We start from the raw sequence: 114901 nt of genomic DNA, 5'->3' as shown, positions 1-114901 counted from the left end.
CGAGACCTCGACGACGACGTCGCCGCTGCCGCCGTGCCGCTCGGCCACCATGGCCACGTGCTCACCGATGAACCGCCGCGGCATGGGGTTGATCGCCGGCTCGCCGACCGCCAGCGGCAGGCCCGGCTTGGTCACCGTGCCCACGCCCGGCCCCGCCCGGAACGTCACGCCGCTGCCCGGCCCGCCGTGCGTCACGGTCACCGACACCAGGGCGCCGTGGGTGACGTCGGGGTCGTCGCCGGCGTCCTTGACGATCCCGGCGCTCGCCGTGCCCCCGCCCAGCGACTCCGTGGCCAGCGCGAACGACGGGTGCCGGTCGTTCGGCAGGTGGATCTGCACGGGGTCGGGGAACTCCCCGGTGAGCAGCGCGGTGTAGGCGGCGGCGGTGGCGGCGGTCGCGCAGGCGCCCGTCGTCCACCCGTAGCGCAGCCCCGCGCCGCCGTCCCTGCTCACACCGCCATTGTCCGTGCCGACGCCGCGGGCCTCCGCACGCGCCCGGATGCGCACCGAGGCGGTGACGGAGCCACCGCATCCCGCCCGGATGCGCACGGGAGCGGTGTCCGGTCCCGGCGGGGGAGCGACCTGCGATGACCGGACGGGTGCTGCTCCTGGGCGGGACGGCGGAGGCCCGGCGGCTGGCCGAGGCGCTCACCGCCGACGGTGTGGACGTGCTGAGCTCGCTGGCCGGCCGCACCGCCGACCCGCTGCTGCCGCCCGGCGAGGTGCGCATCGGCGGCTTCGGCGGCGCGGAGGGGCTGGCGGAGTGGCTCCGGGCGAACCCGGTGCGCGCGCTGGTCGACGCCACCCACCCGTTCGCCACCGCGATCACCCAGCACGCGGCGCGGGCGGCGGCCGGCACCGGCACGCCGCACCTGAGGCTGCAGCGGCCCGGCTGGCACGAGCAGCCGGGCGACGACTGGCGCCGCGTGGACTCGCTGGAGGAGGCGGCCGAGGCGGTCGCCGGGTTCGCGCGCGTCTTCCTCACCACCGGCCGGACCGGACTGGGCGCCTTCGCCGGGCTGACGCAGGAGGTGCTGGTCCGCTCGGTCGACCCGCCCGAGCCGCCGCTGCCGGGCCGCACCACCGTCGTCCTGGAGCGCGGCCCGTTCAGCGTCGAGGACGAGCTGGCGCTGATGCGCGAGCACGGGGTGGACGTCGTCGTCACCAAGGACTCCGGCGGGCACCTCACCGAGGCGAAGCTGACCGCCGCGCGCGAGCTCGGCATCCCGGTGGTGGTCGTGAACCGCCCGCCGCTGCCGGCCGGGACGGACGTCGTGGAGACCGTCGCGGACGCGCTCGCCTGGTTGCACGCCCGGTGACCCGGCTCGTCCTGTTCGACCTCGACGGCACGCTGGTCGACTCGACGCCGGGCATCTGGGCCTCGGTGCGCGTCGCCGTCGCCGAACTCGGCCTGCCGGAGCCGACGACCGAGCAGCTCACCCAGATGGTCGGGCCGCCGCTGCAGGACGGGTTCGCCACCGTGCTGCGGGTGCCGCTCCCCGACGTGCCACGCGCGGTCGCCGCCTACCGCGCGCACTACTCGGCCGGCGCGCTGCTCGACGTGCACGTGTACGACGGCGTCCCCGAGCTCCTGGCCACGCTGTCGGCGGGCGCCACGCTGGCCGTGGCCACCAGCAAGCCCGAGACCTTCGCCGTGCGCGTGCTGGAGCACACCGGCCTGCTCCCGTTCTTCGCCTCGGTGCACGGCGCGACGCTCGACGGCGCCGTCCGGCACAAGGACCAGGTGGTGGCCGCCGCGCTCGCCGCGCACCCGGACGGCGAGCGGCCCGTGCTGGTCGGCGACCGCGCGCACGACGTCCTCGGCGCGGCCGCGCACGGGCTGCCGTGCATCGGCGCCGGCTGGGGCCCGGCGCCGCCCGGTGAGCTGGAGCGGGCGGGCGCCGCCGTCGTCGTCCGGACGCCGGGGGAGGTGCCGGCCGCGCTGCCCCAGGGGTGACTTCTGTCCGTACCGGGCAGGTATCCCCTCGTGAGCACCCCGGCGCTGCGGCTGCCCGACACCCTGCAGGCACTGCGCGACCGGCTGGCCGCCGCGCCGCTGGACCTCGACGTCCCCGGCGCCGCCGAGGCCCGCCGGTCGGCCCGCGCGGTCGTCGACCAGGTCGACGACTACCTGCTGCCCCGGCTGCGCGACCTCGGCGCCCCGCTGCTCGCGGTGGTCGGCGGCTCCACCGGCGCCGGCAAGTCCACGCTGGTCAACAGCCTGCTCTGCGAGCAGGTGACCACCGCCGGCGTGCTGCGGCCGACCACGCGGGCGCCGGTGCTGGTCTGCGCGCCGGCCGACCGGGCCGCCTTCGCCGGCGACCGCGTGCTGCCCGGCCTGGCCCGCACCACGGGGGACGGCGAGGCGACCAGCGGACTGCGGCTGGTGGTGAGCGACCGGCTGCCCCCGGGGCTGGCGGTGCTCGACGCCCCCGACGTCGACTCGGTGGTGGAGTCCAACCGCGAGCTGGCCGGGCAGCTGCTGGCCGCGGCCGACCTGTGGGTCTTCGTCACGACCGCCGCCCGCTACGCCGACGCGGTTCCGTGGGACGTGCTGCGCACCGCCCAGGAGCGGGGGACGGCGCTGGCGGTGGTGCTCGACCGGGTCCCCCCGGAGGCGGTCGGCGAGGTGGCCGGCGACCTGGCCGGGATGCTGCAGCGCGGCGGGCTCGGCGCCGCGCGGCTGTTCGTCGTGGAGGAGCGGCCGCTCGTCGACGGCCGGCTGCCGGAGGACCAGGTCGGCCCGCTGCGGGCGTGGCTGCACGGCCTGGCCGCCGACCAGGAGGAGCGGGCCGCGGTGGTCCGCCAGACCCTGGCCGGCGCGCTGGACAGCCTGGGCGCGCGGGTGGCCGGGGTGGCCGCCGCGGTGGAGGGGCAGGTGGCCGCGGCCGACGCCCTCCGCGACACCGCCGAGGCCGCCTACCGGCGCGCCTGCACCGACGTCTCCGACGGCGTGGGCAACGGCAGCCTGCTGCGGGGCGAGGTGCTCGCGCGGTGGCAGGAGTTCGTCGGCACCGGCGAGTGGATGCGCACCCTGCAGGGCAAGGTCGGCCGGCTGCGCGACCGGGTCACCGCGGCGCTCAGCGGCCGCCCGGCACCGGCCGCCCAGCTGCACGAGGCGCTCGAGTCGGGCGTGGAGGTGCTGCTGCGCGACGCCGCCGACGAGGCCGCCGAGCGGACGGTGACCGCGTGGCGCGGCACCTCCGGCGGTGCCGGGCTGCTCGACGGCCGCGTCCGCGAGCTCGAGCGGGCCTCGCCGCAGTTCGCCGGCACGGCCGCGCGCGAGGTGCGCGACTGGCAGGGCACGGTGCTCGACCTGGTGCGCAGCGAGGGCGGGGACAAGCGCTCGCGCGCGCGGCTGCTCTCGTGGGGGGTCAACGGGGCCGGCGCCGTGGTGATGGTGGCCGTGTTCGCGCAGACCGGCGGGCTCACCGGCGGCGAGGTCGCCGTCGCGGGCGGGACCACCGCCCTGGGCCAGCGGGTGCTCGAGGCCGTCTTCGGCGACGCGGCGGTGCGCGACCTCGCCGACCGCGCCCGCGAGGACCTCGAGCACCGGGCGAACCGGCTGCTCACCGACGAGCGGGACCGCTTCGACGCGCTCGTCGACGCCGTGGCACCGCCCCCGGGCAGCGCCGAGGGGCTGCGCGCCGCGGCCGCCGCCCTCGCGGCCGCCCGCCAGGAGCGCCCGTGAGGCCGAAGAGGGCGCCGCTGGGCGAGCGGCTGGCCGCGCTGCGCGAGGCGGTCGAGGCCGCCGAGGGCCGGCTGCACGTGCCGGAGGTCGCGCACGCCCGGGCGCTGCTGGCCAAGGCCGGCGCGCGCGAGGCGCTGGGCGACGCCACCGTGGTCGCGCTGGCCGGCGCCACCGGCAGCGGCAAGTCCACCCTGTTCAACGCGCTGTCCGGGGCGGAGGTGAGCACACCCGGCGTCCGCCGGCCCACGACCGGCGTCGCGCACGCCTCGGTCTGGGGTGCCGACGACGACGCCGACCGGCTGCTCGACTGGCTGCAGGTGCCCCGCCGGCACCGGGTGGCGCCGGCCGCGCCCGACCTCGACGGCCTCGTGCTGCTCGACCTCCCCGACCACGACAGCGTCAAGCTGGAGCACCGGCTGGAGGTCGACCGGCTGGTGCAGCTGGTCGACGTCCTGGTGTGGGTGCTCGACCCGCAGAAGTACGCCGACGCCGCCGTGCACGGCCGCTACCTGGCCCCGATGGCCGGCCACGCCGGGGTGCTCCTGGTCGTGCTCAACCAGGTCGACCGGCTCGACGAGCCGGCCGCCCGGGCGTGCCTGGCCGACCTGCGGCGGCTGCTGGACGCCGAGGGCCTCTCGGCCACGCCGGTGGTGCCGGCGTCGGCGCGCACCGGGGCGGGCCTGGACGTGCTGCGCGCCGAGCTGGCCCGGCGGGTCGCCCGCCGGCAGGCGGCGACCGAGCGGCTGGCCGCCGACGTCCGCGGGTGCGCCGACGCGCTGGCGGCGCACTGCCCCTCCGGGGACCGCCGCCCGGCCCGGATCGCCGACGACGGGCTGACCGGTGCGCTCGCCGACGCGGCCGGGGTGCCGGTGGTCGAGGCGGCGGTCGAGCGCTCGGCCCGGCGCGAGGGGGCCGCCCGCACCGGCTGGCCGCTGCTGCGCTGGACGGGCCGGCTGCGCCCCGATCCGCTGCGCCGGCTGCACCTCGGCGACGAGCGGGCCCGGACGTCGCTGCCCGAGGCCGGCGCGGTGCAGCAGGCCGCGCTGGGCGCCGCGCTGCGCCAGGTCCGCACCTGCGCCGCCGACGGCCTGCCCGAGGCGTGGCGCGACGAGCTGCGGCGCACGGCAGAGCACTCCGAGGAGGGGCTCGCCGACCGGCTCGACCGCGCCGTCGCCGGCGCCGACCTCGGCCCCGACCGGGTGCCCGGCTGGCAGCGCGCGGTGGGCGGGCTGCAGTGGCTGCTGGCCGCCGTCGCCCTGGTCGGTGCGCTGTGGCTGCTGGTGCTCGTCGTCCTCGGCTGGCTGCAGCTCGACGACGTCGTCCCGCTGCCCCGCGTGCAGGGCTTCCCGCTGCCCACGCTGCTGCTGCTCGGCGGGCTGCTCGCCGGCCTGCTGCTGGCGCTGCTGGCCCGGCCCCTGGTGGCCGCCGGCGCCCGGCGGCGCCGACGACGGGCCCGCGCCCGGCTCACCGCGCGGGTGGCCGAGGTGGCCCGGGAGACGGTGCTGGCGCCGCTCGAGGACACCCTCGCCGACGCCCGCACCTTCTGCGCCGCCGTCGACCGCGCGCGGCGCTGAGGCTCACGGCGCCAGCAGCGCTTCGGCACGGTCCGCGGCGCTCGGTCGGGTCTTGCCCTCGGCCTCGAGGAGGTCCGCGAAGCGGCGGGCGGCGTCGGCGTAGGTGGGGTCCTCGAGCACCCGCGCCACGGCGGCGGCGATCCGCTCCGGGGGTGCCTCCTCGTCCAGGCGCACGCCGGCGCCCAGCCGCAGCACACGCACGGTGTTGTCCTTCTGGTCCCGGCCCATCGGGATGCAGACCAGCGGCACCCCGGCGGCCAGGGACTTGAGCACGGTGCCGTGGCCGGCGTGCGTCACCACGACCGAGGCCTCGGCGAGGACCGCGCGGTGCGGAGCCGCCCGGACGACGCGCACGTTCGCCGGGGACGGGACGTCGGCGGGGTCGACCGCCCGGCCGGTGGTGAGGACGGCGCGGACCGGCAGCCCGCCCAGCGCGGCCGCGACGCGGCGCAGCAGACCGACCTGGTCCTGGAAGACCGAGCTGGTGGCCACCAGGACCAGCGGCCCCTCGCCCGGCGGGTGCCAGTCGTCGGCCGGGGCGGTCCAGTCCGGGTCGTCGAGCTGCGGCCCCACGTAGTGCACGTTGGCCGGGATGTGCGGGGAGGAGAAGTCGAAGGAGGGGCTGGTCAGCACCAGCACCTCGGCGCAGCGGTCGAACAGCTCGAACAGATCCCTGATCCGCGCCTGCCCGTGCGCGGCGAGCGCCCGGTTCAGCCCCGGGAGGAACCGGGAGAACACCAGCCGCCGCATCGCGGCGCGGATCACCGCGTCCCGTGCCCGTCCCGGGAGACCGCGGGGCGGTGTCCACCCGGTCAGCATCACGGGCATCCCCGGGGTGGGACGCAGGTAGGTGTTCGCCATGAGGGCGGCCGTGGGCCGGTGGGTCGCCAGCGCGCCGATGAGCAGCCCGGGGAGGCCGTCGGCGAGCACGGCGTCCACGGGGTGCTCCCGCACCGCGGTGACCACGTCGTCGGCGTACCGCGAGGCCGGCCCGACGACGAACCGGTCCCGGGCGACGGCGAACTGGTGCCACCCGCTGCCGCTCTCCAGCTCGGCGATCAGTGCGGTCTGGTCGGCGACCGAGTCGATGCGCGGCGCCGTCCGCCAGGGGGTGAACCCGCACCCCGCGGACCGCGCCGACCGCTCCGCGGTCGGGTCACCCACCACCTCCACCGAGTGGCCCCGGCGGACCAGTTCCGCGGCCAGCCCGAGGGCGGGTGGGAGGGTGCCGCCGGCGTCGACGACGGCGAGGAGAAACCGGCCGCGCGGCCGGGAGGGGAACTCGGACATCTCGCACCACCCGGGACCCCCATCCTCCGAGCGGGTCCGCGCCCGGGCCAGGGCCGTCGGGCCCGCGATGTGTGGAAGCCCAGGTGGCGTGGGCAGTGCGCGGCCATGACCGAGACCGCGTCCCTCCGTGCCCTCGCCCTCGTGTGCAGCCTCAAGCCCTCGCCGGAACCGTCCAGCAGCCAGAAGCTCGCCCAGGAGGTGCTCGACGCGCTCGCCGGGCAGGGGGTGGCGGGGGAGGTGGTCCGCGTCCTCGACCACGACGTGAAGCCCGGCGTGCAGGTGGACATGGGTGGGGGCGACGAGTGGCCGGCGATCCGCGAGAAGCTGCTGGCCGCCGACATCCTGGTGTTCGCGACGCCGACCTGGGTCGGGCACATGACCAGCGTCGCGCAGGGCGTGCTCGAGCGGCTCGACGGCGAGCTGTCCGAGACCGACGACTCCGGCCGCCCGCTGATCACCGGCAAGGTCGCCGTGGTCGCCGTCGTCGGCAACGAGGACGGCGCCCACCACATCAGCGCCGACGCCTTCCAGGCGCTGGCCGACGTCGGCTTCACCATCCCCGCGCAGGGCGTCACCTACTGGAACGGCGAGGCGATGCAGGGCGTCGACTACCTCGACCTCGACGAGACGCCCGAGCCGGTGGCGCAGGCGACGAAGACGCTGGCCGAGAACGCCGCGCACCTGGCCCGGCTGCTGAAGGCCAGCCCCTACAGCTGAGCCGGCACCGCCTCGCGGGCGGCGGGCTCGGGCGCGGGCCGGGCACGCCGCCGCAGCAGGGTGGTGACGGCGACCAGGGCGAGCACCACGACGACGGCGCCGTAGACCTCCGTGGTGCGGGCCAGGCCCAGGCCGCCCACGGCGATCCCGGCGGCGATGGCCGGCACGCTGAACGACACGTAGCCGACGACGAAGGTGCTGGCCAGCAGGCCGGCCCGGTGCCCCGGGGCGACGCCGCGGGTGATCATGGCGATCGCGCCGAGGAACGAGCCGCCGAACCCGAAGCCGGTGACCACCGCGGCGGCGAACAGCAGCACGGTGGCACCGGTCAGGACGGCGACGACGGTGCCGACCACGCCGGCGGCGAAGACGACCGCGCCGGTCAGCAGCGCCGTCTCCGGCGCCATCGGCCGCAGCGCCAGCGAGCCGAGGACGCCGGTGCCGTTGAGCGCGAGGATCAGCAGGCTGCCGGCGATGTGGTTGTCGATGCCGAAGACGTCGGCGACCAGCGACGGCCCGAGCGAGGCGTAGAGCCCGCCGAGCGCCCACGCGGCGACGAGCACCGGCAGCGCGACGACGAACGGCCGCCGGTGCGCCGGCGGCACCTCGACCCGCGGGCGCAGCGAGGCCAGGGCGCCCGGCACGCGGGGCGAGGACTCGGGCAGCAGCAGCACGCCGGCGGCGGCGAGCAGGAAGACGCCGGTCAGGACGCCGAAGACCCAGTCGGTGGGCGAGGGCACCAGCTGCACGAGCACGCCGGCGCCGACCGCGCCCAGCGACAGCCCGAGGCCCGGGGAGGCGCTGTTTATCAGCGGCCCGAGCGGGCGGTCGGCGCGCTGCAGGTCGAGCAGCGCGGCGCCGAGCGCGCTGGTCAGCGCGCCGGTGGCCAGGCCCTGCACGACGCGGGCGGCCAGCAGCCAGCCGACGCCGTCCGCGGTCAGGAACAGCACCATCGCCGCGGCCTCGAGCACGAACGCCGCCGCCACGACCGGGCGCCGTCCCACGTGGTCGGAGAGGCCGCCGACGACCAGCAGCGACAGCAGCAGCGCGAAGGAGTAGACGGCGAACACCGTCGTCAGCACGCCGGAGCTGAAGCCGAACTCCTCCTGGTAGACGCGGTAGAGCGGGGAGGGCACCCCCGAGGCCGCGAGCATGAGGACGAGCAGGACGGCGACCGACCAGAAGGCGGCCGGCCGGGAGAGGCGACGGCTCGGCACGACCGTGGACAAGGCCGCCGCCGTCCGCCCCATTCCCGACACGACCGCTTCCGGCGCCGGGAGCGGGCTCAGGGCTCGTACGTGCGCGGGGTCCAGACGCGGCCGGAGGGGCTCAGGCGGGTGCGCGAGGAGCCGATGAGCACCAGGCAGCGCATGTCGACGGTGTCGGGGTCGAGGTCGCCGAGGGTGGTGACGACGACGTCCTCGGTCGGCCCGCCGACGTCGCGGCCGACCACCACGACGGTGTCGGGCGAGCGGTTCTCCAGCAGCACCTTCTGCGCCTCGCCGAGCTGGTGCGGGCGGGCCTTGGAGCGCGGGTTGTAGAGCGCCAGCACGAGGTCGGCGGCGGCCGCGTGCCGCAGCCGGTCCAGCACGACGTCCCACGGCTTGCGGACGTCGGACAGGCTGATCACCGCGAAGTCGTGGCCCAGCGGGGCGCCGACCCGCGACGCCACCGCCTGCGCGGCGGTCAGCCCCGGCAGCACCCGCACGCGGACGCCGGCGAACTCGGGTCGCTCGGCCGCCTCGAGCACCGCCGCGGCCATGGCGAACACGCCCGGGTCGCCGCTGGAGACCACCGCGACCCGGCGGCCGGCCTGCGCGAGCGAGAGGGCGTGCGCGGCGCGCTCGGCCTCCACCCGGTTGTCGCTGGGGTGGCGGATCTGCCGCGGGTTGGCCGGCACGCGGTCGAGGTAGGGGCCGTAGCCGACCAGGTCGTCGGCGGCGGCGAGGGCGTCGGCCGCCTCCGGCGTCGTCCACGACCGCTGCCCCGGGCCGAGCCCGACGACGACGACCTCGCCGGCGTGCGGCTCGGGCACGGCCTCCTCGGGCTGGGGCAGGGGGCCGGTCAGCGGGCTGGGCAGCAGGGCCAGCGAGAAGTAGGGGACGGTGCCGGGGTCGACGTCGGCCAGCGGCAGCGCCCGCTGCCGGTCGGTGGTGGCCCGCTCGACGTAGAGCGCGCGGTCGAGCACGCCGGCGGCGTCGAACGCCTCGCGGACGGCGCCGAAGGTGCGGCCGAGCTTGAGCACGGCGGCGGAGTCGGTCGTGGCCAGCCACTCGGCGAGCTCGTCGGAGGGCAGCGTGCCGGGCAGCACGGTGAGCACCTCGTCGCGCTCGACCAGCGGCCGGCCGACCACCGCCGCGGCGCCGCTGACGCTGGTCACGCCGGGGACGACCTCGGTGGGGTAGCGGTGCGCCAGCCGTTTGTGCATGTGCATGTAGGAGCCGTAGAAGAACGGGTCGCCCTCGGCCAGCACGACGACGTCCCGACCGGCGTCGAGGTGCGCCGCCAGCCGCGCGGCGGCCTCCTCGTAGAACTCGTCGATCGCGCCCTGGTAGCCGCCGGGGTGGTCGGTGCCCTCGGTGGTCACCGGGTAGACGAGCAGCTCCTCGACCTGGCCCTCGCGCAGGTAGGGCTCGGCCAGCGCCCGTGCCACCGACCGGCCGTGCCGGGCGGCGTGGAAGGCGACGACGTCGGCGGCGCCGATCAGCCGGGCGGCCTTGACCGTGACCAGCTCGGGGTCGCCGGGGCCCAGCCCGACGCCGTACAGACGGCCCGGGCTCATTCGACGTCGCTCGCGATCGCGTTGACCGCGGCGGCCGTCATGGCCGAGCCGCCGCGCCGCCCGCGGACCACCAGGAACTCCAGGTCCGAGGCGGCGAGGGCGTCCTTGGACTCCACGGCGCCGACGAACCCGACCGGGACGCCCAGCACCGCGGCCGGCCGCGGCGCCCCGGCCTCGACCATCTCCAGCAGGTGGAACAGCGCCGTGGGGGCGTTGCCGATGGCCACCACCGCGCCGTCGAGCCGGTCGCGCCACAGCTCCAGCGCGGCGGCGGTCCGGGTGGTGCCCAGCTCGGCGGCCAGCGCCGGGGTGCGCGGGTCGTTGAGCGTGCAGACGACGTCGTTGTCCTTCGGCAGCCGGCGGCGGGTCACGCCGGAGGCGACCATCTCGGCGTCGCAGAGCACCGGGGCGCCGGCGTCCAGGGCCTCGCGCGCGCGGCGGACGATGCCGGGCGAGAAGGCGAGGTCGTCGACCAGGTCGACCTGGCCGCAGGCGTGGATCATGCGGACCGCCACCCGGGCGACGTCGTCCGGCAGCCCGGTGAGGTCCGCCTCGGCGCGGATGGTCGCGAACGAGCGCCGGTAGATCGCCGCGCCGTCCTTCTCGTACTCGTACATCGCAGGGGAGGCTACGTCGCCGCACTTCGGGGTAGCGGCGCCGCATGGCGCTGCCCCGTCTCCTCGTCCTCGTCCTCGCCGGCGGTGCCGGCAGCCGGCTCCAGCTGCTCACCGAGCACCGGGCCAAGCCGGCGGTGCCCTTCGCCGGGGTGTACCGGCTGATCGACTTCCCGCTGAGCAACTGCCAGCACGCGGGCATCGCCGACGTGTGGGTGTCGATCCAGCACCACCCGACGTCGCTGGCCGACCACCTGGCCAACGGCCGGCCGTGGGACCTCGACCGCACCACCGGCGGGCTGCTGACCCTGCCGCCCCGGCAGGGCGACGAGCGCGGCGGGTGGAACGAGGGGACGGCGGACTCGCTGTGGCGCCAGGCCGGGTTGATCCGCTCCTTCGACCCCGACGCCCTGCTCGTGGTCAGCGCCGACGCCGTCTACAAGCTGGACTACCGCGAGGTGGCCGACGCCCACCTGCAGTCCGGCGCCGAGGTCACGATGGTGACCACCGACGTCGCCGCCGACGACGCGTCGCGCTACGGCATCGTGCGGGTCGACGGCGAGAAGGTCGTCGACTACGCCTACAAGCCCGACGAGCCGGCGACGACGACCGCCACCAACGAGGTCTTCGTGTTCTCGCCGCGGGAGACCCTCGACCGGCTGGAGGCGATCGCCGCCGACGTCGGCGAGGACGAGCTGCAGGACCTCGGCAACCAGCTGCTGCCGGCGCAGACCGCCGACGGGCTGGCGCGTGCCCACGCGCTCGAGGGCTACTGGCGCGACGTGGGGACGGTGCCCGCCTACTGGGAGGCGCACCAGGACTTCCTGTCCGCCGACCCGCCGCTGGACCTCGACGACCCGCGGTGGCCGGTGCGCACCCGCGGGGGCGGGCACAGCGCGGCGCGGGTGCTCGACGACGGGCAGATCGAGAACAGCCTGCTCTCCGGCGGCACGCGGGTCTCCGGGAACGTGCGCGGGTCGGTGCTCTCACCGGGCGTGGTCGTGGAGGCGGGCGCGACGGTGGTCGACTCGGTGCTGCTGCCCGGCGTGCGGGTGCGGTCGGGCGCGACGGTCACGCGCGCGGTGCTCGACGACGCCGTCGAGGTGGGGCGGGGTGCCTCGGTCGGCGGGGACGGCGACATCACGCTGGTGGGCCGCGCCGCCCGCATCGAGGAGGACGCGTCGATCGAGCCCGGCGCCCGCCACCCGGACCCCGAGGAGAGCTAGCCGACGCGGTAGCCGTCGCCGGTCGCGACGACGTCCACGACGTCGCCGCGCGGGCGGCCGCAGCGCCGCGCGCAGCCGGCCCAGTGCTGCCGGGCGCCGCCGGCGGGCAGGTCACCGGTCAGCACGGCGGTGACGGCGTCGGCGCGGACGTCGGCCAGCGACTTCGCGCACCCCGGCCGGCCGGCGCAGGCGGTGACCCGCGTCCAGGGGCTGTCGGCGTCGAGCACGATGCCGGTGCGGTGCAGGTCGACCGCGGCGTCGTCGACGGCGTCCTCGGCCAGGTCGGGGACGACGACGCTGCGCCACGGGGTCACCTGGACCTCCGGCGCGAGCCGGGCGAGCAGGTCGACCTGGTTAGCGGTCAGCACCCCGAGCGGGACGACGCCGAGGAGCGCGACCCGGCCGTCGGCCTGCTCCGCGGCCCCCACCGGGCCGACCGCCGGGGCGGCCGGCACCTCGCCCGGCGCCGCACGGGGCCCGGCGAGGCGGGCGGCCACGGCGCGGACGCCGTCGGCCAGCTCGGTCAGCCGCCAGGCGGTCCCGCCCTGGGCGGCGCGCTCGTCCAGGAACGCGCGGTTGGCGGCCAGCAGCAGGGCGACCGCGCCGTCGGGGTCGGCGCGCAGCCCGCTGTCGGCGCCGCCCAGCAGCAGCGCCACGGTGCCGTCGGCGAGGGCCAGCAGGCCGACGTCCCCACCGAGCCCGGAGACGTCACCCCGGCCGTCGTCGAGCGTGGCGAGGAAGCGCCCCGGCAGGTCGGCCAGCGCCGGGTCGGCCCGCAGCCCGGCGTCGAACGCGGCGACCCACGGGCGGACGTCGGCCAGCCCGCCGCTGCGCCCGGACAGCACGCTGGCCAGCACGTTGCGCACCCGCTCGTGGGTCTCGCTGGGCAGCAGCCCGGCGTCGGCCAGCCGGTCGCCCAGCGCCGGGACGTCGGCGGCGTCCAGGCCGCGCAGCTGCACGTTGCCCCGGCTGGTGAGCTCCAGCCGGCCGTCACCGAGCTCGCGGGCCGCCGCGGCGAGCACCCGCAGCTGGGCGGCGGTGAGCAGGCCGCCGGGGACGCGGACCCGGGCCAGCGCGCCGTCGGCGGCGGCGTGGGTCTGCAGCGCACCCGGGCAGGCGTCGGCACGGAGGCGGGGAGCGGTCATGGCGACCGCGAGGCTACGACGTCGGGCACGTCAGGTGGCGTCGAAGGACATCCAGACCCGGCGCCGCTCGGCCCGGCCGCGCACCTGCGCCATCGCCGCGACCCGGCGGCGCTGGTCGGCGGTGGCGACGTGCTGCACGACGGCGACCTCGGCCTCGCGCATGGCCCGCTCGGCGGCGAACTCCGCCGGGGTCGAGGGCTGGTCGCTGGCCGGCGCCTCCCCGGCGGACCGGGGCCGCGCGTAGGGGCTGTCCTCGGGCAGGTTGCCGCTGACCCGGCCGTAGGCGCCGAGCAGGAGCAGCACCAGCCCGGCGCCGACGGAGAAGAAGACGTTGCTCAGCCGGAAGGCCAGCAGGTTCCAGCCGGTCTCCAGGACGGCGAGGTTCGCCAGCGCCGACAGCAGGAACAGCCCGCCGACGACCATCATCACCGTCGAGGCGATCCGCGGGGCGCGGAGCGCGGCGGCGGCGAGCACGGCGGCGGTGACCACCGAGATCGTCGACAGCAGCCCGTTGGAGGAGAGCCCGAGGACCCGCCCGCCCTCCGTGGAGAAGTAGGCCAGGCCGTCGGCGAAGCCGAGCACCCCGAAGACGAGCAGGACGGCGGCGACGACGAGCGCGCCCACCCGGTGCACGGCGAGCACGCGGGCACCCGGGGCGGCGGGTCGGGTCGGGGGGCGGCGGAGGGTGAGGGTCACGGCGAACTCCTCGGAGGGGAAGGGATGTGCACCCGGTCCTTCCGGCGCCACCCGCCGGCCGGATGCACGGGAAGCCCCGGGGACCGGCCGGTGTTGGTCCGGCCGTGAGCACGCCCTTCGAGCTGGACCTGCACTCCGAGTACCTGCGCGCCGACCTCTTCCTGGCCATGGGGCAGCCGACCGAGGCCGCCCGCATCCTCACCGCCGTGGTCGAGGCCGAGCCCGAGAACGAGGCCGCCCTCGAGCTGCTGGCCCGCGCCTACTTCGCCTCGGCGCAGCTGAACCGCGCCGAGGAGGCCCTCGGCCGGCTGGTGGCGCTGGCCCCGGCCAACGGCTGGGCCCGCCGCGCGCTGGCCCGCACCCTCGAGCGGCAGAGCCGTCCGGACGACGCCGCCGTCCACCACCGCGTCGCCGACGCCCTCGGCGCCGCCTGACCCCTTCCCGAGCGAGAGGGCGGTCCGTGCACGCGCACGGGCCGCCCTCTCGCGCGTCAGGCGGCCAGTTCCTCCGCCACGGGGGACAGCCGGACGAGCGAGATCCGCCGCGACACCCAGGACTGGTAGTCGTCGTACGTCGGGCACTTCGCCATGAGGGCGTCCCAGAGCCGCTGCCGGTCGCGTTCGGCGACCTGGCCGGCCACGATCTCGGTGCGCCGACCGGCGATCTCCACCGTGCCGCGCGGGTCGGCCTGCAGGTTGAGCCACCACTGCGGCTCGTGGTCCAGCCCGCCGTTCGAGGCGGCCACGACGAGGTCGTCCCCGTCCCGGACGTAGAGCAGGGGCGTGGTGAAAGTCCGCCCGGACCGGCGACCGGTGTGGGTCAGGAGCACGACGTCGCCGCCGCGGAAGGTCCGGACCAGCCGTCCGCCGGAGCGGCGGTGCAGCGCGACGTGCAGCTGCGGGCCGTACCTGGCGAAGACCCTGACCTTGTTGACGGCCGTGAGGATGCGGGTGGCCTTCACCGCCCCACCCCGAGGATGCGCGCGTCGCGGCGGGCGGCGCGGCGACCCATGAACCTGGCGATCGCGAACAGCGCGGGGCTGACGTCGGGCATGCGCCGCAGGGCGTCGTCGGGCAGGCCGTTGGCCACCCAGCCGGCCACCGCCGGGACCTCGCGCGACGTGTAGTCCTTCTTGAAGACCTCGCGGTCCAGCCGGTCCCAGTCCTCCTGGGTGAAGTGCTCCTGCACGAGCGCCATGCCGTCGCGCTCCTCGTGCGCGAGGTGCGCCTTGAGGCCGTCCCGCAACCGCGCGGTGGTGTCGGCCAGCCGGTCCCGGGTCGTCGCGTCGCCGGTGCCGGCGGCCAGCGCCCGCAGGTCCTCGGCGACCGACGTCAGCAGCGGGTCGATGCCGGCGTGCTCGGCCTCGAGCGCGTCGAGCACAGTCGGGTCGGCGCCCTTCTCGGCCAGCAACGGCCACATCGCGCGGTCCTCGCCGGAGTGGTGCTTGTGGAGCACGGTGGCGAAGAAGTCGAAGCGGCGGGCGATCTGCGCCCAGCGCGCGCGGTCGGCCACGGCCACGGTGGGGACGGCGGCGGCGAAGGCGTCGAGGTCGCGGCGGAAGGCGTGGTGCATCAGGTATATGGGCGCGATGTCGACGGGGCCTTCGGGCGCGGCGGCCTGGCCGGGGAGCAGGAGCTGCGGGACGGTCGGGGCGGTGGTGGTCACCGGTCTCACCTCATTGGATAGAGTGATGCTCTAACGAATGGCGGGAGAGTAGAGTGAATGCATGACCGAGGGCAAGAGGGTCTACAACTCGCCGCTGCGGGCGGAGCAGGCGCAGCGCACACGGGTGGCCGTGCTCGACGCCGCGGGGCGGTGCTTCTTGGACAAGGGCTACGCGGCCACGACCATGAAGGACGTCGCCGCGCGGGCCGGCGTCTCGGTGCAGACCGTCTTCGGGCAGGGCAGCAAGGCCTCGCTGCTGCTGGCCTGCGTCGACCGCGCGGTGGTCGGCGACGACGAGGAGCGCCCGCTGCTGCAGCGCGAGGTCTTCCTCCGGCCGATGGAGGCCCCGGACCGGGAGGGCAAGCTGGCCGCCCTGCGCGAGCTCGTCGGGGTCTACGTCCCGCAGGCCGTGCCGATGATCCAGGTGTTCGCCGCGGCGGCGACCGTCGACGCGGAGATCGCCGAGGCGTGGGGCGAGTACGAGCGCCGCCGGCTGGCCGACCAGCGGGCCCTGATCAGCACGTTCGAGCCGTGGCTGCGCGAGGGGCTGTGCGTCGACCGGGCGGCCGAGATCGCGTGGGGCCTGTTCACCCACGAACCCGTGGCGAACCTGGTGGGCGTGCGCGGCTGGTCCGTCGACGAGTACGCCGACTTCCTGGTCGACGCGGTGCAGCGGCTCCTGCTGGACTGAGCGCATGGCGAAGTACCTCGTCAACGACGCCGGCGTCGCGCACGCCCGCGAGCTCATCGCCGCCCGCCGCTACGTGCTGCGCAGCGAGTGGGGCCGGGTCCAACCCGGCGCCGAGGAGGAGAACGCCTACCTCGCGAAGCACTCCTGGGCCGAGTACGGGGCCTGGCACCTCGCGCTGACCGAGGGGGCCGGGGAGGAGACGAAGGCCCGCTACGGCTTCGTGTACGGCGACTTCCGGCGCGTGCACCGGATGGGCATCATCGCCTGCCACTACCGGGCGGCGGAGTGGGGCCACAAGGAGATCGAGCTGGTCGCTCACGACCTGCTGCAGCTGCTGGACGCCACGCGCGCCTGAGCCGCTCACTCGGGGCCGTACCGCTCGAGCCGCGGGTCGTCCGGCGTGGCCTGGCGCAGCGACGTCAGCATCCGCCCGACCACCGCGCGGTCCGCGCCGGTCCAGAAGCTCATCGCGACCGTCCCGGGCGCCACCTCGACGAGCACCGGCGTCGTGTCCCCGCGGGGCCGGCCGACCACCGCCGGGAGGCCGCCGAGCGTGATCACCTGCTCGCCGATCCCGGTGGAGGCCAGCAGGGGGACCACGGGGCCCTCGGGGTCCCAGACCTGGAGCACCCGCTGCTGCGAGCCGTCGGTCAGGTCGGCGGACCAGCCGAGCCGGCCGGCGAGGCCGTAGGGCGCCTCCTGCCGCTGCTGCACGAGCGTCCAGCCGGCGCGGCCGCGGCGTCCCAGCCGACGTCGTCCCCGTCGACCGAGGCGGCAGCGAGCCACACCCAGTGCTGGACCGGGTGCTCCACCTCGACGTCGAAGCGGCGGGCGGCCTGCCCCAGGACCGTGTCCGGCACCGAGCTGCCGAGGAGCCGGCCCTGGTCGACGTGCGCGTCGACCAGGGTTACAGGTGCCCGTCGGCCGAGGTGAGGGACGTCCGACCGGTCCGACTACCGTCGGCCGCGATGAACGGCGAGCGGACCCTCACCCTGCTGTCCACCAGCGACACCGACCTGCTCTCGGCCCGCGCCAGCGGTGCGGACTGGCGGCTGGGCAACCCCGCCCGCCTCGACGACGCGGGCATCGCCGCGCTGGTCGAGGGGTCGGCGCTGGTCGTCGTCCGGCTGCTCGGTGTCCGGCGGCAGTTCGAGGAGCTGCTCGCACCGCTGCTGGCCGGGCCCGCTCCCGTCGTCGTCCTCGGCGGCGAGCAGCTGCCCGACGCCGAGCTCATGGAGCTGTCCACCGTGCCGATGGGCGTGGCCACCGAGGCGCACGCGTACCTCGCGCAGGGCGGTCCGGAGAACCTGGTCCAGCTGCACCGCTTCCTCTCCGACACGGTGCTGCTCACCGGCGAGGGCTTCGCGCCGCCGGCCGTCGCGCCGGACTGGGGGGTGCTCGACCGGGAGTCCACCGGCAGCGGTCCGCGGATCGCCGTCCTCTACTACCGGGCGCACCACCTCGCCGGGAACACGGCGTTCGTCGAGGCGCTGTGCTCGGCGGTCGAGGACGCCGGCGGCTCGGCGCTGCCGGTGTTCGTGAGCTCGCTGCGCAGCGTCCCCGACGAGCTGCTCGACGTCCTGCGGACCGCCGACGCGCTGGTCGTCACCGTGCTCGCCGCCGGCGGCTCGCGGCCGGCCACGGCGCAGGCCGGTGGGGACGACGGCGCCTGGGACGTCGGCCAGCTCGCCGCGCTCGACGTCCCGGTGGTCCAGGGGCTGTGCCTCACCCGCTCGCGCGCGGAGTGGCTGGCCGACGACGACGGCCTCTCGCCGCTCGACGTCGGCAACCAGGTCGCCATCCCGGAGTTCGACGGCCGGCTGATCAGCGTGCCGTTCTCGTTCAAGGAGACCGACGCCGACGGGCTGACGCACTACGTCGCCGACCCCGAGCGGGCCGCCCGGGTGGCCGGGACGGCGGTGGCGCACGCCCGGCTGCGGCACACCCCGCCGGCCGAGCGGCGGATCGTGCTGATGCTCTCGGCCTACCCGACCAAGCACGCGCGGATCGGCAACGCGGTCGGCCTGGACACCCCGGCGTCGGTGGTCCGGCTGCTGGCCGCGATGCAGGGGGAGGGGTACGACGTCGGCCCGTTCGACGGGCCCGGTGCGCTGCCCGGCGTCGCGGACCTGGACGGCGACGCGCTGGTGCACGCGCTGATCGCCGCCGGCGGCCAGGACGCCGACTGGCTGACGTCGGAGCAGCTGAGCGGCAACCCGGTGCGGATCCCGGCGGCGGCCTACCGCGCCTTCTTCGCGTCGCTGCCGGCCGACCTGCGCGACGCGATGACCGAGCACTGGGGCGAGCCGCCGGGCTCGCTGTTCGTGGACGGGGACGAGATCGTCTTCGCGGCGCTGCGGGCCGGCAACGTCGTGGTGATGGTCCAGCCGCCGCGCGGGTTCGGCGAGAACCCGATCGCGATCTACCACGACCCCGACCTGCCGCCCTCGCACCACTACCTGGCCGCCTACTGGTGGCTGCGGTCGGAGTTCGGCGCGCACGCGGTCGTGCACGTGGGCAAGCACGGCAACATGGAGTGGCTGCCCGGCAAGACGGTCGGCCTCTCCGCCTCCTGCGCGCCGGACGCCGCGATCGGCGACCTGCCGCTGGTCTACCCGTTCCTGGTCAACGACCCGGGTGAGGGCTCGCAGGCCAAGCGGCGGGCGCACGCCACCCTGGTCGACCACATGGTGCCGCCGATGGCCCGCGCCGACTCCTACGGCGACATCGCGCGGCTCGAGCAGCTGCTCGACGAGCACGCCAACGTCGCGGCGATGGACCCGGCGAAGCTGCCCGCCGTCCGGGCGCAGATCTGGACGCTGATCCAGGCGGCGAAGCTCGACCACGACCTGGGGCTCGCCGAGCGGCCGGAGGACGACCACTTCGACGAGATGATCCTGCACGTCGACGGGTGGCTGTGCGAGATCAAGGACTCGCAGATCCGCGACGGCCTGCACGTGCTGGGTGTGCCGCCGACCGGATCCGACCGGGTGGACCTCGTGCTGGCGATGCTGCGGGCGCGGCAGATCTGGGGCGGCTCGGTGGCGCTGCCGGGTCTGCGCGAGGCGCTGGGGCTGGCGGAGGACGCCGGCCGGGTCGACACCGATGCCGTCGAGGCGACGGCGTCGGCGCTGGTGACGGGGATGGAGGCCGCGGGCTGGACGGCGGACGCCGTGCCGGCCGTCGTCGCCGAGGTCCTCGGCGGTCCTTCCTCCCAGGTGGAGGCGGTGCTGCGGTTCGCCGTCGACGAGGTGGTGCCGCGGCTGGAGCGGACGACCGACGAGCTGTCCGCCGTCCTGCACGCGCTCTCCGGTGGCTACGTGCCGGCCGGGCCGTCGGGCTCGCCGCTGCGCGGGCTGGTCAACGTGCTGCCGACCGGGCGGAACTTCTACTCGGTCGACCCGCGGGCGGTGCCGTCGCGGCTGGCGTGGGAGACCGGCCAGGCGATGGCCGACTCGCTGGTGGCGCGCTACCTGGCGGACACGGGGGAGTACCCGGCGTCGGTCGGGCTGTCGGTGTGGGGCACGTCGGCGATGCGCACGTCGGGGGACGACGTCGCCGAGGTGCTGGCGCTGCTCGGGGTCCGGCCGCGGTGGGACGACGCCTCGCGGCGGGTGACCGGGCTTGAGCCGGTGCCGCTGGAGGAGCTGGGCCGGCCGCGGATCGACGTCACGGTGCGGATCAGCGGCTTCTTCCGCGACGCCTTCCCGCACGTGGTGACGATGCTCGACGACGCGGTGACGCTGGTGGCCGCGCTGGACGAGCCGGCCTCGTCGAACTTCGTGCGGGCGCACGTGGACGCCGACCTGGCGGCGCACGGCGACCGGCGGCGGGCGACCACCCGGGTGTTCGGCTCGAAGCCCGGCGCGTACGGGGCCGGCATCCTGCCGCTGATCGACTCGCGGAACTGGCGCGGCGACGCCGACCTGGCCGAGGTGTACGCGGTGTGGGGCGGCTACGCCTACGGGCGCGACCTCGACGGCGTCGAGGCGCGGCCGGACATGGAGGCCGCCTACGAGCGGATCGCGGTGGCCGCGAAGAACGTCGACACCCGCGAGCACGACATCGCCGACTCCGACGACTACTTCCAGTACCACGGCGGGATGGTGGCGACGGTCCGCGCGCTGACCGGCCGGGCGCCGGCGGCCTACATCGGCGACTCGACCCGGCCGGAGGCGGTGCGCACGCGGTCGCTGACCGAGGAGACCGCGCGGGTGTTCCGGGCCCGCGTGGTGAACCCGAAGTGGCTGGCCGCGATGCGCCGGCACGGCTACAAGGGCGCCTTCGAGCTGGCCGCGACGGTGGACTACCTGTTCGGCTACGACGCCACGACCGGCGTGGTGGACGACTGGATGTACGAGAAGCTGACGCAGACCTACGTGCTCGACCCGGAGAACCGGGAGTTCCTCGAGCGGGTCAACCCGTGGGCGCTGCACGGCATCGCGGAGCGGTTGCTGGAGGCGGTCGACCGGCAGATGTGGGCGTCGCCCGACCCGGCGCTGCTCGCCGAGCTGCAGCAGGCCTACCTGGACACCGAGGGCGACCTCGAGGGCGGGGAGACGCCGGCCCAGCAGGGCGCTCCGGCCTGATCGCGCTGCGTACCGGCACGCCGGGCGACGAGTGCGGATCGGTCCGCATGGGGTAGTGCCGCCCCATGAGCATCCTCGGACGACTGATGGGCAAGGCTGAGACCGCGGCCGCACGTGGCGGCCGCACCGCAGGCCGTGCCGCCCCGCGCGGCCGGGTCGGCATGGGACGCACCAGCACCCCCCGCACGGGCATGCGTTCCCGGGCCACGACGGGCCGCACCACGGGCCGTGGCATGAGGGGTGGCATGAAGGGCGGCCGCACCGCGGCGCCGACCGGAGGGCTCGGCCGGATGGTGGAGAACTTCCTGCGGCGGCGGTGACCTGCACCCCGATTTCTCGTGAGTCATAGCTTTCTGTCACCCGTTCGGGGCACGCTGTGACCGTGAGAAGCAAGTACATGACCGGCGCGAAGCGCATCGTGGCCCTCGGCGGCTCGTCCGCCGTGGGGGTGCGGGGTGACGACCGGCCGGCCGGGGTGGCGCACGCCGTCACCCGCCTCTTCCGCCAGGACGGCGACGTCGCCCTGTGCGGCGCCGACGTCATCCCGCTGCCGCACCACGACTGGTCGCAGCCCGTCGTCGGCGTCCTGCGCTGCCGCTCCTGCGCGGAGCTCGCCTCCTAGGAGGACAGCGCGGCGGCGGCCACCAGCAGGGTGGCCGTCGCCGCGAGCTCGCCCATCGCGCCCATCACGTCGCCGGTGACCCCGCCGAGGCGGGCGGTGGCCCGGGCGCGCAGCAGCTCGGCCGCGAGGACGCCGGTGGCGACGGCGGCCAGCAGCCCCACCGCGTCGCCCGGCCCGCCCACCAGCCACGCCACCCCGCCGACCAGGCCTGCCACCACCACTGCGCACGCGGTGAACCACGCCGGTGAGACGGTTCCCGCCACCGCGCGCCCCAGCGACGACCCCGCGGCCATCGGGGTGCCCGGCACCCCCGTGCGGGCCATGACCAGCCGGGCCACGACCACGGCCGTGACCGGTGCGACCCACCCGTGCGGCAGCAGCGCGGCCAGGCAGGCGACCTGCAGCAGGACCGTCAGCAGCACGGTGACCACGCCGAACGGGCCGATGTCGCTCCGGTGCATGACCTCCAGCGCCCGCTCCCGGCCGCGCAGCGGGCCGAGCCCGTCGGCGGTGTCGGCCAGCCCGTCGAGGTGCAGCCCCCGGGTCAGCACGGCCAGGACGGCCACGGTGAGCACCGCCCCGGTGAACGGCGAGACCAGCCGCGCGCCGAGGACGCCGGCGCCGGTGGCCAGCGCGCCGAGAACGAGGCCCACCAGCGGGGCCCACGGCAGCACGCCGCGGGTGCCGGCCGCGGCCCTGGCCGGCACCCGCAGGACGGTGAGCAGGGCGGCCGACTCCAGCGGGCCGGTCCACCTCATCGCAGCCGCTGCGGCAGCCCGGCGACGACGAACCACACCTCGTCGGCGGTGCCGGCCAGCCGCTGGTTGACCGCCCCGAGCACGTCCCGGAACAGCCGCCCGGCCCGCGTCTCGGGCACCACCCCGAGCCCGACCTCGTCGCTGACCGCGACCACGTGCGCCGGCGTCATCGCCCAGGCGTTGACCAGGGCGTCGCACCGCCCGGCCAGCCGCTCGAGCGCGCCCGGCTCGTCGGCCCACACGCCGGTCTCGTCCATCAGCGCGGCCACCCACGTGGTGACGCTGTCCACCAGCACCGTGCCGGCGCGCAGCAGCTCGCTGGGCGCCGTCGTCTCGACCGTCGTCCAGCCGGCCGGGCGGCGGGACCGGTGGGCGGCGACGCGGGCCGCCCACTCGGCGTCGTCGTCCGACCGGACCGACGTGGCCAGGTAGGTGACATCGGGGACGTCGGCGAGCAGCGCCTCGGCGTGCGCCGACTTCCCCGACCTGCTGCCACCCAGGACCAGGACCCGGCTCACAGCCGCAGCTCCGTGACCGTGCCGTTGTGCGGGGTGACCGCCGGCATCGCCTCGGGGCCGAGACCCGCGGCCACGGCCTGCGCGGCGCGGATGGTGTCGCCGTGGGTGACCAGCGCCACCACGTCGGCCGGTGGATCGGCAAGCAGCTCCGCCAGGTACGCCGCCACCCGGCCGTGCAGCTGCGCCAGGCTCTCGCCGCCCTTGGCCGACCAGTGCGGGTCGGTCCAGTCGACGAGGTCCCACAGCTCGCGCGAGGGGCGGCCCTCGAGCACGCCGTAGCCCTGCTCGCGCAGCGCCGGGGTCGTGCGGACGGGCAGCCCGGTGGCCCGGGCGCAGTGCTCCGCGGTCTGCACGGCGCGGTGCAGGTCGCTGGACACGAGCGCGCCCGGCCGGCGGGCGGCCAGCTCCCGCGCCGCCGCGGCGGCCTGCTGGTGGCCCAGCGCGGTGAGCGGGATGTGGCCCGTCTGCCCCTGCATGCGGCCCTCGGCGTTCCACTCGCTCTGCCCGTGGCGCACGAGCAGCAGGGTGAGGGAGGGCGCCCCGGGGTCGGCAGGCATGGTGCCCGGAGCGTAAGCGAGGGCGCGATCGGGCCCGGCGCCCGCGCCTCGTACCGTCGTCGGCGTGACCATCCCCGTGCGCCCCGGCGCCGCCCGTCCCGCCGCCCGGCCGGACCGTCCCGACCCGCTGGCCCACCTCCTGGACCTGCCCGGGGTGCGGGAGGCGGCGGACTCCGCGCGGACCGGCATCGACCGGCTGCTCGCGCACCGCCTGATGCGCAACCGGTCGGCCGAGGTGAGCACCGAGTCCGCGCTGCGGGGTGCCCGGGCGTCGGCGGCCCTGGACGGCGCCGACGTGCCGCTGGCCGACCTGCGCGCCGGCGTGGTGGACGACCCGGTCGTGCAGGGCTCGCTGCGGGTGTCGGCGGGGCTCGGCTCGATGACCGAGACGTGGCCCAGAGCGCCGGGGCAGGTGCTCGCCCGCCTGCACGTGCTCGCCGCCGCCGACCTGGTCGACCGGGCCGCGCTCGGCCGGCCCGCAGCCCACGCCGGTCCCCGTCTGGCCGGGCTGTTCGGCCTCGTCACCGTCGAGACGGCCGTCCCCGCGGTGCTGGTGGCGGCCCTCGTGCACGGCGAGCTGGCCGCCATGGCCCCCTTCGGCTCCGCCGACGGCGTGGTGGCCCGGGCGGCCGCCCGGCTGACCGGGATCACCCGGGGCCTGGACCCCAAGGCGGTCTCGGTGCCGGAGGTCGGCTTCGTCGAGCTGGGCCGGGACGGGTACGCCCGCGCCCTCGCGGGTTACTCCTCCGGGGAGTCCGAGGGGGTCGCCGGCTGGCTCGTGCACTGCTGCCGGGCCACCGAGCACGGCGCCGCCGAGGGGCTGGCCATCGCCGAGGCGATCCTGCGCGGCTGAGGAGGGATCACGGTGCAGTACCTCGAGGTCGACGGGCTGGGCCCGGTCAGCCGCATCGGGCTGGGCACCTGGCAGTTCGGGTCCCGCGAGTGGGGCTACGGCGACAGCTACGCCGAGCGCGGGGCTCGCGAGATCGTCCGCCGGGCGCGCGAGCTCGGGGTGACGCTGTTCGACACCGCGGAGATCTACGGCTTCGGGCGCAGCGAGCGGATCCTCGCCGAGGCGCTGGATGACGAGCGGGAGGACGTGGTCGTCGCCAGCAAGATCTTCCCGGTCGCGCCCTTCCCGCCGGTCGTGCGGCAGCGGTGGGCGGGCAGCGCCCGCCGGCTCCGGCTGGACCGGATCCCGCTGTACCAGGTGCACCAGCCGAACCCGGTCGTCCGCGACTCGGTGACCATGCCGGCGATGCGGGAACTGCTGGACGCCGGCCGGATCGGCGCCGTCGGCGTCTCCAACTACTCCCTGGAGCGCTGGCGGGCCGCCGACGCCGCGCTGGGCCGGCCGGTGGTGTCCAACCAGGTCCAGTTCTCGCTCGCCACCGCCGGACCGCTCGACGACCTGGTGCCGTTCGCCGAGCGCGAGGACCGGGTGGTGATCGCGTACAGCCCGCTCGCGCAGGGGCTGCTCGGCGGCCGGTACACCGTCGACCACCGGCCCGGGGGCGTCCGCGCGGCCAACCCCCTGTTCGGCACCGAGAACCTGCGCCGGGTGCAGCCGCTGCTCGACCTGCTGCGCGAGGTCGCCGCCGCGCACGACGCCGAGCCGGCGCAGATCGCGCTCGCCTGGCTGCTCGGTCTGCCGCGCGTCGTCGTGATCCCCGGGGCGTCGAGCGTCGAGCAGATGGAGTTCAACGCCGCGGCCGCCGACCTCCGCCTCGCCGGGGACGAGCAGGCCGCGCTCACCGCGGCCGCGCGGGCGTTCACGCCCCTCTCGGGCGCGCGCACGGCCGTGGACGCCGTCCGCGAGCGGGTGGACGCGGTGCGGCAGCGGCTGGGGGTCTGACGCGGACCGGTGGCGGGGCGCCCTCAGGCGCCCCGGCGCCGCCAGCGGCCGGGCACGGGGCCCGGCTCGGTCAGCGCCGCGGCGGCCCGCAGCGCGCGGTGCCGGGCGTACCAGGCGAGCCCGACGACGGCCGCGCCGACGCCGACCGCGGCACCGGTCACCACCGGGGCCGGCGGGACGGAGAAGCGGGCACGCATCGACACCGGACGGCTGAACTCCAGCACCGGCCAGCCCAGGTCGAGCGCCGCCTTGCGCAGCCCGCGGTCGGGGTTGACCGCCGTCGGGTGCCCGACGGCCGAGAGCAGCGGCAGGTCGGTGATCGAGTCGCTGTAGGCGTAGCAGTCGGCCAGGTCGTAGCCACCCTCGGCGGCCAGCTCGCGGATGGCGAGCGCCTTGTTCTCGCCGTAGGCGTAGAAGTCGATCTCCCCGGTGTAGCGGCCGTCGACGGTCACCATGCGGGTCGCCACCACGCGGTCCGCGCCGAGCATCGCGCCGATCGGCTCGACCACCTCCGCGCCGCTGCTCGAGACGATGACGATCTCGCGCCCCGCGGCCCTGTGCTCCTCGATGAGGTCGGCGGCCTCGGCGTAGACCAGCGGGTCGACGATGTCGTGCAGGGTCTCGCGGACGATCTCGTGCACCGTCGCGACGTCCCAGCCCGTGCACATCGCGGTGATCTGCGCCCGCAGCCGCTCCATCTGCTGCGCGTCGGCGCCCTGCAGCGAGAACACGAACTGCGCGTAGGCGGACTTGAGCACGGTGCGCCGGTTGATCAGCCCACCCTGGAAGAACGGTCGTCCGAAGGCCAGGGTGCTGGACTTCGCGATGACCGTCTTGTCGAGGTCGAAGAACGCCGCCGCGCGGGTCACAAGTCACGAGGGTAAGTGGATCGACCGGCTGTGATGCAGGTCGCGCGCCGTCCACACCCGAACGGGTCATCCACAGATGCCGGGAGGGCCTGGCAGGTGTTGCCGGTCCGGACGTGGGCTGGACCCCGTGCGCGCCGTTCCCGCCCCGTCGTCCCCGCCCGCCCGACCGCTCGTCGTCAGCAGTGACGCCGACCTGGTCGACGACCTCCTCCGGTTGCTCGCCGCCGCGGGGGCGGAGGCCGAGCTCGCCACCGGCGGGCCGGCGCTGCGCCGCGCCCACCGGGCCGCGCCGCTGGTCCTGGTCGGCGCCGACGCCCTGGCCGTCCCGGCGGTGCGGGCGCTGCCGCGGCGGCCGGGGCTGGTCGTCGTGGCCGGCGCCGAGCTGCCCGCCGCCGACTGGGCGAGCGCCGTGGAGCTGGGCGCCGAGCGGGTGGCCCGCCTGCCGGCCGACGAGGGGTGGCTGCTCGCGCGGTCCGCCGCCGCGGTCCGGTCGCCGGTCGCCGCCGGATGGCTCGTCGCCGTGGGCGGCGCCTGCGGTGGAGCGGGCGCGAGCACCATCGCCACCGCGCTGGCGCTGGCGGCCGCTCCCGGCTCCCTGCTGGTCGACGCCGATGCCGCCGGCGGTGGCCTGGACCTCCTGCTCGGGGCCGAGCGCACCGACGGCCTGCGCTGGCCGGAGCTCACCGGTCTGCGCGGCCGGGTCGCCGGCGACGCGCTGCTCGCCTCGCTGCCGGAGGTCGACGGCGTCTGCGTGCTCGCCGCCTCCCGCGCGGGGTCCGTCGCCCTCCCACCCGAGGCGCTGACCGCGGTGGCCCGGGCCGGGCGGTCGGCGGGCGCGGCCGTCGTCGTCGACCTGCCCCGCGGCGACCCGGCGCTGACCGAGCCGGTGCTCGCGGAGGCCGACCTGGCCGTCCTGGTGGTCCCGGCCCGCCTGCGCGCGGCGTCGGCGGCCCGGCTGCTGCTCGACCCCGGCGGCCCGTGGTCGTCCGCCGTCGTCGTGGTGCGCGCCGTCCCGGGCGGGCTGTCCCGCGAGGACGTCGCCGCCGTCGTCGGCCGCCCGGTGCTCGCCGAGCTCGGGCACGACCGGGCCGTCGTGCCCCGCGGGGAGCGGGGGGAGCCGCCGCTTGTCTCGGCGCGGACGCCGCTGGGCGTGCTCGCGCGGCGGCTGCTGGCCGCGGTGCCCGAGCGCAGCGAGCCGGCGGCATGACGGGCCCGCTGCTCGAGCGCGTCCGGGCGCGCCTGGCCACCGAGGCGGGAGAGCCCACCCGCGCCGCCGTCGCCGCCCTGGTCCGGGCCGAGACCGGCGGGCTGCTGGGTGACGACGACGTCCTGCGCGCCGTTCGCGAGGCGGTCGACGAGCTGGCCGGCGCCGGACCGCTCGAACCCCTGCTGCGCCTGCCGGGCGTCACCGACGTGCTGGTCAACGGGCCCGACCGGGTGTGGGTCGACCGCGGCGACGGGCTGGAACGCACCGACGTGGTGTTCCCCGACGACGACGCCGTCCGCCGGCTCGCCGTCCGGCTGGCGGCAGCGGCCGGGCGGCGCCTCGACGACGCCGCCCCCTGGGTCGACGTCGGCCTGCCCGACGGCACCCGGCTGCACGCCGTGCTGCCACCGGTCGCCGGCAGCGGGACGTGCCTGTCGCTGCGGGTGCTCCGGCGCGCCGTCCCCGACCTCGCCGCCCTCGCGCGCGCCGGTGCCTTCCCCGGTGGGAGCGAGCGGCTGCTGCGGTCGGTGGTGGCCCGCCGGCGGGCCTTCCTCGTCACCGGCGGCACCGGCGCCGGCAAGACGACGCTGCTGTCGGCGCTGCTTGGTCTGGTGGAGCCGGGGGAGCGGATCGTGCTCTGCGAGGACGCCGCCGAGCTCAGCCCCGCCCATCCGCACGTGGTCCGGCTGCTCAGCCGGCCGCCGAACGTGGAGGGCGCCGGGCTGGTCACGCTGCGGGACCTGGTCCGGCAGGCCCTGCGCATGCGCCCCGACCGGCTGGCCGTGGGCGAGGTGCGCGGGGCGGAGGTGACCGACCTGCTCGCCGCGCTCAACACCGGCCACGACGGCGGCTGCGGCACCCTCCACGCCAACCGCCCGGCCGAGGTGCCCGCCCGCCTGGAGGCGCTCGGGGTCGCCGCGGGGCTCGACCGGGCCGCGGTGCACAGCCAGGCCGCCGCCGCGCTCTCCGTCGTCGTGCACGTGCGGCGGACGGGCGGCCGGCGGCGGGTGGACGAGCTCGGCGTCCTCCGGCGCGCCGGCGACGGGACGGTGGTGGTGGAGCCCGGCTGGCGGGCCGACGGCGGACCGTGCCCCGGCCGCGACCGGCTGTCCGCGCTGCTCGACGGGGACGGCGAGCCGTGACCGGGGCGCTGCTCGCACTGTCCGCCGCCATGCTGGCCTGGCCGGACGCCGGATCGGTGCGCCGGTCACGGCTGTCGGGGGGCCGCCGCCGCGGCTTCCGCCACCCGGGTCCGCGGTCGGCGCCGGTGCTGGCGGCTGCGGTCGCCGCGGTCGTCGCCGCTCTCGCCAGCACGCCGCTGGTCGCCGTCCTCGCCGGGTGCTGCGCCGCGCTGGCCGCTCGGGCGGCGGAGTCCCGGCGGCGGACGGTCCGCCGGGAGACGGAGCTGGCCGCCGTGACGCAGGCGCTGGGCGCGCTCGTGGCCGAGCTGCGGAGCGGCCGGCCGCCCGACGTCGCCGCCGCGGCGGCCGCGCGGTCGTGCGGCGACGGCGTGCTGGCCGACGCCTTCGTCCGGGCCGTGCGCGACCCGCCCGCGCGCCGGGCTCCTCCCCCCGGTCCGGCGGAGGCGGCGCTGGACCGGCTCGCCGCGGCGGTCCGGCTGAGCCGCTCCACCGGTGCCGCGCTGTCCGACGTCGTCGTGGCGGTGGAGGACGACCTGCGGGCCCGGGCGCGCCGGCAGCTGGAGCTGCGTTCGGCCGTGGCCGGCCCGCGGGCCAGCGCGGCCCTGCTCGCCGGCCTGCCGCTGCTCGGGCTGGCCATGGGCAGCGGCATCGGCGCCGATCCCTGGGGCGTGCTGACGACGACGGGCCCGGGGCAGGTGCTGCTGGTGGCCGGCGTGGCCCTGGAGGTGGCGGGCGTCGCCTGGTCGCGGCGGCTGGTCGCCCGCGCCGCCGGCCGGGCGGCGCCGGGGGCCCGGTGACCGGGGGAGCCGGCGTCCTGCTGGCCCTGGCGGCCGCCCTGCTCGCGTGGCCCCCACCGCGCCCGCGCGGCCTGCGCCGGCTGGCCACGGCGGCGCGTCCGGGCCCGGCACCCCGCAGCGCCGCCGCCCCGTGGCAGCGCCGACTGATGGCCGCGGCGGCCGGCTGTGCCGCGGGGCTGCTCGTCGGCGGCCCGTCCGGGGCCGTCCTCGCGATCGCCGTCGGGGTGGCCGCGGACCGGGTCCTGCGCCGGGTGTCGGCGGTCGACCGGGACCGGCGCGCGGCGCTCCGGCAGGAGCTGCCGGGAGCCTGCGACCTGCTCGCCGTCTGCCTCGCCGCGGGGCTGCCGCTCGGGGCGGCCCTCGCCGCGGTCGCCACGGCCGTGCCCGAGCCCCTTGCCGCCGAGCTCCGGCGGGTGGCCGGCCTCACCCGGCTGGGCGCGCAGCCGCGGTCGGCGTGGGGTGGTGCCCCGGACGAGCTGGCCGGGCTCGGCCGGGTGCTGGTGCGCGCGGGCGAGTCCGGGTCGGCGGTGGGCCCCGCGCTGCGGGCGCTCGCGGCCGACGCCCGCGCCCTCGCCCGCACGGAGCTCGAGGCCGACGTCCGCCGGGCCGGGGTGTGGGTGCTGGCCCCGCTGGGGCTGTGCTTCCTCCCGGCCTTCCTCTGCCTCGGCGTCGTGCCGCTGGTGCTGGGCATCGCCGGGCAGGTGTTCGGGTGAGCCGCCGTCCACAGCCCCCGGCGTCCTCCACAGATGCGGCCGCCCCCGCCGACGGCGGCAAGCACCGGGCGAGTGTCGACGGCGAGCGGCCCGGACGGCGGGCCCGACGCGAGGAGCCACCCGTGGAGCAGAAGACCCTTTCCCTGGAGACCGGCCGGCGTGCTGTGCGGGCGGTGGGCCGCCGCTGGGCCCGCGTCCGCGCCACCGGCGAGGCCGGCATGAGCACCGCCGAGTACGCCGTCGGCACCGTGGCGGCCTGCGCGTTCGCCGCCGTGCTCTACCAGGTGGTCACCGGCGACTCGATCGTGGACGCCCTGGGCGACCTGGTCGACTCGGCGCTGGGCACGCTGTCGTGACCGGCGGCCGCCGCCGGCTGCGCGGCGAGGCCGGCATGGTGACGGCGGAGACGGCCGTCGTGCTCCCCGTGCTGCTGCTGGTGCTGGCCGGCGCCGTCGCCGCCGTCACCGTGGTGGGCGCCCAGCTGCGCTGCGTCGACGCGGCGCGGGAGGCGGCCCGGGCGGCGGCGCGCGGCGAGGCCCCGGCCGTCGTCCGGGCGATCGCCGCCCGGGCGGCGCCGGAGGGGGCGGTGGTCGGTGCTGCGTCGTCGGCCGACGAGGTGCGGGTCGTGGTGTCGGCCGAGGTGCGGCCGCTGGGTCCGCTGCCCCTCCGCGTCCACGTCTCGGGCACCGCCGTCGCCGTCCCCGAGCCCGGGACGGTGCCGTGAGGCCCGACCGGGAGCGCGGCTCGGCGACGGTGTGGGTCCTGGCGCTCGCGGGGGTCCTGGCGGCGGTGGGGGCGGCCGCCGTCCTGGTGGGAGCGGCGGTGACCGCGCGGCACCGGGCCGGCAGCGCCGCCGACCTCGCGGCGCTCGCCGCCGCCGGCGCCGCGGTGCGCGGTGACCCGGGTGCCTGCGCCGAGGCCGGGGCGCTCGCCGGGCGCAACGGGGCGGAGCTGACCGGGTGCACCGTCGGCACCGACGCCGTCGTCACGGTCACCGTCGCGGTGCCGGTCCGCCTGGGACCCCTCGGCCTGTTCGCCGCCGAGGGCCGGGCCCGCGCCGGACCGGCCGCCGTCGGTGCGGGCGAACACGAGTCGCCCGCTCGTGGAGCTCCTCCTCGCCGCCCGCGGTGGACACCGTGGTCCGCACCGAGTGCGTCAGAACGGCGACGTCCCTCTGCACCTGCACGGGCGTGTCGGTGGTGATGCACCCGAGCACGGGGAAGCCGTCCTCGGCCTCCCACCGCGGCCACAGCCGCCGGTGCTCGTCGGTCGGGGTCAGCGGCCCGGGCGGACGGCGCACCGGTGCGCGCCGTCGCCCTCGAGCTCGACGCCTGAGCCCGCCGGGTCAGAAGACCAGGTCGTCCTCACCAGGCGCAGCCGGACCCGGCTCGTCCGCCGGCTCGTCGTCCTCCCGGCCGTCCTCCTCGGCGGCGGCCAGCTCGTCCAGGACGACGTCGAGCACCCGGACGGCGCCGGCCTTGTCCAGCGGGTCGTTGCCGTTGCCGCACTTGGGCGACTGCACGCACGACGGGCAGCCGCTCTCGCACTCGCAGGTCGCCACGGTCGCGCGGGTGGCCTGCAGCCACCGGCGCAGCACCGCGAAGCCCCGCTCGGCGAAGCCGGCCCCGCCCGGGTGGCCGTCGTAGACGAAGATCGTCGCCGCCCCGGTGTCGGGGTGCAGGGCCGTGGAGAGCCCGCCGAGGTCCCACCGGTCGCAGGTGGCCAGCAGCGGCAGGATGCCGATCGCCGCGTGCTCGGCGGCGTGCAGCGAACCCGGCAGCGAGATCTCGTCGACTCTGGCTCGGTCGACCGCGCGGGTGTCGAGGGTGAACCACACCGCCCGCGTGCGCAGCTGCCGCGGCGGCAGGTCCAGCGGGAACTCGGCGAGCACCTCGCCGGTCACCAGGCGCCGGCGCTGGTAGGCCACCACCTGGTTGGTCACGTCGACCACCCCGGTGTGCGCGGTGACGGTTCCGAGCCGCCGGGTCCGGTCGGTGCTCGCCACGGCCAGGTCGGTCACGTCGCGCGCCACCGTCGTCCACTCGGGGCTCTCGGCGTGCACCACCGCCACCGCGTCGTCCACGTCGAGCTCGTCGACGACGTACGTCTCACCGCGGTGCACGTACAGGGCGCCGGTGTGCACCGTCGAGTGGGCGGCGTCGCCGTCCACGGTGCCGAGCAGGCGGCCCGTGTCCCGCTCGATGATCGACACCGGCTCCAGGCCGCTGCCGCGGATGTCCACGTCCGGCCGGCCACGCCCGGCCCAGTACCAGCCCGCCGGCCGGCGGCGCAGCCGCCCCTCGGCGACCAGGGCTTCGAGCTGCGCCTCCGCCGCCGGGCCGCCGAAGTCGGGCAGGTCCTCCGGCCGCAGCGGGAGCTCCGCCGCTGCGCAGCACAGCTGGGGCCCGAGCACGTAAGGGTTCGTGGGGTCGGTGACCGTCGCCTCGATCGGCCGGCCGAACACCGCCCGCGGGTGGTGCGCCAGGTAGTGGTCCAGCGGGTCGTCCCGGGCCACGAAGACGACCAGCGACTCGCGCTGGGCGCGGCCGGCCCGCCCGGCCTGCTGCCACATCGAGGCCAGCGTCCCGGGATAGCCCGCCAGCACCACGGCGTCCAGGCCCGCGATGTCGATGCCCAGCTCCAGGGCGTTGGTGGTGGCCACCCCGAGCAGCTCGCCGGACGACAGCAGGCGCTCGAGCTCGCGGCGTTCCTCGGGCAGGTAGCCGCCGCGGTAGGAGTCGACGCGCGGCACGAGGTCGGCGCGGCCGCGCTCGGCCAGCAGGCGGCGGGCCTGCTCGGCCACCGACTCCGCGCTGCGCCGCGACCGGACGAACGCCAGCGTGCGCGCCCCCTGCTCGACCAGGTCGGCCAGCAGCGACGCGGAGTCGGCGGCGGCCGACCGGCGCAGCGGGGCGCCGTGCTCGCCGGTCCGCTCGGTCAGCGGCGGCTCCCACAGGGCGAAGGTGGCGCCCGGCCGCGGTGAGCCGTCCTCGGTCACCGCCCGCACCGGGGCGCCGACCAGCCGGCCGGCCGCCTGCGCCGGGTCGGCGACCGTCGCCGAGGCCAGCACGAACACCGGCTCGCTGCCGTAGCGGCGGCAGATCCGCCGCAGCCGGCGCAGCACGTGGCCGACGTGCGAGCCGAAGACCCCGCGGTAGGCGTGGCACTCGTCGACCACGACGAACGCCAGCCGCCGCAGGGTGCTCGACCACCGCTGGTGGGCCGGCAGGATCCCGCGGTGGAGCATGTCCGGGTTGGTCACGATCCACCGGGAGTGCCGGCGGACCCAGTCCCGCTCCTCGCCCGGGGTGTCGCCGTCGTAGGCGGCGGGGCGCACCGAGGGGTCGGCGAGCGCGGCGACGGCGCCCAGCTGGTCGCGGGCGAGCGCCTTGGTCGGCGCCAGGTACAGCACGCAGGCCCGGTCGTCAGCGGCCAGCCGGGACAGCGCCGGCAGCTGGTAGGCCAGCGACTTGCCCGACGCCGTGCCGGTGGCGACGACGACGTGCTCGCCGGCCCAGGCCAGCTGGGCGGCCTCGACCTGGTGCCGCCACGGCGAGGGGACGCCGCGCTCGGTCAGGCGGGCCCGCAGCTCGTCGGGCACCCACTCGGGCCACTGCCGCGACTGGCTGCGCCGCATGGGCAGCCGGTGGACGTAGGTGACGGGCTGCTCGTCCTCGGACGTGCCGGCCAGGAGGGTCGCCAGCAGGTCCGCCCCGGGAAGAACCTGGTCCGCGCCGGGAGGGGGAGCCGGCCGGACCGGGTGGAGCGTGGTCACCCCACCACTCTCACACCCCCGGGCAAGCGCCGGACCGCCGCGCCGGAACCTAATGTGACCAAATCAACACACAGTCGCGGGTTCCTGCACAGCCTGTGATCTCCCTTACACTCACGCGGCGTCCACAGGTCGACGGAGCCCTCCGACGCCCGGGCGTGACCTCCGCCGGCCGGCGCACCGCGCCGGCCCGGCAGCCGACCGCTTGGAGGAATACATGCCCGACAGCTCACTGTCCGGCGGGGACGTCACCCTGGTGGTGGTCGTCCTCGTCGTCGCCCTGGCCGCACTCGGCTTCGCCGCCTACCTGGTACGGGCGGTGCTCGCGGCCGACCAGGGCACGACGACGATGCGCGACATCGCCCGGGCGGTGCAGGAGGGCGCCGCTGCCTACCTGCGACGGCAGTTCCGGACGCTGGGCGTGTTCGCCGTGATCGTCTTCCTGCTGCTCCTCGCCCTGCCCGTGGCCGAGGGCGGGTGGGGCACCCGGATCGGCCGGGCGCTGTTCTTCCTCGTCGGCGCGCTGTTCTCCGCCGCCGTCGGCTTCATCGGGATGACGCTGGCCACCCGCGGCAACGTCCGGGTCGCCGCCGCGGCCCGCACCGGCGGCTACCGGCCGGCCTTCCGCATCGCGTACCGCACCGGCGGCGTCTGCGGGATGATCACCGTCGGCCTGGGCCTGTTCGGCTCCGCGCTGGCGCTGCTGCTGTTCGACGAGACCGCACCCGTGGTCCTCGAGGGCTTCGGGTTCGGCGGCGCGCTGCTCGCCATGTTCATGCGCGTCGGCGGCGGCATCTTCACCAAGGCCGCCGACGTCGGCGCCGACCTGGTGGGCAAGGTGGAGGCGGGCATCCCCGAGGACGACCCCCGCAACGCCGCGACCATCGCCGACAACGTGGGCGACAACGTCGGCGACTGCGCCGGCATGGCCGCCGACCTCTTCGAGTCCTACGCCGTCACGCTGGTCGCCGCGCTGATCCTCGGCCAGGTCTTCTTCGGCGCCGTCGGCATGGTGTTCCCGCTGGTCGTCGCCGCGATCGGCGTGATCGCCTCGATCGTCGGCATCCTGGCCAGCAACCCGGGCAAGAGCGACAGCAGCGGCCTGGCCCCGATCAACCGCGGCTTCTTCACTTCCGCCGTCGTCTCGCTGATCCTCGTCGCGGTCGCCTCCTTCACCGTGCTGCCGAGCGTCGCCGACGTCGACCTGGACGTGAGCCCGCAGGTGCTCGGCTTCCTGGCCGTGCTCGCCGGCATCGTGCTGGCGGTGGCGATCCAGCTGCTCACCGGCTACTTCACGGAGACCAGCCGCAAGCCGGTGCGCGACGTCGCGCAGAGCTCCCTCACCGGCCCGGCCACGGTCATCCTCTCGGGCATCTCGCTCGGCCTGGAGTCGGCGGTGTACGCCGCGCTGCTCATCGGCGGCTCGGTCTACGTGGCCTTCCTCATCGGCGGCGGCGCCGCCCTCTACGCGGTGGCCCTGGCCGGCTGCGGCCTGCTCACCACCGCCGGCGTCATCGTCTCGATGGACACCTTCGGGCCGGTGAGCGACAACGCGCAGGGCATCGCCGAGATGTCCGGCGACCTCGACGAGGACGGCGCCCGCACGCTCACCGACCTCGACGCCGTCGGCAACACCACCAAGGCGATCACCAAGGGCATCGCGATCGCCACCGCGGTGCTCGCCGCGACCGCGCTGTTCGGCTCGTACAACGCGCAGATCCTCGACGCGCTCGAGGAGGCCGGGGGCACCCTGGGCAACGCGTTCACGCTGGTGAACCCGCAGAACGTGGTCGGTGCGCTGATCGGCGCCGCGGTGGTCTTCCTCTTCTCGGGCCTGGCGATCAACGCCGTCTCCCGGGCGGCCGGCCGGGTGGTCTTCGAGGTCCGGGAGCAGTTCCGCACCCGGCCCGGGATCATGGACTACAGCGAGCGCCCCGACTACGGCGCCGTCGTCGACATCTGCACCAAGGACTCCCTCCGCGAGCTGGCCACCCCGGGCCTGCTCGCGGTCATGGCACCGGTGGCGGTCGGCTTCGGCCTCGGCTTCGGGCCGCTGGCGGCCTACCTGGTCGGCGCGATCGCCGCGGGCACGCTCATGGCGGTCTTCCTCGCCAACTCCGGCGGGGCCTGGGACAACGCCAAGAAGATGGTCGAGGACGGCGCCCACGGCGGCAAGGGCAGCGAGGCCCACGCGGCCACGGTCATCGGCGACACGGTCGGCGACCCGTTCAAGGACACCGCCGGCCCGGCGATCAACCCGCTGATCAAGGTGATGAACCTGGTCGCGCTGCTCATCGCCCCCGCGGTGGTCGGCCTGTCGGTCGGGGACGACGCGAACACCGCCGTCCGCGCGGTCATCGCGATCGTGGCGGTCGTGGTCATCGTCGTCGCGGTCGTGGTCTCCAAGCGCCGGTCGGTGGTCGTGGGCGGCGCGCCCAGCCAGAACACGGAGAACTCGCTCACCGCCAGCGCTCCCTGATCGGCACCCCCTCCGCACACCGGGATCCTCCGGCCGGCCTCCCGCCGGCCGGGGGGTCCCGGTGCCGGTTGTGGACGCCGTCGTCCGTTGTGGACGACGGCGCACGCGTCCCGCCGCCCGCTCCTAGCGTCCGCCGCCTCCGGTCCACCCAGGACCGCCGACCGACGCCGGAGGCAGGCATGTCCGCGCTCATCTCCGTCCAGCTCGACCGGGTGGAGGCCTTCGCGGCCGAGCTCGCCACCCTCGCCCGGGCACTGGCCGACGAGACCCCGCTGTGCAGGTCGACGGCGCGCTCGCTGTCGGCCGCGCTGGGCGACCGGGCCGGCTGGTGGGCCGCCGGCGCCGCGCACGGCTTCGCCGGCCTGGCCGACGTCCTGGCCGAGCGGTGCGACGCGATCGCCGCGACGCTCGCCGGCGCCGCCGAGGAGTACCGCCGCCACGACACGCTGCTCTCGCAGCGCGTGACGGGGCCGGTCGGCTACGCCCCGATCGCCCGGTGAGCGCCCCGTCGCTGGCGGCGGTCGCCGGCTACGACCTCCCGCTGCTGCGCGGGGCCGTCGGCACCCTGGACGTCGTGGCCGGGCGGCTGCCCGCCTGGCGGGCGCGGGTCGAGGCGGTCGGCCGCGCCCTGGGGACGGCGGAGTGCTGGTCGGGCCCGGCCGCTCGCGAGGCGGCGCAGGCGGTCGTCGGCCTGTCCCGGGCCGCCACCGCCGTGTCCGCGGCCCTCGCCGACTCGCTCGACTCCTTCGCCGTCCTGCTCGCCGCCGCCGAGACGGCCGGCCCGGACGCGGCGGCGGCGCTCGCGGTCGCCGCGGCGGAGGGCGTCGTCCTCACCGACGACGGGCACGCCTCGGGGCCGGCGGAGGCGGCCGACCGGGTGGGCGCGCTCGCCTCCCGGGCGCTGGCCGCGGCGACCGCGGTCGGGACCGCCGCCGAGGCCGCCGACCGGGCGCTGCTGCCGGTCGGGGTGGTCGACGCGTTCCCGCCGGTCGACTTCGACGGGCTGGTCTCCGGGCTGCCGGCCGGACCGGTGCTGCCACCGGTCCCCCCGGACGCCGGCGCGGCGCGGGCCGCGCGCTGGTGGGCCGCGCTCTCGGCGGCCGAGCAGGAGGCCGCGATCGCCGCGTCGCCCGGGCTCGTGGGGGCGCTCGACGGCGTGCCGGCCTGGGCCCGCGACCGCGCCAACCGGCGGGTGCTCGCCGCCGCGCTCGAGTCGCCCGTCCCGGACGGGACGGCGACCGCGGTGGCGGCCGAGGTCCGGCGGCAGGAAGCGGCCGGCCGCCCGGTCCAGCTGTGGTCGCTGGACCTGGCGCAGGGGATGGCCGGCCTGGCCGTCGGCGACCTGGACACCGCCGACGCGGTGGCGGTGCTGGTGCCGGGCATCCTCACCACGCCGGAGGACGACCTTTCCCGCGTCGTCGGGGACGCCGTGGACGTGGTGGCCGCGGCGCGGGCCGCCGCGCCCGGGCTGGCCGTGGCCGGGCTGGTCTGGATCGGCTACCGGACCCCGCACGACCCGCTGTCGATCCTCACCCGCGGCGACGCGCGGCGCGGTGGAGCCGCCCTGGACGACGCGCTGGACGGGCTCGCGGCCGCCCGCGGGGCGCTGGCCGCACCGGCCGCGCGCACGACGGTGCTGGCGCACAGCTACGGCACGGTGGTCGTCGACGAGGCGGCGGGGGAGGAGGGGCGGCTGGCCGCCGACGCGCTCGTCCTGCTCGGCAGCCCCGGCCTGGGACGTGCCGCCGGCGAGCTGGAGGCCGCCGAGGTCTACGCCGCCGCGTCCCGCCTCGACCCCGTCTCCTGGTCGGGCTGGTTCGGCGACAGCCCGACCGGGGCCGGGTTCGGCGCCACCACGCTGCCGGCCGACCCCGGCACGCTGCACTGGGAGTACTACGACCGCGACCGCCCCACCCTCGCCGCCGTCGCCGAGGTCGTGGCCGCCACGCCCGGCGAGGCGTGAGCCGGCCCTCAAGATGGGAAGGAGGTCGTCCGATGGGAACAGCGCCGGGGATCGAGCGTTTCCGGGGGTGACGGCACGCCCACGGCGGGTCGCCACCCGGGCTTGCGTCCGAGGCGTGGCCTACCGTGGCCCGCCGAGGGGCGCACCGCGACGCGTCCACCACCGTCGGCGCTCTCGGCGCCCGCACCCCGCACCACCGACAGGAGCACCGTGCCCAGCAGGACTGCGAAGAACGGCACCAGCACCGCCACCGGGACGAGCACGCCCGCGCGGCGGCGATCCGGCGCGTCCGGGGGCAAGCCGCTGGTGATCGTCGAGTCCCCGACGAAGGCCGGGAAGATCGCCGGTTACCTGGGCAGCGGGTACGTCGTCGAGGCCAGCGTCGGGCACATCCGCGACCTGCCGCGCAACGCCGCCGACGTGCCGGCCGAGCACAAGGGCGCCTCGTGGGCACGGCTCGGCGTCGACGTGGACAACGGCTTCGAGCCGCTGTACGTCGTCAGCCCCGACCGCAGGCAGCAGGTCAGCCGGCTCAAGCAGCTGGTCAAGGACGCCAGCGAGGTCTACCTCGCCACCGATGAGGACCGCGAGGGCGAGGCCATCGCCTGGCACCTGGTCGACACCCTCAAGCCGCGGGTCCCGGTGCGCCGGATGGTCTTCCACGAGATCACCCCGGAGGCCATCACCCGCGCCGTCGCCAACCCGCGGGAGCTCGACACCGCCCTCGTCGACGCCCAGGAGACCCGGCGCATCCTCGACCGGCTCTACGGCTACGAGGTCTCGCCGGTGCTGTGGAAGAAGGTGCTGCCCAAGCTGTCGGCCGGCCGGGTGCAGTCGGTGGCCACCCGCATCGTCGTGGAGCGCGAGCGGGAGCGGATGAACTTCCACGCCGCCGACTACTGGTCGCTGGAGGGCGTCTTCGCCGTCGCCGACCAGCGGGCCGGCGCCGACAACGGCGAGCCGACGACCGTCCGGGCCCGCCTGGTCAGCGTCGACGACAGCCGCGTGGCCACCGGCCGCGACTTCGACCCCGCCACCGGCCGGGTGACCGGTGACGTGGTGCACCTCGACGAGGCCGGCGCCCGCGGCCTGGCGGCCCGCCTGGAGGGCCGGCAGGTCACCGTCAGCCGGGTCGACGAGAAGCCGTACCGGCGCCGCCCCTACGCGCCCTTCACCACCTCCACGCTGCAGATGGAGGCCGGCCGCAAGCTCGGCTGGTCCTCGGCGCAGGTGATGCGGGTCGCGCAGCGGCTGTACGAGAACGGCCACATCACCTACATGCGGACCGACTCGACCAACCTCTCGAACGAGGCGATCAACGCCGCCCGCACCCAGGCGCGCGAGCTCTACGGCGACGCCTACGTCCCGGCGGAGGCCCGCCGCTACGCCAAGAAGGCCAAGGGCGCCCAGGAGGCGCACGAGGCTATCCGGCCCGCCGGCGACCACTTCCGCACGCCCGGCCAGCTCGCCTCGCAGCTGGCCCGCGACGAGTTCCGCCTCTACGAGCTGATCTGGCAGCGCACCATCGCCTCCCAGATGGCCGACGCCGTCGGGCAGACCGTGAGCATCCGGCTGGCCGGGCGCAGCAGCACCGACGAGGCCGTGGAGTTCACCGCCAGCGGCCGCACCATCACCTTCCCCGGGTTCCTGCGGGCCTACGTCGAGTCCCGCGACGAGGGCGCCGGCGGCAACGGCGACGACGAGCAGGGCAGCGACGACGCCGAGCGGCGGCTGCCCCGGGTCGAGCGCGGCCAGCGGCTGGACACCCGCGAGCTGGAGCCGAAGGGGCACACGACCACCCCGCCCGCCCGCTACACCGAGCCCAGCCTGGTCGCCCGCCTCGAGGAGCTCGGCATCGGCCGCCCCTCGACGTACGCGTCGATCATGCAGACCATCCAGGACCGCGGGTACGTGTGGAAGAAGGGGTCCGCGCTCGTCCCCTCCTTCGTCGCGTTCGCCGTCGTCAACCTGCTGGAGCAGCACTTCGCCCAGCTGGTCGACTACGACTTCACCGCCTCGCTGGAGGACGAGCTCGACGAGATCGCCAGCGGCAGCCTGGGCCGGGTCGACTGGCTGACCGAGTTCTACTTCGGCGGCGAGGGCCGGCACGCCGGTGGCATCGCCGAGGCCGGCGGCCTCAAGCAGGTCATCGGCCAGCGGCTGGAGGAGATCGATGCCCGCGGGGTGAACTCCATCCCGCTGCGCGCCACCGGGCCGCAGGGCGAGCCGGTCGTCGTCCGCGTCGGCCGCTACGGCCCGTACCTGCAGGCCGGCAGCGAGGACGGGCCGCGGGTCAGCATCCCCGAGGACCTCCCGCCCGACGAGCTCACCACCGACAGGGTCGCCGAGCTGCTGGCCGCCCCGAGCGGCGACCGGGAGCTGGGCCCCGATCCCGACAGCGGCCACCCGGTCGTGGTCAAGGCCGGCCGCTACGGGCCCTACGTCACCACCGTCGTGCCCGAGGGCAGCAAGGAGTCCCCGCGCACGGCCAGCCTGTTCGCGTCGATGTCGCCGGAGACGGTGACCCTCGACGAGGCGCTGAAGCTGCTCACGCTGCCGCGCACCGTCGGCACCGCGCCCGACGGCGAGGAGATCCAGGCGCTCAACGGCCGGTACGGCCCCTACCTGAAGAAGGGCAGCGACTCCCGGTCGCTGGAGGGCGAGGACAAGCTCTTCACGACCACGCTCGAGGAGGCGCTGGCGATCTTCGCCCAGCCCAAGCAGCGCGGCCGGCGGGCGGCGGCCACGCCGCTCAAGGAGCTCGGCCCCGACCCGGTCACCCAGGGGCAGGTCACCGTGCGCGAGGGCCGATTCGGCCCCTACGTGACCGACGGCGAGACCAACGCCAGCCTGCGCAAGGGCGACGACGTCGAGGCGATCACCCTCGAGCGGGCGGCCGAGCTGCTCGCCGACCGGCGCGCCCGCGGCCCGGCCACCAAGAAGAAGGCGGCCAAGAAGACCGCGAAGAAGACCACCGCCAAGAAGACGACGGCGAAGAAGGCGACGGCCGGCAAGGCGACGGCCCCCGTCTCGGCCGGCTGATGACCGGCACCGGGTCGCTCGACCCGGCGAGCTGGCACGGCCGCCGGACGTCGTTCAGCTCGGTGGCCGCCGAGTACGCGGCGCTGCGTCCGGGCTACCCGGCCGACGCGGTCGACTTCCTGCTCGGCGCCCCGCGGCGGGTCCTCGACCTCGGCGCGGGCACCGGCCTGCTCACCGAGCGCCTGGTCGCGGCCGGGCACGAGGTCGTCGCCGTCGACCCGTCGGCGGAGATGCTGGCGCAGCTGACCGCCCGGCTGCCCGACGTCGTCGCGCTGGTCGGCTCGGCGGAGGCGGTCCCCCTGCCCGACCGCGACGTCGACGCGGTCGTCGCCGGGCAGGCCGCGCACTGGTTCGACCCGGTCCCGGCCGCCGCGGAGCTCCGCCGGGTCCTGCGCCCCGGCGGGGTCGTGGGGCTGATCTGGAACACCCGCGACGAACGCGTGCCGTGGGCCGCCGCCCTGGGGGAGCTGCTCGCCGGCGAGGCCCGCGGCCACGAGGCCGACCAGACCGTGGTGGCGGAGTTCGCCGCGGCGCTGCCGGCCACCGTCACCTCCGCCGGGTCGAGCTGGGTGCAGCGGTCGACGCCCGAGGACGTCGTCCGGGGGATCGGCACCCGCAGCTACGTGGCCACCCGCGAGCCCGCGGCCCGCGAGGCCTTCCTCGACCGCGTGCGGCACCTGCTCGCCACCCATCCCGACATCCGCGGGCGCGACGTGCTAGAGCTGCCGTACCGCACGGCGGCGCACCGGCTCATCCCCGGCTGACCGGCGGGACGGCCCCCTCGGCGATCGCCCGCAGGGCCGCCACGTGGGCCTCGAACGCCGCCCGGCCGGCGGCGCTCAGGCGCAGCCAGGTCCGCGGGCGCTTGCCCAGGTAGCCCTTGCGGACCTCGACGTAGCCGGCCTTCTCCAGGCTGCTCACCGTCTTCGACAGCAGCGAGTCGCTGATCTGCACGCCGTCCCGGACGAACCCGAACTCCGCCTCCTCCGTGGCCGCCAGCGTGGCCACCACCGAGAACCGCACCGGGGCGTGGATGTGCTCGTCGAGGGCGTGCCGGGGATGGCCGGGCGGAACGCTCACCGCGGCAGCTCCCGCCAGGCGCCCATGAGGCAGGGAACGGCGACCAGCACCGCGCCGGCCAGCCAGAACGGCCAGGCCTCCGGCAGCGTCGTCCGGCCGACGGCCAGGCCGACGGCGAAGACCGCCGCCCAGGCGCCCATCGTCAGGCCGAAGCGGTGGGAGAACCCCCGCGGGGCCGAGCGGCGGGCCGCCACGAGCGTCCAGACCGCGCCGGCCACGGCCGCCACGAAGACCACCGTCGCGGCGGCGATGCCCCGGTCGGCCCCGGCGAGCGGCTGCGCGACGAAGTAGCCGGCGCTGGCCAGGCCGAGCGTGGCCAGGAAGCCGGCCGTGGCCGGGCCGGTCTCCCGGCGAACCCGGTCGGCGGCGCGGTCGGCCTCGGCGAGCTGGGCCGCGGCGGCCTCGGGGGTGGGGACGGACACGGTCGCCTCCTGACGTCGGTGGCGAGACCATGGCAAGTACTTTCCCGGTCGTCAAGTATTTTCCGACCGGCGGCCGACCATGAACACCCGCCGGAAGGGCAGCACCGTCGTCCCGTCCGGCCGCCTCGGGTAGGCCGACCGCAGCGCGGCGGCGTACTCCGCGGTGAGCGCGGCCGCCGACCCGTCGTCCAGCCGGCCCAGCACCGGTCGCAGCACGGTGCTGCGCACCCAGCCCAGCACGGGATCGGCGCCCTCGAGCACGTGCAGGTACGTCGTCTCCCACACGTCGGCCGCCAGCCCCGCGGCGGTGAGCACCTCCAGGTAGGCGGTCGGGTCGAGGACGGCGTCCGGCCGGGGCGCGACGTCGGCCACCCGGGCGGCCCACCGCGGGTCGGCGCACAGCTCGGCGAGCAGGGTGTGCGTCGGTGCGCGGAAGTTGCCGGGCACCTGCACCGCCAGCTCCCCGCCCGGTGCCAGCAGCCCCGCCCAGGCGGCCAGCAGCCCCTCGTGCCCGGGCACCCAGTGCAGGACGGCGTTGCTCAGCAGGACGTCGACCGGTGCGTCCGGCGTCCACTCCCGCACGTCGCCGAGCGCGAAGCGGACCCGCCCGTCGACGGCGTGGGCCGACGCGGCGGCGAGCATCTCGGGGGAGGAGTCGATCCCGGTGATCCGGGCGGCCGGCCAGCGGCGGGCCAGGGACGCGGTGAGCGTCCCCTCGCCGCACCCCAGGTCGACGACCTCGCGCGGCCGCTCCGACCGCACCCGGGCCAGCAGCTCGGCGAACGGACGGGCCCGCTCGCCGGCGAACCGCAGGTAGGCGGCGGGATCCCAGGTGCCGGGGCCGGCCGGCGGAGAGGCGTCCACCGTGCCGAACCTAACGCCGTCCGACGCCCCGTCGGAGGCGCGGAGTACCCGGAACGGTCGCCGGCGCCCGGTACCGTGAGGCGGCCCAGGGCCAGCTCCGCCCACCTCGACACCCACCGGGAGCCCCCCGATCAGGTCCGATCCGCCCCTCCCGGCGCCGCCGCCCGGCGACGAGCCGCCCGCGCAGCCGGACGAGCGGACCGTCGTCCCCCCGGACGGTCTGCCGCCCGGCGGCACACCCGTGCCCGCGGACGCGCCGATGCCGCTGGCGGACCTGGACACCACGGCGGGCCAGGCCGCTCCCGGTGCCGCGCAGACCCCCCGCGACGCCGCCCCCGACGACCTGGGCGGCGACGCCCTCGGGCTGTTCGCCAAGATCCGCGCCGTCCTGCGGGTGCGGGACTTCCGCCGGCTCTGGGAGTCGATGGCGCTCTCCAGCTTCGGCGACTGGCTGGGCCTGCTGGCCATCACGGCCACCGCGACCTCGCTGGTCGACAGCTTCGCCGGGCAGAACTTCGCGCTCGGCGCGGTGCTGCTGTTCCGGCTGCTGCCGACGATCGTGCTCGGCCCGCTGGCCGGGGCGTTCGCCGACCGGTTCGACCGGCGCAAGACGATGGTCGTCACCGACGTCCTGCGGTTCGGCCTGTTCGCCTCGATCCCGATCGTCGACAACCTGATCTGGCTGTTCGTCGCCCAGTTCGTCATCGAGGCGCTGAGCATGTTCTGGATCCCGGCGAAGGACGCCGCGGTCCCGAACATGCTCCGCAAGGACCAGATCGAGCCGGCCAACCAGCTCTCGCTGGTCACCACCTACGGGCTCACCCCCGTGGCGGCGGCGATCGTGTTCGCGCTGCTCACCACGCTCGGCGGGTCGATGAACTCGCCGCTGTCGTGGCTCGACGAGACCGACCTCGCGCTGTACCTCAACGCGCTGACGTTCCTGGTCGCGGCGGTGGTGATCTGGAACCTGCCCTCGATCAGCGGCCGCCGGGAGGAGGGCGCCGTCGTCCAGCGGGAGAGCTTCCTCGGCTCGCTGAAGCACGGCTTCTCCTTCGCCGGGCACACCCCGCTGGTCCGCGGCCTGGTCATCGGCATCACCGGGGCCTTCGTCGCCGCGGGCGTGGTCATCGCCACCGCGCAGGCGTTCGCCGCCTCCCTGGGGGGCGGTGAGGCCGCCTACGGCCTGCTGTTCGGCGCCGTCTTCATCGGGCTGGGCCTGGGCATCGGCATCGGCCCGAGCATCGCCCGCGACCTGTCCCGCGAGCGGCTCTTCGGCGTCGCGATCGTCGGCGCCGGGCTGGTCGTGCTGCTGCTCGCGTGGACCTTCACGCTGTGGATCGCGCTGCTGCTCGTCGTCCTCATGGGCTTCTTCGCCGGCATCGCCTACCTGGCCGGGTTCACCCTGCTCGGCACGGAGGTCGACGACGCCGTCCGCGGTCGCACGTTCGCCCTCGTCCAGTCGCTCGTGCGCGCCGCGCTCATCCTCAGCCTCGCCGTGGTGCCCTTCGGGGTCGGTCTGTTCGGCCGCCACGGCGTCGAGCTCGGGCCGGTCGAGTTCGAGATCACCGGCGACCGGATCATGCTGTTCGTCGCCGGGCTGCTGGCCGCCCTGGTCGGGGTGGTCGCCTACCGGCAGATGGACGACGGCCGGCCGGTGCCGCTGGTCGCCGACGTCGTCACCGCGCTGCGCCGCGACACCACCGCCCGCCGCCGGCTCGCCAAGGGCGGTGTGCTCATCGCGTTCGAGGGTGGCGAGGGCGCCGGCAAGTCGACGCAGGTCCGCCGCCTCCAGGAGTGGCTCACGCACGAGGGGCTGGTGGCCCGGGCCACCTTCGAGCCCGGCGCGACGCCCTCGGGGGCCGGCATCCGCTCGATCGTGCTCGACCGCGCCCACACCGGCATCTCGCCGCGGTCGGAGGCGCTGCTCTACGCCGCCGACCGCGCCCAGCACGTGCACGACGTGCTGCGGCCCGCGCTCGACGCCGGCGAGGTGGTGATCACCGACCGGTTCGTCGACAGCTCGCTGGCGTACCAGGGGGCCGGCCGCACCATCCCGCTGGAGGACGTCCGCGGCCTGTCCCGCTGGGCGACCCAGGGGCTCGTGCCCGACCTCACCGTGCTGCTCGACCTGCCGCCCGAGGTGGGCCTGGCGCGGGCCCGTGGACGGGCCGCCGCGGACCGCCTCGAGTCCGAGTCGCTGGACTTCCACCAGCGGGTGCGGCAGACCTTCCGGGCGCTGGCCGAGGCCGAGCCCGACCGCTACCTGGTGCTCGACGCCACGCGCGCGCCCGACGAGCTGGCCGCCGCCATCCGCGTGAAGGTGGCCGAGCTGCTCTCCGGGGTGGAGCTGCAGAAGCTGCCCGAGGACGCGCGGCTGCGGCCGCGGGCCGACGCCGACGAGCACGCCGCCGGCGCGCACCACCCGCACGCCCAGACGGGCTCGACCCCCCAGCTGCACCCGTGAGCGGGGCCGTCGTCACCGAGGACGTCTGGGCGAGGGTCATCGGCCAGACCGCCGTCGTCGCGGAGCTGCAGGCCGCCGTCGCCGACCCGGCCGCGATGACCCACGCCTGGCTGTTCACCGGCCCGCCCGGCTCCGGGCGCAGCGTGGCCGCGCGCGCCTTCGCCGCCGCCCTGCAGTGCCCCGACGGCGGCTGCGGGCACTGCCACGCCTGCCGCACCGTGCTGGCCGGCACGCACGCCGACGTGCAGACCGTGGTGCCCGAGGGGCTGTCCATCGGCGTCGCCGAGGTCCGCGAGATCGTGCGGATCGCCGGCCGGGCGCCGTCGCAGGGGCGCTGGCAGGTCGTGCTGGTCGAGGACGCCGACCGGATGACCGAGCAGGCGTCGAACACCGTGCTCAAGATGCTCGAGGAGCCGCCCGCGCGCACGGTCTTCCTGCTCTGCGCACCGAGCCTGCACCCCGACGACGTGAGCGTCACCATCCGCTCCCGGTGCCGCGTGGTCGGCCTGCGCACGCCGCCGGTGGACGCCGTCGCCGACGTGCTGGTGCGGCGGGACGGCGTCGACCCGGCGCTGGCCGCGTGGTCGGCCGCGGCGGCCGGCGGGCACGTCGGCCGCGCCCGGCGGCTGGCCCGCGACGAGGCCGCCCGGCTGGCCCGCAAGGCCGTGCTCGACGTCCCGCTGCGGCTGGTCTCGCTGGCCGCCTGCCTGGACGCCGCCGACGACCTGGTCAGCTCCGCCAAGGAGGAGGCCGACGAGGCGGCCGCCGCGCTCGACGGCGTCGAGACCGAGGCGGTCAAGGCCAGCCTCGGCGTGGGGGCCCGGGGGCCGGGCGTCGCCGCCGCCAGCCGCGGCGCCGGCGTGCTCAAGGAGCTGGAGAAGAAGCAGAAGTCGCGGGCCACCCGCCTGGGCCGCGACTCGCTGGACCGGGCGCTGGTCGACCTCGCCGGCCTCTACCGCGACGCGCTGGTGCTCGCCGCCGGCGCCGGCCAGGCGCCGTCGCTCAACCACCCCGACCGCCGCGCCGACGCCGAGGACCTCGCCGCCCGCATCGGGGCGGAGGGGGCGCTGCGCCGCATCGACGCGATCCTCGCCTGCCGCCGGGCGCTGGAGCAGAACGTGAAACCGCAGGTGGCGCTGGAGGCGCTCACGGTCGCGCTGCGGCTCCCCGCGTCCTGAGCGGCGCCCCTGCGCGGGACGGCCGCGCCGGTGCCGTAAGCTCGGGCCCGCACGTCCGCCGCCTTAGCTCAGTCGGTAGAGCATCTCACTCGTAATGAGAAGGTCGTCGGTTCGATTCCGACAGGCGGCTCGCATGTGACCAGCGGCCTCCTCCGTGGAGGAGGCCGCTTCGTTGCTTCTGGGGCCACGTGGGAGCAAGGTGGTCGAAAGTGGCCTCGATGCGACGGTGCGGGCGAGCACCGACGCCTCCGCCGTGGCGGCCGCCTCGCTATCGACGCCTTGCGGCACCTGGCTGCCTGCGTTGCGGTCGGGACGGGCGAGTGGCGCCTCCTCAGTGTGCCCATCAGCAAGCCGTGCCCGTCTACAGGTCGCCGAAGCCTGCCCGTGCAGCCTGAGGGGCGACGAGAACGCCGCTACTGACTCAAGAAGTGTGAGTGAATGCACGGACGAGTGAGCCAGGGGGGCCGCAACAATGCTCGTTCGAACGCTTGCCTCCGAATGGGCCCGTCTGGCTTCAGTTGCTCCGGTCGAACCGGATCCGGCCACACGAACTTGGCTCGGCCGGCTGGCGTCCGCCGGGCCTGAAGACGTCCTCAAGGCAGTGATCGCCGGTCCGGCCGAGCGCGTGGTGGCGGCCGTGCAGACCTTGCTTGCGCAGGCGCAAGCGGCGACGACATCAGGTGCCGACCCCGAGCTGCCCTTCAGGGACGGGGCGCTCGTGTCCCGCATCGTCGCCCGGGGGCATGGCACCGATTTCGACGGCGGCGAGCTCGTTGACGCACACGGCCATTTCCTGCTCGGCATCGAGCGACACCTTCGGGCGGCGGCGGACGCCCACAGGGAGTACGAACTTGCCCGCCTGGCCTACATGAGCGCGAAGGCTCGCACTCTGGCGCGTTTGGCCGCTTTCGCGTCCGCAACCGTCAAGCGGACCCTGCTCATCGACGGCGACGACACCGAGGTCTGCCAGGCACTATCCGAATTGCAGTCGGAGGATGCGGCGTGCACCGCACGATTGCGGGCGGCGCTCGAGCCATATGTCGAGGTTGCCAGATGGATCTCTCGCGTCCGCTCTGGCGTTGCGGGCACCGAACCCGACATCGCTGTTGACGTGGAGGGGGCGCGACTGCTGCGATCTGCCGCCCTTGCTCACTCTGTGCAACTCGTAGAAGCAGTACGGCTTGCCCGCCTGGCCGACACCTACCCGGCGCCGCCTGGGGAGGCATCCACGCGAAGGACGCTCGCCGACAGCTTGGCCCTCCAGCGGCGTTGGCAGGAAGCCATCGAGGTGTTGGCCGACCTGCGTGTGGAGGATCCGGCGGACGGCGAGGTCATCGCACGCCTTGCGCATGCGTACTTGGAGCTCGACCGGTGGCCCGAGGGCCGGCAGTTGTTTGTGGACGCCCTTCACGACCCTCTGGAACCTGGCGACGTGCAGCTTCTACGCGAGTTGGTGCCGCTCGCGTATTCCGCCCATGACCCCGAGGCCGACACTTGGCGACAGCATCTTGTCGCCCTCGACCCAGGTGCCGATCCTTTCGCGGGAATGCCCGCGCCGACGGACATGGGTGGGCCGCAGACTCCGCTGTTGGCCGCGTTCCATGACGGCGAATTGCAGGTGGATCCGGATTGGACAGAACTGCCGCCGGACGAGCAGCGGGCGCACATGACAGCCGCGATAATCGCCGGCAGCCCTGAGGGGCAGCAGTTGCTTCTCCAGCTACTCGAGGACGACGCGCCCTTGGCGCAGCGGGTGCTCGCACTGCTCGGCTTGAGGGTGTTGACGCCGCAGCAGGCACAAGCCAGAGCGCACTTCACCGCAGGAGAAGAGCACTTCGCCGCCCGTCGCTTCGCCGAGGCGCAGCGCGAATACGAGGCAGCACTCGAACTGGATCCGGAGCATGTCGAGGCGGCCACCTACCTAGCCGACACGTGGTATCGGCGGGGTGCGTATCACCGCGCCCAGGCGTTCTTCGAGGAGTCTCTGGCGATCCGGCCCACCGCCATGGCGTACCGGTTTCTAGGTGACAGCTTGCATCACGGGGGCCACGGTGCTCGACGAGCCCGCGAGTCCTACAGGCGTGCGCTCCAACTCGACCCAGGATATGCCGGCGCTCGCATGGCACTGGCAGCCCTCGAGGAAAGTCCGGATGAGCCGATCTCGGCGGAGGAACCGGCCCCGGTGTCAGTTCGCGAACCCGCCGCCCCGAGCGCTGCGCCGTCGGGAGAAACGCCTCCAGGGACGGCGCAGTCGTCGCCCCTGGCCGATGCGCTCGATGCGACCGGCCGCGTGGGGGACCGGGTGCTTGCTGGCTTTGTGCGGATGGCGGGTCCGGATCACATCGGCATCGCGCACGTTGTCGACGACGATGAGCAGTTCGCTGCATGGCTGGCCGGGGCGAGCCCCCGAGAGATCGCCCAAGCTCTGATGCTGGCCGTCACCGTGAGCTTCCAGTACCAGGCCAAGGACCGCGACGTGTCGCGATGGAAACTGTGGGTCCGGCGTGAGCTCGCCATGGCGGAGGCGCTCCCGCACAGCTACGGGCCGGCCGATGACCCGATGGAGCTAGGACGGGACCGCCATCTCGCCGACGCACTCCGAGCTCTCGCCGAAGTTCGGGAGAACGAGGGAAGCCTCGGCGAAGCGCGATCCCTCTACGAGCGCGCTGTCGCGCACCTCGATGCTGAGGAGCGTGCCCGCGAGAGTGCTGGCCTCACTCACGAAGCGGAGTTTGACCGTCTCTTTTCGGCGACAAGCGTCCGCGGCAACTTCCTCGAGCACCTCGCGACCGTTTGCCAACGGCTCGGGGACACCGAGGCGGCTACCGAATACCGGCAGGAGGCGGGCCGGCTCAACCAGGCACGGCCGACGACGGAGGCGGAGGTTGATGCGTTACTTGCCGGCGGACGCGTTGCCATGCGGGAGGGCGAGGTCGACCGAGCGCTTGGCACGTTTCAACATGCGCTGTACCTGGCCGAGGACGAGGACCCGGACCCCTTGGTCCCGCGGATGCTCACCACGGCGTTGAACGGCCTCGGTGAGGCCTACCGCACGATCGGCGCCGTGCGGGCGGCGCTGGGCCATTTCGACCGCGCGCGCAGGCTCAACGAGGGAACCGGCAACTCGGACCGCCTTGCATTTGACCATCGATCCATCGCGCGAATCCTCGAGGACCGACCGGCACTCGGCGCCGACAGCTTCGGGGACGCGCTCCACCATCTCGAACAGGCTCTCGTCTACGCCAGCTTGGCGGATCCGGCGGGTGATGCCTTCGTGTGGACGGCTTCCGACGGCGTGCGCTACCGAGTTATCGCGCCGGACCGTGCGTGGCCGACGCTTCTGCAGATCGCCGGGTTGCTCCAGCGGCGTGGTGACGACCAGGCCGCGGTGCAGTACCTCGAGATCGCGGCTCGCATCGCAGACGTCGTCCGGGACGGCGTCGTCGAAGAGCAACAACGGATCGCGGTGCGCAACGAGCAGGTCCAAGCCTTTGCGGACCTGACGAGCGCGCGCATCCGACTGGCCCGGCGCGGTGAGCCGGATGCCGCGGAGCACGCACGAGCGGCGTGGTTGGCCAACGAGTCCGTGCGAGCCCGCACGTTCCTGGATGTGCTGGGAGACACGTCCTTGACGCCCCCGCCGAGCGTTCCGGCGGAACTGGTGAACCGCGAGCACCAACTCCTGCTCAGACGGCGGGAACTACGCGAGAGCCACGGACGTGGCGCCGACTTCTAGGCGGACTACCGAGAGGTCTCGGACGAGCTGGAAGCTTTGTGGGCGCACCTGCGCAATGCGTATTCCGAGGCCGAGGCCTACGTCGAGGTGCGCCAGGCGGCGCCGGCCGAGCCGGAGGACCTGGCCGCGATCCTGGGCAGCGATGACCGTCCCGTCGTGCTGGCTGATCTCGTTCGTGTCGATGACACGACACTCGGCGTGTTGGCGCTGCGGGCCGACTACGACGGGCCGCTGGTGGAGACCTCGCACGTCGACCTGCGCCGACTAGACCGCTTCATTCGACTGAACTTCGGTTCTGCTGGCAGCGTTCGCGAGCTCGCGTCGGACATGGAAGACCTCTTCCAGCACGAGCTATCGGGGGTAGGCCAGCTGCTGACGCACATCTGCGATCCAGGCGACCTCCTGGTGATCTCTCCCTTCGGCGGCTTGCACAATGTCCCCCTCGGCGCTTTGCGGCCGCAGGGACGGCTGTTGCTTGAGCGCAACCCACTGGCGTTGCTGCCGAACGCCTCGCTGGTCCGCGCTCTGCGCTCAGCCGTGCACGAGGCGCCCGCCACGCCGGCCGCTGTCTTCGGCGACCCCACGGGCGACCTGGCAGGGGCCCGTGACGAGGCGGTCGCGGTGGCCAGACGGTTCGGCGTCACCGCGGCGATGGGAACGGACGCCTCGGTTCGGGGGGTGAGTGACGCGCTCACAATGGCCGGCGTACTGCACGTGGCGGCCCATGCGGCGTTCGACCCGGTCGATGCAATGGAGTCCGGTCTGGTTCTCTCCGACGGTCGCCTGACCGCAGGCGAGATCATCACGCTGCGCGCGCCGGCGTTGTCGCTCGTCACCCTGTCGGCCTGCGAGACCGGAGTCAGCGAGACGGACGCCGCCGAGGAGCTGGTCGGCCTGACGCGGGCGCTCCTGTTCGCCGGCGCGGACTCCATCGTGGTGAGCCTGTGGAAGGTGCCGGACGTACCCACGCTGGACGTCATGGAAGAGCTGTACGCCGCTCGGGCGGCTGGAGAACCAATGGTCGACGCTCTGCGGCGGTCGGTGCTCGCGGCGCGCGACCGCCACGGACCGGAGCGATTCGACCGGTGGGCCGGCTTCCAGCTGGTGGGTGACTGGCGGTGACGGATCTGGAGGGGGACGGGTGACCGAGGACGGGTTCATCCCATTGGCGGAATTGGCCTTCGACATCGATGAGACCGAAGCCGATCGCGCGACGACGGAGGTCATCGATGACGAGACCCTCCGCTTGCTGCGTCGCGACAACCGAGTCGCGTTGGCGCGTGCGGTGGTGCGGCCTGTAACGGGCCCCGCTGTTGGGCCCGGTCGCAGCGCCTTCGAGGTACCGCTTCTCTTCGTGGTGCACGCGCACCCCGAGTGCAAGTTCGTCTGGTCGCGACTGATGATCGACCTGAGCCCTACACCCGACTGCGTCATAGCGGACATGGCCCCGCGCGAGGTGCAAGACCTGGCAGTCGACGTCGAAACGTCGGTGGGTCTTGATCTTTCCTTCTCGATCGTTGCGAACGCGGTGGATCTCGGGGCGAAGCCTGAGCTTGCCCGGAAGCGAACTGTCTACTTTCCGGAGCTCTTGGCCTCCGGCGTCGGGTTCCACAAGGCGGCCTGGGACTTCCTCGCCAAAGCGGGCGATTATCTGCACACGGACAAGGAGTTGCGCCTGCTCGTGGATGCTCCAGCAGACACCAGCGTGACGGCGGACGTTGTAGTCCGGGCGAAGGTGAAGTTCCGGGGCCTGCCTCGGCTGATCCCCCTCCTCGCCCGGACGGCGCACAGTGAAACGCGCATTCGGCTGGCCTGATACATCAGGGGCGCCCCTGCGTCGTCTCCGGCCGCGGTCATGGCATCCCTCGCGTCCGATGAGTCCGCGTCGCCGTCCCAGTCTCCCCAACCGGGACGGTTTCGACGGACGTCCCCGATCCGGTAGACAGCGATCATGACGCCGGTCACCGGCTGACTGTCACTCTGGCCTGGTTGTCTCCGGTCAACACCCGTAGCCAGCGTCATCGTATGGCTCGTCTCCGCCTGCATCCCCCGACCGATGCACTCGCGCTGAGCCGCACAGAGGCTCACCACGATCGAGTGCGGCAGGGCACTGTCCAGCACGAAATCCTAGAGGGCCAGGCTGCTGTCGCGTTCGCCACGGGGGACGCTCTGACCATTGATGTCGACTGTCGAATTGACGTCGGCCGCGTGGAGGCTCCGGTGCGGTACGGCCTTGCGGTCTCCTTGGAAGTAGGGGCGACCGTGCAGGCAGATGTTCAGGCTCAGGGGAGAGAGCAACTTCGGCTGCGGCTCCGCCAGAGGGCCGCCACGCGAGTGAGTGCATCCCGGGCTTAACCGGGTTCACGCAGTCTTGCGGCCGCTCGGCCTTCGGTCGTACGCCCGCTTCGGTTTGCGTGGTTCGGCCCCACAGCCAGCCCCACAAATCAGACCGGACGAGCCCGGACGAGGCGCAAGGAGGCGCCCCACGGCGCGGGCCATCCCGCACAGCCCGGACGGGACCGGACCACCGCAACTGTCGAGCCGCACTCGTAATGAGAAGGTCGTCGGTTCGATTCCGACAGGCGGCTCTCCCCGCTCCGGCGTCCCGCCGCGCCGCTGGCAGGATGCGCCGGTGGACAGAGCCCTGGCCAGCGCCATCGCGCACCGCTGGCACCCGATCGCCGCCCCCGTCTCCGACGAGAACGTCGCGCTGCTGCTCGACCGGCTCGGCGTCCCCGAGGGTGGGCGGGTGCTCGACCTCGGCTGCGGACTCGGCCACTGGCTGTGCGCCGCCCTGGAGCGCGCGGCCACGGCCACCGGGACCGGCGTCGACACCTCCGCGGTCGCCCTCGACCAGGCCCGCGCCACGGCGGCCGGGCGGGGAGTGGCAGACCGGGTCACCTGGCAGCACGGCGACGCGGCGGCGTGGGACGGCGACCCCGCCGACGCCGTCCTCTGCATCGGCGCCACGCACGCCTTCGGCGGCCTCGGGCCGACGCTGGACGCCGTCCGCCGGCACCTGGTGCCCGGCGGGCGCCTGCTGCTCGGCGACGGCTTCTGGGAGACGCCCCCGACGCCGCAGGCGCTGGCCGCCCTCGGCGCCGAGCCCGGCGAGCTGCCCGCCATCGGCGACCTGCTGCGCACCGCGCGCGAGCACGGCTTCGAGCCGGGGTTCGGCCACCTCAGCACCGCGGCCGAGTGGGACCGCTACGAGTGGTCGTGGACCGGCGCCCTCACGGCGTGGGCGGTCGACGAGGCCGACGCCGCCGACCGGGAGGACGCCCTCCGGCTGGCCGACGCCCACCGCCGCGAGTGGCTGGAGGGCTACCGCGGGCAGCTCGGCTTCGCCACCGTCGTCCTGCACGACGTGCGCGGCTGAGCTCCCCCCGCGCCCGGGGGAGTCGGCTCAGGTGTGGTAGCCCTCCTTCTCGGCGCGCTCGAGGGAGTTGCGGATCTCCTCCTCGGCGGCCGTCCGGTCCACCCACTCCGCACCCTCCACCGACTTGCCCGGCTCGAGGTCCTTGTAGGTCTCGAAGAAGTGCTGGATCTCCAGCCGGTCGAACTCGGGGACCTCGCTGATGTCGGTGAGGTGGGCCATGCGCGGGTCGGTGGCCGGCACGCAGAGGACCTTGTCGTCCCCGCCCTTCTCGTCGGTCATCCGGAACATCCCGATCGCGCGGCAGGTGATCAGGCAGCCCGGGAACGTGGGCTCGTCGAGGATCACCAGGGCGTCGAGCGGGTCGCCGTCCATGCCCAGGGTGTTCTCGATGTATCCGTAGTCCGCCGGGTAGCGGGTCGAGGTGAACAGCATCCGGTCGAGCCGGATGCGTCCGGTGGCATGGTCCAGCTCGTACTTGTTCCGCTGGCCCTTCGGTATTTCGATCGTCACGTCGAACTGCACGGCAGTTAGTGTGTCCCACGGCGACCCGGTGGATTCGACGCAGGGTCCCTGTGGGGGGTGGGCACCATCGCGTCGAGCGGTTCGACGGTCGTCACGGCGAACTACTCGAGGTTCCGTCGCCGACTGATCCTGGCCGGTGCGGGCGTCGTCGTCCTGATCGTCGCGGTGGTCGCGACGCTCCTCGTCGTCCGCGACGACGCACCCTCCTCGGCCGTCGCCGAGGCCGCCGCGTCGGCCGTGCTGCCCGAGGTCGGGCAGGGCGCGCCGGTCCTCCCCGAGCTCTCCGCCGACGCCCCGGCGCCCGACCCGGCCGCGCTGGCGGCGACCCTCGCGCCGCTGCTGGCCGACCCGGCGCTGGGCACCGGCGTCTCGGTCGAGGTCGTCGACGCGGCCACCGGCACGAGCCTGTTCGCCCAGGACCCCGGCTCGCCCTCGATCCCCGCCAGCACCGCCAAGCTGCTCACCGCCGTCGCCGCGCTCACCACCCTCGACCCGTCCGACACCCTCGAGACGCGGGTCGTCGCCGGCGCCACCCCCGGTGAGGTCGTCCTCGTCGGCGGCGGCGACCCGACGCTGTCGCGCACCGCCCCGTCGCAGAGCTACCCCGGCGCGCCCACGATGGCCGACCTGGCCGCGCAGGTCCTGGGGGCGCTGCCCGCCGGCACCGCGGTCACCAGCGTCGTGGTGGACAACTCCCTCTACAGCGGCCCGCTCACCGCCGGCGGCTGGGCGGCCGGCGACGCCCCGTCCAGCTACGCCGCCCCGGTCACCGCCACCGCCGTCGACGGCGCGCGGGTGGCGCCGGGCTCCGACGCCCGCAGCGGCCAGCCCGGCCTCGACGCCGGGGCGGCCCTCGCCGACGCGCTCGGCGCCCCGGGCGCGGGCATCGTGCTCGGCCAGGCCCCCGAGGGCGCCCAGGTCCTGGGCACGGTGCGGTCGGCGCCGATCGCGCGCCTGGTCGAGCAGGCGCTGTCGGCGTCGGACAACATGCTCGCCGAGGCGCTGGCCCGGCAGGTGGCGCTCGCCCGCGACCTGCCCGCCAGCTTCGAGGGCTCGGCCGAGGCCGTGATCGGTGCGCTGCGGGACGCCGGTGTCGACGTCACCGGCGTCGAGCTCTCCGACGGCAGCGGGCTCTCCCAGCTGGACCGCCTCCCGGTCGGCCTGCTGACCGCGCTGCTCACCGACGTCGTCGACGGCACGCTGGCCGAGGCGGGCCCGATCCTGTCCGGGCTCGCCGTCGCCGGCTGGGACGGCACCCTCGCCGACCGCGGGGACGACGACCCCGCGACGGCGCCCGGCGCGGTGCGGGCCAAGACCGGCACCCTGCAGGGCGTCAACGGCCTGGCCGGGACGGTCGTCACCGAGGACGGCCGGCTGCTGACCTTCGCCGTCCTCGCCGACGCCGCCACCGGCAGCGTCCCCAGCGCCGAGGCCGCGCTGGACCGGATCGCCACCGCCCTCGCCGCCTGCGGCTGCAGCTGACGGGAGCTCGTCGGCTCCAGCGCGTACGTTGAGGCGATGACGAGCCCTTCCTCGATGGTCGACTGGGACCTCGCCGGTCGAACCGCCCGCAAGCTGGTCGGCCCCGGTCCCGAGACCACCCGGGAGGAGGCCGCCGCCGTCGTCCGCGAGCTGCACGAGGCGGCCCGCACCGCCGTCGCGCACGTCGAGGGCCTGACCGGGCTCAAGCCCGCGGCGGACGGCCCGCCGCCGGAGGTCGCCGTCGTCGACCGGCCGGGCTGGATCGACGCGAACACCGCCGGCATGAAGGCGCTGCTCGACCCGCTGGTCGACGCCCTCGCCGAGAAGCAGGGCACCCGCCCCGGCCCGATCGCCACCGCGATCGGCTCGCGGGCCACCGGCGTGCAGGCCGGCGGCATCCTCGCGTTCCTCTCCTCGCGCGTGCTCGGCCAGTACGAGGTCTTCGGCACCGGCGGCCGGCTGCTGCTCGTCGCGCCGAACATCGTCGACGCCGAGCGCAAGCTGGGCGTCGACCCGAGCGACTTCCGGCTGTGGGTGTGCCTGCACGAGGTGACCCACCAGCTGCAGTTCACCGGCGTGCCCTGGCTCCAGGGGCACCTGGAGGAGCAGATCGCCGAGTTCGTCGAGGCCACCGACCTCACCCCCGAGGTGCTGCGCGAGCGGCTCACCGACGTGCTCAAGAGCCTCGGCGACGCCGTCCGGGGTGGGGACGGCGAGAGCGAGGGGCTGCTCGCCCTGGTCCGCGACCCGCGCCAGCGCGCCGTCCTCGACCGGGTGACCGCCGTGATGAGCCTGGTGGAGGGGCACGCCGAGTACGTCATGGACGGCGTCGGCCCCGACGTCGTCCCCTCGGTGACGACCCTGCGCAAGCGGTTCGCGCAGCGGCGCAAGGGCCGCGGCCCGTTCGACCGCGTGCTGCGCCGGCTGCTCGGCCTGGAGCAGAAGATGAAGCAGTACGCCGACGGCCGCACGTTCGTCGGCGGCGTGGTCGACCTCGTCGGCATGGACGGGTTCAACCGCGTGTGGGAGGGCCCGGCCAACCTCCCGCTGATCGACGAGCTCACCGCGCCGCAGAAGTGGGTCGACCGGGTGTTCGGTCGCCCCGCGATCACCGCCTGAGGCGCCCGTGAGCGGCCCGAGCCCGGCGGTCGCGCAGCTGCGCACGGCCGTCCGGGTCGGGCTCACCCGCTCGACGGAGCCGGTGCTCGTGGCGTGCAGCGGGGGAGCGGACTCCGTCGCGCTCGCCGCCGCGATCGCCTTCGAGGCGCCCCGCGCCGGCGTCCCGGCCGGCGCGGTGACCGTCGACCACGGGCTGCAGGCCGGCTCGGCCGAGCGCGCGGCCGCCACCGCGGACCTGCTGCGCAAGCTCGGCCTCGAGCCGGTCGCCGTCCTGCCCGTGGCCGTCGGGACGGACGGCGGACCGGAGGCGGCCGCCCGGACCGCCCGGCACGCGGCCCTCGCCTCCGCCGCGGCCGAGCACGGCGCCCGTGTCGCGCTCGGGCACACGCTCGACGACCAGGCCGAGTCGGTGCTGCTCGGTCTCGGCCGCGGCTCGGGCCCGCGCTCGGTCGCCGGGATGGTGGAGCAGAAGGGGATCTGGTGGCGGCCGCTGCTCGGCGTCCGCCGCGCCACGACCCGGCAGGCCTGCGCCGACCAGGGCCTGCCGGTGTGGGACGACCCGTGGAACACCGATCCCGCCTACACGCGCGCCCGCCTGCGCGGCGAGGCGCTGCCGCTGCTGGAGGAGGTCCTCGGCGGTGGCGTCGCACCGGCGCTGGCCCGCACCGCCGCGCTGCTGCGCGAGGACCTCGACGCCCTCGACGCGCTCGCCGCAGCCGAGGGTGCCCGGCTCACCGGCCCGGACGGCCTGGACGCGCGCGGCGCGGCCGCGCTGCCGGCGGCGCTGCGCCGCCGGGTGCTGCGCGGCTGGCTGCTGGCCGGCGGGGTGCCCGACCTGCAGGCGGTCCACCTGCACGCGGTGGACGCGCTGCTGGTGGCCTGGCGCGGGCAGGGACGGGTCGACCTACCCGGCGGTGCGGGCGTCGTCCGGGCGTCTGGCAGGCTGGTGCTGCGCGCCCCGGGCACCGGCGGAGGCGCTCGCCCGCACCCTCCCGAGGAGCACCGTCCGTGACGAAGCCCGCCTCCGCTCCTGCACCGCTGGGGAACGACCACGGCTACGGCCCCGACATCGACCACGTCCTGCTCACCGAGGAGCAGATCCAGGAGAAGATCGTCGAGCTGGCCGAGCAGGTGGCCGCGGACTACGCCGGCCGGGAGGTCCTGCTGGTCGGCGTGCTCAAGGGCGCCGTGCTGTTCATGAGCGACTTCGCGCGGGCGCTGCGGCTGCCGACGCAGATGGAGTTCATGGCCGTCTCCTCCTACGGCTCGTCCACCAGCTCCTCCGGCGTCGTCCGCATCCTCAAGGACCTCGACCGCGACATCGCCGGCAAGCACGTGCTCGTGCTCGAGGACATCATCGACTCCGGCCTGACGCTGTCCTGGCTGCTCAAGAACCTCGGCGGCCGCCAGCCGGCCTCGCTGGAGGTCTGCGCGCTGCTGCGCAAGCCCGACGCGGTGAAGGTGGAGGTGCCGGTGAAGTACATCGGCTTCGACATCCCCAACGAGTTCGTCATCGGCTACGGCCTGGACTACGCGGAGCGCTACCGCGACCTGTCCTACATCGCCACGCTGCGCCCCGAGGTCTACTCCGACTAGCGCGTTCCTCCTCCCGGGTCAAGTTCAGGCGATGCACGGCCCGCGACCAGGTTTTGCGCAGCCTCCCCGGTGTACCGTCGGACCCGACGACGCCGAGCCGTGCGCCGGGGTGCCCGCCCGGGTCGCCGGCGGCGTCCCCGGACGATCAGGAGGGTCGACGGGTAGCCGGGCACCCGGCCGCCCGGTCTCGGTATGGAACGTAAGAAGATCTTCCGCTCCGTGTGGTTCTGGGTCGTGCTCGTCGTCCTGCTGGCGGTCGCGTTCTCGTCCCTGTTCCGCGGCGACGGCGGCTACACCGAGGTGCGCACCTCCACCGCGCTGGAGCAGTTCTCCAGCGGCAACGTCGAGTCGGCGACGATCAACGACAAGGAGCAGACGCTCGACCTCGACCTGCGGAACGCGGTCGACGGCTCCACGAAGATCAGCGCGTCCTACCCGATCGGTGCCTCCGAGGACATCTACGACCTGGTGTCGGGCACCGGTGACGGCAACGGCGACGGGGTCAGCTTCACCACGAACGTGACCCAGGAGAGCGTCTTCGTCTCCATCCTGGTCAGCTTCCTGCCCTTCGTGATCCTCCTCCTGCTGCTGTTCTGGCTGTTCAACTCCATGCAGGGCGGCGGCCGCGGCGTGATGGCCTTCGGCAAGTCCAAGGCCAAGGTGGTCAGCAAGGACACCCCGAAGACGACGTTCGCCGACGTCGCCGGCGCCGACGAGGCCGTCGAGGAGCTCCACGAGATCAAGGACTTCCTGCAGAACCCGGTCAAGTTCCAGGCCGTCGGCGCGAAGATCCCCAAGGGCGTGCTGCTGTTCGGCCCGCCCGGCACCGGCAAGACCCTGCTCGCCCGCGCGGTGGCGGGCGAGGCCGGGGTGCCGTTCTTCTCGATCTCCGGCTCGGACTTCGTCGAGATGTTCGTCGGCGTCGGCGCCAGCCGGGTCCGCGACCTGTTCGAGCAGGCCAAGCAGAACGCCCCGGCGATCATCTTCGTCGACGAGATCGACGCCGTCGGCCGGCACCGCGGCGCCGGCATGGGCGGCGGGCACGACGAGCGCGAGCAGACCCTCAACCAGATGCTCGTCGAGATGGACGGCTTCGACGTCAAGGGCGGCGTGATCATGATCGCCGCGACGAACCGGCCCGACATCCTCGACCCCGCGCTGCTGCGCCCGGGCCGCTTCGACCGGCAGATCGCCGTCGACCGGCCCGACCTGGAGGGCCGCAAGCAGATCCTCGCCGTGCACGCCAAGGGCAAGCCGCTCGCCCCCGACGTCGACCTCGAGACCGTCGCCCGGCGCACCCCCGGCTTCACCGGTGCCGACCTGGCCAACGTGCTCAACGAGGCCGCGCTGCTCACCGCCCGCACCAACGGCTCGGTCATCACCGACCCGACGCTCGAGGAGGCGATCGACCGCGTCATCGCCGGCCCGGAGCGCAAGACCCGGGCGATGAGCGAGAAGGAGAAGAAGGTCACCGCCTACCACGAGGGCGGGCACGCCCTCGTGGCGCACGCGCTGCCCAACCTGGACCCGGTGCACAAGGTGACGATCCTGCCGCGCGGCCGCTCCCTGGGGCACACGCTGGTGCTGCCGACCGAGGACAAGTACACCCAGACCCGCTCGGAGATGATCGACACCCTCGCCTACGCGCTGGGCGGCCGGGCGGCCGAGGAGTTGGTGTTCCACGAGCCGACCACCGGCGCGGGCAACGACATCGAGAAGGCCACCGCGATGGCCCGGGCGATGGTCACCCAGTACGGCATGAGCGCCAAGCTCGGCGCGGTGAAGTACGGCCGGGACGACTCCGAGCCGTTCCTCGGCCGCGACATGGGTGGGCACCCGGACTACTCCGAGGCCGTCGCCGCCGACATCGACTCCGAGGTGCGTGCGCTGATCGAGGCCGCGCACGACGAGGCGTGGGAGATCCTCGTCGAGTACCGGCAGGTGCTCGACAACCTCGTGCTCGAGCTGATGGAGAAGGAGACGCTGTCCAAGGAGGACATGGCCCGCATCTGCGCGCCGGTCACCAAGCGTCCCTCGCTCGCCCCGTACAACGGTTTCGGGAAGCGCACGCCGTCCGACCAGCCGCCGGTGCTCACCCCGGCGGAGCGGGCGGAGCAGAACGGGAACGGCCACGTCAGCGGCGACACACCGGTCGGTGACGTGGGCGCCCCCGTCCAGCGATGACGGAGGACCGGCACGGCGGCATCGGCAGCGCGGTCCGGGGCGTCGACCGGCCGCGCGCCGAGGCCGCCGTCCGGGAGCTGCTCATCGCCGTGGGGGAGGACCCCGACCGTCCCGGGCTCAAGGACACCCCCGCCCGGGTGGCCCGGGCCTACACCGAGATCTTCGCCGGCCTCTGGCAGGACCCCGGCGAGGTCCTCGCGACCACCTTCGACGAGGACCACGACGAGCTGGTGCTGGTCAAGGACATCCCCATGTACTCGACCTGCGAGCACCACCTGGTGCCGTTCCACGGGATCGCGCACATCGGCTACATCCCCGGGGACGACGGGCGGGTCACCGGGCTGTCCAAGCTGGCCCGGCTGGTCGAGGTCTACGCCCGGCGCCCGCAGGTGCAGGAGCGGATGACCTCGCAGATCGCCGACGCGCTGTCCGACGTCCTCAAGCCGCGGGGCGTGCTGGTGGTCATCGAGGCCGAGCACCTGTGCATGGCCATGCGCGGCATCCGCAAGCCCGGGTCGCGCACGGTCACCTCGGCGGTGCGGGGCATCTTCCGGGAGAACCCGGCGACGCGCAGCGAGGCGATGAGCCTCGTGCTGGGCCGGTGAGCCGCACCGAGCTCCCGCACCCCGGCCGCTGCGTGGTGATGGGGGTCCTCAACGTCACCCCGGACAGCTTCTCCGACGGCGGCTGCTTCGCCGACCACGACTCCGCCGTCGCCCACGGCCTGGCCATGCACGCCGCCGGCGCCGACTACGTCGACGTGGGCGGGGAGTCCACCCGCCCCGGCGCCGACCGCGTGGACGCCGCCGAGGAGTGCCGGCGCATCCTGCCCGTGATCGCCGACCTCGCCGCCGAGGGCGCGCGGGTCAGCGTCGACACCACCCGCGCCGAGGTCGCCGAGGCCGCCCTCGACGCCGGCGCCGTGCTGGTCAACGACGTGAGCGGCGGCCTGGCCGACTCGGGCATGGCCAAGCTGGTCGCCGACGCCGGCGTCCCGTGGGTGCTCATGCACTGGCGCGGCCACAGCCGGCAGATGTACGCGGCCGCGCAGTACGGCGACGTCGTCACCGAGGTCTGCGCCGAGCTCACCGCCCGGGTGGAGGACGTCGTCGCCGCCGGGGTGGCGCCCGGCCAGCTGGTCCTCGACCCCGGGCTCGGCTTCGCCAAGAACGCCCCGCACAACTGGGCGCTGCTCGCCGGGCTGGACCGCGTCATCGGGCTGGGCCTGCCGGTGCTGGTCGGCGCCTCCCGCAAGACCTTCCTCGGCCGCCTCCTGGCCGGCCCCGACGGCGAGCCGCGCCCGGCCGAGCAGCGGGACGCGGCCACCCTGGCCACCACGGTGCTCGCCGCCGAGGCCGGCGCCTGGGGCGTGCGCGTGCACGACGCCGCCGCCTCGGTGGACGCGGTGCGCACCGTCGCCGCCGTGCGGGAGGCCCGCCGCCGTGGCTAGCGCCCACCCGCCCCGCCGCCCCGACCGCATCACCGTCACCGGCATCTCCGCGCACGCCCACCACGGCGTCTACGACTGGGAGCGCGAGCGCGGCCAGACCTTCCGCGTCGACGCCGTCCTGGAGCTGGACACCGGGCCGGCCGCCGCCGGCGACGACCTGGGCAAGACGGTCAACTACGCCGAGCTGGCCCAGGAGCTGCACGCCGTCCTCACCGGCGAGCCGGTGGACCTGCTCGAGACGCTGGCCCAGCGGCTGGCCGACGTCTGCCTCGCCGACGCGCTGGTCGATGCCGTCGAGATCACCGTGCACAAGCCCGACGCCGACCTCGGCGTGCCGTTCGACGACGTCACGGTGGCGATCCGCCGCGAGCGCCGGTGAGCCGCGCGGTCCTGTCGCTGGGCGCCAACCTCGGCGACCGGGCCGGCACGCTGCGCGCCGCGTTCACCGCGCTCGAGGACGAGGGCCTGGTGGCCCGCTCGGTGCTCTACGAGACCCCGCCGTGGGGGCCGGTCGAGCAGCCGCCGTACCTCAACGCGGTCGCCGTGGTCCGCGGCCCGCGCGACGCCGCCGGCTGGCTCGCGCTGGCGCACGAGCTGGAGCAGGCCGCCGGGCGGACCCGCGAGGTCCGGTGGGGCGCCCGCACGCTCGACGTCGACGTCGTCACGGTCACCGGGGACGACGGCGTGCCGGTGGTCTCCGACGACCCCGCGCTGACCCTGCCCCACCCGCGGGCGCACGAGCGGGCGTTCGTGCTGGTGCCCTGGCTGACCCTCGACCCCACCGCGCAGCTGCCCGGCCACGGCAGCGTGGCCGACCTCGTCGCCGCCCTCCCGCGGGAGGACGTCGAGGCCGTCGTGAAGTGGGAGCACCTGCGTTGAAGCCGGTGAACCGGCGGGACCTGGCCGTCGCCGCGGTCGGGCTGGCCGTCGCCTCCTGGCTGCTGGTGCGCACCTTCTACGGCGACCTGCCGCCGCTGGACTGGTGGCTCGGCGGCCCGCTGGCCGTGCTCGCGCTGGCCGAGGTGCTCGGCGCGCGCACGCTCAAGGCGCGCCTCGCCGCCGAGCGGGAGGCGCGCTCGGCGCAGCGGCGCGGGCAGGCGGTGGCCGAGCGCCCCGGCGGGCCGGTGCGGCCGGTCGAGCCGATGCTGGTCGCCCGCCTCGCCGTCCTCGCCCAGGCCAGCGCCTGGGTCGGCGCCGTCTTCGTGGGGGTGTGGGCCGGCGTGCTCGCCCACGTGGCCTCGCAGGTGGGCACGCTGCAGGCGGCCGGCGGGGACACCCTCGCCGCCGTCGTGGGCGTCGTCTCGGCCGCGGCGCTGGTCGGCGCCGGGCTGTGGCTGGAGTCGGTCTGCCGGATCCCGCCCGGCGGCGACGACGGTCCGGGCAACGGCGTCCGGGCCTGAGACAGGACCCCTCGCCCCCCACGCGCAGGCGGAGGGCCCCTGCAGAGGGGCCGTCCGATCACACCGCGCCGGCGGTCTCCGGCTGGACGCCCTCCACCGAGCGGCGTAGCGCGGCGTGCAGCGACGCCGGGGTGAGCACGCCGCAGAACCGGTCGCCGTCGAGCACGGCCACCCAGCCCGCCTCCAGCTGCAGCATCGTCGAGAACGCCGTCTTCAGCGACGCGTCGACCGGCACCCAGGCCTCCATCCGCTTGGCCGCCGTCGCCACGGTGCCGGCACCGGCCGCGCGCTCGGCGGACAGCCAGCCGTGCAGGTCGCCGGCGTCGTCGAGGACGACGGCCCACCGCGCCCCGGTCCGCTGCATCGCGGCGCGGGCGTCGGCGAGCCCGTCGGCCACGTGCACCACCGGCGGCTGCTCGAGGTCCTCCAGCGCGATGCCGGTGACGGCCAGCCGCTTGAGGCCGCGGTCGGCGCCGACGAAGTCGGCCACGAAGTCGCTGGCCGGCTTGCCGAGCAGCTCGGCGGGGGAGGCGAACTGCTCGACGTGCCCGCCCTGGCTCATCACCGCGATCCGGTCGCCGAGGCGCACGGCCTCCTCGATGTCGTGGGTGACGAAGACGATCGTCTTGCGGACGTCGGCCTGCAGCCGCAGGAACTCCGACTGCAGCCGCTCGCGCACCACGGGGTCCACGGCCGAGAACGGCTCGTCCATGAGGAGCACCGGCGGGTCGGCGGCAAGGGCCCGGGCGACGCCGGCCCGCTGCCGCTGGCCGCCGGAGAGCTGGGCGGGGTAGCGGTCGCCGTAGATGCCGGGGTCGAGGCCCACCGAGTCGAGCAGCGCGTCCACCCGCTCCCGCGTCCGCCGGCGGTCCCAGCCGAGCAGCCGCGGCACGGTGGCGACGTTGGTGCGGATGGTCTGGTGCGGGAAGAGCCCCACGTTCTGGATCACGTAGCCGATGCGGCGGCGCAGCCGGTCGGGGTCGACGCGGGTGACGTCCTCGCCGCCGAGCAGGATGCGGCCGGTCGTCGGCTCGATGATCCGGTTGATCATCTTCATCGTCGTCGTCTTGCCGCACCCCGACGGACCGACCAGGACGGTGAGCTCGCCGGCGGCGAAGGTGAGGTCCAGCTCCGCCACGCCCACGGTCCCGTCGGGGTAGACCTTGCTGACGCCCTCGAGCCTGATCTCCTCGGCCGATCCGCCGCCCGCGGGCGGCGCGGCCGGCGACGTCGCGCCGGGGGGTGGGGGCGCAGTAGCGTCCACGAGGTGCCTTTCCAGGTGAGCGCCCGGTGCTGAGCGCGGTGGTGGCGGCCGATACCGCCCCGAACCCGTGGTTCAGCCCTTCCTACGTGGTGGACAACTGGTCGTCCATTCTGCGGTACCTGGGCGAGCACGTGCGGCTCACCGTCCTGGCGGTGCTGATCGGGGCGCTGATCGCGCTGCCGCTCGCCCTGCTGGCCCGCCGCAGCCGCTGGCTCGCCGGCCCGGTGCTCGGGCTGTCCACGATCATCTACACGATCCCGTCGCTGGCGCTGTTCGCCGTCCTGGCGCCGATCACCGGGCTGTCGTTCAGCACCGTGCTGATCGGGCTGGTGCTCTACTCGCTGGTCATCCTCGTGCGGAACTGCCTGGCCGGGCTGCTCGCCGTCCCCGCCGACGTGCGGGAGGCGGCGCGGGGGATGGGCTACGGGCCGGCGCGGATGTTCGTCCAGGTCGAGCTCCCGCTGGCGCTGCCGTCGTTCATGGCGGGGCTGCGCATCGCCACGGTCTCCACCGTCGCTCTCGCCACGGTCGGCGTGATCGTGGGTCACGGCGGGCTGGGGCAGCTCATCGTCGGCGGCTTCAACGCCAACTTCTACCGGGCGGAGATCGTCACCGGCGCGGTCGGCTGCGTGCTGCTGGCGCTGGTCGCCGACCTGCTGCTCGCCGGGGTCGAGCGGGTGGTCACGCCCTGGTCGAGGGTGCGCGCGTGAACGCCTTCGAGCGGGCCCTCGTCTACCTCAACGACCCGTACAACTGGACGCGGACCAACGGGATCCTCGAGCTGCTCGTCGAGCACCTCGTCATCTCCGTCGTCGCGGTGCTGCTGGCCATGCTGGTCGGGCTGCCGATCGGGATCGCGCTCGGCCACAGCGGCCGCGGTGGCGGCTTCGTCGTCGCGCTGTCGAACGTCAGCCGCGCCGTGCCCACCCTGGCCCTGCTCACGATCTTCGCCGTGACGCCGATCGGCTTCGGCAACCGGGCGACGACGATCGCGCTGGCGGTCTTCGCCGTCCCGCCGATCCTGACCAACGCCTACGTCGGGTTCCGCGGGGTCGACCGCGACGTGCGCGAGGCGGCCCGCGCCATGGGGATGAACACCCGCCAGGTGATCACCCGCGCCGAGCTGCCGCTGGCGGTGCCCCTGCTGCTGGTCGGCATCCGCACCGCGACGGTGCAGGTCGTCGCGACCGCGGGCCTGGCCGCGCTCGTCGGCGGCGGCGGGCTCGGGCGGATCATCAGCCTGGGCTTCGGCCAGGGCGACTACGGCCAGGTCGTCGCCGGCGCCATCCTGGTGGCCGGGCTGGCCCTGCTCACCGAGCTGCTCCTGGTGGCGGTCTCGTGGGCGGTCACCCCGGGCCAGAAGCGGCTGCCCTTCGCGCCGCGCCGCCGCGTCGCCACGGCCACTCCCGAGCCGACGGCGTCCGGCGTCCCCCTGTGACGCCAGTAACAGATCCGCAAAGCCTGCAAAACCGCATTGCCTCGGTGCGGATATCCGGGGTTCGATGACCGGCGCGGGACACCTCCCGCCAGACACGCGTGGCGGTCGACACCCCGGCCGCCCGGGACACAGAAGGCGGCGAGCCATGAAGCGGCGTGCCCGGTACCTCGTTCCACTCGCGCTGGCCTCGGTGCTGGCCACGGCGGCCTGCGGGGAGTCCGGCTCCTCCGGCACCGGGGGCGGCTCGGAGGGGGGTGGCGAGGCCTCCGGCGACGCCTGCGCCCCGGTCGCCGGCGACCAGCTGGTCGTGCTCGAGGACGACCAGCAGCTGCAGAACGCCGACAACGTCATCCCGGCGGTCAACGCCCAGTTCGCCGAGGCCAACCCGGCGGTGCTGCCGGCGCTCAACGCGGTCTCGGCGGCGCTGACCACCGAGGACCTCATCGAGATGAACGCGGCGGTCGACGTCGAGCGGCAGAGCGCCGAGGACGTCGCCGCGGCCTGGGTCGAGGAGAGCGGCGTCACCGACGGCCTCGAGCAGGGCAGCGGGACCGTGGTGGTCGGCGGGGCGAACTTCACCGAGTCGACGATCCTGGCCAACATCTACGCCGGCGTGCTCACCTCGGCCGGGTTCACCGCGTCGGTGCAGGAGGTCGGCGCCCGCGACGTGTACCTGCCGGCGTTGCAGGAGGGCACCCAGATCCAGGCCTTCCCCGAGTACCTGTCCACGGTGACCGAGGCCCTCAACGTGCAGGTCAACGGCCCCGACCCCGAGCCGGTCGCCAGCGGCGACGTCGACGCCACGGTCGAGGCGCTCGGCCCGCTGGCCACCCAGCAGGGCCTGGCCTTCGGCGAGCCCTCCGAGGCGGCCGACCAGAACGCGTTCGCCGTCTCCCAGGCGTTCGCCGACGAGCTCGGCGTCACCACGCTCTCGGAGCTGGCCGAGGCCTGCAGCGACGGCTCGCTCGTGCTGGGCGGCCCGCCGGAGTGCCCGACCCGGCCGTTCTGCCAGCCTGGTCTCGAGGACACCTACGGGCTTGAGTTCGCCGAGTTCACCCCGCTCGACGCCGGTGGCCCGCTGACCAAGGCGGCCATCCAGCAGGGCGAGGTCTCGATCGGCCTGGTGTTCAGCTCCGACGGCGCCCTGGCCCAGCAGTAGGAGGACCCCCGTGCCCCCCACCGCTCGCACGCTCGCGGTGGGGCCCTGCACGGGGGCCGTTCCAGCACGTCACTGGTACCAGCCGCCGGGGGGTAGCTGCTCGCCGGCCTCTACCGGGACGGCGGTGCGGTTGCCCTCCGGCGCCAGCGGGCAGGTCCACCGCGGGTCGTAGGTGCACGACGGGTGGTAGGCGAAGTTCAGGTCGACCACCAGCCGGCCGCCGCCGCCGCCGAGGTCGGCGCCCTTGATCGTGTCCAGCAGGTAGCGGCCGCCCCCGTAGGTCGTCCGGCCCGCGCTGCCGTCGCGCAGCGGCACGAACACCCCGCCGCCGTAGCCGCCGAGCCACCAGACGTCGACCGGCCCGAGCGCGCCGAGCTCGACGGTGCCGAGCCGGTCCATCGGCAGCTCGCCCTCCCCGGTGGGCAGCCGCAGGCGGGCCGGCTCGGCCGGTCGCAGCTCCGCCTCGACCCGCAGCGCCGGGTCGTACGGCGCGAAGGGCAGCCCGCCGAACCGCGCCCGCGCCTCGGGGCCGAACGGCGAGTCCGGGTGGCCGGCGAGCAGCTCGTCGCGGCCGTCCCGCCAGGTCCGCCAGCCCCGCTCGGGGTCCGGAGCCGCGCGGGCGGCGGCGTAGAGGCCGGTCACCCGGCGGCGCCAGTCCAGCAGCGACAGCGACATGGCGGCCACTGTGCCCGACGCCGGTGCGCGCCGTCGTCGTCCTCCCGTCCCCGACTACCGTCCGCCGCTACGCTGTCACCATGCGGGGGGACCGGGACGACGACGTCGCCTCGGGGTCCCCTCGATGGGTCGGCGGCGGTGGGCGCGTCCCCGCGCCGGCGCTGCGCACCGCCGGGCTGGTGGCCGGTTTCCTGCTCGCCGCGGCGGCCACCGCCGTCGTGTTCCTGACCGACAACCCGCAGTACCTCCGCCTCGCCGTCCTCGCCGCCGCCTGGGCGTTCGTGCTCGCCGCCTTCCTGGCCGGTCGCCGCCGCGCCGAGGCCGCGGCCGCCGCCGCGCGGGAGGACGAGATCCGCCGGGGGGGGTACGAGCAGGAGCTCGACCGCGCGGCCCTCGCGTCCCGCGAGTACGAGCACGAGCTGCGCCGCGAGGCCGAGGAGTCGATGGCCGCGGAGCTGACCGCGCTGCGCGCCGAGCTGGCCGAGCTCAGCCTGCTCAAGCACGAGGTGGCCCGCGTCGCGCGGCTGGGCACCGACCTGCCGGCGCTCTCGGGCCTGCGGGCCGAGCTGGCCGGCCTGGCGGGCCTGCGCGAGGACGTGGCCCAGCTGACCGCGCTGCGCGCCGACGTCGCCAAGCTCGACGCGCTGCGGGCCGACGTCGCCGCCCTCTCGGCGCTGCGCGACGACCTGGCCCAGCTCGGCGAGCTGCGCGCCGACGTCGGTCGGCTGCGCGCCGAGCTCACCGAGCAGCTCAACGGCGAGATGCTCATCGAGCGGATCATGCTGCGCACCCAGTCCTCCCGGGCGCCCGGCGAGGCCGACGGCCCGCGCACCGTCGAGGCGCCCGCGCCCTGGGAGGGCGACCGCCCGCCGCGCGAGCTCACCGGCGGCTGGCCCGCCGTCCGGCTCGACGGGCTGACCGAGACCCGGCAGGCCGAGCACGTCCGCGTCGACCGCCCGGCCCCGAACGGCCACCCGCGGGAGCAGGCGGCGCCGCGCACGACGGCGTTCCCGCTGAGCACCCCGGCCAGCCCCCGGCCGGCGCCGTCCCCGGCGTCCGTTCGGCCCGCGCCGGCGTACTCGCCGCCGCCCACCCCGCCCACGCCGCTGGAGTGGCTGGCCGACCGGTCCCTGGTGGAGCCCGCCGACCTGCAGCCGCCGCACCGGTCGCGGCACGCCGCCGCGGAGCCGGACGACGTCCCCGTGCCGCACGAGCGGTCCGCCGCCGTGAGCGACCTGCTGCCACCGGTGCCGCCGCGGCGCCGGCGCACCGACGAGCCGTTCGACGACCGCACCGCCGAGCGCCCGGCCGCGCCGGCCACCAGCTCCGAGCCGGTCGTGCGGCCCTCGCCGTCCCCGCGGCCGCGGCCGACCCCCGCGCCGGCCTCACCGGTGCCCGTGGCCGACGCCGGCGACCCGGTCGGGCACCAGCGGCTGGCGGAGATCCTCGCCGACAACGGCGTGCAGCCGGCGACGGGCGGACGGCGCCGCCGCCGCTACCGGGACGACGACGAGCCGGACGACGTCCTGGCCCGCGTCCTCGGCCGCAACGAGAGCTGAACCGGCTCAGCGCGGGCCGCGCGAGAGCCCCCCGCCGTCGATGACCAGGGTCTGCCCGGTGATCCAGCCGGCGCCGTCGCCGAGCAGGTACGCCGCGGCCTCGCCGACGTCCTCGGGGACGCCGAGCCGCTTCAGCGGGTAGTTGGCCGCGACCTCGTCCTCGCGGCCCTCGAACAGCGCCCCGGCGAAGCGGGTCTTCACCACCGCCGGGGCGACCGCGTTCACCCGCACCGTCGGGCCGAGCTCCACGGCCAGCTGCGTGGTCAGGTTGATCAGCGCGGCCTTGCTGACGCCGTAGGCGGCGATGTTCTCCGACGCCCGCAGCCCGGCTACCGAGGCGACGATCAGCACCGACCCGCCGTGCTCGGCCATCCACTGCCGCCACGCCTCCTGCACCAGGCCGAGCGACGAGACGACGTTGGTGTCGAGCACCTTGCGGAACGCGTCGAGGTCGAGGTCGACCACCGGCCCGTAGACGGGGTTGACGCCGACGTTGCCGACCAGCATGTCCAGGCTGCCGAAGGTCTCGACGGCGGTGCGGACGGCGGTGGCGCGGTGCTCGGCGTCACCCGCGTGACCCGGGACGGCGACCGCCACCTCGGGACCCCCCAGCGCCGCCACCGCCTCGGCCAGCGCCTCGGGCCTGCGCGCGGTGAGCACCACCCGCGCGCCGCGGTCGACCAGGCTCTGCGCGATCGCGAGGCCGATGCCCCTGCTCGCGCCGGTGACCAGGGCGGTGCGCCCGTCCATGGGGCGGTCGGCTGCTGCCACGTGTCCTCCTCGGTGAGGCCGTCACCGTAGGCGGGGCCCCGGCGTGAGCGAGCCCACACCCCTCCTGCGTTGCACCGGGCCGGACGCGGTCACACACTCGCCATCGGCACCACACCTGCGTGACACATCCGGTTGCAGCAGGGCCGGCGCCACCGCACGACCAGCGACACCCCGAGGGGCCACGACGGCGTGGTCCCCAGCCCGACAGTCCGGTACCCGGCAGGGACTGGAACGGAAGGTGCACCATGCCTGCTGCCCGCAGGAACCCCCGCGCCGCCGGCCTCGCGCCCGCGGCCAGCGCCCCCGCCCGCCTCCGCGTGGGCGTCGTCGGCGCCGGCCGGGTCGGCGCCGTCCTCGGTGCCGCGCTCGACGCCGCAGGTCACGACGTCGTCGCGGCCGCCGGTCTCTCCTCCGCCTCCGCCGAGCGGGCCGCCCGCCTGCTGCCCGGCGCTCCCCTCCTGCCCACCGACGAGGTGGTCGCCGCCAGCGACCTCGTCGTCCTCGCGGTGCCCGACGACACCCTGCCCGGCCTGGTCGCCGGCCTGGCCGAGACCGGCGTCTGGCGGCGCGGGCAGCTCACCTTCCACACGTCCGGCGCGCACGGCCTCGCCGTCCTCGCGCCGGCGCAGCTCGCGGGCGTGCTGCCGCTCGCGCTGCACCCGGCCATGACCTTCACCGGCGCGCCGGAGGACGTCGACCGGCTGACCGGCACCCCCTTCGGGGTGACCAGCCGGCCCGAGCACCGGGCGGTCGCCGAGACCCTCGTCCTGGAGATGGGCGGCGAGCCGTTCTACGTCGCCGAGGAGGACCGGCGGCTCTACCACGCGGCCCTCGTCACCGGCGCCAACCACCTGGTCACCCTGGTCGCCGAGGCCGCGGACCTGCTGCGTGCCGCCGGCGTCGGGGAGCCCGGCCGCGTGCTCACCCCGCTGCTCACCGCCGCGCTCGACAACGGCCTGCGCCGCGGCGACCGCGGGCTCACCGGCCCGGTCAGCCGCGGCGACGTCGGCACCGTGGCCGACCACCTGGACACCCTCAACGAGCGCGCCCCGGCGTCGGTCGCCGCCTACGTCGCCATGGCGCAGCGCACCACCGAGCGGGCGCTGGCCGCCGGCCGGCTCAAGCGCCACGAGGGCGCGCCGCTGCTCGACCTGCTCTACGACGCGGCCGACACCTCGAGCTCGAGGTGAGCACCCTCGTGACCCCCGCCGTCGCCGAGTCGGTCGCCGACCTGCGCCGGCTCCGGGACCAGCTGCCCGCACCCGTCGTCCTGGTGCCCACCATGGGCGCCCTGCACGAGGGCCACCGCACGCTCGTCCGCGCCGCGAAGCGGTACGGCGGCGGCGTCGTCGTCTCGGTGTTCGTCAACCCGACCCAGTTCGGCCCCGGCGAGGACTTCGACCGCTACCCGCGCACCTGGGACGCCGACCTGGCCGCGCTCGCCGAGGAGGGCGCCGACGCCGTCTTCCACCCCGGGGTGGACGAGATCTACCCGCCCGGCTCGGTCGGGGTGACCGTGCAGCCCGGGCCGCTGGGGTCGGTGCTGGAGGGCGCCGTCCGCCCCGGGCACTTCGCCGGGGTGCTGACCGTCGTCGCCAAGCTGTTCGGGCTGGTCCGCCCCGACGTCGCCGTCTTCGGCGAGAAGGACTACCAGCAGCTCGTGCTCATCCGGGCGATGGCCCGGGAGCTCGCGCTCGGCGTCGAGGTCGTCGGCGTGCCGACCGTCCGCGAGGACGACGGGATGGCGCTGTCCAGCCGCAATCGCTACCTGTCGCCGCAGGAGCGCACCCGCGCCGCCGCCCTCTCGCGGGCCCTCCGCGCCGGGGCCGACGCCGGGCCGCGCGGTGCTGCGGCGGTCCTGGCCGCCGCCCGCGAGGCGCTCGCCACCGCGCCCGAGCTCGTCCTCGACTACCTCGAGCTGACCGACCCCGACCTCGGCCCGGCCCCCGCGGCCGGCGCGGCCCGCCTGCTGGTCGCCGCCCGGGCCGGCAGCACCCGACTGATCGACAACCTCGCAGTGACGCTGGGAGACGCCCGATGATGCGCACGATGCTCAAGTCCAAGATCCACCGCGCGACGGTGACCCAGGCCGACCTGCACTACGTCGGCTCGGTGACCATCGACGAGGACCTGCTGGACGCCGCCGACCTGCTCCCCGGCGAGCAGGTGGCCATCGTCGACGTCACCAACGGCGCCCGCCTGGAGACCTACGTCATCCCGGGCGAGCGGGGCAGCGGCGTGATCGGGATCAACGGCGCCGCCGCGCACCTCGTGCACCCCGGCGACCTGGTGATCATGATCAGCTACGGGGTCATGGACGAGACCGAGGCCAAGAGTTACCTCCCCAGGGTCGTGCACGTCGACGGCGCCAACCGCATCGTCGAGCTCGGGGGCGACCCCGCCGCGCCCGCCCCGGGTGTGCTCGGGCAGGTGCGGGGCGACACGATCAAGGGGTGACCACCCTCACGGCCACCGGGCTGCCGCTGCGCCTCACCGCCCCCGCCCCGGGGTGGGAGCTCACCGCCGACGTCTGCGTCGTCGGCTCCGGGGTGGCCGGGCTCTGCGTCGCGCTGCACGCGCGGGCGGCCGGGCTGTCGGTCGCCGTCGTCACCAAGGTCCTGGTGGACGACGGGTCGACCCGGTGGGCGCAGGGCGGCATCGCCGCCGTCCTCGACCCCGCCGACAGCCCCGAGGCGCACGCCCGCGACACCCACGTCGCCGGCGTCGGGCTCTGCGAGCCGGCGGCGGTCGACGCGCTGGTGCACGAGGGCCCGGAGCGGCTGCGCCAGCTCATCGGCTGGGGGGCGGCGTTCGACCGCGACCCCGCCGGCCACCTGCTGCTCACCCGCGAGGGCGGGCACTCGGCCCACCGGATCGTGCACGCCGGCGGCGACGCCACCGGCGCCGAGGTGATGCGCGCGCTGGTCAGCGCGGTGCACGCCGACCCGGGCATCACGCTGGTCGAGCACGCGATGGTGCTCGACCTCCTGCGCGACGCCGACGGCCGGGCCGCCGGCGTCACCCTGCACGTGCTGGGGGAGGGCACCGAGGACGGCGTCGGCGCCGTCCGTGCCCGCGCCGTCGTGCTGGCCACCGGCGGGATGGGGCAGGTGTACGCGGCGACCACCAACCCGTCGGTCTCCACCGGGGACGGCGTCGCGCTCGGCCTGCGCGCCGGCGCGGTCGCCACCGACCTGGAGTTCGTGCAGTTCCACCCGACCGCGCTCTACCGCGGGCCGGGTGCGCGCGGCCAGCAGCCGCTGGTCAGCGAGGCGCTGCGCGGCGAGGGGGCGGTGCTGCTCGACGGGGCGGGACGGCGGTTCATGAACGACGTCCACCCGATGGCCGAGCTCGCGCCGCGCGACGTCGTCGCCAAGGCGATCACCCGGGTGCAGCTGCGCGACGGGGTGCCGCACGTCTGGCTCGACGCCCGGCACGTGCCCGACCTGGTCGACCGCTTCCCGACGATCGTCGCCAGCTGCCGCGCGGCCGGGATCGACCCGGTCACCGAGCTGGTCCCGGTCACCCCCGCGGCGCACTACGCCTCGGGCGGCCTCGCCACCGACCTGTCCGGGCGGACGACGGTGCCGGGCCTCTACGCCTGCGGCGAGGTGGCCTGCACCGGCGTGCACGGCGCGAACCGGCTGGCGTCGAACTCGCTGCTCGAGGGCCTGGTGTTCGCCGCGCGCATCGGGGAGTCGCTGGCCCGCGAGCTGCCGACGCCCGAACCGGCCCGCGAGGAGGCGCCGGCCTCGGCCGGGCTGCTCGACCCGGCCGGCCGCGACCGCGTGACCGGCACGATGTCGCAGCACGTCGGCGCGCTGCGCACCGGGGACGGGCTGGCGTCGGCCGTGGACACCCTGGCGGAGCTCGCCGCCGGGCTCGGCCCGCTGCCGCCGGGCGTGGAGAGCTGGGAGGCCACCGACCTGCTCACCGTCGCCGGCGCGCTGGCCGCCGCGGCCGCCGCCCGGGAGGAGACCCGCGGCTGCCACTGGCGGGAGGACCACCCCGACACCGAGGAGGACTGGCGGGTGCACCTCGACGTCCGGCTCGACGACGCCGGCCGGCTGCAGCTGACCCGGCGTCCGGTCGGCACCCCGGTGGGGGGTGCCTGGTGAACGACCCCGCCGACCTCCAGGGCACGGGGCTGTCCGAGGCGTGGGTGACCGAGCTGGTCGAGCGCACCCTCGCCGAGGACCTCACCGGCGGCGCGCCGCTGCCCGGCCCGCCCGATCTCGCCGTCTCCTACGACGTCACCAGCGCCGCCACCGTGCCGCCGGCGCAGCTGGGCACCGCCGACCTGGTCGCCCGCTCCGCCGGCGTGGTCGCCGGCCTGCCCGTGGCGGCCCGGGTGTTCCTCCGGCTGGCCCCCGGCGCCACGCTCACCGCGTCGGCGTCCGACGGCGACCGGGTGGAGCGGGGCGACGTCCTGCTCACCGTGCGCGGCCCCGTGCGTGCCCTGCTGGCCGCCGAGCGCAGCGCCCTCAACATCGCCAGCCGGGCCAGCGGCATCGCCACGCACACCCGCGCCTGGGCCGACGCGATCGCCGGCACCGGGGCGCAGGTGCTCGACACCCGCAAGACCACCCCGGGTCTGCGGCCGCTGGAGAAGTACGCGGTGCGCTGCGGCGGCGGCACCAACAAGCGGATGGGCCTCTACGACGTCGCGATGATCAAGGACAACCACGTGGCGGCCGCCGGCTCGGTGGCCGCGGCGGTGGCCGCCGTCCGGGAGCGGGCGCCGCGGGTGACCGTGCAGGTCGAGGTGGACACCCCGGCGCAGGCGGTGGAGGCGGTCGAGGCCGGCGCCGGCTTCCTGCTCTGCGACAACATGCCCCCGGCCGCGCTGCGCGAGGTCGTCGCCCTGGTCGGCGGCCGGGCGGAGCTGGAGGCCACCGGCGGCCTGACCCTGGCCGTCGCGCGCGAGGTGGCCGAGACCGGCGTCGACTACCTGTCGGTGGGCGCCCTGACGCACAGCTCACCGATCCTCGACCTGGCCCTCGACCTCCGGGCGGGCTGAGCGGTGCTGCTCTGCGTCGACGTCGGCAACAGCCAGACCGTGCTCGCCACCTTCGACGGCGAGCACCGGGTCGGCTGCTGGCGGGTCACCACGCACCCCCGCGCCACCGCCGACGAGCTGCGCATGACCTGGCGCGGGCTGCTGCGCGACGCCGAGATCACCGGCGTCGCCGCCTGCTCCACCGTGCCGGCCCTGCTGCCGTCGCTGCGTCAGCTGCTGGACTCCCTCGAGGTCCCGGTCGTGCTCATCGGCCCGGGCGTGCGCACGGGCGTGCCGCTGCACGTGGACAACCCGCGCGAGGTCGGCGCCGACCGGGTGGTCACCGCGCTGGCCGCCCACGAGCTGTTCGGCCGCTGGCCCGACGGGCGCGGCCGGCCGGTCGTCGTCGTCGACTTCGGCACCTCCACCAACGTCGACGCCGTCGGGCCGGACGGGCAGTTCCTCGGCGGCGCGCTGGCGCCCGGCGTCGAGGTGAGCCTCGACGCGCTGGCCTCCCGGGCGGCGCAGCTGCGCTCGGTCGAGCTGACCGTGCCGCCGCAGGCGATCGGCAAGAACACCGTCGCCGCGCTGCAGTCCGGGCTGGTGCTCGGGTTCGCGGGCCTGGTCGACGGGCTGGTGGCGCGGATCGCCGCCGAGATCGTGGCCCAGTTCGGCGCCGCGCCGGTCGTCGTCGCCACCGGCGGCCTCTCACCGCTGGTCGTGGACAGCTGCCGCTCGATCGGCGAGCGCGAGCCCGACCTGACGGTGCACGGGCTGCGGCTGGCGTTCGAGCGGCATCAGGGGGCGGGACGGCGTCCGGCCTCCCCGTAGGCTGTCGGGCGTCATGACCGAGGAACTGCCTGGCCCGCCCGACGACGAGCTCCCCGAACAGCTGCGCGTGCGCCGCGCCAAGCTGGACCGGCTCCGCGAGTCCGGGACCGACCCCTACCCGGTGGCCGTGCCCCGCACGGCCACGCTGGCCGAGGTGCGGGAGAAGCACCCCGACCTCGAGCCGGACACGATGACCGGCGAGCGGGCCGGCGTCACCGGGCGGGTGATCTTCGTCCGCAACACCGGCAAGCTGTGCTTCGCGACGCTGCGCGAGGGCGACGCCGAGCTGCAGGTCATGCTTTCCCTCGACCGGGTCGGCGAGGAGCAGCTCGCCGCGTGGAAGGCCGACGTCGACCTCGGCGACCACGTCTTCGTCGAGGGCGAGATCGGGACGTCGCGGCGCGGCGAGCTGTCGGTCTTCGCCGACCGCTGGCAGCTGACCGCCAAGGCGCTGCGCCCGCTGCCGGTGGCGCACAAGCCGATGAGCGAGGAGCTGCGGGTCCGGCGGCGCTACGTCGACCTCATCGTCCGCGACGAGGCGCGGCGCACGGTGCGCCAGCGGGCGACGGTGATGGCCGCGCTGCGGGCGGGGCTGACCGCCCGCGGCTACCTCGAGGTCGAGACACCGATGCTGCAGACGGTGCACGGCGGCGCCGCGGCCCGGCCGTTCCGCACCCACATGAACGCCTTCGACCTCGACCTGTACCTGCGCATCGCCCCGGAGCTCTTCCTCAAGCGGTGCATCGTCGGCGGGCTGGACCGGGTCTTCGAGATCAACCGGAACTTCCGCAACGAGGGCGCCGACAGCTCGCACTCGCCCGAGTTCGCGATGCTCGAGTGCTACCAGGCCTACGCCGACTACCAGGTGATGGCCACGCTCACCCGCGAGCTGGTCCAGGAGTCCGCCGAGGCCCTCTTCGGCGACCACGTGGCCCGCCACCACGACGGCACCGAGATCGACCTGTCGGGGGAGTGGCCGCAGGTGCCGCTCTACACCGCGGTGTCGCAGGCGCTCGGCGAGGAGGTCACGCCCGGGACACCGGTCGAGCGGCTGCGCGAGCTCGCCGAGCGGCACGACGTCGGCGTCGACCCGAAGTGGGTGCCGGGCAAGGTCGTCGAGGAGATCTTCGAGGCGCTGGTCCAGCACACGCTGCAGGAGCCGACCTTCGTCATCGACTACCCGGTCGACACCTCGCCGCTGACCCGGGCCCACCGGAGCACGCCGGGCCTGGCGGAGAAGTGGGACCTCTACATCGCGGGGGTGGAGCGGGCGACGGCCTACTCCGAGCTGGTCGACCCGGTGGTGCAGCGCGAGCGGTTCACCGCCCAGGCGGCGCTGGCCGCGGCCGGCGATCCCGAGGCGATGGTGCTCGACGAGGACTTCCTCGAGGCGCTGGAGTACGGCATGCCGCCCACCGGCGGGATGGGCATGGGGATGGACCGGCTGATGATGACCCTCACCGGTCTGGGGATCCGCGAGACCATCCTTTTCCCACTCGTCCGTCCGATTTCCTCCTGAGGGTTTCCGGAACTGGTTGTGAACGCAACCGCTCATTTGCGTCCCTAAAGTGTGAGGGCGCGTTGCGCTATTGGTTTCCCGGTGGCCGTTGTGGTGAAATGGGTCCGCACGGGGGACCGGGCGGAATTGGCGCCCGGACCACACGGATGAATCGAGGAAACTGAATGGCTCGCAAGGTTCAGGTGATCCTGAGCGACGACCTCGACGAGAATCTCTCCGCGGACGAGACCGTCAGCTTTGCCCTGGACGGCACGAACTACGAGATCGACCTCTCCGAGAAGAACGCCAAGGAACTGCGCGACGTGTTCTCGCGCTACGTCCAGGCGGCGCGCAAGGTCGGCCGTGCGGGCCGCGCGTCGGGCGGGGGCCGGTCGCGTGCCACCGGCGGTGGCCGGATGGACCGCGAGCAGGCCGGGGCGATCCGCGACTGGGCGCGCAAGAACGGGCACCAGGTCAGCGACCGCGGCCGCATCCCGGCCAGCGTCGTGGAGGCCTACGAAGCCGCGCACTGAGGCATCTGCAGTTCCTGCGCCGGCCCGGTTCCCCGAAAGGGAGCCGGGCCGTCGTCGTTCCCGGACCTACCGAGGGGTAGGGGGTGCGGACGGGAACGGGTGGGACGGCGGGCGGCGTGTCCGCTGACGGCGTAACCAGGTCGGAACACCCCTGCGCCAGCATCGGTTGGACCGGGCAGCCACCCACCGCCCCCACGCCTCCGGGCCGACGGGACGGCGTGGTCCGTGACTACAGTGGAATGACCGGTGCGCCAGCGCGCCGACTCCAGTCGGATGTTCCGTCCGGACACCCGGAGGAACCAGCCGGACCAGCCGGTCAGAGGAGAAGCAGCAGATGTTCGAACGGTTCACCGACCGAGCCCGCCGAGTCGTCGTCCTGGCCCAGGAAGAGGCCCGGATGCTCAACCACAACTACATCGGCACCGAGCACATCCTCCTGGGCCTGATCCACGAGGGCGAAGGTGTCGCGGCCAAGGCGCTCGAGTCCCTCGGCATCTCGCTGGAGGGCGTCCGCCAGCAGGTGGAGGAGATCATCGGTCAGGGCCAGCAGGCCCCGTCCGGGCACATCCCCTTCACCCCGCGGGCCAAGAAGGTGCTGGAGCTGTCGCTGCGCGAGGCGCTGCAGCTCGGCCACAACTACATCGGCACCGAGCACATCCTGCTCGGCCTGATCCGCGAGGGCGAGGGCGTGGCCGCCCAGGTCCTCGTGAAGCTGGGCGCCGACCTCAACCGCGTCCGCCAGCAGGTCATCCAGCTGCTGAGCGGCTACCAGGGCAAGGAGCCGGCCGCCGCCGGCGGGCCCGCCGAGGGCACGCCGTCGACCTCGCTGGTCCTCGACCAGTTCGGCCGCAACCTGACCCAGGCCGCGCGCGACTCCAAGCTCGACCCGGTGATCGGGCGGGCCAAGGAGATCGAGCGGGTCATGCAGGTCCTGTCGCGGCGGACCAAGAACAACCCCGTCCTCATCGGCGAGCCCGGCGTCGGCAAGACCGCCGTCGTCGAGGGCCTGGCCCAGGCGATCGTCAAGGGTGAGGTCCCCGAGACGCTGAAGGACAAGCAGCTCTACACCCTCGACCTCGGCGCCCTCGTCGCCGGTTCCCGCTACCGCGGTGACTTCGAGGAGCGGCTGAAGAAGGTCCTCAAGGAGATCCGCACCCGCGGCGACATCATCCTGTTCATCGACGAGATCCACACCCTCGTCGGGGCGGGCGCCGCGGAGGGCGCGATCGACGCCGCCAGCATCCTCAAGCCGATGCTGGCCCGCGGTGAGCTGCAGACCATCGGCGCCACCACGCTCGACGAGTACCGCAAGCACCTCGAGAAGGACGCCGCCCTCGAGCGGCGCTTCCAGCCGATCCAGGTGGGCGAGCCGACGCTGACCCACACGATCGAGATCCTCAAGGGCCTGCGCGACCGCTACGAGGCGCACCACCGGATCAGCATCACCGACGGCGCCCTCGTCGCCGCCGCGACGCTGGCCGACCGGTACATCTCCGACCGCTTCCTGCCGGACAAGGCGATCGACCTGATCGACGAGGCCGGTGCCCGGATGCGGATCAAGCGGATGACCGCCCCGCCGGACCTGCGCGAGTTCGACGACCGGATCGCCGGCATCCGCCGCGAGAAGGAGTCGGCGATCGACGCCCAGGACTTCGAGAAGGCCGCGTCGCTGCGCGACAAGGAGAAGCAGCTCCTGGCCGAGAAGGCCGAGCGCGAGAAGGCGTGGAAGGCCGGCGACATGGACGTCGTCGCCGAGGTCGACGACGAGCAGATCGCCGAGGTGCTGGCCAACTGGACCGGGATCCCCGTCTTCAAGCTCACCGAGGAGGAGACCACCCGTCTGCTCCGCATGGAGGATGAGCTGCACAAGCGGATCATCGGCCAGGAAGAGGCGATCAAGAGCGTCAGCCAGGCCATCCGGCGCACGCGTGCGGGCCTCAAGGACCCGCGCCGTCCGGGCGGTTCGTTCATCTTCGCCGGCCCCTCGGGTGTCGGTAAGACCGAGCTGGCGAAGGCGCTCGCGAACTTCCTCTTCGGCGAGGACGACGCGCTCATCCAGATCGACATGGGTGAGTTCCACGACCGCTTCACCGTTTCCCGGCTGGTCGGTGCGCCTCCCGGTTACGTCGGTTACGACGAGGGTGGCCAGCTGACCGAGAAGGTGCGGCGCAAGCCGTTCTCGGTGGTTCTCTTCGACGAGATCGAGAAGGCGCACGCGGACGTGTTCAACACGCTCCTGCAGGTGCTGGAGGACGGTCGCCTCACCGATGGTCAGGGTCGCATCGTGGACTTCAAGAACACGATCCTGATCCTCACGACCAACCTCGGTACGCGTGACATCTCGAAGGCGGTCGGCCTCGGTTTCCAGGCCGGGAACGACACGCAGTCGAACTACGAGCGCATGAAGGTGCGGGTCCACGACGAGCTCAAGCAGCACTTCCGGCCCGAGTTCCTCAACCGCATCGACGACATCGTCGTGTTCCACCAGCTGACCGAGGACGAGATCATCCAGATCGTCGACCTCATGCTCGCCCGCGTGGAGAGCCAGCTGTCGAACAAGGACATGGCGCTCGAGGTCACCGAGAACGCCAAGAAGCTGCTCGCGCACCGCGGCTTCGACCCGGTGCTGGGCGCCCGGCCGCTGCGCCGGACGATCCAGCGCGAGATCGAGGACGCGCTGAGCGAGAAGATCCTCTACGGCGAGCTGGCCGCCGGCCAGATCGTGGTGGTCGACGTCGACGAGGCGGAGGGCGCGCAGCAGAAGTTCACCTTCCGCGGCGAGGCCAAGCCGATCGACCTGCCCGACACCCCGCCGGTCGCCCTCTCGGGCGGCGACGAGGAGGGTCCGGCCGCCGCCCAGGCGGAGTGACCCGCTAGGGACGCACAGAGGCCGCTCCACCCGCACGGGTGGGGCGGCCTCTGCCGTTTCCCGGGCCGAGATGGCGCCCCGCGCCGTCACCCGCGCGGTGTGGTCGCCGCCCGCAAGGCACACCGCGCGGGTGCCGGCCACCCGGCGAGGGTCGCCGTGCCGGGCGGTCAGGCCTGCGGCAGGGCGAACCGGCCGTCGGGGGTCTGCTCGACCAGGCCGTCGACGAGCAGCGAGTCCAGGCAGCGCGAGCGCTGGACGGCGTCGTCCCAGGCGGCGTCCAGCTCGGCCGCCTCGACCGGGTGCGCGGCCGCGCGGAGCACGTCCAGCAGCCGCCCGCGCACCTGCCGGTCGGTGCCGGCGAACTTCTGCACCCGCCGCGCCGGCCCGTCGTGCGCCGGGTACCCGGCCAGCCGCCAGGCGCAGCGGTCCCGCACCGGGCACGCGGGGCAGCGGGGCGTGCCGGCCACGCAGACCAGCGCCCCCAGCTCCATGGCCGCGACCGAGAACCGCACCGCCCGAGCCGGGTCGGTCGGGGCCAGCTCGGCGACGTCGGTCAGGTCGGCGGCGCGCGCGTTGCCCGCCTCCGCCCTGCCGTGCACCAGGCGGGCGACCACTCGGCGCACGTTGGTGTCGACCACCGGCTGCGGCCGGCCGTGGCCGAAGCAGGCCACCGCCCGCGCGGTGTAGGTGCCGACCCCCGGCAGCGCCTCGAGCGCGGCGACGTCGTCGGGCACGGTCCCGCCGTGCCGCTCGGTCAGCGCCACCGCCGTCTCCCGCAGGCGGAGCGCCCGGCGCGGGTAACCCAGCTTGCCCCAGGCGCGGATGACCTCGGCCGGCGTGGCCGCCGCCAGGGCTGCCGGCGTGGGCCAGCGCGCCATCCACTCCCGCCACACCGGCTCCACGCGGGCGACCGGCGTCTGCTGCAGCATCACCTCGCTGACCAGCACCGCCCACGCGTCCACGTCAGGCCGGCGCCAGGGCAGATCGCGGGCCGCGGTGGCGTACCAGTCGACGATGACCTCGCCGGTGTCCCTGAGGCTGCCCACGACTCCCCAGTCTGCCGTCCGCGCCGAGCGGCGTGCCGAGCCGGTCGGCGGAGGCGCCGCCGTTTACCGTCGGCGCGTGTTGCACCCGGTGGGCCCGCTCCCCGCTGCCGTCTACTGGCGGCGCCGGGCGCTGGTGCTCACCCTGCTGGTCTCGGTCCTCGGCGGCGGTGGCTGGGTCGGCTACGCCCTGGCCACCGGCCGGTTCGACGAGGGGACGACGACGGCGTCCTCGACCCGCCCGGCGTCCGAGGAGCCGCCCGAGCCCGCGCTGGAGCAGGTCGTCCCCTCGTCGGTGAGCGTGCTCCTCCCCGGCACGACCCCGAGCGCACCGCAGGGGACCGGCGCACCGGCGGCCCCGGAGGCGTGCGCCGACGCCGTCCTCGCCGTCGAGGTCCGGACACCAGGAACCGCCCCGGCCGGCGCGCAGGCCACCTTCGAGCTCGTCGTCACCAACACGCAGGCGACGCCGTGCGTCCGCCCGCTCGACAAGCAGCTGCAGGAGATCGTGCTGCTCGACGCCGCCGGCGCGCGGCTGTGGGGCAGCAACGACTGCATCCCCGAGACCAGCAGCGATCTGCGCACGCTGGCACCGGGCGAGGCGGTGTCGTTCCCCGTCGTGTGGAGCGGCCTGACCAGCGAGCCGACCTGCACGGCGCCGCGGGTGCCCCCGTCGCCGGGCAGCTACGTGGTGCGGGCTCGCATGGACACCGCGATCAGCCCCGATGCCGGGCTCGTGCTCGCCTAGCTGTAACGGTCGAGGATCGACGTCTCGGCGAGCCGGGAGAGGCCCTCGCGGATGCCGCGCGCCCGGGCCTCGCCGACGCCCTCGACGGCCAGCAGGTCCTCGATGGTGGCGGCCAGCAGCTTCTGCAGCCCGCCGAAGTGGTCGACCAGCCGGTCGATGATCCCGGCCGGCAGCCGCGGGACGCGCGCCAGCAGCCGGTAGCCGCGCGGGCTCACGGGGGAGTCCAGCGCGTCGGGGGAGGTGGGCAGCCCGTAGCAGCGGGCCACGGCGGAGAGGTCGAGCAGCTCGGTGGCCGACAGCGCGCGCAGGTCGGTGAGGACCTGGTCGATCGTCCGGGGCCGGCGGCCGCCGCCGGGCAGGTAGTCGCGGACCAGCAGGCCGCGGTCCTCCTCGACGCCGGCGAGCATCTCGTCGAGCTGCAGGGCCAGCAGGCGGCCGTCGGTGCCCAGCTCGACGACGAAGCCCTCGATCTCGTCGGCGATCCGGCGGACCATCTCCAGCCGCTGGCTGACGCTCATCGCGTCCCGGACGGTGACGAGGTCCTCGATCTCGAGCGCCGACAGCGTGCTGGCGACCTCGTCGAGGCGCAGCTTGTAGCGCTCCAGCGCGGCGAGCGCCTGGTTGGCCCGCGCCAGGATCGTGGTCGGGTGCTCCAGGGTGTAGCGGCGGCCGGCGACGTACACCGAGATGATGTGCATCGACTGGCTCACCGAGATCACCGGGAAGCCGGTCTGGACCGCCACCCGCTCCGCCGTGCGGTGCCGGGTGCCCGACTCCTCGGTGGGGATGGTCGGGTCGGGCATGAGGTGCACCCCGGCGCGGACGATGCGCGTGCCGTCGTAGGAGACGATCACCGCGCCGTCCATCTTGGCCAGCTCGCGCAGCCGCGTGGCCGACAGCGCCACGTCGAGGGCGAACCCGCCGGTGCACAGGGACTCGACCACGCGGTCGTACCCGAGCACGATGAGGGCGCCGGTGCGGCCGGCCAGGATGCGCTCGAGGCCGTCGCGCAGCGCGGTGCCGGGGGCGATGCGGCCGAGGAGCTCGCGCAGTGCGACCTCGGGGTCCACAGCGGCTGGCACGAGCGCTCCTGACGGGTCGAGACGTTGCGGCGGCTGAGTCTACGTGGCCCGCGACGGGGAAGTCGGGCTCGGGATCGCGGACGGCGCGTGCTCACCCACCGAACAGCCGCGCGAACGCGGCGCCGAGGTCGGGCACCTCGACCAGGCGCATCCCCGGTGGGGCCGTGCCGGCGTCCTCGGGGACGAGCGCGACGGTGTACCCCTGGCGCGCCGCCTCGGCCAGCCGCCGGCCCGTGCCGCCCACCCGGCGGATCTCGCCGGAGAGACCGACCTCGCCCAGCGCGACGAGACCCGGCGGGAGCGGCTGGTCCTTCGCCGCCGACGCGATGGCGAGGGCCAGCGCGAGGTCGGCGGCCGGCTCGGCGATGCGCACCCCGCCCACCGACGCGGCGAAGACGTCGGCCTCGGCCAGGCGCACCCCGCCGCGGCGCTCGACGACGGCGTTGACCATCGCCACACGCTGCGAGTCCAGGCCGCTGACCGCACGCCGGGGCGACCCACCCCCGGCCGAGGTGGCCACCAGCGACTGCACCTCCGCCAGCAGCGGCCGGCTGCCCTCGAGCGTCACCGTGACGCACCTGCCCGGCACCGGCACCGCGCGGCGGGAGACGAACAGCGCCGACGGGTCGGGGACCCCGACCACCCCGGCGTCGCCGATCTCGAAGCAGCCGATCTCGTCGGCCGGCCCGAACCGGTTCTTGGTCGCCCGGATCAGCCGCAGGGTGGAGTGCCGCTCGCCGTCGAAGGAGATGACGACGTCGACCAGGTGCTCGAGGGCCCGCGGCCCGGCGACGTTGCCGTCCTTGGTGACGTGGCCGACCAGGATCGTCGTCATGCCGCGGGCCTTGGCGACGCCGGTCAGCGCGCCGGCCACCGCGCGCACCTGGGTGGCGCCGCCGTCGGTCCCGTCGACCGCGGGGGAGCGGACGGTCTGCACGCTGTCGAGGACGAGCAGGGTGGGGTTGACGTCCTCGACGTGCGCGAGGACGGCGGACAGCTCGGTCTCGGCGGCCAGGTAGAGCTGCTCGTGCAGGGCGCCGATGCGCTCGGCCCGCAGCCGCACCTGCGCGGCCGACTCCTCACCGGAGACCACGAGCGCGGGGCCGTTGGCGGCGGCGACCCGCTGGGCCACCTCGAGCAGCAGCGTGGACTTGCCGACCCCCGGCTCGCCGGCGACCAGCAGGACCGCGCCGGGCACCAGCCCGCCGCCCAGCACGCGGTCGAACTCGGGGATGCCGGTCGGCTGGGCCCTCGCGCCCTCCAGCTGCACCTCGGCGATCGGGCGGGCGGGCGCGGTGACCGGCCCGGCGCTGACCGAGCGCAGCGGGGAGGACGAGGCGCTGCCGACCTCCTGCAGGGTGCCCCACGCCTGGCACTCAGGACAGCGCCCGACCCACTTGGCCGAGGCGTACCCGCACTCGGTGCAGCGGTGGGCGGGGCGGGACTTCACTCCGGCGGGGGGCACCGGCCGACGGTAACCGCGGCCGCCGACACTTCCGGGGACGTCGGGGCGGGGGCGTCAGCCCTCGCCCTCGCCACCCTCCTCGCGCTGCGTGGCGATGCCTCCGCTGACCTCCGTGTTCTCCTCTTCGCCCTCGTTCTCCTCGTGGTGGAAGTCGAAGGCCTCGCCGCGCTCGTCGGCCTCGTCGGGGGCGGCCACGGGGACGTCGAGGGTGACCTCGCCGGCCTCCTGGAAGGTGAACGTCAGCTCGACGGTCTGCGACGGCAGGAGCTCCTCGCCGAGATCGACCAGGGTGACGGTCTCCGAGTTCTCGCCCAGGTAGACCACCGAGTCGGCGGGGATCGTGATCCCGTCGCCCGCGCCGGTGGTCGTCCCTCCGTCCGGGGCGGGCGCCCCGGTGCCCGACGCGGAGCCGGTGAGGCGGATCCGGGAGAACGACGTGCCGCTGATCTCGGTGAGCGTGTCCTCCTGGTCACCGTCGTTGACGATGGCCATCCGCAGCTCGGCGTCGTCGCCGGGGGAGTAGCTGCCCGCGTTCGGGTGGGCCAGCTCGACGGCGCGCAGCTCGATCTCACCGATCTGCGCCGACGGGCCCACCTTGTCCCGCAGCTGCGAAGAGGTCTGGTTCACCTGGCCGGCGCTGCACGCGGAGAGCGCCAACGGCGAGACGAGCAGGACACCCACCGTGGCGGCGCGCAGTGCGCGGTTCACAGCCGTCGACCTCCCAGGTCTACGCCCTCGTCCCGGGCCGGGGCCGGAGGGGGCGGATCGCAGTTCTCGAGTCGCGCTGAGAGTAACGGTCCACCCACGATGTCCGCCTGGAGGTGAGGCGGGTGGGTGGCAGCGCGCGTCCCGGCGCGACGGACCCGGCCCTGGGGCCCTACCCCGCCCGTGCGCCGGCCACCCGTCGGTGGTGCTTCGCCGACCAGCTGGGCCCGCACTTCCTCGACCGGCCCGACCAACCGGTCCTGCTCGTCGAGTCGCGCGCGGTGTTCTCCCGTCGCCGGTTCCACCGGCAGAAGGCGCACCTCGTGCTCTCGGCCCTCCGCCACCGCGCCGCGGAGCTGGGCGACCAGGCGTGGCTGGTCGGGGCGCGGACGTACGGGGAGGCGCTCGACCGCTGCGTCGGACCGCTGTCGGTCTGCGCGCCGACCACCTGGGGCAGCCGCGACCTGGTGCTCCGCCGCCCCGGGCTGACCGTGGTGGCACCCCGCGGGTTCGTCACCACGCACGAGGAGTTCGCCGCGTGGGCCGACGGCCGGGGCCGGCGCCGGCTGCTGATGGAGGACTTCTACCGGGGCAGCCGCCGCCGGACCGAGGTGCTCATGGAGGGCGCCGAGCCGGTCGGGGGCAGCTGGAACCTCGACCACGACAACCGCGAGCCACCACCCGCCGACGGCGACGTCGGGGTCCCCGAGCCCTGGTGGCCCGAGGAGGACGAGATCGACGAGCAGGTGCGCGCCGACCTCGACCGGTGGGCGGCCGAGGGCGACGTCGCGTTCGTGGGGGACGACGGACCGCGGCTGTTCCCCGTGACGCGGCAGGAGGCGCTGCGGCGCCTGGAGCAGTTCCTCGACGAGCGGCTGGGCACGTTCGGCCCGTACGAGGACGCCATGCTCTCCGGCGACCGCTGGATGGCGCACTCGCTGATCAGCCCGGCGCTGAACCTGGGACTCCTCGACCCGCTCGAGGTCGTGCACGCCGCCGAGGACCGCTACCGCCGGTCGCTCGCCGAGGACGACCCGCTGCCGCTGAGCAGCGTCGAGGGCTTCGTGCGCCAGGTGATGGGCTGGCGGGACTACGTCTGGCACATGTACTGGCACCTGGGGCGCGGGTACCGCGACGCCAACGCGCTCGCGGCGCACCAGCGGGTGCCGGACTGGATGGCGGAGCTCGACGACGGCGCGGTCGACGCCGCCTGCCTGTCCGACGTCCTCGGCAACCTCCGCCGCGACGGGTGGGTGCACCACATCCCGCGGCTGATGGTGCTCGGCAACTACGCGCTGCAGCGTGGGATCGACCCGCGCGAGCTGGCGGACTGGTTCCACCGCACCTTCGTCGACGGCTACGACTGGGTGATGGTCGCCAACGTCGTCGGCATGAGCCAGCACGCCGACGGCGGAGCGCTCGCGACCAAGCCCTACGCCGCCGGCGGGGCCTACATCGACCGCATGAGCGACTACTGCGGCGGCTGCGTCTACTCCCCGCGCCGCCGGCTCGGCGAGGACGCGTGCCCCTTCACCGCCGGCTACTGGGCCTTCCTCGAGCGCAACCGCGCCCTGCTGTCCGCCAACCAGCGCATGCGCCGACCGCTGCAGGGCCTGGACCGGCTCGGCGACCTCCTGCCGGTGGTGGAGCAGGAGCGCCTGCGCGGCACCGCCGCCCCGTAACCGGTCACCCGGGCGGGCGACCGGCCCTCCGGTTCGGCGCTCCGCCTGCCGATGAGGGAGGGACGGGCCGGACGAGCGAGGAGAGCGGGTGCCGACAGGTCTGCCGTTCGACGACGTGCTCGCCGCTGCCCAGGCCGGTGCCGCGTGGGCCTTCGAGGTCCTCTACCGCGACCTCGCGCCCGCGGTCACCGGCTACCTCCGGCTGCACGGCGCCGCGGAGCCCGACGACCTGGCCAGCGAGACGTTCATCGGCGTCTTCACCGGTCTGGCCGGGTTCTCCGGCGACGAGTCGGGGCTGCGGTCGTGGGTCTTCACGATCGCCCACCGGCGGCTGCTCGACGACTGGCGGCGGCGCAGCCGCCGACCGCAGGTGGTCGACGAGCCGGGGGACCTCTCCGCCTCCGTGGGCGGGGACGTCGAGGACGACGCGCTCGTCCGCATCGGCGCCGACACCGTCCAGCGGCTGTGCGGCGAGCTCCCCGCCGACCAGCGCTCGGTCCTGCTCCTGCGGATCCTCGCCGACCTCACCGTCGAGCAGGTCGGCGAGGTGCTCGGCAAGTCCGTCCCCTCGGTCAAGGCGCTGCAGCGGCGCGGCCTGCGCACGCTGCGCGAACGGCTCGAGGCGGAGAACTCCTCCGAACGGGTGCCCACCGCCGCGCACCCCTCCGGGCCCGTCCGGCGATGACGAGGGTGAGATGACCACAGCAGCCGACGACCGCGCCGTCGAGGAGGCCTTCGAGGCCTACCTCGCCGGCCGACCCGTTCCCGAGCAGGGGGCCGGACTGGCCGCCTTCGCGGACGCGGTGCGCTCGAGCACGTCCCGGCCGGGACGTCCGAACGCGGCCCTCGCCGACCTGCTGGCCACTGGTCTCCTCACCGACCAGCCCAGCCCGTCGCGCGCGACGGCGCCTCGCACCCGGAGACGCATCACCATGTTCTTCCCCGCCTTCCTCGCCAAGATCGCCTCGGCCGGCGCCGTCGCCCAGGTGGCCACCGGCGCGGGCATCGCCCTCGTCGCCTTCACCGGCGCCGGCACCGCCGGCGTCCTCCCGGACCCCCTCCAGCACGGCTTCGCCACGGTCGCCGAGACCGTCGGCGTCACCGGGGTGGACGACCCGCAGGAGGAGAGCACCACCGAGGACCGGACCTCCGTCCAGGACCCCGCGTTCACCGAGGACACCGGCACGACGACCGGGACCGAGGGCACGACCGCGCTCGACGGCGGCACCGAGGACGTCGCCGAGACCCCGGTCGCTCCGCCGACGACCCCGGAGCAGTGGGCCGAGGAGGGCCCGCGCCCCGACCAGTCGTTCGGCGACTGGGTGAGCTACGGCGCGACCCGGGGCTGGGCCACCGGTGAGGCCGTCCGCGAGCACGCGCGCAACAAGGGCGAGCGCGTGCCGGAGGAGTACGCGGAGACGCCGGTCGAGACCCCCGACGAGACGGTGACCGAGCCGCAGCCGGAGACCGCCGAGTCGTCGACGCCCGACACCGGTCGCGGCAACGGCAACGGCGGCGGGAACGGCAACGGCGGCGGCAACGGCGGCGGGAACGGCAACGGCCGCGGCAACCGCTGACCGCTAGGCGACCGACGCGCCGCCGACCAGCAGCAGGACGACGTCCAGCACGGTCAGCAGCATCACCGCCGGGAACGCCACCCGCCGCCACCGCGGCGACCCGGCGAGCGCCGCCACGACGACGGCGGGCAGGGCCAGCACCACGCCGGCCCAGCCCGCCGTCGTCGGCGTTCCGGGCGGTCCCAGCACGAGGAGCAGCGTCGCGGCGCCGAGCAGCACCGCGCCGGTGACCGCGGACGCGGTCGCGCCGATCCGGTGCGGCAGGCCGCGGACGCCGGTGGCGAGGTCGTCCTCGAGGTCGGGGGCGACGTTGGCCAGGTGCGCCGCGCCGCCCAGCGCCGCCCCGGCGGCGACCAGCCACCACGGCGCGGCCGGAGTGCCGGGGGCCGCGGCGACCACGCCCGCGGGCAGCGCGCCGAACCCGACGAGGTACGGCACGGCCGAGGCGGCGGTGCGCTTGAGCCCGGCGTTGTAGGCCCAGCCGCTGGCCACGAGCAGCAGCAGGAGCAGCCCGGGCACCACGCCGAGCAGCAGCGACAGGACGACGGCCAGCGCGGCCGCCGCGAGCGCCGCGACGCGCAGCGTCGACGGGGCGACGGCGCCCTGCACGACCGGCTTGTCGGGCCGCGCGACGGCCTGGTCGCGGTCGGCGTCGAGCCAGTCGTTGCTCCACCCGATCGACGCCTGACCTGCGAGAACGGCAGCGCACAGCAGCACCGCGCGGCCGCCCCCGACCCCCGCGGCGACCCCCAGCAGGGTGGCCACGAGGGTCACCGCGACCGTGGGTCCGGCGTGCGTGGCGAGCACCAGGCCACGGGCCCGGGTGAACCCGACAGGCACACCGGTCACGCGCTTGTCAACCCCCTCCGGTTACTTCATCTGCCTTCTGACCTGCAGATTTACGGTCTTCGCCCGATCCGCCCGTCAGTCTTCCGTGGTATCCTGGCAACAGCGAAAGGGGTCACACACACATGGGCTTCACTGTCGGCGAGACCGTCGTCTACCCGCACCACGGTGCCGCGCTCATCGAGGCCATCGAGAAGCGCGTCATCAAGGGTGAAGAGAAGGCCTACCTCGTGCTGAAGGTCGCCCAGGGCGACCTGACCGTGCGCGTGCCGGCCGACAACGCAGAGATCGTCGGCGTCCGCGACGTCGTCGGCCAGGAGGGTCTCAACCGGGTCTTCGAGGTGTTGCGCGCCCCGCACACCGAGGAGCCGACGAACTGGTCGCGCCGGTACAAGGCCAACCTCGAGAAGCTGGCCTCGGGCGACGTCAACAAGGTGGCCGAGGTCGTCCGCGACCTGTGGCGCCGCGACAAGGACCGTGGCCTCTCCGCCGGCGAGAAGCGCATGCTCTCGAAGGCGCGCCAGATCCTGGTCAGCGAGCTCGCGCTCGCCGAGGGCACCAACGAGGACAAGGCCGAGGTGCTCCTCGACGAGGTCCTCGCCAGCTGAGCTCGACCCCGAGCTCCGCAGCACATCTCCAGACCGCTCCCGTGCACGCTGTCGGCATCGTCGCAGCGGCCGGGAGCGGTCTGCGTCTGGGGGCGGACCGGCCGAAGGCGCTGGTCCTCCTCAGCGGCCGGCCGCTGGTCTGCTGGGCGGTCGACACCCTGCGCACCGGCGGCGTCGCCGAGGTGGTGGTCGCCGTCCCGCCGGGGGAGCGGGAGGCCTTCGCCGCCGTCCTCCCGCCCGAGGTCCGGCTGGTCGCCGGCGGTGCCAGCCGCACCGCCTCGGTGCGGGCCGCCCTGGCCGCCGGCGGTGAGCGGGCCGACGCCGTCCTGGTGCACGACGCCGCCCGGCCGCTGACCCCGCCGGCCGTCGTCGCCCGCGTCCTCGCCGCGCTCGCGGCCGGGTCGCGCGCCGTCGTCCCGGTCCTGCCCGTCGTGGACACCACCGTCGTGGTCGACGACGACGGCGTCGTCACCGACGCGGTGCCCCGCGGCCCGCTGCGCCGGGTGCAGACCCCGCAGGGCTTCGACCGGGGCACGCTGCTGGCGGCCTACGCCGACCTCCCGGACGACGCCGACCTCACCGACGACGCCGCGGTCGTCCGCGCGCGCGGCGTCCCCGTGCACACCGTCGACGGCGACGAGCGCGCCGCCAAGGTGACCGTGGCGCACGACCTCGCGGTGGCCGAACTCCAGGTGCGGGCGTGACCGGGCTGCCGCGCGTCGGCATCGGCACCGACGTCCACCCGATCGAGGCCGGCCGCCCGTGCTTCCTCGCCGGCCTGGAGTGGCCCGGGGCCGATGGCTGCGCCGGCCACTCCGACGGCGACGTCGCCGCGCACGCGCTCACCGACGCCGTGCTCTCCGCCGCCGGCCTGGGCGACATCGGCGGCCTGCTCGGCACCGACGACCCGCGCTGGGCGGGGGCGTCGGGCACCACGGTCCTCGAGCACGTCCGCGCGACGCTGGCCGCCGCGGGCTGGCGGGTGGGCAACGCCGCCGTGCAGCTCATCGCGCCGACCCCCAAGGTGGGCCCGCGGCGGGCCGAGGCAGAGGCGGCGCTGTCGGCCGCGCTGGGGGCACCGGTGAGCATGAGCGCCACGACCACCGACGGCCTCGGGCTCACCGGACGCGGCGAGGGCCGAGCCGCGGTGGCGACCGCGCTGGTGGTCAGGGCTGACGCCGCGGAGCGGTCCGTAGACTCCGAGCGGTGAGCCTCCGCCTGTACGACACGGCCACCCGAGCCGTGCGCGACTTCACGCCCCTGCGTGCGGGACGGGCCTCCATGTACGTCTGCGGGCTGACCGTCCAGGGGCCGCCGCACCTCGGGCACGTGCGCGCCGCGCTGGTCTTCGACGTCCTGCGCCGCTGGCTGGAGCGCGGTCACGGGTTCGACGTCACGCTGGTCCGCAACGTCACCGACATCGACGACAAGATCCTCGCCAAGGCCGCCGAGCACGGCGTGCCGTGGTGGGCCTGGGCCTACGAGAACGAGCGGGCCTGCACCCGCGCCTACGACGTCCTCGGCGTGCGGCCGCCCACCTACGAGCCGCGGGCCACCGGCCACGTGCCGGACATGGTGCAGCTCATGCACCGGCTGATCGACAGCGGTCACGCCTACGCCGCCGGCGGCGACGTCTACTTCGACGTCCGGTCCTTCCCCGAGTACGGCGCGCTCACCGGGCAGAAGCTCGACGACCTGCAGGCCGCCGACGACGTCGTCGACGCCGACCGCAAGCGCGACCCGCGCGACTTCGCGCTGTGGAAGGCGCACAAGGAGGGCGAGCCGGAGACCGCCTCCTGGCCCACCCCGTGGGGCCGCGGCCGGCCGGGCTGGCACCTGGAGTGCTCGGCGATGGCCGGGCGCTACCTCGGGGCGGACTTCGACATCCACGGCGGCGGGCTGGACCTGCGCTTCCCGCACCACGAGAACGAGCAGGCGCAGTCGCGGGCGGCCGGGGACGGCTTCGCCCGCTACTGGGTGCACAACGGGTGGGTGACCCTCGGCGGCGAGAAGATGAGCAAGTCGCTGGGCAACACGGCGCTGGTCGACGAGGTGGTCAAGCGGGTGCGCCCGGTCGAGCTGCGCTACTACCTCGCGACCCCGCACTACCGGTCGACGATCGAGTTCACCGAGCCCGCGCTGCACGAGGCCGCCGGTGGCTACCAGCGCATCGAGTCCTTCGTCCGGCGCGCGACCGAGCGGGTCGGGACGCCGGCCGAGCCGGTGTTCTCCCCTGAGTTCGCCGCCGCCATGGACGACGACCTGAACACCGCGGCGGCCATGGCCACGGTGCACACCGAGGTGCGGGCCGGGAACGCCGCGCTCGACCGCGGTGACGAGGAGCAGGCGGCGACGGCGCTCGCCGCGGTGCGGGGCGCGCTCGACGTGATGGGGCTCGACCCGTTCGACCCGCAGTGGGCGGCCGGCGGCGGCGACCGGCTCGCCGACGTCACCGACGGGCTGGTGCAGATGGCGCTGGAGCAGCGGCAGGCCGCGCGGGCGCGCAAGGACTACGCCGCCGCCGACGCGATCCGCGACCAGATGGCGAAGCTGGGGGTCACCGTGGAGGACACCCCGCAGGGGCCGCGCTGGGAGCTGAGCCGCTGATGGCCGGCAACAGCCAGCGCCGCGGCGCCCGCGCCTCGGGTGGCAAGAAGGGCGCGACCGGCGGCACCGGGGGGAAGGGACGCCGGGCGCTCGCCGGGCGCGGGGCGACCCCGCCGGCCGAGATGCGACCCGGGCACCCGGCGCAGCGGCGGGCGGCCGCCGACGCGCGGCAGCGCGCCGACCGCGCCCGCCAGCGCCAGCGGGCCGAGGAGGCCCCGGAGCTGCTGCTGGGCCGCAACCCCGTCGTGGAGGCCCTGCGGGCCGAGATCCCGGCGACGGCGCTGTACGTGGTGACCGATGTCGGTCGGGGCGGCGGGGCGGGTGGCAAGCAGAGCACCGACGAGCGGATCGCCGAGGCGCTGCAGCTGGCCGCCGACCGCGGGCTGCCGCTGCTCGAGGTCGGCAAGGCCGAGTTCGACCGGATGTCCGGCGGCGCGCTGCACCAGGGCATCGGCCTGCAGGTGCCGCCGTACGCCTACGCGCACCCCGACGACCTGCTCTCCGCCGCGCACGACTCCGGCCGCCCGCCGCTGATCGTGGCGATGGACGGCGTCACCGACCCGCGCAACCTCGGCGCGGTGGTCCGGTCGGCGGCCGCCTTCGACGCGCACGGCGTCGTCGTGCCGCAGCGCCGGGCCGTGGGCATGACCGCCTCGGCGTGGCGGACCAGCGCCGGTGCCGCCGCCCGGCTGCCGGTCGCCCGGGCGGTCAACCTGCCCCGCGCGCTGGCGTCCTACCAGGACGCCGGGCTGATGACCGTGGGCCTGGCCGGCGACGGGGACGTCGACCTGCACGAGTACGACGGCTTCGCCGATCCGGTCGCGCTCGTCATGGGCGCCGAGGGCGCCGGCCTGTCGCGGCTGGTCCGCGAGCGCTGCGACGTCGTCGTCCGCATCCCGATCGGGCGCGACACCGAGTCGCTCAACGTCAGCGTCGCCGCCGGCATCGCCCTGTACGTGGCGGCCCAGGCGCGGCTGTGACGCCGCCCCGGGCGGCCGCGCTCGGGCTGGAGCCGCACCCCGAGGGCGGGTGGTACCGCCGCACCTGGACCTCGCCGGCCGAGCTGACCGGCCGGCCCGCCGCCACCGCGATCCTCTTCCTGCTCGCGCCGGGGGAACGCTCGGCGCCGCACGTGGTCGACGCCGACGAGCTGTGGCTCTGGCACGGCCCGGGCCCGCTGGTGCTGCGGCGCGGCGGCGAGCCCGTCGTCCTCGACGCCGGCAACCCGCAGGTGCTGGTGCCGGCCGGCACCGAGCAGGCCACCGAACCGGTGACCGACGAGGTGCTGGTCAGCTGCGTGGTCTCGCCCGGCTTCGAGTGGAGCGGCTTCCGCCTCACCTGAGCGGAGTCCGAGGGCGGCACATTCCGCGCCCTGGGACTCCGACTCAGCCGATGAGCTGGGCGGTCGTGTAGATCAGCAGGCCGGCGAGGCCGCCGACCACGGTGCCGTTGACCCGGATCCACTGCAGGTCGCGGCCCACCTGCAGCTCGATCCGGCGGCTGGTCTCCTCGGTGTCCCACCGCTGGACCGTCGTCCCCACCAGGTCGGCGACGTCGCCGGCGAACCGCTCCACCAGATAGCCGGCCACCGTGTGCGCGTGCCTCTGCACCAGCTCGCGCACGGTCGGGTCGGTCTGCAGCAGCCGGGCGAGGTCGCGGATCATCCCGGTCACCCGCGAGCGCAGCTCCGAGTCGGGGTCGGCGGCGGCGGCCAGCACGGAGTTCTTCGCGTTGGTCCACAGCGACCCCGACCAGTGGCGGACGGCTGGGTGCTCGAGCAGCTCCTTCTTGAGCTCCTCGACCCGGGCGGCGGTCGACGGGTCGGTGCGCAGCGCGTGGATGTAGGCGCGCAACCGGCGGTCGTAGGAGCGGCGCAGCTCGTGGTGCGGGTCGGCGCCGACCTCCTCGAGGAACTGCTGGACGCCGTTGAAGGCGCGGGTGAACACGCGCTCGTCGACCCAGTCGGGCACCCAGGCGGGGGAGGACTCGCCGAGCTGGGCGCGGAACACCACCCGGTTCTCGTCGAGGAAGCGCGCCAGCCCGCGCAGCGCCACCGACAGCACCTCCTGGTGCCGGTCACCGTCGACCACCAGCTCCAGGGCACGCGCCACGACCGGCGCGGCGGGCGTGCCGTGCAGCTTGCGGTCGACCAGGGTCGCGACGGCCGGCTGCAGGTCCTCGTCCTTGAGCAGGTCGGTGAACGCGCCCAGCGCCGTCGATGCGTCGCCGGCCAGCCGCTCGGCCCGCCCGGGCGCGGCCAGGAAGGCGCCGAGCCGGCCGGGGACGTCGACGGTGGTCAGCTTGTCCTCGATCACGGCGCGGGTCAGGAAGTTCTCCTGCACGAAGGTGCCGAGGCTGGCGCCGATCTGGTCCTTCTTGCGCGGGATGATCGCCGTGTGCGGGATCGGCAGCCGCAGCGGGTGCCGGAACAGCGCCGTGACGGCGAACCAGTCGGCCAGCGCGCCCACCATCGACGCCTCGGCGGTGGCCCGCACGTAGCCGACCCAGGCGCCGGCGTCCTCGCCGATCAGGACGCAGGCCAGGAACACCGCGGCGGCGAACAGGAACAACCCGGTCGCCAGCCGCTTCATGCGAGCGAGGTCCCGGGCCCGCTGCGGGTCGTCGAGGGAGCCCGCCAGCGGGGCGGACGGTCGGGGGGCCGGCACCTGAACCAGCCTAGGCACCGGGGCCGGTCCGTGCCGGGGTCCGCGCAGCGGACGGCCCCGGCACCGCAGGGGGCCGGGGCCGTCGGTCGGGAGACGACGCAGCGGTCAGCTGGTCGACGTGCCGAGGGTGACCCTGACCTGCTCGGTCTGGTCGCCGCGGTGGACGGTGAGCGTCACCTCGTCACCGGGGGTCGAGCTGCGGACGGCGGCGGTCAGGTCGGTCGAGGTGGTGACCGCGCGGTCGTCGATCGCGGTGATGACGTCGCCGGCCTGCAACCCGGCCTCCGCGGCCGCGCTGCCCTCCTGCACCGAGACGACCTCGGCGCCGGCGCCGACCTCGCTGTTCTGCCCGTCGGTCGCGGTCTGCGCGCTCACGCCGAGGACGGCGTGGCTGGCCGAGCCGTCGGCCATGATCTCCTTCGCGATCCGCTCGGCGGCGTTGCTGGGGATCGCGAAGCCGACGCCGATGTTGCCGCTCTGCGTCGACTGCTGGCCCGGCAGGTCCGACGTCGCGACCGAGGCGATCGCGGTGTTGATGCCGATCACCTCGCCCGCCGCGTTCACCAGCGCGCCGCCGGAGTTGCCGGGGTTGATCGCCGCGTCGGTCTGGATGGCGTCGATGACCGTGGCGTCGCTGGAGCTCGAGCCGGTCTGCACCGCCCGGTTCGTCGCGCTGACGATGCCGTCGGTGACGGTGTTCTCCAGGCCCAGGGGGGCGCCGATCGCCACCGCGAGGTCGCCCACCTGGACGTCGTCGGAGTCGGCGAAGGTGGCCGGGGTCAGGTTGCCCGCGCCGTCGAGCTTCACGACGGCCAGGTCGCTGGAGGGGTCGGTGCCGACGACCGTGGCGTCGTAGAGCGTGCCGTCGGAGGTGCGCACCTGGATGTCGGCGTTCGTCGTCCGGCTGTCGAGCGTGACCACGTGGTTGTTGGTGAGCACGTAGCCGTCGTCGGTGAGGACGACGCCCGAGCCGCTGCCCGCGCCCGAGGACGTGGTCACGTAGATGGTGACGACGCTGGGCGCCGCCTTGGCGGCGGCGGCGGTGGCGGTGGTCGCGGTGTCGGGGTCCTTGATGACCACGCTCTGGGCGGCGGTGGCCGAGGAGCCGCCGGCGGGCGACGGGTCGACGAGCGCGACCACCCCCGCGCCGGCGCCGCCGCCGATCAGCGCACCGGCGACCAGGCCGGCGATGCCGATGCGCAGCCGCCCGGTGCGGCGGGCCGGCGGCACGGCGCCGGGCAGCGGACCGCCCGGGTAGGAGGGCACGCCGTAGTGGTGGGTCGCGGGCGGCACCTGCGCGCCGTGCTGAGGCGGCACCTGCGCGCCGCCGTGCTGCGGCGGCACCTGCGTGCCGTGCTGCGGCGGCGGCCAGGCCCCCGCGGGCGTCGGGGCGGGGTGCGGCGGGGGTGCCCCGGCGGGCGTCGTCCGCGGGTCCTGACCGGCCGGCTGTCCGAGCTCGTTCACTTCTGCTGTCCTCCCTCGCGCGGCCGTCCGGCCGGCGTCCTGCAACCGAGGGTCGGCCGACGGCCTGGCGCGGTGCTGGAGGGCAGCTGTGAGTGTGCTGGACGGGGCTCAGGTGCCGGTGCGGACCTCGCCGGCGGCGCTCTCCGGGGCGCGGGTGGCGGGCGGCACCAGGACCAGCGGCGAGGTGCAGTGCCGCAGCAGCCAGCGGTGCGCGCCGTCCAGGCCGCGGTGGAAGCGGCCGCCGTGGCCGACCCCGGCCACCAGCAGCGGCGTCGGGCAGGCCCGGTCGAGCACGTCGACGCCCTGGGCGCCGGGCATGGCGACGCGCTCCACCTCGACGTCGGGGAACCGCTGCGCCCACTCGTCGCCCAGCGACACCCGCGGGTGGGTCTCGAGCAGCACCAGCCGGCGGCCCGTGCGCCCCGCGGTCGCCGCCGCGAAGGCGGCCACGGCGTCGTCGTCGGCCGGCTCGTCGCTGCCGAGGACGGCGACGACCGGACGGTCGGGGTCGGGCTTGCGGCGCGACCGCGGCACGACCGCGACCGGCTGCGGGGAGCGGGCGGCGACGTGGGCGGCCACCGAGGCGCGCACGATCTCGTCGGCCGCGCCGGTCGTGGAGATGCCCAGCACGAGCAGCTGCGCCGCGGCGCCGGCCCGCAGCAGCGCCGTCGTGGCGTCGCCGGGCACGACCTCCGTGGCCGCGGTCAGGCCCGGGGCGGCGTGCCGGGCCGCGGTGTAGGCGGTGGCGGTGATCCGCCGGGCGTGCGGCAGCTCCGGCGGGGGCGCGCCCGGGCCCGGTGGGTCGCCGAGGTAGTCCGCCGCGTGGACGATGCGCAGCGGCGCCCCCCGCGCGGCCGCCTCCGCGGCGGCCCACCGGACGGCGGCCAGCGACATCTCGCTCCCGTCGACCCCCACCACCACCTCGCGGACCGGCGGGTCCGCGGCCTGCCGGTCGCCGGCGGCAGGGTTCCGTTCCGTGTGGGTGGTCGAGGTCGAGGTCGTCACTGCGCACCCCCTCCGGGCGAGGCGGTCCGGCGCCGGGAGCGGCGCCGGCTTCCGGGAGAAGCGTGCTCGCGGTCGCGCGCGGAGGGAAGACCCCGGGACCCGCGTGCATGCGGCGCCCGGACTGGGTAGTGCCGCTGCGACGAGCGGGAGCGGGGGGTCGGGGTCCGGCCTGAGCGACCGTGGATCGCCCTTGTCCGGTCTTGCTCACGCAGGAGGCCTCCCCGTGCTCACCCGCGGTCCCTTCGCCCGGCTCCTCCTCGGGGTCGGCATCCTCAGCGGTCTCGGCCTCGCGCTCGCCGGCGGCGTCGTGCTGCGCGGGTCGGGAGTCGTCGCCGTCGTCCTCGCCGGCGGGGTCGCCGCCTGCCTGGCGGCCGGGGTCGCCCGGGAGACGTCCGGCCCGTCGCGGATCTCCCCGTGGGAGGCGGCCGGGCTGGCGGGGGGCTGGACGATCGCCGGCCTGCTCGTCCTCGCCGGGACGGCGGCCGTCGCCGGCGGACTGGCCGCGGTGCTGCTCGGGGCCGCCGGGGGGCTGGTCGGGCTGGCGGTCTGGCTGCTGCGCGCGCACCGCAGCGAGCGGGAGAGCTCGTCCGGCCCGGCCGCGGCGCGGCCCGCGAACCCCGCGCCGGTGCTGCCCACGCGCCCGGTGGCCGCGACGCCCGGCCACACGGCCACCGCGGGTGTCGCCCGGCTGACCCTGCCGGTGTCGCTGCTGTCGACCGACGCGCTCGGCCGGGAGTGGCTGCGCACCACCTCCGCCCTGGCCGGCTGGCTCGACCCGGCGGCGCGCGAGTCGATCGTCCGCCGCCGCCAGGAGGCCCTCGACGAGCTCGAGCGGCGGGACCCCGAGGGCTTCGCCCGCTGGCTGGCCGCGGGACCGGCACCCGGCAGCGACCCGGCCGACTACGTGCAGGGCGGCCCGCCGAGCGGCCGCGACTGACCGCTCACACGTCGACGGTGAGGCGGACGGTCACCACGTCGCCGACGTCGACGCCCTCGCTGCGGCGGACCGCGTCCTTGACCGGCACGACGTAGCCGCCGTCCTTGGGCCACAGCGACGTCGTGCAGCTGGTGGCGCCGATCCGCGCCGCGACCGGGATCATCCCCCAGCCGTAGGAGACCAGCGGGGACACCGCCTCGAGCTCGCCGCACCGCTCGTCCGGGACGGACACGAAGTGGAACGGCGCCGGCCCGCGCCAGTGCCAGATCTCGCCGCTGAACTGCAGGTCCACGGCCGCAGGACAGGCAGCCACGGCCACGACCGCGGCCCGCGGAGCCGCCGGACGTCATCCGGCCGGGACGACGTGCTGCCGCCGCCGGTTGCCCACCCTGGTCTCCCGCACCGAGGGGAGGTCGCCGGTGAGGCCGGACCCGGGGGAGAGCGCTCCGACGCAGGTCGTCGCGGTCGAACCCGGTGCCGAGCCGGAGGCCGAGCCGCCCGCCCCGGCCGGGCGCGGCGACCCCTCCCCGCTCCGGGGCTCCTCCGCGGCGCTGGAGTTCCTCTCCGTCCTGGTGCTCTCGGTGACGACCATCCTCACCGCGTGGTCGGCCTTCGAGGCCAGCAAGTGGGGCGGGGAGATGTCCATCGCCTTCAGCCAGGCCTCCTCGGCCCGGATCGAGGCCGCCCGCGCCGACGCCACCGCGCACTCCCGTCTCACCAACCAGGTCGGGCTGTGGACCGAGTGGGTGGTCGCGGAGGGCACCGGGAACCCGGCGCTGGCCGCTTTCGTCGCCGATCGGTTCCCCGAGCCGCTGGCGACCGCGCACCAGGACTGGCTCGCGGCCGGCGGCGCCACCGCCGGGGCGCCCGAGTCGCCGTTCGAGCTGCCGTCGTACGTCCTCCCGGAGGCGCTCGCGGCCGCGGCGGCCGACGAGCGGGCGGACGGGCTGTTCGCCACGGCGCTGGAGAACAACCAGCGCAGCGACAACTACACGATCCTCACGGTGCTGTTCGCCGCCGTGCTGTTCTTCAGCGCGATGTCCGGCCGCGCGCGGGCGTACCGCTCGCAGCGGCTGCTGCTGGGGACCGGTCTGCTGCTCGGCGTCGTCGGGCTCTTCTTCCTCGTCACCTTCCCCAAGCTGGTCTGACCGGGGAGGCGGCGGTGGACGACGGACTGCGCCGGCTGCGGACCCCGCACGCGGCCGCGGTGGCCGGCATCCTCTTCGCGCTGCTCTTCACCGCGAGCGTGGTCCTGCTGCGCACCGCCGTCCCGGCCGATCCGTTCGCCGGGACGGGCTGGGTCGACGCGGGCCGCACCAGGGTCCGGGTGGCCGTCGGGCTCGTGCCGTTCGCGGGCATCGCGTTCCTCTGGTTCATCGCGGTGATCCGCGACCGCCTGGGCGCCCACGAGGACCGGTTCTTCGCCACCGTGTTCCTCGGCAGCGGGCTGGTGTTCCTCGCGATGGTCTTCGTCGCGACGGCCGTCGCCGGGGCCGTCGTCGCCGGGGCGACGGTCCAGGACGCGCAGGGCTACCGCCCGGACGTCGTGCACTTCGGACGCGGGATCATGCTGCAGATCAGCAACGTCTACGCGCTGCGGATGGCCGCCGTCTTCATGGTCTCCCTGGCCACGATCTGGCTGCGCACGGGGATCCTGCCGCGCTGGCTCGCGGTGCTCAGCTACGCCGCCGCCCTCACCCTGCTGACCGTGGTCAGCCTCAGCCTCTGGGCCGTCCTGGTCTTCCCGGCCTGGGCGCTGACGGTCAGCGTGCTGCTCCTCGCCCGGCGCGACGGCGACGTCCGCCCCGCCCCTACTCTTGACCCGGGACGTGGTCCCGTGGTCCGCCGGCGTGGCGCAACTGGTAGCGCACCCGACTTGTAATCGGGCGGTTAGGGGTTCGAGTCCCCTCGTCGGCTCCGTTGCGGCGTGCCAGGGTGGTCGGGCCGCCGCCACCGCGGGCGGCGGCAGGCGAGGAGGCCACCCGTGAGCGACCACGTGTACCGGCTGAGCGAGATCGTCGGCAGCAGCAGCACCAGCGTCGACGACGCGATCAGGAACGCGATCGGCAAGGCCGCGCAGACGGTCCGCAACATCGACTGGTTCGAGACCACCCAGATCCGCGGGCAGGTCGTCGACGGCCAGGTCGCCTACTACCAGGTCGGCCTCAAGATCGGCTTCCGCGTCGAGGACTGACCGGCCGGTCAGTCGAAGCTGCCGGCGCCGTCCTGCCGGTAGGGGGAGCGGCGTTCGCGCTCCTCCTGCTCCCGGCGCTCCTCGCGCACCCGCGCGGCCGTCCCGGCCCGGTAGCCGGCCTTGGCCACGCGGTGCTCCGTCGTCTCCGTCATGAAGGCGACCGAGAAGATCAGCCCGAGGACCAGCCCGCCGACGGCCGCCGACACCCGGTAGCCGAGGGGCACCGGGACGGCGACGAGGCACAGCACCACCAGCGGCGAGAGCTGCACGACGGCGCGGGCCAGGTGCCGCAGCCACCACGTGCGCGTCGTGGTGTCCTCGAGGACCCACGGCGACAGCTCGCGCGGCAGCCCGCCGCCCAGGGCGTACCAGAGCCACTGCCAGGGGGCGGGACGGCGGCGGTGCTCGGTGCGCACGCCTCGACGGTAGGCCGGTGCGGCGACCGGTGGGCCCCGCGTTGCACGAGATCGGTGAGCGGCGTCACACTGCGCTGGTCCGTGCCGAGGAGGTCCGCGTGCAGATCAGCCAGGTGCTCCGCCGCAAGGGCCACGAGGTGGCCACCGTCGACGCCGCGGTGAGCGTGCGCGACGCGCTCGCGCTGCTCGCCCAGCACGGCATCGGTGCGCTCGTCGTCTCCGCCGACGGCAACCGCATCGACGGCATCCTCTCCGAGCGCGACATCGCCCGCGGCCTGCACCAGCACGGCGCCGGCCTGCTCGCCGAGCCGGTGTCCAGCGTCATGACCGCCGAGGTGCACACCTGCCCGCCCACCGCGAGCGTGCACGACCTCGCGCAGACGATGACCGACCGGCGCGTCCGCCACGTGCCGGTGGTCGAGGGGGAGCGGCTGGTCGGCATCGTGTCGATCGGCGACGTGGTCAAGGCGCGGCTGGACGAGCTCGAGGCCGAGCGCGCCTCCCTGGTGGACTACATCCAGCACGCCTGAGCCGCGAGGCGCCCCACGTAACGTGGGGGAGTGGACGAGCGCCGGCTGGGAGTCGCCTCCGGGATCACCGCCTACGCGCTCTGGGGCCTGTTCCCGCTGTACTTCCCGCTCCTCGAGCCCTCCAGCGGGCTGGAGATCGTCGCCCACCGCGTGCTCTGGTCGCTGGTCTTCATCGCCCTGCTGCTGACCGTGGTCCGCCGCTGGGGCCTGGTCCGCGCCGCGGTCCGCGACCGGCGCACGATGCTGGTCCTCGCCGGGGCGGCCGTGCTCATCGCGGTCAACTGGCTGGTCTTCGTCCACGGCGTCAACTCCGGCCACGTCGTCGAGACCTCGCTGGGCTACTTCATCAACCCGCTGGTCAGCGTGCTGCTCGGCGTCGTGGTGTTCGGCGAGCGGCTGCGGTCGCTGCAGTGGGTGGCGGTCGGCACCGCCGCGGTCGCCGTCGCCGTCCTGACGATCGACTACGGCCGCCCGCCGTGGATCGCGCTCGTGCTCGCGGCGACCTTCGGCCTGTACGGCCTGATGAAGAAGCTCGTGCGCGTCGAGGCCGCCCCCGGGCTGTTCCTGGAGACCGCGCTGGTCGCCGTCCCGGCGGTCGTGTTCCTCGGGATGCTGCAGGGCGGCGGCGACGGGACGGCGTTCGGCGAGGGCGCGGGCCACTTCGCCCTGCTGGTCAGCTCCGGCGTGGCGACGGCGATCCCGCTGCTGCTCTTCGCCGCCGCGACCCGGCGCATCCCGCTGTCCACCGTCGGCCTGCTGCAGTACCTGACCCCGCTCATGCAGCTGGCGATCGGCGTCTTCGTCCGCCACGAGCCGATGCCGCCCGCCCGCCTCGCCGGCTTCGTCATCGTGTGGGTCGCGCTGGCCGTGCTCACCGTCGACAGCCTGCGCACGGCCCGGGCCGCCGCCCGCCGCCCGGCGGACGAGGCGCTCCCCGCGCCGGTCTGAGCACCCGTCGGCCGCAGGGGTCGAATCTGTCGGTGCCGGGAACTACCGTCGTGTCATTCGCACCGCGTCGACAGGCGCGGTGGAAGCCGGTCAGGAGACGCACCCATGAGCACCGACCCGGCCCCCGTGGTCTCCCCGCCACGGGCCGAGGGTCCAGCAGGGGAGACGACCGCGACGACGGGCCTCACCCGCCGCGAGCACGACATGCTCGCCTTCGAGCGCCAGTGGTGGCGGGCGGCGGGCGCCAAGGAGACGGCGATCCGGGAGCAGTTCGGGGTGACGCCGACGCGCTACTACCAGGCGCTCAACGCCCTCGTCGACCGTCCGGACGCACTTGCCGCCGATCCGTTGCTCGTCCGGCGGCTGCGCCGGCTGCGCAGCGCCCGGCGACGTGGCCGTTCACCGGATGTCCTGGGCAACGGGGGTCCGGCCGTCTAGATTTGGTCACCGTGGGGAGGCACGCGGCGCCAGGCAGTGACGTACCGGACCGGGGGGACGCCCCGGTGGCCGGTGGCCGTCGGCGTACCGACGTGCCGGACCTGCGCCGTCCGGTGGGCGAGCTGAGCGACCACCCCACGACCCCCGGCCGGCGCCGGGGCGACCGCGAGGACCTGCCGCACGAGCACGCCGTCCCGACGCCGGTCAGCCGCCGGCCGCCGGTTCCCCCCGTGCCGCCGCGCCGCGTCGGGCCGCAGACCACCGTCGCCCCCTTCGCCGTCCCCGGCCCCGAGGCGCAGCCCGACAAGTACTCGCCCGAGCGGCTGGCCGAGACGCCGCTGCCGGGCACGCCCCCGCCCGGCCTGCCCCTCGGCGGCGCCGCGCGGCGTCCGCAGCCGCCGGCCCGGCCGGTGCCGCCGCCGTCCCTCCCGGACGGCCACCCGTCGGCGCCGATCTCCGAGTGGCCGCCGTCCCGCCCGGACGAGCCGCCGTCCCGCCCGGACGAGCCGTCGGCCCGTCCTGCCGCGGCCCGCCCGGAGGCCGCCCGCTCCGAGCCGGCGACCCGGACGGCGGAGACCCCGGTCGGGGAGACCCGCGCCGAGCGCTCGCCGCGCCCGCCGGTCGCGCCGAAGCCGGTCCCCGCCCGCTCCGCCGCCCCAGAGCCGTGGGCGACCGGGCCCACCGGTGCCCGCGCCGACAAGCCCCGCCCCGCGTCGGCGGCGCTGGCCGCCGGTCTCGGCACCGCCCCGCGCCCGGCCGGCCTCCACCCCTCCGGCCCGGTGTACGGCGACTGGACCCGCCCGAGCCGCTCCGGCGGGGAGTCCGGCCGCGTGGCCCCCGGGCCGATCCACCCCTCCGACGAGTTCCCGGCCCCGGCGCCGGCCACGTCCGCCATCCCCGAGCGCGAGGTCACCCGCGGTCGCGTCGCCGACGCCCGGGACGACCTCGACGACGACCGGTACGACGACGAGCCGTACTCCGACGAGCTCGCCCGGACCGCCGGTCCGGTCACGTCCCCGGACACCGGGCCGTCGACCCAGGTGCGCGGCGGCCGGGCGGCCGACCGCGCCCGGCGCCAGGCGATCGACGTCGAGCGGCGCAAGGAGCTCAAGCGCCAGGGCGAGACGATGACCGCCCGTGCCTACCTCGACGGCGACGACGCCCCCGCCCGCCGCTCGCCGAAGCGCGCGGTGCTGGCCCTGGTCGCCGTGGTCCTGGTCGCGCTCACCGTGCTCGGCGTGTACTCGTTCACCTCGCCCGAGACGCAGGAGACCGCGTCGGAGGACCCGGCGCCCACCAGCGCCCCGGCGCCCGACACCGGTATCGCCGACGCGACCCTGCCCCCGCTGGACGTCGGCGCCGGGTCGTCGGCCCCCGAGGAGGCCCCCGCGGCCCCGGTCCGCGTGCCGGTGACCGTGCTGAACGCCACCGAGGTCACCGGCCTGGCCGGGCGGATCGCCGGTCAGTTCTCGGGCGCCGGGTGGGAGGCGCCCGTCACCGGCCAGTACTCCGGCGACGACGTCGCGGCCACCACCGTGTTCTTCACGGAGGGCGACGAGACGCAGCAGCAGGCCGCCGCCCAGCTGAAGGAACAGTTCCCGGAGATCACCGGCGGGCCGGCGGTGCGGTTCTTCGAGATGCCCGCGGACGCCCCGGCCGGGCTGGTCGTGGTGGCCGCCGGCGAGTGGCAGCCCTGACCCGGTCCGTCTCACAGCTGCCGCACAGCTGGTTCCGGAACACCGTCCGTTCCTCGCCCGTTGGCCGTCGCGTGCGTCCCCTCCGCGGGCCCGTGCGTCCCCGCCCGCGATCCGCCGGCCGGTCGACGCTCGCCGCCCTGCTCTCCGTGCTGCTGACCGGTGCGTTCGTCGTCCTGCTGCCGGCCGCCCCGGCCGGCGCCGCCGCCGACGTCCGCAGCGAGGAGGCGCGCGTCCCCTCGGGCTCCGGCGCCGACGCCGTCGAGCTCGACACCACGCTCTACCTGCCGTCCTCGGCGACCGCCGAGGACCCGGCGCCGGCGGTGGTCCTCGCGCACGGCTTCGGCGGCAGCAAGGACTCCGTCGCCGTCGACGCGCAGTTCCTCGCCGGGCGCGGCTTCGTCGTCCTCACCTACTCGGCCCGCGGGTTCGGCGAGAGCACCGGGCAGATCGGCCTGGACGACCCGCGCTTCGAGGTCGCCGACCTCTCCACCCTCATCGACCGGCTGGCCGACCGGGACGACGTCCTGCAGGACGCCGAGGGTGACCCGCGCGTCGGCGTCGCCGGCGCCTCCTACGGCGGCGCGCTGTCCCTGCTCGGTGCCGCCTACGACGACCGGGTCGACGCGATCGCGCCGCAGATCACCTGGAACTCGCTCACCGCCGCCCTGTTCCCCTCCCAGACCGGCACGACCGACGCCGGCACGGTCGCGGCCACCCCGCAGACCGAGGGCACCGGCGTCTACAAGCGGCTGTGGGCCGGCATCTTCTTCGGCGAGGGGTCGGCCGGCCTGCTCAGCGTCTTCACCGGCGGGGACGACGACGAGGACGGCGAGGAGGACGGCGCCGCGACGGCCGACGGCGCGGCGAACGGCGCGCCCGCGCAGCTGCCGGAGATCGACCCGGCCAGCATCGACCCCGAGCAGGCCGAGCAGGCGCTGCTGTGCGGCCGCTTCCGCGCCGACATCTGCGCCGCCTACCAGGAGGCCGCGGCCACCGGCACGCTCACCCCGGCGATCCAGGCCGTGCTCGACCGCAGCAGCCCCGCCGGCGTCCTCGACCGGATCACCGCGCCGACGCTGCTCGTGCAGGGCACCCAGGACTCGCTGTTCGGCCTCGGCCAGGCCGACGCCAACGCCCGCGGCATCGCCGCCAACGGGACCCCGGTCAAGGTGGTCTGGTACGCCGGTGGGCACGACGGCGGGGCCTCGGACCGCGTCACCGAAGGGCTGCGGGACACCGTCGCCGGCTGGTTCGACTGGCACCTGCGCGACGACGGCGACGACGCCCGCGGCACCGACCCCGGCACCGGCTTCGAGTTCCCGGCCCCGACCGGGCTCGGCGGCACCGGTGGCGGGTTCGTGCAGGGCGGCAGCCAGAGCGTCGTCACCGGCGCGTACCCGGGTCTGGACGGCGCCGCGCCCGGCGAGCGCACCACCGTGCAGGTCAGCGGCCCCACGCAGCCCGTGGTCACGCCCGCCGGGGGCACGCCGGCGGCGATCACCACCCTGCCCGGCCTGGGCGCGCTCGGCACCGCCCTCGGCGGTCAGGCGGTCGAGATCCCCGGCCAGTTCGCCGCGTTCGACAGCGAGCCGCTGGACGCCGCCGTCGAGGTCGTCGGTGCCCCCACCGTCGAGCTGGCGGTCACCTCGCCCACCGGCCGCGCGACCCTGTTCGCCAAGCTCTACGACGTCGGCCCCGACGGCTCGATGACGCTGCCCTCCGGCCTGGTGGCCCCGCTGTCGCTGACCGAGGTCTCCGCCGACCCGGCCGAGCCCACCGTCGTCCCGCTCACCCTGCCGGCCATCGACCACCGCTTCGAGGCCGGGCACTCGCTCCGGGTCGTGATCAGCACCACCGACCAGGCCTTCGCGCTGCCGGCCGAGGCGGCCGTCTACGGCGTGGGCCTGGCCGCCGGGCTGGGCGACGCCGCCACCGACCTCGCCGTGCCCACGGTCACCGGCACGACCGAGGACACCGCCGGCACGTCCCGCTGGTGGGTGCTGCTCGCCGTCGTCGTCGGGCTGCTGCTGCTCGGCTGGCTCGCCGCGGTGCTGTGGGGCCGCCACCGGCGCCGGCAGATCTCCGCGGTCGACCCCGACGGCGAGGACGTCCCCCTGCGCTTCTCGGGGGTGACCAAGGCCTACAAGGACAAGTTCGTCGCCGTCCGGGACCTGTCGTTCGAGGTGCGGCGCGGCCAGGTCCTCGGCCTGCTCGGGCCCAACGGCGCGGGCAAGACGACGTCGCTGCGGATGCTCATGGGTCTGATCCGGCCGACCGCCGGGCGGATCACCGTCTTCGGCCACGAGGCCGGGCCCGGCGCGCCGGTGCTGTCGCGGCTGGGCTCGTTCGTCGAGGGCACCGGCCTGCAGCCGCACCTGTCCGGGCGGGACAACCTGCGGCTGTACTGGGCGGCCACCGGCCGGCCCGAGGCCGACGCGCACATGGACGAGGCGATCGAGGTCGCCGGCCTCGGCAAGGCGATCGACCGCCCGGTGCGCCGGTACAGCCAGGGCATGCGGCAGCGGGTGGCCATCGCCCAGGCGATGCTCGGCCTGCCCGACCTGCTGGTGCTCGACGAACCGACCAACGGGCTCGACCCGCCCCAGATCCACGCCATGCGCGAGGTGCTGCGCTCCTACGCGCAGACCGGCCGCACGGTGATCGTCTCCAGCCACCTGCTGTCGGAGATCGAGCAGACCTGCACCCACGTGGTGGTCATGGCCAAGGGCCAGAAGATCGCCCAGGGCACGGTCGAGGAGATCGTCGGCACCGGCGGGGCGGTGCTGGTCGGGCTCGCCGACGACGCCGACACCGAGCGCGCGATCGCCGTCCTCGAGGCGCTGCCGGGCGTGACCGCCGGGCGCACCGACGAGGGCCTGGTCGCCGACCTCGGCGGCGGCACCAGCCGCGCCGTGACGCTGCAGGCGCTGATCGCCGACGGCATCGCCGTCGACCAGTTCACGCCGCGCCGGCGGCTGGAGGACGCGTTCCTGGCGCTCGTGGGAGAGGGGCCGGTGCAGTGACCGCGACCGAGCACGTGCAGGCGACCGGCGCGGTCGCCGGGTACCGGCCGGAGCGCACGCTGCGGCTGTCGGTGGAGCTGCGCCGGCAGTTCAAGCGGCGGCGGACGATCGGCGTCGTCCTCGCGATGGTGGCGCTGCCGCTGGTGCTCATCGCCGCGCTGCAGCTGGGCGGTAGCGAGGAGGCGGCGGAGAACAGCCGGATCAACCTGGTCGACGTCGCGACGTCGAGCGGGCTGAACTTCACGCTGTTCGTGCTGTTCGCGACGACGTCGTTCTTCCTCGTCGTCGTGTACGCGCTGTTCTTCGGTGACACGGTGGCCAGCGAGGCCCAGTGGGGGTCGCTGCGCTACACGCTGGCCACCCCGGTGCCGCGGATGCGGCTGCTCCGGCAGAAGTGGTACGCCGCGCTGGTGCTGTCGGTCGGCGCGCTGGTCACCGTCACGGCGGTGGCGCTGGTGGCCGGCGGGATCGCGTTCGGCTTCGACGACATCCGGACGCCGGTGGGGGTCACCCTCGACCAGGGCGACGGGATGCTGCGGCTGGCCGGCATGCTCGGCTACCTCGCCGTCCACCTGCTCGTCGTCGGCACGCTCGCCTTCTGGTTCTCGACGATGACCGACGCACCGCTGGCCGCGGTCGGCGGCGCCGTCTTCACGATGTTCGTCTTCGCGATCCTCGACCAGGTCGAGCAGCTCGGCGCGATCCGGGACTGGTTCCCGACCGCGGAGGAGTACGCCTGGACCGACCTGCTGCTCACGCCGGTGGACTCCGGTGACCTGTTCCGCGGGGTGGTCCAGTCGCTGGTCTACGCCGCGGTCTTCACCGCCCTCGGGTTCCGCCACTTCGCCCGCCGCGACGTCACCTCCTGAACGGAGTGGATCCGTGCGGGTCACCCGCGCGGATCCACTCCGCTAGAGCGACGCGCGGACGGCCTGGGCCCAGCCCTCGCCCATGGGGGCGGCGGTCACGGTCGCGTTGGGAACGGCGGCCACCAGCTCGTCCATGCCCTCGACCGCGGCGCCGTTCGCGGTGACCCACAGCCGGCCCACCGCGGGCGCCATCTCCAGGTCGCTGACGCTGTCGCCGATCGCGACGGCGTCGGCGGGGTCGATGCCGCGCCGCTCCAGGTCCCAGGCGAGGGCCGCGCCCTTGGAGATGCCGCGCGGCATCAGGTGGTAGACCCGCGGCGGCAGCGCCTCCGCGGCCAGGGTCATCCGCGGGACGACGGGCAGCGCGCCGTTGTCCTTGATCGTCAGCCAGCCGGCGCCCTGCTCGGCCAGCCAGGCGTCGACGGCGAGCGGGTCGACGCGGCCGCGGAGCATCGCGTCGGCGGTGTGGGTGGCGTGCCAGGGGGAGTGCCACTCCAGCCGGCCGGCGTGCTCGGCGAACAGCCGCTCGACGATCCCGAGCTCGGCCATGACCTCCATCGGCGCCCGCCCGGCGTAGCGCTCGGGGAACTCGCCGGGCAGCAGCTGCGTCGTCCGGCCGCCGTCCCAGCTGACCAGCGCACCCAGCTCGGCGATGGCGCCGTCGGCGGAGAACAGCCGCGCGGCCTCGACCAGCTGGGCGTGCGTCCGGCCGCTGACCAGCACCAGCGGGACGCCGGCGCGGTGCAGCTCCAGGAGGGCGGTGGCCGGTTCCGCGGTCAGCTCGCGGTCGGCGGTGTGCCAGAAGGAACCGCGCGGCCCGACCATCGTGCCGTCGAGGTCGGTGTAGACGATGCGGGCTGCCACGCCGTCCATCCTGGTCGGGCGCGGGCCGGCCGGGCCCACTGGGTACAGTCGGTCCCGTTCACTCATCCAGAGGGGCAGAGGGACACGGCCCGGTGAAGCCCCGGCAACCGCCGCCTGCGGGCGGGGAGGTGCCAATTCCGTCCCGCGCGGCTCGACGGCCCGACGCGGGGAAGATGAGGAGGTAGTCGTCGCATGACCCTGACCGCTCCCAGCCCCACGGTCGCCCAGAACCCCGCCAAGGGCCTCGTCTGCCGCAACTGCGGGGCGACCTTCGGGCTGGTCGCCCAGCACGCCTGCGCCGAGTGCTTCGGCCCGCTCGAGGTCGACTACGACCACGCCCTGCTCAAGGCGGTCACCCGCGAGCAGATCGAGGCGGGCCCGCAGAACATCTGGCGCTACGCCGCGCTGCTGCCGGTCGGTCACGACCCGGCCGACCGCGTCTCCCTCGACCCGGGCATGACGCCGCTGATCCGCGCCGACCGGCTGGCCGAGGAGCTCGGCATCACCGGCGGGCTGTGGGTCAAGGACGACTCCGCCAACCCCACGCACTCGTTCAAGGACCGCGTCGTCAGCCTCGCCGCCACCGCGGCCAGGGGGCTGGGCTACCGCAAGATCGCCGCCGCCTCGACCGGCAACCTGGCGAACTCCGTGGCCGCGCACGCCGCCCGCGCCGGCATCCCGTCGTTCGTGTTCATCCCGAGCGACCTCGAGCCGGGCAAGGTCGTCCAGTCGGCCGTCTACGGCCAGACCCTCGTCGCCGTCGACGGCAACTACGACGACGTCAACCGGCTGACCAGCGAGCTCGGCGAGACCGACGAGTTCGAGGACACCGCCTTCGTCAACCAGAACGTGCGGCCGTACTACGCCGAGGGCTCCAAGACGATGGGCTACGAGATCGCCGAGCAACTCGGCTGGCGGATCCCGGCCCAGGTGGTCATCCCGATGGCCTCGGGCTCGCTGCTCACCAAGGTCGACAAGGCGTGGCGGGAGCTGACCGCCGCCGGGATCGTCGCCGACACCGGCTGGGCCGTCTTCGGCGCCCAGTCGGCCGGCTGCGACCCGATCGCCACCGCCTTCGACAACGGCTGGGACGTCGTCAAGCCGGTCAAGCCGACCGGCATCGCCAAGTCGCTGAACATCGGCAACCCGGCCGACGGCCCGTACGCCCTCGACGCGATCCGGCGCACCGGTGGCGCGGTGGGCCGGGTCGGGGACGACGCCATCGTCCAGGGCATCCGCGACCTCGCGCGCACGACCGGCGTCTTCGCCGAGACCGCGGGCGGGGTGACCGTCGCGGTGCTGCGGCAGCTGGTCGCCGACGGCCGGCTGGACCCGACCGAGGAGACCGTCGTCCTCAACACCGGCGAGGGGCTCAAGACCCTCGACCCGCTGGAGCCGGTCGTCGGCTTCACCCACCGGGTCGACCCCTCGCTGAGGTCGGTGCGGGCTGCGGGGCTCATCGGCTGAGGGCGTAGGCTGGGACCCGACCGGTCACCCGGGGGCGGGAATTGGCCCCGGAACCGGGAATCTGCCGTGCGTGGAGTTGCTGTCTCCACGCACTCTGTGCTGTACCTTTCTGCGCGGTTCGAGTTCCACGCACGTGTCCACGGGCGGAAGAGCTAGACCCGGTCCCTCCACAGGAGGGGTCGTCCGCACGCAGGAGACGTGGGAGCACACGTGGCACAGGGCACCGTGAAGTGGTTCAACGCCGAGAAGGGCTTCGGCTTCATCGCCGTCGACGGCGGCCAGGACGTCTTCGTCCACTACTCGGCCATCCAGATGGACGGGTACAAGACCCTCGACGAGGGCCAGCGGGTCACCTTCGAGGTCGTCCAGGGCGAGAAGGGTCCGCAGGCCGACGCGGTCCGCAGCGCCTGAGCACCACCTGAACGCCGGCGGGGCCCGGTCCTCCTCTCGGGAGGGCCGGGCCCCGCTGCGTCCGCAGTCCCGGGCTCGGGGAAGGGCATAGGTACCTATACGTGCGTCCGGGGCCCGAAAACGCACGTATAGGTACCTATGCCACGGCGGCCCCCGCTCGGGGAACAGCCGCGGGTTCGTCACCGTTCTTGCACTCGCATGGGCCGAGTGCCAGACTTCTGGTTGGCACTCGTACCATCCGAGTGCCAACTCAGGTCGGGCGGTGAGGCACCGTCCGCGGGCCGACGGAGTGCCCGTGGATCCGGTGTCGTCCGTCGCGGGCGCCGAACCCGGCCGTGCAGCGATCAACGCATGGAGGACATCGCCACATGGCCAAGATGATCGCCTTCGAGGAGGAGGCTCGCCGCGGCCTCGAGCGGGGCATGAACACCCTCGCCGACGCCGTCAAGGTGACCCTCGGCCCGAAGGGCCGCAACGTCGTCCTCGAGAAGAAGTGGGGCGCGCCGACCATCACCAACGATGGTGTGAGCATCGCCAAGGAGATCGAGCTCGAGGACCCGTGGGAGAAGATCGGCGCCGAGCTGGTCAAGGAGGTCGCGAAGAAGACCGACGACGTCGCGGGTGACGGCACCACCACTGCCACCGTGCTGGCCCAGGCTCTCGTCCGCGAGGGTCTGCGCAACGTCGCCGCCGGCGCCAACCCGATGTCCCTGAAGAAGGGCATCGAGAAGGCCGTCGAGTCGGTCACCGAGTACCTCCTCTCGACCGCCAAGGACGTCGAGACCAAGGAGCAGATCGCCGCGACCGCGTCGATCTCCGCCGCCGACACCGCCATCGGTGAGCTCATCGCCGAGGCGATGGACAAGGTCGGCAAGGAGGGCGTGATCACGGTCGAGGAGAGCAACACCTTCGGCCTGGAGCTCGAGCTCACCGAGGGCATGCGCTTCGACAAGGGCCACCTGTCGGCCTACTTCGTCACCGACCCCGAGCGCATGGAGACCGTGCTCGACGACCCGTACATCCTGGTCGTCAACAGCAAGATCAGCTCGGTCAAGGACCTGCTCCCGCTGCTGGAGAAGGTCATGCAGTCGGGCAAGCCGCTGGCCATCATCGCCGAGGACGTCGAGGGCGAGGCCCTGGCGACCCTGGTCGTGAACAAGATCCGCGGCACCTTCAGGTCCGTCGCCGTCAAGGCCCCGGGCTTCGGCGACCGCCGCAAGGCCATGCTGCAGGACATCGCGATCCTGACCGGTGGCCAGGTCATCAGCGAGGAGGTCGGTCTCAAGCTCGAGAACGCCGACCTGTCGCTGCTGGGCCGCGCGCGCAAGTTCGTCACCACCAAGGACGAGACGACGATCATCGAGGGTGCGGGTGACGCCGACCAGATCCAGGGTCGCGTCAACCAGATCCGCTCCGAGATCGAGAAGTCGGACTCCGACTACGACCGCGAGAAGCTGCAGGAGCGCCTCGCCAAGCTGGCCGGCGGCGTCGCCGTCATCAAGGCCGGCGCGGCCACCGAGGTCGAGCTCAAGGAGCGCAAGCACCGCATCGAGGACGCGGTGCGCAACGCCAAGGCCGCCGTCGAGGAGGGCATCGTCGCCGGTGGTGGCGTCGCCCTCGCGCAGGCCACGGCCGTCGCGTTCGACAAGCTCGAGCTCGAGGGTGACGAGGCCACGGGTGCCAACATCGTGCGCGTCGCGCTCGAGGCGCCGCTGAAGCAGATCGCCGTCAACGCCGGCCTCGAGGGCGGCGTCGTGGTGGAGAAGGTCCGCAACTCCGACACCGGCTGGGGCCTCAACGCCGCCAGCGGCGAGTACGTGGACATGGTCGGCAGCGGCATCATCGACCCGGCCAAGGTGACCCGGTCGGCGCTGCAGAACGCCGCCTCCATCGCGGGTCTGTTCCTCACCACCGAGGCCGTCGTCGCCGACAAGCCGGAGAAGGCCGCCCCGGCCATGCCCGGTGGCGACGGTGGCATGGGCGGCATGGACTTCTGATGAAGGACCCCGTCCTCCCCACCCCTTGCTAGCTCGGGGCGGGACCCGGGACGGGGCCGTTCCAGTCCGTCACCTGCAGGGGCGGTCCGCTTCGGCGGGCCGCCCCTGTCGGCGTCTCGGGCCTGTTCGCCCGCTCTCCACCCGCACCGCCCGCGCTGCAGCGCGG

The 114901-nt window shown here is 75.3% G+C and carries 109 protein-coding genes, 2 tRNA genes and 1 riboswitch (1 of these 112 cut by a window edge); of the genes, 78 read left to right on the top strand and 33 right to left on the bottom strand.

Translation table 11 applies throughout. The features are described 5' to 3' along the window. A protein-coding gene (locus ACI797_RS00555; protein ID WP_456856135.1) for a cobalt-precorrin-5B (C(1))-methyltransferase crosses the window boundary here: on the bottom strand, window positions 1-453 show its 5' end (the start). Its footprint begins 630 nt before the window's first position; 453 of the gene's 1083 nt are visible here — the first part of the coding sequence; it begins with the start codon at window positions 451-453; the stop codon falls past the left edge of the window. A 134-nt stretch (window positions 454-587) separates the two neighbouring features. Between ACI797_RS00555 and ACI797_RS00550 the strand changes: the two genes are divergently transcribed. From ACI797_RS00550 to ACI797_RS00535, 4 genes are read left to right on the top strand one after another with little or no spacing between them, the layout of a single operon-like run. Then, on the top strand, window positions 588-1319 hold the full coding sequence (locus ACI797_RS00550; protein ID WP_456856133.1) for a cobalt-precorrin-6A reductase: 732 nt from the start codon (window positions 588-590) through the stop codon (window positions 1317-1319). Further along, entirely contained in the window at window positions 1316-1957 is a 642-nt protein-coding gene (locus tag ACI797_RS00545; protein WP_456856131.1) for an HAD hydrolase-like protein, read from the top strand. The genes ACI797_RS00550 and ACI797_RS00545 overlap by 4 nt, the downstream gene beginning before the upstream one ends. Before the next feature lie 30 nt (window positions 1958-1987). Further along, window positions 1988-3691, top strand: a complete 1704-nt coding sequence (locus ACI797_RS00540; protein ID WP_456856130.1) for an ABC transporter — start codon at window positions 1988-1990, stop codon at window positions 3689-3691. Next, window positions 3688-5265 carry a GTPase gene (locus tag ACI797_RS00535; RefSeq protein ID WP_456856127.1) on the top strand — a complete coding sequence of 526 codons (1578 nt, stop codon included), beginning with the start codon at window positions 3688-3690 and terminating at the stop codon, window positions 5263-5265. Before ACI797_RS00540 ends, ACI797_RS00535 begins: the two co-directional genes overlap by 4 nt. Before the next feature lie 3 nt (window positions 5266-5268). On the opposite strand, the gene ACI797_RS00530 is transcribed toward ACI797_RS00535, so the two are convergent. Then, on the bottom strand, window positions 5269-6555 hold the full coding sequence (locus ACI797_RS00530) for a nucleotide disphospho-sugar-binding domain-containing protein (protein WP_456856125.1): 1287 nt from the start codon (window positions 6553-6555) through the stop codon (window positions 5269-5271). A gap of 105 nt (window positions 6556-6660) precedes the next feature. Between ACI797_RS00530 and ACI797_RS00525 the strand changes: the two genes are divergently transcribed. Then, window positions 6661-7272 carry a flavodoxin family protein gene (locus ACI797_RS00525; protein WP_456856123.1) on the top strand — a complete coding sequence of 204 codons (612 nt, stop codon included), beginning with the start codon at window positions 6661-6663 and terminating at the stop codon, window positions 7270-7272. Here ACI797_RS00525 and ACI797_RS00520 read toward each other — a convergent pair. The 3 genes from ACI797_RS00520 to ACI797_RS00510 form a co-directional block, all read right to left on the bottom strand. Next, window positions 7263-8489, bottom strand: a complete 1227-nt coding sequence (locus ACI797_RS00520; protein ID WP_456856121.1) for an MFS transporter — start codon at window positions 8487-8489, stop codon at window positions 7263-7265. The genes ACI797_RS00525 and ACI797_RS00520 overlap by 10 nt on opposite strands. A gap of 68 nt (window positions 8490-8557) precedes the next feature. After that, window positions 8558-10054: a precorrin-2 C(20)-methyltransferase gene (locus tag ACI797_RS00515; RefSeq protein WP_456856119.1), complete on the bottom strand. Its 1497-nt coding sequence runs from the start codon at window positions 10052-10054 to the stop codon at window positions 8558-8560. Further along, window positions 10051-10671, bottom strand: a complete 621-nt coding sequence (locus ACI797_RS00510; protein ID WP_456856117.1) for a precorrin-8X methylmutase — start codon at window positions 10669-10671, stop codon at window positions 10051-10053. The genes ACI797_RS00515 and ACI797_RS00510 overlap by 4 nt, the downstream gene beginning before the upstream one ends. A gap of 44 nt (window positions 10672-10715) precedes the next feature. Here ACI797_RS00510 and ACI797_RS00505 point away from each other — a divergent pair, with 44 nt between their 5' ends. Next, on the top strand, window positions 10716-11894 hold the full coding sequence (locus ACI797_RS00505; RefSeq protein WP_456856115.1) for a glucose-1-phosphate adenylyltransferase family protein: 1179 nt from the start codon (window positions 10716-10718) through the stop codon (window positions 11892-11894). Here ACI797_RS00505 and cobG read toward each other — a convergent pair. Together cobG and ACI797_RS00495 are read right to left on the bottom strand one after the other, a co-directional pair. Continuing rightward, a complete protein-coding gene (gene cobG / locus ACI797_RS00500; protein WP_456856112.1) occupies window positions 11891-13039 on the bottom strand; it encodes a precorrin-3B synthase in 1149 nt (382 codons plus the stop codon). The two genes, ACI797_RS00505 and cobG, sit on opposite strands and share 4 nt — an antisense overlap. Window positions 13040-13069: 30 nt before the next feature. After that, on the bottom strand, window positions 13070-13735 hold the full coding sequence (locus ACI797_RS00495; RefSeq protein WP_456856110.1) for a DUF4383 domain-containing protein: 666 nt from the start codon (window positions 13733-13735) through the stop codon (window positions 13070-13072). A gap of 104 nt (window positions 13736-13839) precedes the next feature. Between ACI797_RS00495 and ACI797_RS00490 the strand changes: the two genes are divergently transcribed. After that, complete coding sequence (locus ACI797_RS00490; protein WP_456537940.1) at window positions 13840-14169, top strand: tetratricopeptide repeat protein; 330 nt, start codon at window positions 13840-13842, stop codon at window positions 14167-14169. A gap of 56 nt (window positions 14170-14225) precedes the next feature. Here the strand turns inward: ACI797_RS00490 and ACI797_RS00485 are convergent, their stop codons facing one another. Continuing rightward, a complete protein-coding gene (locus ACI797_RS00485) occupies window positions 14226-14696 on the bottom strand; it encodes a nitroreductase family deazaflavin-dependent oxidoreductase (RefSeq protein WP_456856108.1) in 471 nt (156 codons plus the stop codon). Beyond that, a complete protein-coding gene (locus tag ACI797_RS00480; RefSeq protein WP_456856106.1) occupies window positions 14693-15400 on the bottom strand; it encodes a hemerythrin domain-containing protein in 708 nt (235 codons plus the stop codon). Before ACI797_RS00480 ends, ACI797_RS00485 begins: the two co-directional genes overlap by 4 nt. Window positions 15401-15461: 61 nt before the next feature. Between ACI797_RS00480 and ACI797_RS00475 the strand changes: the two genes are divergently transcribed. Next, window positions 15462-16091, top strand: coding sequence for a TetR/AcrR family transcriptional regulator (locus tag ACI797_RS00475; protein ID WP_456856104.1), 630 nt, complete (start codon window positions 15462-15464; stop codon window positions 16089-16091). Between the two features lie 4 nt (window positions 16092-16095). Then, window positions 16096-16446 (top strand): hypothetical protein, encoded by a 351-nt coding sequence (locus tag ACI797_RS00470; protein ID WP_456856102.1) that lies wholly within the window; start codon window positions 16096-16098, stop codon window positions 16444-16446. 5 nt (window positions 16447-16451) lie between these two features. Here the strand turns inward: ACI797_RS00470 and ACI797_RS00465 are convergent, their stop codons facing one another. After that, the gene (locus tag ACI797_RS00465; RefSeq protein ID WP_456856100.1) at window positions 16452-16805 is read right to left on the bottom strand and encodes a hypothetical protein; all 354 of its coding nucleotides are present in this window, start codon (window positions 16803-16805) and stop codon (window positions 16452-16454) included. 254 nt (window positions 16806-17059) lie between these two features. On the opposite strand from ACI797_RS00465, the gene cobN reads away from it, so the two are divergent. Next, complete coding sequence (cobN, locus tag ACI797_RS00460) at window positions 17060-20680, top strand: cobaltochelatase subunit CobN (protein WP_456856098.1); 3621 nt, start codon at window positions 17060-17062, stop codon at window positions 20678-20680. Window positions 20681-21062: 382 nt separating this feature from the next. Then, complete coding sequence (locus tag ACI797_RS00455; RefSeq protein ID WP_456537948.1) at window positions 21063-21302, top strand: hypothetical protein; 240 nt, start codon at window positions 21063-21065, stop codon at window positions 21300-21302. On the opposite strand, the gene ACI797_RS00450 is transcribed toward ACI797_RS00455, so the two are convergent. From ACI797_RS00450 to ACI797_RS00440, 3 genes are read right to left on the bottom strand one after another with little or no spacing between them, the layout of a single operon-like run. Next, window positions 21299-22060, bottom strand: a complete 762-nt coding sequence (locus ACI797_RS00450) for an adenosylcobinamide-GDP ribazoletransferase (RefSeq protein ID WP_456856096.1) — start codon at window positions 22058-22060, stop codon at window positions 21299-21301. The genes ACI797_RS00455 and ACI797_RS00450 overlap by 4 nt on opposite strands. Then, the gene (gene cobU / locus ACI797_RS00445; protein ID WP_456856094.1) at window positions 22057-22578 is read right to left on the bottom strand and encodes a bifunctional adenosylcobinamide kinase/adenosylcobinamide-phosphate guanylyltransferase; all 522 of its coding nucleotides are present in this window, start codon (window positions 22576-22578) and stop codon (window positions 22057-22059) included. The genes ACI797_RS00450 and cobU overlap by 4 nt, the downstream gene beginning before the upstream one ends. After that, window positions 22575-23135: a histidine phosphatase family protein gene (locus ACI797_RS00440; protein ID WP_456856092.1), complete on the bottom strand. Its 561-nt coding sequence runs from the start codon at window positions 23133-23135 to the stop codon at window positions 22575-22577. Before ACI797_RS00440 ends, cobU begins: the two co-directional genes overlap by 4 nt. Window positions 23136-23199: 64 nt before the next feature. Between ACI797_RS00440 and ACI797_RS00435 the strand changes: the two genes are divergently transcribed. Beyond that, the gene (locus tag ACI797_RS00435; protein ID WP_456856090.1) at window positions 23200-23988 is read left to right on the top strand and encodes an oxidoreductase; all 789 of its coding nucleotides are present in this window, start codon (window positions 23200-23202) and stop codon (window positions 23986-23988) included. A 12-nt stretch (window positions 23989-24000) separates the two neighbouring features. Beyond that, window positions 24001-24990 carry an aldo/keto reductase gene (locus ACI797_RS00430; protein WP_456856088.1) on the top strand — a complete coding sequence of 330 codons (990 nt, stop codon included), beginning with the start codon at window positions 24001-24003 and terminating at the stop codon, window positions 24988-24990. A gap of 23 nt (window positions 24991-25013) precedes the next feature. Here the strand turns inward: ACI797_RS00430 and ACI797_RS00425 are convergent, their stop codons facing one another. Next, complete coding sequence (locus tag ACI797_RS00425) at window positions 25014-25859, bottom strand: HAD family hydrolase (RefSeq protein WP_456856086.1); 846 nt, start codon at window positions 25857-25859, stop codon at window positions 25014-25016. Between the two features lie 127 nt (window positions 25860-25986). Between ACI797_RS00425 and ssd the strand changes: the two genes are divergently transcribed. The 7 genes from ssd to ACI797_RS00390 all read left to right on the top strand — a co-directional run bounded on the left by ssd (window position 25987) and on the right by ACI797_RS00390 (window position 30921). Continuing rightward, window positions 25987-27066, top strand: coding sequence for a septum site-determining protein Ssd (gene ssd, locus ACI797_RS00420; protein WP_456856084.1), 1080 nt, complete (start codon window positions 25987-25989; stop codon window positions 27064-27066). Continuing rightward, complete coding sequence (locus tag ACI797_RS00415) at window positions 27063-28208, top strand: TadA family conjugal transfer-associated ATPase (RefSeq protein ID WP_456856082.1); 1146 nt, start codon at window positions 27063-27065, stop codon at window positions 28206-28208. Before ssd ends, ACI797_RS00415 begins: the two co-directional genes overlap by 4 nt. After that, window positions 28205-29005: a type II secretion system F family protein gene (locus ACI797_RS00410; RefSeq protein ID WP_456856080.1), complete on the top strand. Its 801-nt coding sequence runs from the start codon at window positions 28205-28207 to the stop codon at window positions 29003-29005. The genes ACI797_RS00415 and ACI797_RS00410 overlap by 4 nt, the downstream gene beginning before the upstream one ends. Continuing rightward, entirely contained in the window at window positions 29002-29718 is a 717-nt protein-coding gene (locus ACI797_RS00405) for a type II secretion system F family protein (protein WP_456856078.1), read from the top strand. The genes ACI797_RS00410 and ACI797_RS00405 overlap by 4 nt, the downstream gene beginning before the upstream one ends. Before the next feature lie 122 nt (window positions 29719-29840). Beyond that, window positions 29841-30074, top strand: coding sequence for a DUF4244 domain-containing protein (locus tag ACI797_RS00400; RefSeq protein ID WP_456856076.1), 234 nt, complete (start codon window positions 29841-29843; stop codon window positions 30072-30074). Continuing rightward, complete coding sequence (locus tag ACI797_RS00395) at window positions 30071-30442, top strand: TadE family type IV pilus minor pilin (RefSeq protein WP_456856074.1); 372 nt, start codon at window positions 30071-30073, stop codon at window positions 30440-30442. Before ACI797_RS00400 ends, ACI797_RS00395 begins: the two co-directional genes overlap by 4 nt. Continuing rightward, window positions 30439-30921, top strand: coding sequence for an Rv3654c family TadE-like protein (locus tag ACI797_RS00390; RefSeq protein WP_456856072.1), 483 nt, complete (start codon window positions 30439-30441; stop codon window positions 30919-30921). Before ACI797_RS00395 ends, ACI797_RS00390 begins: the two co-directional genes overlap by 4 nt. Window positions 30922-31063: 142 nt before the next feature. Here ACI797_RS00390 and ACI797_RS00385 read toward each other — a convergent pair whose 3' ends face one another. Further along, window positions 31064-33493 (bottom strand): DEAD/DEAH box helicase, encoded by a 2430-nt coding sequence (locus ACI797_RS00385; protein WP_456856070.1) that lies wholly within the window; start codon window positions 33491-33493, stop codon window positions 31064-31066. Between the two features lie 214 nt (window positions 33494-33707). Between ACI797_RS00385 and ACI797_RS00380 the strand changes: the two genes are divergently transcribed. The 5 genes from ACI797_RS00380 to ACI797_RS00360 all read left to right on the top strand — a co-directional run bounded on the left by ACI797_RS00380 (window position 33708) and on the right by ACI797_RS00360 (window position 41738). Next, window positions 33708-35969, top strand: coding sequence for a sodium-translocating pyrophosphatase (locus tag ACI797_RS00380; RefSeq protein WP_456856068.1), 2262 nt, complete (start codon window positions 33708-33710; stop codon window positions 35967-35969). 179 nt (window positions 35970-36148) lie between these two features. Continuing rightward, entirely contained in the window at window positions 36149-36469 is a 321-nt protein-coding gene (locus ACI797_RS00375; RefSeq protein WP_456856066.1) for a hypothetical protein, read from the top strand. Then, window positions 36466-37932, top strand: coding sequence for an alpha/beta hydrolase (locus tag ACI797_RS00370; protein ID WP_456856064.1), 1467 nt, complete (start codon window positions 36466-36468; stop codon window positions 37930-37932). The genes ACI797_RS00375 and ACI797_RS00370 overlap by 4 nt, the downstream gene beginning before the upstream one ends. Before the next feature lie 210 nt (window positions 37933-38142). Next, the gene (gene topA, locus ACI797_RS00365; protein WP_456856062.1) at window positions 38143-40974 is read left to right on the top strand and encodes a type I DNA topoisomerase; all 2832 of its coding nucleotides are present in this window, start codon (window positions 38143-38145) and stop codon (window positions 40972-40974) included. Continuing rightward, window positions 40974-41738, top strand: a complete 765-nt coding sequence (locus ACI797_RS00360) for a class I SAM-dependent methyltransferase (RefSeq protein WP_456856060.1) — start codon at window positions 40974-40976, stop codon at window positions 41736-41738. Before topA ends, ACI797_RS00360 begins: the two co-directional genes overlap by 1 nt. Here ACI797_RS00360 and ACI797_RS00355 read toward each other — a convergent pair. The 3 genes from ACI797_RS00355 to ACI797_RS00345 are packed head-to-tail and all read right to left on the bottom strand — an operon-like array spanning window position 41725 to window position 43340. Further along, window positions 41725-42054, bottom strand: coding sequence for a winged helix-turn-helix domain-containing protein (locus ACI797_RS00355; RefSeq protein WP_456856058.1), 330 nt, complete (start codon window positions 42052-42054; stop codon window positions 41725-41727). The genes ACI797_RS00360 and ACI797_RS00355 overlap by 14 nt on opposite strands. Further along, complete coding sequence (locus tag ACI797_RS00350) at window positions 42051-42476, bottom strand: hypothetical protein (RefSeq protein WP_456856056.1); 426 nt, start codon at window positions 42474-42476, stop codon at window positions 42051-42053. The genes ACI797_RS00355 and ACI797_RS00350 overlap by 4 nt, the downstream gene beginning before the upstream one ends. Before the next feature lie 51 nt (window positions 42477-42527). Next, window positions 42528-43340, bottom strand: coding sequence for a trans-aconitate 2-methyltransferase (locus ACI797_RS00345; protein ID WP_456856054.1), 813 nt, complete (start codon window positions 43338-43340; stop codon window positions 42528-42530). A 259-nt stretch (window positions 43341-43599) separates the two neighbouring features. Here ACI797_RS00345 and tmk point away from each other — a divergent pair, with 259 nt between their 5' ends. The 7 genes from tmk to ACI797_RS00310 all read left to right on the top strand — a co-directional run bounded on the left by tmk (window position 43600) and on the right by ACI797_RS00310 (window position 54097). Next, a complete protein-coding gene (gene tmk / locus ACI797_RS00340) occupies window positions 43600-45804 on the top strand; it encodes a dTMP kinase (protein WP_456856052.1) in 2205 nt (734 codons plus the stop codon). After that, window positions 45801-46982, top strand: coding sequence for a DNA polymerase III subunit delta' (locus ACI797_RS00335; RefSeq protein ID WP_456856050.1), 1182 nt, complete (start codon window positions 45801-45803; stop codon window positions 46980-46982). The genes tmk and ACI797_RS00335 overlap by 4 nt, the downstream gene beginning before the upstream one ends. Window positions 46983-47039: 57 nt before the next feature. After that, a tRNA-Thr gene (locus ACI797_RS00330) sits at window positions 47040-47112 on the top strand. Between the two features lie 471 nt (window positions 47113-47583). Further along, window positions 47584-50718: a tetratricopeptide repeat protein gene (locus ACI797_RS00325; protein WP_456856048.1), complete on the top strand. Its 3135-nt coding sequence runs from the start codon at window positions 47584-47586 to the stop codon at window positions 50716-50718. 36 nt (window positions 50719-50754) lie between these two features. Beyond that, on the top strand, window positions 50755-51840 hold the full coding sequence (locus ACI797_RS00320; RefSeq protein WP_456856046.1) for a CHAT domain-containing protein: 1086 nt from the start codon (window positions 50755-50757) through the stop codon (window positions 51838-51840). 19 nt (window positions 51841-51859) lie between these two features. After that, window positions 51860-52534 (top strand): hypothetical protein, encoded by a 675-nt coding sequence (locus ACI797_RS00315; protein WP_456856044.1) that lies wholly within the window; start codon window positions 51860-51862, stop codon window positions 52532-52534. Window positions 52535-53350: 816 nt separating this feature from the next. Beyond that, window positions 53351-54097: an SAM-dependent methyltransferase gene (locus tag ACI797_RS00310; protein WP_456856042.1), complete on the top strand. Its 747-nt coding sequence runs from the start codon at window positions 53351-53353 to the stop codon at window positions 54095-54097. Window positions 54098-54124: 27 nt separating this feature from the next. Here ACI797_RS00310 and ACI797_RS00305 read toward each other — a convergent pair whose 3' ends face one another. Beyond that, on the bottom strand, window positions 54125-54619 hold the full coding sequence (locus tag ACI797_RS00305; protein WP_456537975.1) for an inorganic diphosphatase: 495 nt from the start codon (window positions 54617-54619) through the stop codon (window positions 54125-54127). Window positions 54620-54676: 57 nt separating this feature from the next. On the opposite strand from ACI797_RS00305, the gene dacB reads away from it, so the two are divergent. The 10 genes from dacB (at window position 54677) to ACI797_RS00255 (ending at window position 63850) form a co-directional block, all read left to right on the top strand. After that, on the top strand, window positions 54677-56101 hold the full coding sequence (dacB, locus tag ACI797_RS00300; protein ID WP_456856040.1) for a D-alanyl-D-alanine carboxypeptidase/D-alanyl-D-alanine endopeptidase: 1425 nt from the start codon (window positions 54677-54679) through the stop codon (window positions 56099-56101). A 36-nt stretch (window positions 56102-56137) separates the two neighbouring features. Then, window positions 56138-57220: a zinc-dependent metalloprotease gene (locus ACI797_RS00295; RefSeq protein ID WP_456856037.1), complete on the top strand. Its 1083-nt coding sequence runs from the start codon at window positions 56138-56140 to the stop codon at window positions 57218-57220. A 7-nt stretch (window positions 57221-57227) separates the two neighbouring features. After that, window positions 57228-58232, top strand: coding sequence for a tRNA lysidine(34) synthetase TilS (gene tilS, locus ACI797_RS00290; protein WP_456856033.1), 1005 nt, complete (start codon window positions 57228-57230; stop codon window positions 58230-58232). Then, window positions 58229-58816 carry a hypoxanthine phosphoribosyltransferase gene (gene hpt / locus ACI797_RS00285; RefSeq protein WP_456856029.1) on the top strand — a complete coding sequence of 196 codons (588 nt, stop codon included), beginning with the start codon at window positions 58229-58231 and terminating at the stop codon, window positions 58814-58816. The genes tilS and hpt overlap by 4 nt, the downstream gene beginning before the upstream one ends. 192 nt (window positions 58817-59008) lie before the next feature. Further along, entirely contained in the window at window positions 59009-61000 is a 1992-nt protein-coding gene (gene ftsH, locus ACI797_RS00280; protein ID WP_456856025.1) for an ATP-dependent zinc metalloprotease FtsH, read from the top strand. Continuing rightward, window positions 60997-61605, top strand: a complete 609-nt coding sequence (folE, locus tag ACI797_RS00275; RefSeq protein WP_456537981.1) for a GTP cyclohydrolase I FolE — start codon at window positions 60997-60999, stop codon at window positions 61603-61605. Before ftsH ends, folE begins: the two co-directional genes overlap by 4 nt. Further along, entirely contained in the window at window positions 61602-62450 is an 849-nt protein-coding gene (folP, locus tag ACI797_RS00270) for a dihydropteroate synthase (RefSeq protein WP_456856021.1), read from the top strand. The genes folE and folP overlap by 4 nt, the downstream gene beginning before the upstream one ends. Then, on the top strand, window positions 62443-62829 hold the full coding sequence (folB, locus tag ACI797_RS00265; protein ID WP_456856019.1) for a dihydroneopterin aldolase: 387 nt from the start codon (window positions 62443-62445) through the stop codon (window positions 62827-62829). Before folP ends, folB begins: the two co-directional genes overlap by 8 nt. Beyond that, on the top strand, window positions 62826-63329 hold the full coding sequence (gene folK / locus ACI797_RS00260; protein ID WP_456856015.1) for a 2-amino-4-hydroxy-6-hydroxymethyldihydropteridine diphosphokinase: 504 nt from the start codon (window positions 62826-62828) through the stop codon (window positions 63327-63329). The genes folB and folK overlap by 4 nt, the downstream gene beginning before the upstream one ends. Window positions 63330-63334: 5 nt before the next feature. Continuing rightward, on the top strand, window positions 63335-63850 hold the full coding sequence (locus ACI797_RS00255) for a DUF3180 domain-containing protein (protein ID WP_456856011.1): 516 nt from the start codon (window positions 63335-63337) through the stop codon (window positions 63848-63850). A 58-nt stretch (window positions 63851-63908) separates the two neighbouring features. Here the strand turns inward: ACI797_RS00255 and ACI797_RS00250 are convergent, their stop codons facing one another. Continuing rightward, window positions 63909-65114, bottom strand: coding sequence for an ABC transporter ATP-binding protein (locus ACI797_RS00250; RefSeq protein WP_456856006.1), 1206 nt, complete (start codon window positions 65112-65114; stop codon window positions 63909-63911). A gap of 26 nt (window positions 65115-65140) precedes the next feature. Between ACI797_RS00250 and ACI797_RS00245 the strand changes: the two genes are divergently transcribed. The 3 genes from ACI797_RS00245 to ACI797_RS00235 all read left to right on the top strand — a co-directional run bounded on the left by ACI797_RS00245 (window position 65141) and on the right by ACI797_RS00235 (window position 67711). Further along, window positions 65141-65824 (top strand): ABC transporter permease, encoded by a 684-nt coding sequence (locus tag ACI797_RS00245; RefSeq protein WP_456856002.1) that lies wholly within the window; start codon window positions 65141-65143, stop codon window positions 65822-65824. Next, window positions 65821-66552 carry an ABC transporter permease gene (locus ACI797_RS00240; protein WP_456855999.1) on the top strand — a complete coding sequence of 244 codons (732 nt, stop codon included), beginning with the start codon at window positions 65821-65823 and terminating at the stop codon, window positions 66550-66552. Before ACI797_RS00245 ends, ACI797_RS00240 begins: the two co-directional genes overlap by 4 nt. 145 nt (window positions 66553-66697) lie before the next feature. Next, the gene (locus ACI797_RS00235; protein ID WP_456855997.1) at window positions 66698-67711 is read left to right on the top strand and encodes a glycine betaine ABC transporter substrate-binding protein; all 1014 of its coding nucleotides are present in this window, start codon (window positions 66698-66700) and stop codon (window positions 67709-67711) included. Between the two features lie 69 nt (window positions 67712-67780). On the opposite strand, the gene ACI797_RS00230 is transcribed toward ACI797_RS00235, so the two are convergent. Beyond that, entirely contained in the window at window positions 67781-68386 is a 606-nt protein-coding gene (locus ACI797_RS00230; RefSeq protein WP_456855992.1) for a DUF1684 domain-containing protein, read from the bottom strand. Between the two features lie 80 nt (window positions 68387-68466). Here ACI797_RS00230 and ACI797_RS00225 point away from each other — a divergent pair, with 80 nt between their 5' ends. Further along, window positions 68467-69945, top strand: a complete 1479-nt coding sequence (locus tag ACI797_RS00225) for a DUF6779 domain-containing protein (protein ID WP_456855989.1) — start codon at window positions 68467-68469, stop codon at window positions 69943-69945. Between the two features lie 6 nt (window positions 69946-69951). Here ACI797_RS00225 and ACI797_RS00220 read toward each other — a convergent pair whose 3' ends face one another. Next, window positions 69952-70716 carry an SDR family oxidoreductase gene (locus ACI797_RS00220; RefSeq protein ID WP_456855984.1) on the bottom strand — a complete coding sequence of 255 codons (765 nt, stop codon included), beginning with the start codon at window positions 70714-70716 and terminating at the stop codon, window positions 69952-69954. A gap of 245 nt (window positions 70717-70961) precedes the next feature. Between ACI797_RS00220 and ACI797_RS00215 the strand changes: the two genes are divergently transcribed. The 9 genes from ACI797_RS00215 to ACI797_RS00175 all read left to right on the top strand — a co-directional run bounded on the left by ACI797_RS00215 (window position 70962) and on the right by ACI797_RS00175 (window position 81446). Further along, window positions 70962-71906, top strand: a complete 945-nt coding sequence (locus tag ACI797_RS00215) for a Rossmann-like and DUF2520 domain-containing protein (RefSeq protein WP_456855980.1) — start codon at window positions 70962-70964, stop codon at window positions 71904-71906. Beyond that, on the top strand, window positions 71903-72757 hold the full coding sequence (gene panC / locus ACI797_RS00210; protein WP_456855976.1) for a pantoate--beta-alanine ligase: 855 nt from the start codon (window positions 71903-71905) through the stop codon (window positions 72755-72757). Before ACI797_RS00215 ends, panC begins: the two co-directional genes overlap by 4 nt. Continuing rightward, a complete protein-coding gene (gene panD / locus ACI797_RS00205; RefSeq protein WP_456855972.1) occupies window positions 72754-73173 on the top strand; it encodes an aspartate 1-decarboxylase in 420 nt (139 codons plus the stop codon). The genes panC and panD overlap by 4 nt, the downstream gene beginning before the upstream one ends. Beyond that, entirely contained in the window at window positions 73170-74834 is a 1665-nt protein-coding gene (locus ACI797_RS00200) for an L-aspartate oxidase (RefSeq protein WP_456855967.1), read from the top strand. Before panD ends, ACI797_RS00200 begins: the two co-directional genes overlap by 4 nt. Next, window positions 74831-75736: a carboxylating nicotinate-nucleotide diphosphorylase gene (gene nadC, locus ACI797_RS00195; RefSeq protein WP_456855963.1), complete on the top strand. Its 906-nt coding sequence runs from the start codon at window positions 74831-74833 to the stop codon at window positions 75734-75736. The genes ACI797_RS00200 and nadC overlap by 4 nt, the downstream gene beginning before the upstream one ends. A 3-nt stretch (window positions 75737-75739) precedes the next feature. After that, window positions 75740-76546, top strand: a complete 807-nt coding sequence (locus ACI797_RS00190) for a type III pantothenate kinase (RefSeq protein WP_456855961.1) — start codon at window positions 75740-75742, stop codon at window positions 76544-76546. Between the two features lie 13 nt (window positions 76547-76559). Next, window positions 76560-78065 carry a lysine--tRNA ligase gene (gene lysS, locus ACI797_RS00185; protein WP_456855959.1) on the top strand — a complete coding sequence of 502 codons (1506 nt, stop codon included), beginning with the start codon at window positions 76560-76562 and terminating at the stop codon, window positions 78063-78065. A 164-nt stretch (window positions 78066-78229) separates the two neighbouring features. Beyond that, the gene (locus ACI797_RS00180; RefSeq protein ID WP_456538000.1) at window positions 78230-78577 is read left to right on the top strand and encodes a histone-like nucleoid-structuring protein Lsr2; all 348 of its coding nucleotides are present in this window, start codon (window positions 78230-78232) and stop codon (window positions 78575-78577) included. Window positions 78578-78911: 334 nt separating this feature from the next. Next, entirely contained in the window at window positions 78912-81446 is a 2535-nt protein-coding gene (locus ACI797_RS00175; protein ID WP_456855956.1) for an ATP-dependent Clp protease ATP-binding subunit, read from the top strand. 167 nt (window positions 81447-81613) lie between these two features. On the opposite strand, the gene ACI797_RS00170 is transcribed toward ACI797_RS00175, so the two are convergent. Further along, window positions 81614-82492 carry an A/G-specific adenine glycosylase gene (locus ACI797_RS00170; RefSeq protein WP_456855954.1) on the bottom strand — a complete coding sequence of 293 codons (879 nt, stop codon included), beginning with the start codon at window positions 82490-82492 and terminating at the stop codon, window positions 81614-81616. A gap of 76 nt (window positions 82493-82568) precedes the next feature. Between ACI797_RS00170 and ACI797_RS00165 the strand changes: the two genes are divergently transcribed. Continuing rightward, complete coding sequence (locus ACI797_RS00165) at window positions 82569-83237, top strand: MucR family transcriptional regulator (protein ID WP_456855952.1); 669 nt, start codon at window positions 82569-82571, stop codon at window positions 83235-83237. Here the strand turns inward: ACI797_RS00165 and disA are convergent. The 3 genes from disA to ACI797_RS00150 all read right to left on the bottom strand — a co-directional run bounded on the left by disA (window position 83234) and on the right by ACI797_RS00150 (window position 86492). Next, window positions 83234-84319, bottom strand: coding sequence for a DNA integrity scanning diadenylate cyclase DisA (gene disA, locus ACI797_RS00160; protein WP_456538004.1), 1086 nt, complete (start codon window positions 84317-84319; stop codon window positions 83234-83236). The genes ACI797_RS00165 and disA overlap by 4 nt on opposite strands. Before the next feature lie 91 nt (window positions 84320-84410). Then, the gene (gene radA / locus ACI797_RS00155) at window positions 84411-85784 is read right to left on the bottom strand and encodes a DNA repair protein RadA (RefSeq protein WP_456855950.1); all 1374 of its coding nucleotides are present in this window, start codon (window positions 85782-85784) and stop codon (window positions 84411-84413) included. A 54-nt stretch (window positions 85785-85838) separates the two neighbouring features. Then, a complete protein-coding gene (locus ACI797_RS00150) occupies window positions 85839-86492 on the bottom strand; it encodes a copper chaperone PCu(A)C (protein ID WP_456855948.1) in 654 nt (217 codons plus the stop codon). A gap of 122 nt (window positions 86493-86614) precedes the next feature. On the opposite strand from ACI797_RS00150, the gene ACI797_RS00145 reads away from it, so the two are divergent. The 3 genes from ACI797_RS00145 (at window position 86615) to ACI797_RS00135 (ending at window position 89748) form a co-directional block, all read left to right on the top strand. Next, a complete protein-coding gene (locus ACI797_RS00145) occupies window positions 86615-88171 on the top strand; it encodes a cryptochrome/photolyase family protein (RefSeq protein WP_456855946.1) in 1557 nt (518 codons plus the stop codon). Between the two features lie 88 nt (window positions 88172-88259). Then, the gene (locus tag ACI797_RS00140; RefSeq protein ID WP_456855944.1) at window positions 88260-88856 is read left to right on the top strand and encodes an RNA polymerase sigma factor; all 597 of its coding nucleotides are present in this window, start codon (window positions 88260-88262) and stop codon (window positions 88854-88856) included. Window positions 88857-88866: 10 nt separating this feature from the next. Next, window positions 88867-89748: a hypothetical protein gene (locus ACI797_RS00135; protein ID WP_456855942.1), complete on the top strand. Its 882-nt coding sequence runs from the start codon at window positions 88867-88869 to the stop codon at window positions 89746-89748. 3 nt (window positions 89749-89751) lie between these two features. Here the strand turns inward: ACI797_RS00135 and ACI797_RS00130 are convergent, their stop codons facing one another. Beyond that, on the bottom strand, window positions 89752-90597 hold the full coding sequence (locus ACI797_RS00130; protein ID WP_456855940.1) for a UbiA family prenyltransferase: 846 nt from the start codon (window positions 90595-90597) through the stop codon (window positions 89752-89754). Window positions 90598-90719: 122 nt separating this feature from the next. Between ACI797_RS00130 and ACI797_RS00125 the strand changes: the two genes are divergently transcribed. The 6 genes from ACI797_RS00125 to ACI797_RS00100 are packed head-to-tail and all read left to right on the top strand — an operon-like array spanning window position 90720 to window position 95151. After that, on the top strand, window positions 90720-91202 hold the full coding sequence (locus ACI797_RS00125) for a CarD family transcriptional regulator (RefSeq protein ID WP_097206868.1): 483 nt from the start codon (window positions 90720-90722) through the stop codon (window positions 91200-91202). Window positions 91203-91243: 41 nt separating this feature from the next. Next, entirely contained in the window at window positions 91244-91906 is a 663-nt protein-coding gene (gene ispD, locus ACI797_RS00120) for a 2-C-methyl-D-erythritol 4-phosphate cytidylyltransferase (RefSeq protein ID WP_456855938.1), read from the top strand. Further along, entirely contained in the window at window positions 91903-92412 is a 510-nt protein-coding gene (ispF, locus tag ACI797_RS00115) for a 2-C-methyl-D-erythritol 2,4-cyclodiphosphate synthase (protein WP_456855936.1), read from the top strand. The genes ispD and ispF overlap by 4 nt, the downstream gene beginning before the upstream one ends. Beyond that, window positions 92409-93809, top strand: coding sequence for a cysteine--tRNA ligase (gene cysS, locus ACI797_RS00110; RefSeq protein WP_456855934.1), 1401 nt, complete (start codon window positions 92409-92411; stop codon window positions 93807-93809). The genes ispF and cysS overlap by 4 nt, the downstream gene beginning before the upstream one ends. After that, a complete protein-coding gene (rlmB, locus tag ACI797_RS00105; RefSeq protein WP_456855932.1) occupies window positions 93809-94789 on the top strand; it encodes a 23S rRNA (guanosine(2251)-2'-O)-methyltransferase RlmB in 981 nt (326 codons plus the stop codon). The genes cysS and rlmB overlap by 1 nt, the downstream gene beginning before the upstream one ends. After that, window positions 94786-95151, top strand: coding sequence for a cupin domain-containing protein (locus ACI797_RS00100; protein ID WP_456855930.1), 366 nt, complete (start codon window positions 94786-94788; stop codon window positions 95149-95151). The genes rlmB and ACI797_RS00100 overlap by 4 nt, the downstream gene beginning before the upstream one ends. Window positions 95152-95194: 43 nt before the next feature. On the opposite strand, the gene ACI797_RS00095 is transcribed toward ACI797_RS00100, so the two are convergent. From ACI797_RS00095 to ACI797_RS00085, 3 genes are all read right to left on the bottom strand, one after another. Next, window positions 95195-96475: a DUF445 domain-containing protein gene (locus ACI797_RS00095; protein WP_456855928.1), complete on the bottom strand. Its 1281-nt coding sequence runs from the start codon at window positions 96473-96475 to the stop codon at window positions 95195-95197. Between the two features lie 105 nt (window positions 96476-96580). Beyond that, the gene (locus ACI797_RS00090; RefSeq protein ID WP_456855926.1) at window positions 96581-97939 is read right to left on the bottom strand and encodes a trypsin-like peptidase domain-containing protein; all 1359 of its coding nucleotides are present in this window, start codon (window positions 97937-97939) and stop codon (window positions 96581-96583) included. Between the two features lie 108 nt (window positions 97940-98047). Beyond that, on the bottom strand, window positions 98048-98944 hold the full coding sequence (locus ACI797_RS00085; RefSeq protein WP_456855925.1) for a universal stress protein: 897 nt from the start codon (window positions 98942-98944) through the stop codon (window positions 98048-98050). Between the two features lie 223 nt (window positions 98945-99167). On the opposite strand from ACI797_RS00085, the gene ACI797_RS00080 reads away from it, so the two are divergent. Beyond that, a complete protein-coding gene (locus ACI797_RS00080) occupies window positions 99168-99881 on the top strand; it encodes a hypothetical protein (RefSeq protein WP_456855923.1) in 714 nt (237 codons plus the stop codon). Window positions 99882-99885: 4 nt separating this feature from the next. On the opposite strand, the gene ACI797_RS00075 is transcribed toward ACI797_RS00080, so the two are convergent. Continuing rightward, window positions 99886-100173 carry a DUF1905 domain-containing protein gene (locus ACI797_RS00075; RefSeq protein WP_456855921.1) on the bottom strand — a complete coding sequence of 96 codons (288 nt, stop codon included), beginning with the start codon at window positions 100171-100173 and terminating at the stop codon, window positions 99886-99888. Between the two features lie 127 nt (window positions 100174-100300). On the opposite strand from ACI797_RS00075, the gene ACI797_RS00070 reads away from it, so the two are divergent. The 3 genes from ACI797_RS00070 to ACI797_RS00060 all read left to right on the top strand — a co-directional run bounded on the left by ACI797_RS00070 (window position 100301) and on the right by ACI797_RS00060 (window position 102075). Continuing rightward, a complete protein-coding gene (locus ACI797_RS00070) occupies window positions 100301-101029 on the top strand; it encodes a hypothetical protein (protein WP_456855919.1) in 729 nt (242 codons plus the stop codon). Between the two features lie 696 nt (window positions 101030-101725). Next, window positions 101726-101798, top strand: a tRNA-Thr gene (locus ACI797_RS00065). Between the two features lie 67 nt (window positions 101799-101865). Then, window positions 101866-102075 (top strand): dodecin, encoded by a 210-nt coding sequence (locus ACI797_RS00060; protein ID WP_456855918.1) that lies wholly within the window; start codon window positions 101866-101868, stop codon window positions 102073-102075. 8 nt (window positions 102076-102083) lie between these two features. Here the strand turns inward: ACI797_RS00060 and ACI797_RS00055 are convergent, their stop codons facing one another. Then, window positions 102084-102491 carry a DUF5313 family protein gene (locus ACI797_RS00055; RefSeq protein ID WP_456538024.1) on the bottom strand — a complete coding sequence of 136 codons (408 nt, stop codon included), beginning with the start codon at window positions 102489-102491 and terminating at the stop codon, window positions 102084-102086. Window positions 102492-102589: 98 nt separating this feature from the next. Here ACI797_RS00055 and ACI797_RS00050 point away from each other — a divergent pair, with 98 nt between their 5' ends. The 6 genes from ACI797_RS00050 (at window position 102590) to ACI797_RS00025 (ending at window position 109996) form a co-directional block, all read left to right on the top strand. Further along, window positions 102590-103021 carry a CBS domain-containing protein gene (locus ACI797_RS00050; protein ID WP_456855914.1) on the top strand — a complete coding sequence of 144 codons (432 nt, stop codon included), beginning with the start codon at window positions 102590-102592 and terminating at the stop codon, window positions 103019-103021. 30 nt (window positions 103022-103051) lie between these two features. Then, the gene (gene rarD / locus ACI797_RS00045; RefSeq protein WP_456855910.1) at window positions 103052-103969 is read left to right on the top strand and encodes an EamA family transporter RarD; all 918 of its coding nucleotides are present in this window, start codon (window positions 103052-103054) and stop codon (window positions 103967-103969) included. 105 nt (window positions 103970-104074) lie between these two features. Further along, the gene (locus ACI797_RS00040; protein ID WP_456538027.1) at window positions 104075-104407 is read left to right on the top strand and encodes a DUF3263 domain-containing protein; all 333 of its coding nucleotides are present in this window, start codon (window positions 104075-104077) and stop codon (window positions 104405-104407) included. Window positions 104408-104499: 92 nt separating this feature from the next. After that, window positions 104500-106104, top strand: coding sequence for a LytR C-terminal domain-containing protein (locus ACI797_RS00035; protein WP_456855904.1), 1605 nt, complete (start codon window positions 104500-104502; stop codon window positions 106102-106104). Between the two features lie 92 nt (window positions 106105-106196). Then, the gene (locus ACI797_RS00030) at window positions 106197-109127 is read left to right on the top strand and encodes an alpha/beta fold hydrolase (RefSeq protein WP_456855902.1); all 2931 of its coding nucleotides are present in this window, start codon (window positions 106197-106199) and stop codon (window positions 109125-109127) included. After that, on the top strand, window positions 109124-109996 hold the full coding sequence (locus ACI797_RS00025; RefSeq protein WP_456855900.1) for an ABC transporter permease: 873 nt from the start codon (window positions 109124-109126) through the stop codon (window positions 109994-109996). Before ACI797_RS00030 ends, ACI797_RS00025 begins: the two co-directional genes overlap by 4 nt. Window positions 109997-110038: 42 nt before the next feature. On the opposite strand, the gene ACI797_RS00020 is transcribed toward ACI797_RS00025, so the two are convergent. Then, on the bottom strand, window positions 110039-110869 hold the full coding sequence (locus tag ACI797_RS00020) for an HAD family hydrolase (protein WP_456855897.1): 831 nt from the start codon (window positions 110867-110869) through the stop codon (window positions 110039-110041). 50 nt (window positions 110870-110919) lie between these two features. Then, a riboswitch (SAM riboswitch) is annotated at window positions 110920-111040 on the top strand. 12 nt (window positions 111041-111052) lie between these two features. Between ACI797_RS00020 and thrC the strand changes: the two genes are divergently transcribed. The 3 genes from thrC to groL all read left to right on the top strand — a co-directional run bounded on the left by thrC (window position 111053) and on the right by groL (window position 114735). Next, window positions 111053-112327 carry a threonine synthase gene (thrC, locus tag ACI797_RS00015; protein ID WP_456855894.1) on the top strand — a complete coding sequence of 425 codons (1275 nt, stop codon included), beginning with the start codon at window positions 111053-111055 and terminating at the stop codon, window positions 112325-112327. A 210-nt stretch (window positions 112328-112537) separates the two neighbouring features. Continuing rightward, window positions 112538-112738: a cold-shock protein gene (locus tag ACI797_RS00010; protein WP_456541605.1), complete on the top strand. Its 201-nt coding sequence runs from the start codon at window positions 112538-112540 to the stop codon at window positions 112736-112738. Between the two features lie 368 nt (window positions 112739-113106). Next, window positions 113107-114735: a chaperonin GroEL gene (gene groL / locus ACI797_RS00005; protein WP_456855892.1), complete on the top strand. Its 1629-nt coding sequence runs from the start codon at window positions 113107-113109 to the stop codon at window positions 114733-114735. Window positions 114736-114901: the final 166 nt, after the last annotated feature.

It is taken from the genome of Geodermatophilus sp. SYSU D00691, assembly GCF_054050275.1.
This window is presented reverse-complemented; position numbering and strand designations above follow the sequence as displayed.

Bases quoted from the DNA above. Each gene is read 5' to 3' on its own strand.
- ACI797_RS00550 (WP_456856133.1), top strand. From the start codon at position 588: ATGACCGGACGGGTGCTGCTCCTGGGCGGGACGGCGGAGGCCCGGCGG.
- ACI797_RS00530 (WP_456856125.1), bottom strand. From the start codon at position 6,555: ATGTCCGAGTTCCCCTCCCGGCCGCGCGGCCGGTTTCTCCTCGCCGTC.
- ACI797_RS00525 (WP_456856123.1), top strand. From the start codon at position 6,661: ATGACCGAGACCGCGTCCCTCCGTGCCCTCGCCCTCGTGTGCAGCCTC.
- ACI797_RS00515 (WP_456856119.1), bottom strand. From the start codon at position 10,054: ATGAGCCCGGGCCGTCTGTACGGCGTCGGGCTGGGCCCCGGCGACCCC.
- ACI797_RS00510 (WP_456856117.1), bottom strand. From the start codon at position 10,671: ATGTACGAGTACGAGAAGGACGGCGCGGCGATCTACCGGCGCTCGTTC.
- ACI797_RS00505 (WP_456856115.1), top strand. From the start codon at position 10,716: ATGGCGCTGCCCCGTCTCCTCGTCCTCGTCCTCGCCGGCGGTGCCGGC.
- cobG (WP_456856112.1), bottom strand. From the start codon at position 13,039: ATGACCGCTCCCCGCCTCCGTGCCGACGCCTGCCCGGGTGCGCTGCAG.
- ACI797_RS00475 (WP_456856104.1), top strand. From the start codon at position 15,462: ATGACCGAGGGCAAGAGGGTCTACAACTCGCCGCTGCGGGCGGAGCAG.
- ACI797_RS00470 (WP_456856102.1), top strand. From the start codon at position 16,096: ATGGCGAAGTACCTCGTCAACGACGCCGGCGTCGCGCACGCCCGCGAG.
- cobN (WP_456856098.1), top strand. From the start codon at position 17,060: ATGAACGGCGAGCGGACCCTCACCCTGCTGTCCACCAGCGACACCGAC.
- ACI797_RS00450 (WP_456856096.1), bottom strand. From the start codon at position 22,060: ATGAGGTGGACCGGCCCGCTGGAGTCGGCCGCCCTGCTCACCGTCCTG.
- ACI797_RS00440 (WP_456856092.1), bottom strand. From the start codon at position 23,135: ATGCCTGCCGACCCCGGGGCGCCCTCCCTCACCCTGCTGCTCGTGCGC.
- ACI797_RS00415 (WP_456856082.1), top strand. From the start codon at position 27,063: ATGACGGGCCCGCTGCTCGAGCGCGTCCGGGCGCGCCTGGCCACCGAG.
- ACI797_RS00380 (WP_456856068.1), top strand. From the start codon at position 33,708: ATGCCCGACAGCTCACTGTCCGGCGGGGACGTCACCCTGGTGGTGGTC.
- ACI797_RS00375 (WP_456856066.1), top strand. From the start codon at position 36,149: ATGTCCGCGCTCATCTCCGTCCAGCTCGACCGGGTGGAGGCCTTCGCG.
- ACI797_RS00360 (WP_456856060.1), top strand. From the start codon at position 40,974: ATGACCGGCACCGGGTCGCTCGACCCGGCGAGCTGGCACGGCCGCCGG.
- tmk (WP_456856052.1), top strand. From the start codon at position 43,600: ATGCCGCTGGCGGACCTGGACACCACGGCGGGCCAGGCCGCTCCCGGT.
- ACI797_RS00295 (WP_456856037.1), top strand. From the start codon at position 56,138: ATGACGAGCCCTTCCTCGATGGTCGACTGGGACCTCGCCGGTCGAACC.
- ftsH (WP_456856025.1), top strand. From the start codon at position 59,009: ATGGAACGTAAGAAGATCTTCCGCTCCGTGTGGTTCTGGGTCGTGCTC.
- folE (WP_456537981.1), top strand. From the start codon at position 60,997: ATGACGGAGGACCGGCACGGCGGCATCGGCAGCGCGGTCCGGGGCGTC.
- ACI797_RS00235 (WP_456855997.1), top strand. From the start codon at position 66,698: ATGAAGCGGCGTGCCCGGTACCTCGTTCCACTCGCGCTGGCCTCGGTG.
- ACI797_RS00230 (WP_456855992.1), bottom strand. From the start codon at position 68,386: ATGTCGCTGTCGCTGCTGGACTGGCGCCGCCGGGTGACCGGCCTCTAC.
- ACI797_RS00225 (WP_456855989.1), top strand. From the start codon at position 68,467: ATGCGGGGGGACCGGGACGACGACGTCGCCTCGGGGTCCCCTCGATGG.
- ACI797_RS00215 (WP_456855980.1), top strand. From the start codon at position 70,962: ATGCCTGCTGCCCGCAGGAACCCCCGCGCCGCCGGCCTCGCGCCCGCG.
- panD (WP_456855972.1), top strand. From the start codon at position 72,754: ATGATGCGCACGATGCTCAAGTCCAAGATCCACCGCGCGACGGTGACC.
- lysS (WP_456855959.1), top strand. From the start codon at position 76,560: ATGACCGAGGAACTGCCTGGCCCGCCCGACGACGAGCTCCCCGAACAG.
- ACI797_RS00180 (WP_456538000.1), top strand. From the start codon at position 78,230: ATGGCTCGCAAGGTTCAGGTGATCCTGAGCGACGACCTCGACGAGAAT.
- ACI797_RS00175 (WP_456855956.1), top strand. From the start codon at position 78,912: ATGTTCGAACGGTTCACCGACCGAGCCCGCCGAGTCGTCGTCCTGGCC.
- ACI797_RS00135 (WP_456855942.1), top strand. From the start codon at position 88,867: ATGACCACAGCAGCCGACGACCGCGCCGTCGAGGAGGCCTTCGAGGCC.
- ACI797_RS00125 (WP_097206868.1), top strand. From the start codon at position 90,720: ATGGGCTTCACTGTCGGCGAGACCGTCGTCTACCCGCACCACGGTGCC.
- rlmB (WP_456855932.1), top strand. From the start codon at position 93,809: ATGGCCGGCAACAGCCAGCGCCGCGGCGCCCGCGCCTCGGGTGGCAAG.
- ACI797_RS00040 (WP_456538027.1), top strand. From the start codon at position 104,075: ATGAGCACCGACCCGGCCCCCGTGGTCTCCCCGCCACGGGCCGAGGGT.
- ACI797_RS00020 (WP_456855897.1), bottom strand. From the start codon at position 110,869: ATGGACGGCGTGGCAGCCCGCATCGTCTACACCGACCTCGACGGCACG.
- thrC (WP_456855894.1), top strand. From the start codon at position 111,053: ATGACCCTGACCGCTCCCAGCCCCACGGTCGCCCAGAACCCCGCCAAG.
- groL (WP_456855892.1), top strand. From the start codon at position 113,107: ATGGCCAAGATGATCGCCTTCGAGGAGGAGGCTCGCCGCGGCCTCGAG.